The 115343-nt window shown below is 45.1% G+C and carries 103 protein-coding genes and 4 riboswitches (1 of these 107 running past the window's edge); of the genes, 77 read left to right on the top strand and 26 right to left on the bottom strand.

Annotation, left to right across the window (positions count from 1 at the left end):
- Positions 1-1563 carry the 3' portion of a hypothetical protein gene (locus BMW59_RS09260; protein ID WP_093050686.1) on the top strand. 39 nt of this gene lie to the left of the window's left edge, so only the last 1563 of its 1602 coding nucleotides appear in the window; its start codon lies off the left edge, out of view; the stop codon is at positions 1561-1563.
- A 41-nt stretch (positions 1564-1604) separates the two neighbouring features.
- Here the strand turns inward: BMW59_RS09260 and BMW59_RS09255 are convergent, their stop codons facing one another.
- The 7 genes from BMW59_RS09255 to BMW59_RS09225 all read right to left on the bottom strand — a co-directional run bounded on the left by BMW59_RS09255 (position 1605) and on the right by BMW59_RS09225 (position 7817).
- Positions 1605-2855 (bottom strand): substrate-binding domain-containing protein, encoded by a 1251-nt coding sequence (locus tag BMW59_RS09255; protein WP_245733031.1) that lies wholly within the window; start codon positions 2853-2855, stop codon positions 1605-1607.
- Entirely contained in the window at positions 2803-3795 is a 993-nt protein-coding gene (locus BMW59_RS09250; RefSeq protein ID WP_093050680.1) for a DUF4003 family protein, read from the bottom strand. The genes BMW59_RS09255 and BMW59_RS09250 overlap by 53 nt, the downstream gene beginning before the upstream one ends.
- A gap of 391 nt (positions 3796-4186) precedes the next feature.
- Complete coding sequence (locus BMW59_RS09245) at positions 4187-5071, bottom strand: alpha/beta fold hydrolase (protein ID WP_093050677.1); 885 nt, start codon at positions 5069-5071, stop codon at positions 4187-4189.
- Positions 5072-5321: 250 nt separating this feature from the next.
- On the bottom strand, positions 5322-6185 hold the full coding sequence (locus tag BMW59_RS09240) for a DUF421 domain-containing protein (protein ID WP_245733029.1): 864 nt from the start codon (positions 6183-6185) through the stop codon (positions 5322-5324).
- Positions 6186-6196: 11 nt separating this feature from the next.
- The gene (locus tag BMW59_RS09235; RefSeq protein ID WP_093050674.1) at positions 6197-6403 is read right to left on the bottom strand and encodes a DUF1657 domain-containing protein; all 207 of its coding nucleotides are present in this window, start codon (positions 6401-6403) and stop codon (positions 6197-6199) included.
- 56 nt (positions 6404-6459) lie between these two features.
- Positions 6460-7470, bottom strand: a complete 1011-nt coding sequence (gene spoVAD / locus BMW59_RS09230; RefSeq protein ID WP_093050671.1) for a stage V sporulation protein AD — start codon at positions 7468-7470, stop codon at positions 6460-6462.
- 143 nt (positions 7471-7613) lie between these two features.
- Positions 7614-7817, bottom strand: a complete 204-nt coding sequence (locus BMW59_RS09225; protein ID WP_093050668.1) for a DUF1657 domain-containing protein — start codon at positions 7815-7817, stop codon at positions 7614-7616.
- 205 nt (positions 7818-8022) lie between these two features.
- Here BMW59_RS09225 and BMW59_RS09220 point away from each other — a divergent pair, with 205 nt between their 5' ends.
- Positions 8023-8664 carry a nitroreductase family protein gene (locus BMW59_RS09220; protein WP_093050665.1) on the top strand — a complete coding sequence of 214 codons (642 nt, stop codon included), beginning with the start codon at positions 8023-8025 and terminating at the stop codon, positions 8662-8664.
- Between the two features lie 149 nt (positions 8665-8813).
- Complete coding sequence (locus tag BMW59_RS09215) at positions 8814-9104, top strand: hypothetical protein (RefSeq protein ID WP_093050663.1); 291 nt, start codon at positions 8814-8816, stop codon at positions 9102-9104.
- Positions 9105-9243: 139 nt separating this feature from the next.
- On the opposite strand, the gene BMW59_RS09210 is transcribed toward BMW59_RS09215, so the two are convergent.
- A complete protein-coding gene (locus BMW59_RS09210) occupies positions 9244-10002 on the bottom strand; it encodes a class I SAM-dependent methyltransferase (protein ID WP_093050660.1) in 759 nt (252 codons plus the stop codon).
- Between the two features lie 201 nt (positions 10003-10203).
- Between BMW59_RS09210 and BMW59_RS09205 the strand changes: the two genes are divergently transcribed.
- From BMW59_RS09205 to BMW59_RS09180, 6 genes are all read left to right on the top strand, one after another.
- The gene (locus BMW59_RS09205; protein WP_245733027.1) at positions 10204-11178 is read left to right on the top strand and encodes an AAA family ATPase; all 975 of its coding nucleotides are present in this window, start codon (positions 10204-10206) and stop codon (positions 11176-11178) included.
- Complete coding sequence (locus BMW59_RS09200; RefSeq protein WP_093050657.1) at positions 11175-12437, top strand: DUF58 domain-containing protein; 1263 nt, start codon at positions 11175-11177, stop codon at positions 12435-12437. Before BMW59_RS09205 ends, BMW59_RS09200 begins: the two co-directional genes overlap by 4 nt.
- 10 nt (positions 12438-12447) lie before the next feature.
- Positions 12448-14718, top strand: a complete 2271-nt coding sequence (locus BMW59_RS09195) for a DUF4129 domain-containing transglutaminase family protein (RefSeq protein WP_093050654.1) — start codon at positions 12448-12450, stop codon at positions 14716-14718.
- Between the two features lie 112 nt (positions 14719-14830).
- Positions 14831-14932, top strand: a riboswitch (purine riboswitch).
- 124 nt (positions 14933-15056) lie between these two features.
- Positions 15057-16595, top strand: coding sequence for a glutamine-hydrolyzing GMP synthase (gene guaA / locus BMW59_RS09190; RefSeq protein ID WP_093050651.1), 1539 nt, complete (start codon positions 15057-15059; stop codon positions 16593-16595).
- Positions 16596-16720: 125 nt separating this feature from the next.
- A riboswitch (purine riboswitch) is annotated at positions 16721-16822 on the top strand.
- A gap of 168 nt (positions 16823-16990) precedes the next feature.
- Positions 16991-18304 (top strand): NCS2 family permease, encoded by a 1314-nt coding sequence (locus BMW59_RS09185; protein ID WP_093050648.1) that lies wholly within the window; start codon positions 16991-16993, stop codon positions 18302-18304.
- A 132-nt stretch (positions 18305-18436) separates the two neighbouring features.
- Positions 18437-19042, top strand: a complete 606-nt coding sequence (locus BMW59_RS09180) for a DNA-3-methyladenine glycosylase (RefSeq protein WP_093050645.1) — start codon at positions 18437-18439, stop codon at positions 19040-19042.
- Between the two features lie 174 nt (positions 19043-19216).
- Here the strand turns inward: BMW59_RS09180 and BMW59_RS09175 are convergent, their stop codons facing one another.
- Complete coding sequence (locus tag BMW59_RS09175; RefSeq protein ID WP_177174257.1) at positions 19217-21766, bottom strand: penicillin acylase family protein; 2550 nt, start codon at positions 21764-21766, stop codon at positions 19217-19219.
- Positions 21767-22397: 631 nt separating this feature from the next.
- Between BMW59_RS09175 and BMW59_RS09170 the strand changes: the two genes are divergently transcribed.
- The 5 genes from BMW59_RS09170 to BMW59_RS09150 all read left to right on the top strand — a co-directional run bounded on the left by BMW59_RS09170 (position 22398) and on the right by BMW59_RS09150 (position 27221).
- Positions 22398-23483 carry a type III polyketide synthase gene (locus BMW59_RS09170; RefSeq protein ID WP_093050639.1) on the top strand — a complete coding sequence of 362 codons (1086 nt, stop codon included), beginning with the start codon at positions 22398-22400 and terminating at the stop codon, positions 23481-23483.
- Positions 23480-24013, top strand: a complete 534-nt coding sequence (locus tag BMW59_RS09165; protein ID WP_245733025.1) for an isoprenylcysteine carboxyl methyltransferase family protein — start codon at positions 23480-23482, stop codon at positions 24011-24013. The genes BMW59_RS09170 and BMW59_RS09165 overlap by 4 nt, the downstream gene beginning before the upstream one ends.
- A 120-nt stretch (positions 24014-24133) precedes the next feature.
- On the top strand, positions 24134-26176 hold the full coding sequence (locus BMW59_RS09160; RefSeq protein ID WP_093050633.1) for an ATP-dependent Clp protease ATP-binding subunit: 2043 nt from the start codon (positions 24134-24136) through the stop codon (positions 26174-26176).
- 297 nt (positions 26177-26473) lie between these two features.
- Positions 26474-27013 carry a DUF2179 domain-containing protein gene (locus BMW59_RS09155; protein WP_093051093.1) on the top strand — a complete coding sequence of 180 codons (540 nt, stop codon included), beginning with the start codon at positions 26474-26476 and terminating at the stop codon, positions 27011-27013.
- Between the two features lie 4 nt (positions 27014-27017).
- Positions 27018-27221 carry an NETI motif-containing protein gene (locus tag BMW59_RS09150; protein WP_093050630.1) on the top strand — a complete coding sequence of 68 codons (204 nt, stop codon included), beginning with the start codon at positions 27018-27020 and terminating at the stop codon, positions 27219-27221.
- Positions 27222-27435: 214 nt separating this feature from the next.
- On the opposite strand, the gene BMW59_RS21620 is transcribed toward BMW59_RS09150, so the two are convergent.
- Positions 27436-27633: a hypothetical protein gene (locus BMW59_RS21620; protein ID WP_177174256.1), complete on the bottom strand. Its 198-nt coding sequence runs from the start codon at positions 27631-27633 to the stop codon at positions 27436-27438.
- A 26-nt stretch (positions 27634-27659) separates the two neighbouring features.
- Positions 27660-27761, top strand: a riboswitch (purine riboswitch).
- Between the two features lie 197 nt (positions 27762-27958).
- Here BMW59_RS21620 and purE point away from each other — a divergent pair.
- The 15 genes from purE (at position 27959) to thpD (ending at position 43606) form a co-directional block, all read left to right on the top strand.
- On the top strand, positions 27959-28444 hold the full coding sequence (purE, locus tag BMW59_RS09145; protein ID WP_093050627.1) for a 5-(carboxyamino)imidazole ribonucleotide mutase: 486 nt from the start codon (positions 27959-27961) through the stop codon (positions 28442-28444).
- The gene (gene purK / locus BMW59_RS09140) at positions 28441-29574 is read left to right on the top strand and encodes a 5-(carboxyamino)imidazole ribonucleotide synthase (RefSeq protein WP_093050624.1); all 1134 of its coding nucleotides are present in this window, start codon (positions 28441-28443) and stop codon (positions 29572-29574) included. Before purE ends, purK begins: the two co-directional genes overlap by 4 nt.
- 18 nt (positions 29575-29592) lie before the next feature.
- Entirely contained in the window at positions 29593-30888 is a 1296-nt protein-coding gene (purB, locus tag BMW59_RS09135) for an adenylosuccinate lyase (RefSeq protein WP_093050621.1), read from the top strand.
- A 109-nt stretch (positions 30889-30997) separates the two neighbouring features.
- Complete coding sequence (gene purC / locus BMW59_RS09130; protein WP_093050618.1) at positions 30998-31714, top strand: phosphoribosylaminoimidazolesuccinocarboxamide synthase; 717 nt, start codon at positions 30998-31000, stop codon at positions 31712-31714.
- Positions 31714-31968 (top strand): phosphoribosylformylglycinamidine synthase subunit PurS, encoded by a 255-nt coding sequence (purS, locus tag BMW59_RS09125; protein ID WP_093051091.1) that lies wholly within the window; start codon positions 31714-31716, stop codon positions 31966-31968. The genes purC and purS overlap by 1 nt, the downstream gene beginning before the upstream one ends.
- Positions 31965-32648, top strand: coding sequence for a phosphoribosylformylglycinamidine synthase subunit PurQ (purQ, locus tag BMW59_RS09120; protein WP_093050615.1), 684 nt, complete (start codon positions 31965-31967; stop codon positions 32646-32648). The genes purS and purQ overlap by 4 nt, the downstream gene beginning before the upstream one ends.
- The gene (gene purL / locus BMW59_RS09115; protein ID WP_093050612.1) at positions 32632-34863 is read left to right on the top strand and encodes a phosphoribosylformylglycinamidine synthase subunit PurL; all 2232 of its coding nucleotides are present in this window, start codon (positions 32632-32634) and stop codon (positions 34861-34863) included. Before purQ ends, purL begins: the two co-directional genes overlap by 17 nt.
- A complete protein-coding gene (purF, locus tag BMW59_RS09110) occupies positions 34839-36263 on the top strand; it encodes an amidophosphoribosyltransferase (RefSeq protein WP_093050609.1) in 1425 nt (474 codons plus the stop codon). The genes purL and purF overlap by 25 nt, the downstream gene beginning before the upstream one ends.
- A gap of 1 nt (position 36264) precedes the next feature.
- On the top strand, positions 36265-37299 hold the full coding sequence (gene purM, locus BMW59_RS09105; protein ID WP_093050606.1) for a phosphoribosylformylglycinamidine cyclo-ligase: 1035 nt from the start codon (positions 36265-36267) through the stop codon (positions 37297-37299).
- The gene (gene purN, locus BMW59_RS09100; RefSeq protein WP_093050603.1) at positions 37296-37877 is read left to right on the top strand and encodes a phosphoribosylglycinamide formyltransferase; all 582 of its coding nucleotides are present in this window, start codon (positions 37296-37298) and stop codon (positions 37875-37877) included. The genes purM and purN overlap by 4 nt, the downstream gene beginning before the upstream one ends.
- A gap of 1 nt (position 37878) precedes the next feature.
- Positions 37879-39417 carry a bifunctional phosphoribosylaminoimidazolecarboxamide formyltransferase/IMP cyclohydrolase gene (purH, locus tag BMW59_RS09095; RefSeq protein WP_093050600.1) on the top strand — a complete coding sequence of 513 codons (1539 nt, stop codon included), beginning with the start codon at positions 37879-37881 and terminating at the stop codon, positions 39415-39417.
- Positions 39418-39438: 21 nt separating this feature from the next.
- Positions 39439-40701, top strand: a complete 1263-nt coding sequence (purD, locus tag BMW59_RS09090) for a phosphoribosylamine--glycine ligase (RefSeq protein WP_093051087.1) — start codon at positions 39439-39441, stop codon at positions 40699-40701.
- 365 nt (positions 40702-41066) lie between these two features.
- Positions 41067-41393, top strand: a complete 327-nt coding sequence (locus BMW59_RS09080) for a YckD family protein (RefSeq protein WP_093050594.1) — start codon at positions 41067-41069, stop codon at positions 41391-41393.
- A 160-nt stretch (positions 41394-41553) separates the two neighbouring features.
- Positions 41554-41754, top strand: a complete 201-nt coding sequence (locus tag BMW59_RS21615; protein WP_177174255.1) for a hypothetical protein — start codon at positions 41554-41556, stop codon at positions 41752-41754.
- Positions 41755-42673: 919 nt separating this feature from the next.
- Complete coding sequence (gene thpD, locus BMW59_RS09070) at positions 42674-43606, top strand: ectoine hydroxylase (RefSeq protein WP_093050588.1); 933 nt, start codon at positions 42674-42676, stop codon at positions 43604-43606.
- Between the two features lie 147 nt (positions 43607-43753).
- On the opposite strand, the gene BMW59_RS09065 is transcribed toward thpD, so the two are convergent.
- Positions 43754-44011: a CGCGG family putative rSAM-modified RiPP protein gene (locus BMW59_RS09065; RefSeq protein WP_093050585.1), complete on the bottom strand. Its 258-nt coding sequence runs from the start codon at positions 44009-44011 to the stop codon at positions 43754-43756.
- A gap of 182 nt (positions 44012-44193) precedes the next feature.
- A riboswitch (TPP riboswitch) is annotated at positions 44194-44299 on the top strand.
- Between the two features lie 184 nt (positions 44300-44483).
- On the opposite strand from BMW59_RS09065, the gene BMW59_RS09060 reads away from it, so the two are divergent.
- The 4 genes from BMW59_RS09060 to BMW59_RS09045 are packed head-to-tail and all read left to right on the top strand — an operon-like array spanning position 44484 to position 48063.
- Entirely contained in the window at positions 44484-45086 is a 603-nt protein-coding gene (locus BMW59_RS09060) for a YkoF family thiamine/hydroxymethylpyrimidine-binding protein (protein WP_093050582.1), read from the top strand.
- A 14-nt stretch (positions 45087-45100) separates the two neighbouring features.
- On the top strand, positions 45101-45706 hold the full coding sequence (locus BMW59_RS09055; RefSeq protein WP_093050578.1) for an ECF transporter S component: 606 nt from the start codon (positions 45101-45103) through the stop codon (positions 45704-45706).
- The gene (locus BMW59_RS09050; protein WP_245733023.1) at positions 45687-47300 is read left to right on the top strand and encodes an ABC transporter ATP-binding protein; all 1614 of its coding nucleotides are present in this window, start codon (positions 45687-45689) and stop codon (positions 47298-47300) included. Before BMW59_RS09055 ends, BMW59_RS09050 begins: the two co-directional genes overlap by 20 nt.
- Positions 47284-48063 (top strand): energy-coupling factor transporter transmembrane component T family protein, encoded by a 780-nt coding sequence (locus BMW59_RS09045; protein ID WP_093050575.1) that lies wholly within the window; start codon positions 47284-47286, stop codon positions 48061-48063. Before BMW59_RS09050 ends, BMW59_RS09045 begins: the two co-directional genes overlap by 17 nt.
- 132 nt (positions 48064-48195) lie before the next feature.
- Here the strand turns inward: BMW59_RS09045 and BMW59_RS09040 are convergent, their stop codons facing one another.
- A complete protein-coding gene (locus BMW59_RS09040) occupies positions 48196-48855 on the bottom strand; it encodes a LysE family translocator (protein ID WP_093050572.1) in 660 nt (219 codons plus the stop codon).
- A 152-nt stretch (positions 48856-49007) separates the two neighbouring features.
- On the opposite strand from BMW59_RS09040, the gene BMW59_RS09035 reads away from it, so the two are divergent.
- Positions 49008-50138 (top strand): anti-sigma factor, encoded by a 1131-nt coding sequence (locus BMW59_RS09035; RefSeq protein ID WP_093050568.1) that lies wholly within the window; start codon positions 49008-49010, stop codon positions 50136-50138.
- A 130-nt stretch (positions 50139-50268) separates the two neighbouring features.
- On the top strand, positions 50269-50457 hold the full coding sequence (locus tag BMW59_RS09030) for a YjzC family protein (protein WP_093050563.1): 189 nt from the start codon (positions 50269-50271) through the stop codon (positions 50455-50457).
- A 44-nt stretch (positions 50458-50501) separates the two neighbouring features.
- Here BMW59_RS09030 and BMW59_RS09025 read toward each other — a convergent pair whose 3' ends face one another.
- From BMW59_RS09025 to BMW59_RS09020, 3 genes are all read right to left on the bottom strand, one after another.
- On the bottom strand, positions 50502-52025 hold the full coding sequence (locus tag BMW59_RS09025; RefSeq protein ID WP_093050560.1) for an AbgT family transporter: 1524 nt from the start codon (positions 52023-52025) through the stop codon (positions 50502-50504).
- Between the two features lie 492 nt (positions 52026-52517).
- Positions 52518-52670 (bottom strand): hypothetical protein, encoded by a 153-nt coding sequence (locus BMW59_RS21610; RefSeq protein WP_177174254.1) that lies wholly within the window; start codon positions 52668-52670, stop codon positions 52518-52520.
- 25 nt (positions 52671-52695) lie between these two features.
- Positions 52696-52941, bottom strand: a complete 246-nt coding sequence (locus BMW59_RS09020; RefSeq protein ID WP_093050557.1) for a YgaP family membrane protein — start codon at positions 52939-52941, stop codon at positions 52696-52698.
- A 247-nt stretch (positions 52942-53188) separates the two neighbouring features.
- Between BMW59_RS09020 and BMW59_RS09015 the strand changes: the two genes are divergently transcribed.
- The 13 genes from BMW59_RS09015 (at position 53189) to BMW59_RS08955 (ending at position 70068) form a co-directional block, all read left to right on the top strand.
- Complete coding sequence (locus tag BMW59_RS09015; RefSeq protein WP_093050554.1) at positions 53189-54937, top strand: adenine deaminase C-terminal domain-containing protein; 1749 nt, start codon at positions 53189-53191, stop codon at positions 54935-54937.
- A gap of 40 nt (positions 54938-54977) precedes the next feature.
- Positions 54978-56033, top strand: coding sequence for a DUF3048 domain-containing protein (locus BMW59_RS09010; protein WP_093050551.1), 1056 nt, complete (start codon positions 54978-54980; stop codon positions 56031-56033).
- 45 nt (positions 56034-56078) lie between these two features.
- Positions 56079-56384 carry a YerC/YecD family TrpR-related protein gene (locus tag BMW59_RS09005; protein ID WP_093050547.1) on the top strand — a complete coding sequence of 102 codons (306 nt, stop codon included), beginning with the start codon at positions 56079-56081 and terminating at the stop codon, positions 56382-56384.
- A gap of 306 nt (positions 56385-56690) precedes the next feature.
- On the top strand, positions 56691-57377 hold the full coding sequence (gene pcrB, locus BMW59_RS09000) for a heptaprenylglyceryl phosphate synthase (RefSeq protein ID WP_245733021.1): 687 nt from the start codon (positions 56691-56693) through the stop codon (positions 57375-57377).
- A gap of 65 nt (positions 57378-57442) precedes the next feature.
- Entirely contained in the window at positions 57443-59689 is a 2247-nt protein-coding gene (pcrA, locus tag BMW59_RS08995) for a DNA helicase PcrA (RefSeq protein WP_093050541.1), read from the top strand.
- 12 nt (positions 59690-59701) lie between these two features.
- A complete protein-coding gene (gene ligA, locus BMW59_RS08990) occupies positions 59702-61705 on the top strand; it encodes an NAD-dependent DNA ligase LigA (RefSeq protein ID WP_093050538.1) in 2004 nt (667 codons plus the stop codon).
- 145 nt (positions 61706-61850) lie between these two features.
- Entirely contained in the window at positions 61851-63029 is a 1179-nt protein-coding gene (locus BMW59_RS08985; RefSeq protein WP_093050535.1) for a CamS family sex pheromone protein, read from the top strand.
- 496 nt (positions 63030-63525) lie between these two features.
- A complete protein-coding gene (putP, locus tag BMW59_RS08980) occupies positions 63526-64992 on the top strand; it encodes a sodium/proline symporter PutP (RefSeq protein WP_093050532.1) in 1467 nt (488 codons plus the stop codon).
- Between the two features lie 225 nt (positions 64993-65217).
- Positions 65218-65508: an Asp-tRNA(Asn)/Glu-tRNA(Gln) amidotransferase subunit GatC gene (gatC, locus tag BMW59_RS08975; RefSeq protein ID WP_093050529.1), complete on the top strand. Its 291-nt coding sequence runs from the start codon at positions 65218-65220 to the stop codon at positions 65506-65508.
- A 15-nt stretch (positions 65509-65523) separates the two neighbouring features.
- The gene (gene gatA, locus BMW59_RS08970) at positions 65524-66984 is read left to right on the top strand and encodes an Asp-tRNA(Asn)/Glu-tRNA(Gln) amidotransferase subunit GatA (RefSeq protein ID WP_093050526.1); all 1461 of its coding nucleotides are present in this window, start codon (positions 65524-65526) and stop codon (positions 66982-66984) included.
- 15 nt (positions 66985-66999) lie between these two features.
- Positions 67000-68433 carry an Asp-tRNA(Asn)/Glu-tRNA(Gln) amidotransferase subunit GatB gene (gene gatB / locus BMW59_RS08965; RefSeq protein WP_093050523.1) on the top strand — a complete coding sequence of 478 codons (1434 nt, stop codon included), beginning with the start codon at positions 67000-67002 and terminating at the stop codon, positions 68431-68433.
- 316 nt (positions 68434-68749) lie between these two features.
- Positions 68750-69307 (top strand): TetR/AcrR family transcriptional regulator, encoded by a 558-nt coding sequence (locus BMW59_RS08960; protein WP_093050520.1) that lies wholly within the window; start codon positions 68750-68752, stop codon positions 69305-69307.
- Positions 69308-69627: 320 nt separating this feature from the next.
- Complete coding sequence (locus tag BMW59_RS08955) at positions 69628-70068, top strand: hypothetical protein (RefSeq protein WP_143051212.1); 441 nt, start codon at positions 69628-69630, stop codon at positions 70066-70068.
- A 31-nt stretch (positions 70069-70099) separates the two neighbouring features.
- Here the strand turns inward: BMW59_RS08955 and BMW59_RS08950 are convergent, their stop codons facing one another.
- The 4 genes from BMW59_RS08950 to BMW59_RS08935 all read right to left on the bottom strand — a co-directional run bounded on the left by BMW59_RS08950 (position 70100) and on the right by BMW59_RS08935 (position 72533).
- The gene (locus tag BMW59_RS08950) at positions 70100-70363 is read right to left on the bottom strand and encodes a hypothetical protein (protein ID WP_093050514.1); all 264 of its coding nucleotides are present in this window, start codon (positions 70361-70363) and stop codon (positions 70100-70102) included.
- Positions 70364-70624: 261 nt separating this feature from the next.
- On the bottom strand, positions 70625-71146 hold the full coding sequence (locus tag BMW59_RS08945) for a GNAT family N-acetyltransferase (protein ID WP_245733019.1): 522 nt from the start codon (positions 71144-71146) through the stop codon (positions 70625-70627).
- Positions 71147-71158: 12 nt separating this feature from the next.
- Positions 71159-71341 carry a hypothetical protein gene (locus BMW59_RS08940; protein ID WP_093050511.1) on the bottom strand — a complete coding sequence of 61 codons (183 nt, stop codon included), beginning with the start codon at positions 71339-71341 and terminating at the stop codon, positions 71159-71161.
- Between the two features lie 724 nt (positions 71342-72065).
- Positions 72066-72533, bottom strand: a complete 468-nt coding sequence (locus tag BMW59_RS08935; protein ID WP_093050508.1) for a hypothetical protein — start codon at positions 72531-72533, stop codon at positions 72066-72068.
- Positions 72534-73161: 628 nt separating this feature from the next.
- Between BMW59_RS08935 and BMW59_RS08930 the strand changes: the two genes are divergently transcribed.
- A complete protein-coding gene (locus tag BMW59_RS08930) occupies positions 73162-74076 on the top strand; it encodes a diacylglycerol kinase (protein ID WP_093050505.1) in 915 nt (304 codons plus the stop codon).
- Between the two features lie 222 nt (positions 74077-74298).
- Here BMW59_RS08930 and BMW59_RS08925 read toward each other — a convergent pair whose 3' ends face one another.
- Together BMW59_RS08925 and BMW59_RS08920 are read right to left on the bottom strand one after the other, a co-directional pair.
- A complete protein-coding gene (locus tag BMW59_RS08925; RefSeq protein ID WP_245733018.1) occupies positions 74299-75042 on the bottom strand; it encodes an Ltp family lipoprotein in 744 nt (247 codons plus the stop codon).
- Between the two features lie 366 nt (positions 75043-75408).
- The gene (locus BMW59_RS08920; protein WP_093050499.1) at positions 75409-76965 is read right to left on the bottom strand and encodes an ABC-F family ATP-binding cassette domain-containing protein; all 1557 of its coding nucleotides are present in this window, start codon (positions 76963-76965) and stop codon (positions 75409-75411) included.
- 115 nt (positions 76966-77080) lie between these two features.
- Between BMW59_RS08920 and BMW59_RS08915 the strand changes: the two genes are divergently transcribed.
- Positions 77081-78208 (top strand): DEAD/DEAH box helicase, encoded by a 1128-nt coding sequence (locus BMW59_RS08915; RefSeq protein WP_093050496.1) that lies wholly within the window; start codon positions 77081-77083, stop codon positions 78206-78208.
- A 215-nt stretch (positions 78209-78423) separates the two neighbouring features.
- Here BMW59_RS08915 and BMW59_RS08910 read toward each other — a convergent pair whose 3' ends face one another.
- Positions 78424-79356: a hypothetical protein gene (locus BMW59_RS08910; RefSeq protein WP_093050493.1), complete on the bottom strand. Its 933-nt coding sequence runs from the start codon at positions 79354-79356 to the stop codon at positions 78424-78426.
- Between the two features lie 214 nt (positions 79357-79570).
- Between BMW59_RS08910 and BMW59_RS08905 the strand changes: the two genes are divergently transcribed.
- Together BMW59_RS08905 and BMW59_RS08900 are read left to right on the top strand one after the other, a co-directional pair.
- On the top strand, positions 79571-80527 hold the full coding sequence (locus BMW59_RS08905; RefSeq protein WP_093050490.1) for an ABC transporter ATP-binding protein: 957 nt from the start codon (positions 79571-79573) through the stop codon (positions 80525-80527).
- Positions 80528-81484, top strand: a complete 957-nt coding sequence (locus BMW59_RS08900) for an ABC transporter permease (RefSeq protein ID WP_093050487.1) — start codon at positions 80528-80530, stop codon at positions 81482-81484. It begins immediately after the preceding gene.
- Between the two features lie 850 nt (positions 81485-82334).
- Here BMW59_RS08900 and BMW59_RS08895 read toward each other — a convergent pair.
- Together BMW59_RS08895 and BMW59_RS08890 are read right to left on the bottom strand one after the other, a co-directional pair.
- Positions 82335-82763 (bottom strand): DUF948 domain-containing protein, encoded by a 429-nt coding sequence (locus BMW59_RS08895; protein WP_093050484.1) that lies wholly within the window; start codon positions 82761-82763, stop codon positions 82335-82337.
- A 52-nt stretch (positions 82764-82815) separates the two neighbouring features.
- Positions 82816-83160, bottom strand: a complete 345-nt coding sequence (locus BMW59_RS08890) for a DUF5665 domain-containing protein (protein WP_093050481.1) — start codon at positions 83158-83160, stop codon at positions 82816-82818.
- Between the two features lie 346 nt (positions 83161-83506).
- Between BMW59_RS08890 and BMW59_RS08885 the strand changes: the two genes are divergently transcribed.
- The 9 genes from BMW59_RS08885 to BMW59_RS08845 all read left to right on the top strand — a co-directional run bounded on the left by BMW59_RS08885 (position 83507) and on the right by BMW59_RS08845 (position 95191).
- Positions 83507-84454 (top strand): DNA-binding transcriptional repressor DeoR, encoded by a 948-nt coding sequence (locus tag BMW59_RS08885; protein WP_093050478.1) that lies wholly within the window; start codon positions 83507-83509, stop codon positions 84452-84454.
- 168 nt (positions 84455-84622) lie between these two features.
- Entirely contained in the window at positions 84623-85894 is a 1272-nt protein-coding gene (locus BMW59_RS08880) for a NupC/NupG family nucleoside CNT transporter (protein WP_093050476.1), read from the top strand.
- 252 nt (positions 85895-86146) lie between these two features.
- Complete coding sequence (gene deoC / locus BMW59_RS08875) at positions 86147-86818, top strand: deoxyribose-phosphate aldolase (protein ID WP_093050473.1); 672 nt, start codon at positions 86147-86149, stop codon at positions 86816-86818.
- Between the two features lie 274 nt (positions 86819-87092).
- Complete coding sequence (locus BMW59_RS08870) at positions 87093-88943, top strand: sigma-54-dependent Fis family transcriptional regulator (protein WP_177174253.1); 1851 nt, start codon at positions 87093-87095, stop codon at positions 88941-88943.
- A 231-nt stretch (positions 88944-89174) separates the two neighbouring features.
- Positions 89175-90191: a thiamine pyrophosphate-dependent dehydrogenase E1 component subunit alpha gene (locus tag BMW59_RS08865; RefSeq protein ID WP_093050469.1), complete on the top strand. Its 1017-nt coding sequence runs from the start codon at positions 89175-89177 to the stop codon at positions 90189-90191.
- Complete coding sequence (locus tag BMW59_RS08860; RefSeq protein ID WP_093050467.1) at positions 90191-91225, top strand: alpha-ketoacid dehydrogenase subunit beta; 1035 nt, start codon at positions 90191-90193, stop codon at positions 91223-91225. The genes BMW59_RS08865 and BMW59_RS08860 overlap by 1 nt, the downstream gene beginning before the upstream one ends.
- Before the next feature lie 189 nt (positions 91226-91414).
- Positions 91415-92683, top strand: coding sequence for a dihydrolipoamide acetyltransferase family protein (locus tag BMW59_RS08855; protein WP_093050465.1), 1269 nt, complete (start codon positions 91415-91417; stop codon positions 92681-92683).
- A gap of 29 nt (positions 92684-92712) precedes the next feature.
- Positions 92713-94110: a dihydrolipoyl dehydrogenase gene (lpdA, locus tag BMW59_RS08850; RefSeq protein WP_093050463.1), complete on the top strand. Its 1398-nt coding sequence runs from the start codon at positions 92713-92715 to the stop codon at positions 94108-94110.
- A gap of 31 nt (positions 94111-94141) precedes the next feature.
- Entirely contained in the window at positions 94142-95191 is a 1050-nt protein-coding gene (locus BMW59_RS08845) for a 2,3-butanediol dehydrogenase (RefSeq protein WP_093050461.1), read from the top strand.
- Between the two features lie 757 nt (positions 95192-95948).
- On the opposite strand, the gene BMW59_RS08840 is transcribed toward BMW59_RS08845, so the two are convergent.
- Positions 95949-96605, bottom strand: coding sequence for a lysoplasmalogenase (locus BMW59_RS08840; protein WP_093050459.1), 657 nt, complete (start codon positions 96603-96605; stop codon positions 95949-95951).
- A gap of 219 nt (positions 96606-96824) precedes the next feature.
- The gene (locus BMW59_RS08835; RefSeq protein ID WP_093050457.1) at positions 96825-97850 is read right to left on the bottom strand and encodes an SEC-C domain-containing protein; all 1026 of its coding nucleotides are present in this window, start codon (positions 97848-97850) and stop codon (positions 96825-96827) included.
- 474 nt (positions 97851-98324) lie between these two features.
- Between BMW59_RS08835 and BMW59_RS08830 the strand changes: the two genes are divergently transcribed.
- The 16 genes from BMW59_RS08830 to BMW59_RS08755 all read left to right on the top strand — a co-directional run bounded on the left by BMW59_RS08830 (position 98325) and on the right by BMW59_RS08755 (position 115152).
- Positions 98325-99029 carry a YveK family protein gene (locus BMW59_RS08830; protein ID WP_177174252.1) on the top strand — a complete coding sequence of 235 codons (705 nt, stop codon included), beginning with the start codon at positions 98325-98327 and terminating at the stop codon, positions 99027-99029.
- Positions 99019-99693 (top strand): CpsD/CapB family tyrosine-protein kinase, encoded by a 675-nt coding sequence (locus BMW59_RS08825; protein ID WP_093050453.1) that lies wholly within the window; start codon positions 99019-99021, stop codon positions 99691-99693. The genes BMW59_RS08830 and BMW59_RS08825 overlap by 11 nt, the downstream gene beginning before the upstream one ends.
- Before the next feature lie 282 nt (positions 99694-99975).
- Positions 99976-101805: a polysaccharide biosynthesis protein gene (locus tag BMW59_RS08820; RefSeq protein WP_093051078.1), complete on the top strand. Its 1830-nt coding sequence runs from the start codon at positions 99976-99978 to the stop codon at positions 101803-101805.
- 21 nt (positions 101806-101826) lie between these two features.
- Positions 101827-102702, top strand: a complete 876-nt coding sequence (gene galU / locus BMW59_RS08815) for a UTP--glucose-1-phosphate uridylyltransferase GalU (protein WP_093050451.1) — start codon at positions 101827-101829, stop codon at positions 102700-102702.
- Between the two features lie 18 nt (positions 102703-102720).
- Positions 102721-103875 carry a glycosyltransferase family 4 protein gene (locus BMW59_RS08810; protein ID WP_093050449.1) on the top strand — a complete coding sequence of 385 codons (1155 nt, stop codon included), beginning with the start codon at positions 102721-102723 and terminating at the stop codon, positions 103873-103875.
- A complete protein-coding gene (locus tag BMW59_RS08805) occupies positions 103860-104960 on the top strand; it encodes a glycosyltransferase family 1 protein (RefSeq protein ID WP_093050447.1) in 1101 nt (366 codons plus the stop codon). The genes BMW59_RS08810 and BMW59_RS08805 overlap by 16 nt, the downstream gene beginning before the upstream one ends.
- A 10-nt stretch (positions 104961-104970) precedes the next feature.
- Positions 104971-105849, top strand: coding sequence for a glycosyltransferase family 2 protein (locus tag BMW59_RS08800; RefSeq protein WP_093050445.1), 879 nt, complete (start codon positions 104971-104973; stop codon positions 105847-105849).
- Between the two features lie 19 nt (positions 105850-105868).
- Positions 105869-107023, top strand: coding sequence for an NAD(P)-dependent oxidoreductase (locus tag BMW59_RS08795; RefSeq protein WP_093050443.1), 1155 nt, complete (start codon positions 105869-105871; stop codon positions 107021-107023).
- Positions 107024-107069: 46 nt separating this feature from the next.
- Positions 107070-108182: an EpsG family protein gene (locus BMW59_RS08790; protein ID WP_093050441.1), complete on the top strand. Its 1113-nt coding sequence runs from the start codon at positions 107070-107072 to the stop codon at positions 108180-108182.
- Between the two features lie 14 nt (positions 108183-108196).
- Positions 108197-108811, top strand: coding sequence for a sugar transferase (locus BMW59_RS08785; protein ID WP_093050439.1), 615 nt, complete (start codon positions 108197-108199; stop codon positions 108809-108811).
- Positions 108804-109439, top strand: coding sequence for an acetyltransferase (locus tag BMW59_RS08780; RefSeq protein WP_093050437.1), 636 nt, complete (start codon positions 108804-108806; stop codon positions 109437-109439). Before BMW59_RS08785 ends, BMW59_RS08780 begins: the two co-directional genes overlap by 8 nt.
- 177 nt (positions 109440-109616) lie before the next feature.
- A complete protein-coding gene (locus BMW59_RS08775; RefSeq protein ID WP_093050435.1) occupies positions 109617-110837 on the top strand; it encodes a glycosyltransferase family 4 protein in 1221 nt (406 codons plus the stop codon).
- Positions 110791-111603, top strand: coding sequence for a glycosyltransferase family 2 protein (locus tag BMW59_RS08770; RefSeq protein WP_093050432.1), 813 nt, complete (start codon positions 110791-110793; stop codon positions 111601-111603). Before BMW59_RS08775 ends, BMW59_RS08770 begins: the two co-directional genes overlap by 47 nt.
- 45 nt (positions 111604-111648) lie before the next feature.
- The gene (locus tag BMW59_RS08765) at positions 111649-112803 is read left to right on the top strand and encodes a DegT/DnrJ/EryC1/StrS family aminotransferase (protein ID WP_093051075.1); all 1155 of its coding nucleotides are present in this window, start codon (positions 111649-111651) and stop codon (positions 112801-112803) included.
- Between the two features lie 39 nt (positions 112804-112842).
- Positions 112843-113958 carry a glycosyltransferase family 1 protein gene (locus BMW59_RS08760; protein WP_093050429.1) on the top strand — a complete coding sequence of 372 codons (1116 nt, stop codon included), beginning with the start codon at positions 112843-112845 and terminating at the stop codon, positions 113956-113958.
- 15 nt (positions 113959-113973) lie between these two features.
- Positions 113974-115152, top strand: coding sequence for a glycosyltransferase (locus BMW59_RS08755; protein WP_093050426.1), 1179 nt, complete (start codon positions 113974-113976; stop codon positions 115150-115152).
- Positions 115153-115343: the final 191 nt, after the last annotated feature.

Below are 115343 nucleotides of genomic sequence, written 5' to 3'. Positions count from 1 at the left end.
AAAGGCGTGTTCCAAAGATTTGGTGTGGATTATCCGGCGATGAGGAGAATCCTGCAAATCAAGCTGACGATGGACCGGCGCAGGATGCCGACTGTGTTTAATGAAGCCGGCAGGCAAAATAAAGATAATGAATCAAACCAGTTTTTGAAATCCCTGTGGATTTACGCTTTTTTAGGTTTAGTCCTCATTCCATTTATATTAATCAGAGACAGCTATATTCTGCCTATGACTCTCGTTTACGGGGTGTTGATGTTTCTGCTCATGACTTCAATGATTTCGGACTTTTCGCAGGTCCTGCTCGATATCAGGGATAAAAACATTTTAAATACGAAGCCGGTAAACAGGAGGACGGTTAACGCGGCGAAAATGGTGCATGTGAGTATTTATATGTTTATTCTCACTGGTACAATTACCGGAATACCTTTACTGGTCAGTCTGCTCGCGCGCGGGTGGCCGTTTTTCATTGTTTTTCTGGGGCAGATTATTCTCATAGACTTGCTAATAGTCGTGGTGACGGCTCTCTTATATATCCTCGTTTTAAGATTTTTTGACGGTGAAAAATTGAAGGATATTATTAATTACGTTCAAATCGCTTTATCGTTATCAATTGTGGTCGGTTATCAGCTCGTGATCCGCTCGTTTGAAATTTTCAATCTCGACTTTACGTTTGCACCTCAATGGTGGCAAGTATTTCTGCCTCCCGTCTGGTACGGCGCGCTGTTTGAAACCCTCCTTGGCGGAAGCCGTGATATCTATTTGATTGTGTTTTCTATATTAGCTGTGACCGTCCCGTTCCTGTCAATTTATATATACATTAGAGCAATTCCGTCCTTTGAAAGAAACCTGGAGAAACTGTCGCATCAGGAGCAGGGAAAGAAAAAGAAGAAAGGGCGTCTTGGCCGGTTTCTTTGTAAAACGAGAGAAGAAGAGATATTTTATTATTTTGCCCGGAAAATGATGAAAAACGAACGACAGTTCAAACTGAAAGTCTATCCTGTATTAGGCCTGTCCTTTGTCATTCCTTTTATTCTTATTTTTAACGAGGTGCGCATGAGCTCATTTGAAGAAGTGGCGGCCAGCCGCTATTACTTATCGGTGTATTTTTCAGCTATGATGATCCCGACAGTAATTCTCATGCTCAGGTACTCTGAGAATTTCAAAGGATCGTGGGTCTACAAAGCACTTCCGGTGACAAACAGAAGCCCAATAGTTAAAGGCACGCTGAAAGCTTTTATAGTGGCATTATATGTGCCTGTATTTACTGCCTTAAGCGGCATTTTCATGTTCATTTTTTCCGTAAATATTTTTCCTGATTTAATCGTAGTGTGGCTGGTGTCCAGCCTGTATGTCTTATTCTGTTTCAAAGTGCTGAACGGAGAGCTCATGCCTTTCTCTGAATCGTTCGAAATGGCCCAGCAGGAAACGGGGAAAGTGCTGTTTTTGTTCGTCCCCATCCTGGTGTTGTACGGCATTCATTTCTGGGTAGGCGGACTCACTTTCGGCACACCGGTTTATGGAGCTGTCCTCTTTGTAGCCAATATGGTGCTGTGGAGAAGACTATAGAAAAAAGAACGTGCCGGACGATGGTTTCCGGCACGTTTTTCTTAATGAACAGGGACGTAGCCTGATTTTTCAATTAGTTCCTGGCCTTCAGGGGAGAGGATCCAGTCAATTAAGTCATTGACGTGAGGATTGTCAGTGCCGGCAGTGACAGCATAGAATTCTGAGGTGATTGGATAAGTCTCATCACGGATCGACTCTTTTTCCGGATAAACCCCTTCAATTTCCAAGTGCTTTATGTCTCCGTTTTGCACCATCTCTGTGGAGAAATAGCGGAAAGAGTATCCTAAGGCATTGCGGTAATTGTGATAATCAGCCGTTTCAGAAATAATCCCGCCCATCCCGCCGACTATATCTTCCATAGGAGGTTCCATAAGGGGAATGTTGCCCATTAAATTTTCCAGAGCCGTCTGGCTTCCGCTGTCTGCAGGGCGCTGAAAAGCGCGTATGGCTTCATCCTTGCCTCCGACTTCCTTCCAATTGGTGGTTTCACCGGAGTAAATAGACTGGATGTCTTCAACCGTGAGGCCGGCGACAGGGTTTCTTGAATTCACAAAAAATACGAAGGCTTCCTTTCCGATAGGAGTGAGTTCAAGTTCCACTCCTTTACGTTCGGCCTGCAGCACCTGATTTTCTGACGGCCCGGCGGCAAAAATGATATCAGCTTCCCCGCTGATCAAGCGGTCATAAGCTTCGTCTGTCTTAGTGGAAACAACTTCACTGTGTCTGCTGTATGGATCGTAGTTTTTTTCCGGATAAACGGCCTGGGCAAAAGAGGCGTACACCGGATAAAGAGCCGTGGCACCGTCCATCACAGGCAGGTCCTCCTCAATTTGAAAGCTTGAAGGAGTGTCAAGAACGGCTACGCTGGTCCCTTCTTCAAATGGCTGGTAGTCATGCAAGTCAACTCCGCGGTCAGTCACCATCTTCAAATTGTCGATATAAGTGTTGTATCCCCAATAGCCAGCAGCCGAGAGCACTGCCAGGCTGAAAAAAACCACAGCAGTGGTTTTTAAAACTTTCGGACGGACTGGAATAAAAAAATAAATGGCTAAATAAACAATCAGAAATCCGGCAATGGCAACAACTAGCGGAGTATAAAAGGCCAACCCGCCAAAAATTGCAGTGAGGAAGGCGGCGATATATCCGCCGAAAATAATAAGTCCTGTGAAGAAAATAAAGTACACAATTCGAACGCCAATCTTGTCTTTCATTTGTTTCAACCCTTCTGCGTCAATTAAATCAGTTGTTGGACCCTGAGGTGGCAGCTGCTGATCCCCCTGCAAAGGCGGCAATCATGGCTGCCTGCTGAGCCTGGATAATCGTTTCTATCGTTGTAAAAATTCCGGTCTCCACTATGTCGTTCTGATCAATTTTTTCCCTGACAGCGAAATTAGCTGCCATAATGGTATTTAAATCCTTATGCCATTTAAACCACTTGGTCGTGTTCAATACTTCAGTCAGCTCTTTAATATGGTGCAAATCATTTTCGTCAGCGTTCACGAGTGCCAGGAGTCCAATTTCAGGGTAGTGCATCGGCTTAATTTTTATTTTTGCCTGTATGAGTTTATCGCGCATATTTTGGCACTGGCTTACCAGCTGCTGTGGGGAAAAAGTGTTATCAATTGATAAAATGTGGCTTAAAAACTGCAGATCGTTTCCTTTCCGGAAGTTATTCTGATTGAGGTCACGGTAGAAGTATTCGACGTGGTCCATAAGGGGCTCGACCTCTTTATCGAGCTGGGCAAGCAGAACAGATAAGGGATAATCATTTTTTGAAGTAATAAAGGGATGATGAGTCTTCATTCCTTTATGGACAGCAAGAGACCGCTTAATTGAACTTTCATGAGCACTGTCGTCAGGGTCTCCGGAAAGCATGACAAGTGCGGAAATATAAGTGAAAGCCCCGCGCGCAAAACCTCCTTTGACGAGTTTATCATACAGGTCAGTCATTTCTGCGTATTTTTCCTGGGGGTGTTCGAATCTTTGCAGAAGCATGGCTGCCGTTGTAAACCTTTGGTGCGACCGCATCGTTGAAAAAAGAGAAGATTCTTTTTTGATAAAATCTGCAAGCTCAGTGAAAGCTTTTAAATCAAATGGGGTGTTTTTTATAACGTAGAAAGAGGCAGCCATCATCAGTATGCGCTGGTCGGGAACGTGCCAGCGGAATTTATTCCGCAGCTGTTTATAGATGTCTTTGTATTGGCTGACTTTTTTCATATCCGTTACTTCCATCTTTTTCAACTCCCTGAGTTAATCTTTTTGTTACCATTGTTTACGGGTGAAAAGATATTAAGTTTCCTTGTTTCGTGAATGTTTTTTGAAGCTGCTGGTTTTTTAAGTGAAAGGCAGATTTGCAGATAGAGATTGAAAAGAATGTGTTTTAAGGGGCGCTGATGGAGTGAATGATAAACTGAGAGACATTTACCATCAGCGCTTTTGCTGTTAGGCCGGCAATAGAGGGATGATGAAGGAGGATGAACGGAATGCTTGTCACCATTAACTGGACGGTTATTATAAGTCTTTTTATTATCGTGTTAGTTATGATAGCCGGTGTATCATATCTTATACGGAGAAGCCAGAGATAAGTATTGAAAAACGCCCTCTTGAAGGGCGTTTTTTGAAACTATTTTTCTAAAAGAAACTTACGTACTTCTTCTGCGAACCGGTCTGGTTCTTCGTAATGGGGAGTATGGCCGCTGCTGGTGAAAGTGATGATCCGGCCTTTTTCAGCTTTTTGTAAAAAGAAGTGGCGGTGAACATCACAGGCTACCGGATCATGAAGTCCGTTGATCATCAGCATAGGAACGGAAATACCTGACAGTTTATCAAACAACGGCTCGAAAATTCTTCCTTCACGACGAAGCCGGTTGTAATGAATTTCGGAACGATCGTAAAAGTGTTCCCATTCAGCCTCTGAATACTTTGAAGTATCTGTAGGGTTTTCAGAGTTGTAACGGTAAATCTCCATTCGGCTGTCCTCAAGGCCATGGCTTAAGGCCATATAGCCTTCTGTTAATTTAATTGGTTCTGCCTGGGAATCACGAAGGACCAAGCACTGCTGGGCCAGTTCCTCTTTTCCGTATTTCAGGGCGAGCGTGGCGGTTTTTGTAAGGAGAGCCCGGCTTGTGACGGCAAAGTCAAACGTAGGCCCTTCAAAGATCACCTTATTTACCGCATTCGGATAATGCCAGCTGTAGAGCAGAGCTAAGTAGCCTCCGAATGAGTGGCCGATGACTGACCATTTGGAAATGCGGAGGGCCTGTCTGATTTCTTCCCAGTCCGCAACGATATCCATTAAACCAAATGGCTCGTTGTCTTGAATAACTTCAGAACGGCAAACGCCCCGCTGGTCAAGCATAACGACATGAAAGTCACGGCCAAGCCTCTGTCCCTGATGCTGGGCAAAATCAAAACAGCTTTCTCCAGGGCCCCCGTGAAGATAGAGAATAGCGTGATCGTTTTCTGTGCCAAATTGTTCTGTGTAAATTTCTTTTCCGTTGATTTTCAAGTGTGATCCCTCCAGTTAATTAGGTTTTTCCAGTAGAAAAAAGCAAAATTCTGGAGGGCCGCGGCAGCAGCAAGGTTAAAAATTATGTTCGTTTTGAGCCAAAGAAAAAACCTCCTCAAAGATCAATATATACAAAATATGGTACCACTGATTTGAGAAGATTCAAATTATTTGTTTAACTAATTAATTTAATTTTGCATTTAAGAATATGGTCGTTTTCCCAGGATTTGCGCTGGGCAGAAACCTGGTGTTATTGACTGGTGTATGGAGATAAAAGTTCGTCTACCTCGTCCATTTGCTTAGCGCACCACTTATACATTTTTTTGGCTTCAGGGTTTTCTGTATCAAGGGCATACAACGCAAGGTCTGCCTGGACTTTTTTTATGCTTGCTCCCAGTAAAGGCAGTTCGACAGGCTGCGGCACCTGAACTATATCATCGTACAAATCAATGGACAGCTGCCCGTATTCATCAACTTGAGCAAGAAAGACATTATTCAGATTTGCATTCATTTTAGCTAGTTCTGTATGGAGCCAGTCCCGGCTAAGGCCTCTCGTCGCTAAAGGTTCATCAAGGATTTTACCATCCATTACGACAGTTTCAGGCTCTTTAATAGGCGCGACAGTTTTGTTTAATACTTTTGGTGTAATCGGCTGCTGTTCTTTTTTCGTGAGAATATTTAATTCGCCATTGCCTTCAAGTACGGCAAATTCCACATCTGCATATTGAAAGACATCTTTTGAACGAAGTTTTTTCAGCAGCTCATCTGTGGTGAGTCGCTGTTTTTTCATATTATCTTCGAGGATTTTTCCATCTTTGATGATTGGTATCCCGTCGCCTGTAACAAAAGAACGAAAGGCAGCGCTTTTCACGTTCAGTAAAGAGGCTCCGAGGATTAAAATTCCCCAGACCGCCAGAGCAGTCAGCGGAATTCTGACTGGGAGAGCCAGCTGGAAAGATCCAAGGGCAATAATAATAGCGACAATCCCCACAAGGCTGAATTCAAAAGGAGAAGACTCTCCAATTGGTTTTCGTACAAAAACTCTCGAAATAACTAATAAAATAACGAACCCTGCAAGACTTCTCAGGGCCACTTCCACCCACTGTTCCATCATACTGCTCCCCCCTATTCTTGTTGGTATTGAGGTTCTTCATTTTCAATCTGCATTTTTCTCTTCTGAACTTCATTTAGTACAGCTTTTGTTCTTTCAGCGCTTTTAAGGAAAGTTTCCTTCGTCTCATCGTCTGAACTTTTCGCAGCAAGCGTCAATAACGTTGCTTCAATAGACTGCAACGAAACGAGTGTCCCTTGTACCTGGCTGCCAACTGACATTCCTCCACCTCCTTGCTGGGTATTGCTGGGGGGTCAGACCCCCCAGTTTCTTCCACTTAGTGTTTGCCTGCTTCGATTGATACGGCGTGGGCGATGCATGGGATGGTTTCTTTCTGCTGGTAGGACATTGGCGACAGAAGAGCCCCTGTAGCTACAACCAGTATTTTCTTTAGTTCACCTTTTTTCATTTGGTTAAGCAGATGTCCGTATGTGACTGCAGCAGAGCAGCCAGAACCGCTGGCGCCTGCCTGAACCGGCTGGCCTTCCCGGTAAATCATAAGTCCGCAATCCTGAAGGGTTTCTTCAGGGATATTTAAATCTCTTTCTTTCAGAAGGTCTTTTAAGATTGGCATCCCGATTTTCCCTAAGTCTCCCGTTGCGATGAGATCGTAGTGGTCAGGTTCAAGCCTTCTGTCCCGGAAATGGGCCACTATGGTATCAAGGGCTGCCGGCGCCATTGCCGCCCCCATATTAAACGGGTCGGATAACCCCATATCAATTACTTTTCCAATTGTAGCGGACGTGACAATTGGCCCGTCTCCGGAATCCGCTACGACCGCTGCTCCTGAAGCGGTCACTGTCCATTGAGCGGTCGGAGGTTTTTGGCTGCCGTATTCTGTCGGATATCTGAACTGTTTTTCTGTGGCCGCATTATGGCTCGATGCGGCTGCAACAATATACTTGGCGTGTTTGGTATTAACGGTCATTGCAGCAAGTGCAAGTCCTTCCATGGACGTGGAACAGGCTCCGAATAATCCAAGGTAAGGGATCGCAAGTGTTCTGCCTGCGAAACTTGAAGGTGTAATTTGATTGATTAAGTCTCCTGTAAGCATGAAATGAATATCCTCATTTTGTAACCCGGCTTTTTCGATCGCGCGTGTGATTGATTCTTCAAGCAGGACTTTCTGTGCTTTTTCATAAGAGTCCTGTTGCAGCCAAAGGTCTTCATGCAATAAGTCAAAGTCATCGGCAAGAAGCCCTTTTGCTTCAAAAGGTCCACCGACTGTTCCGGTAGACAGAATGACCGGCTGATTTTCAAACTCCCACGTCTGATGCCCTTTTAACATAAAACATCCCTCCTGACCTGAATAAATTTAGTATTTTTATAAACACGGGGAAAAATACGCATAAGTGCTAAACGCTTTTATAGCTCTACGCTATGTAAAAGTGGCACAGACCACGACGGTTCAGCTGATCCGTGCCTCTGTGTTTACTGCCTGTATTGAGGTTCTTCTTGTTGAATTTCCTGCAGGCGGGGCTCAAGGCCGTCAACAACACCTTGTGTTTGCTGGGCCAGCTGTTGGAAAAGCTGTTTAGCCTGCTGATTTTCAGTTTCAAGGGCAAATGTCTCCAGGCTCGCCTGAGCACTCTTTAAACCAGCGACTGTTTGCTTCATTTTTGCTGCTACTGTCATATGTCATTCCTCCTGATCATTTTTAGTGAAACAGACCTTCGGTAAATAGAATGGTTTAAAAAGCATCTATTTATTAATTGTTATAGTTGTTAAAATACGGAATTTAAAAGAAGGGTGCGGTTCGGCCTCAAGCATATTTTTTGAGCCGGCTCCAGCGATACTGGTATAATTCTCTATGGGAAAATGGATAAGGAGTGGTTTAGAGATGAGTACAACAACACACCCTCAGGATTTAGGGTTATTTCAAACAATTCAGGAACGCCATTCGGTCAGAAAATATGAAACAGGGGTTAAAATTCCTGATGAGGAATTAAATGAGATTCTTGAGGCGGCGGCCCAAGCGCCTTCTTCATGGAACCTTCAGCACTGGAAGTTCCTTATCATCGATGATAAGGAAAAAAAAGAACAGCTTCTTCCGATTGCGTATAACCAGCAGCAAGTAGTGGAAAGTTCTGCGGTGATCGCGGTGCTTGGGGATTTGAAAGCAAATGAAAACGCTGAAGAGGTTTATCAAGGAGCAGTAGATAACGGATTCATGAGTGAAGACGTGAAAAACACGCTAGTCGGGCAAATTAATGGCGCCTATAAAGGAGACACACCTTTCCCAAGGGATGAAGCTGTATTAAACGCTTCGCTTGCCTCTATGCAGCTAATGCTCGCTGCAAAAGCGAAAGGGTATGATACATGCCCGATGGGAGGGTTCCAGCGTGAGCGGTTTGTTGAAGAATTTAACGTACCGGAGCGTTACGTCCCGGTTATGCTGTTAACAATAGGTAAAGCAGCAAAACCTGCACACCAGTCAGACCGCTTTCCGCTCGAAAAAATGACAGTCAGAAATTCATTTTAATTTATATTAACCCCGCTGGCACTCGTGCCTGCGGGGTTTTGTAAATAACTGGGGGGTCAGACCCCCCAGTTACTGTAAATTTGTTTGCGGCTTATGTAAACGGGGTACTTAATAAAGGCACAGTAAAATCCTCATAGGAGGTGGAATGTATGGATAAGCAAGTCGTGGCTATTATGAAGTCGCTTGACCAGAAAGAAGCCGTTTTAAGAGAGCTTGAAATAAAAGGTGTGAAGGAAGAGGATATCCAGATTATTCATCGGGATGATGAGGACGCTAAATTCTTTACAAAGCATTTCAAACAGGGGGATTACCTGGTGATCGTTGAATCAGAGAAGGACATCGGCCATATTCCTGTAGAGCAGGAAGAGACGCTCAGCCAGCAGCGTACACCTAAAGGGCACCATCACCATCCCCACCATCAAATGAAACAGGGTCTTTAAAAATAGACAGAAATCCCGGCGCTGACTGCGTCCCCGGAACAGTCTCCATAAAAGACCGTCCCGTCCGCAGACTCAGGGCCGGGATTTTTTTATGCTTTACGCCCTGCTGGACCCCGCCTTTGTGCTAAATAACCCCCAACTATTCCTTTTTCGTACAGACAAAATAGGTTTGCGGATAGTCTCCTTCATCAAGGATATTTCTATCGTACAGATGAGCCATATGCCATTCCTTAAAGTCCAAATTCAGTTTACTGAACAAACCGGTCCATACCCCATACGGAAATAGCCCAACGGTATGAACATCATGGTGGATCTCAAGACCTTTTTTATTTCTAATGAGATAGACCATGGCGGCTTCGTATGCAGTCTCAGATACAATATAATTATTTTCAAAAAGCGTGACATGAACGCCGTCTTTTTCGCCTGCATAAGCAAAATTATGAGGCTGAAACTCTTCTTTTGTATGAACGGTGACGAGTATTTTTCCATGCGGCTTTAAGTGAGCAGCTGCATTTTGCAAAGCCTGCCTAATGTCATCAACTGTGGTCATATACATAAGTGATTCAGGAAAAACGACAGCATCAAAAGACTTCCCGATAGTCACTGATCTCATATCTCCATAAAGGTAGGTCACTTCCGGATTGATTTTTTGGGCGTTCTGTAACATGCCGTGACTAATATCAACACCGGTGACATCGAAAGCCTGTTTAAAATAATAGTCGTGGCCGCCCGCGCCGCAGCCGAAATGGAGCAAATCCGGTTTGAAAGAGCCTGTATCCGCCCCGGTTTTTATATCCAAAGACTGAATAATCGCTGACGCTTCTTCTTCGTAATCGTCTAGTGATGAAATAATAAACTCTGTCCAGGCTAACTCTTCATATGCTTTCCAATGGCTCATATGACCCCTCCTGTAAAATACATTATAAACAGGTTAAACCGCCTGCCTTGCTTCTGCAACTTTATTCCTCCTCTGCTGAAAAATTCAAGTTAAAAACTGCGAAATTTACGGGTGTTCGTGATATCATAGACGCAGGTCATTCTATCAATTCAGTACTTTAAATTGTTTGAATCTTCCAAAATACTCAAGGGGGTCAATCAAGTGAGAAACAGACAGGAACCATCAGTGGTGACACATCCACTTGTTCATAGATTAATAGAAAACATTGAGAAAGTTGTCGTAGGCAAGAAGCGTGAGATTGAATTAAGTCTGATTGCTTTGTTAAGCGGAGGCCATGTGCTGTTGGAAGACGTGCCGGGTGTTGGCAAGACGATGATGGTCCGTGCGTTGGCGAAATCAGTAGGCGCCGATTATAAACGGATCCAGTTTACACCTGACTTGCTGCCGTCCGATGTCACAGGCGTATCCGTGTTCAGCCAGAAAACAATGGAATTTCACTTCAGGCCTGGCCCGGTCATGTCTAATATTGTTTTAGCAGACGAAATCAACCGGACGTCGCCCAAAACACAAGCAGCCCTCCTGGAAGCATTGGAAGAGGGCAGCGTAACGACTGATGGCGAGACACGGGAGCTGCAGGACCCCTTTATGGTTATGGCGACACAGAACCCGATTGAATACGGCGGAACCTATCCTCTTCCCGAAGCACAGCTCGACCGGTTTCTTTTTAAATTTAAAATTGGCTACCCGTCTAAATCTGAGGAGCTGGAAGTGCTGAACAGGGTAGAGAAAAGGCATCCGATTGAAGAGGTTACTCCTGTATTAACCCTTGAAGACATCATAGATATGAAAAAAGACGTGAAAAAGGTTTTTGTCAACGAAAAAGTCAAAGAATATATTATTAATATTGTCAACGCGACGAGACAGCATCATGCCGTCTATCTTGGCGGGAGCCCCCGTGCTTCCATCGCCTTAATGAAGGCTGGACAAGCCTACGCTTTTATGCAGGACAGGGAATTTGTCGTTCCGGATGATATTAAATATTTGGCCCCGTATGCGTTACAGCACAGGATCCTTTTGAATTCGGATGCCAAACTGTCGGATACAACAAACGAGCGGGTGATTCACGAAGTCATACAGCAAGTCCACATCCCGGCCGGGAAAGAGAGTGTCCGATGAAATTAGGAAGCCGCTTGGCCCGGATACGTTCGAGCCGCGTCTGGTCCTGGATGAAGCTTATTTCCAAAAGCCTGTTTGTTGTCGGCCTGTTTGCAGCTATATTCAGCTACGCCATGTTTCAGGGCGGCTTCGTCAGCTGGTTTTTATTTTACACGATCACCACGCTTGTTGTACTTATGCTCTTATATGCGCTAATTCCTTTAGGATCTTTTGAAGTGACACGTGATACGGGCGAAGGCGCGCTGGCCTCAGGTTCGGAACTTACAGTGAATGTTACGGTCAGGCGAAAATGGCCGTTTCCTTTTTTATATTTAGCTTTAGAGGATGAGATGGAAGAAACTTTGAAAAAGCAGCTGCCGCCCCATGCCTCTAAAATCATTTTTTACCCGACTGTTAAAAAAGAATTAACATTTAACTACAGTGTGCCGGAATTAAAACGCGGCAAGTATCATTTTTTTGGGGTGCATTTGTCGACAAGTGATATGTTCGGTCTGTTTAAAAAAAGAAAGTTCATTCCTGTTGAAAATGATCTTCTTGTTTATCCGGACTACCGCCATATTGAGCGGTGGAGCGCATATGAGAAGGATGAGTCTGAATCTGCTCTTTCTTCACAGGATTTTGTTGAAGACCTTACATCTATCGCAGGTGCACGGGAATATGTGCCCGGCGACAAACTGACCAGTATTGACTGGAAAGTAACCGCCAGGTCTAATAAGTTAATGACGAAAGAATTTGAAGATTATATAGGGCAAAATTTTCTGTTAGTTTTTAATAACAATATTCCCGACAACAGGTTTGCAACACTGGAGGCTTATGAAAAGGGAATTGAGTTAGTGACTTCTATAATTATGTATGCTTACAAAAAACGTCTTCAAGTCGGTTTATGGACATTAGGGAAAAACAGCCGCATGTTTGATTTGGATGCAGGAGGCGACCATCAGAAAAAGATGGTGACCCACCTCTCCCAAATCCAGGCTGAACAGCATTCGAACTTTGCAGCTCATTTAAACCAGGCTGAAAGCCAGATTCCAGGCGGAGCCTCGGTAATTATTGTATCTGCAGAGCTGACGGATGATATATTAAATCGCGTCAAAATTCTTATTTCCAGACGGATCCAGGTGTATTTTGGCCTTATGGCCAAAGAGGGACAGTCAGATGCCTGGGAGAGCAGGCGTTTCGAAGAACTCCGCCGTATTGGAGCAGAAGCGTACCTTCTGTCAGAAGGCAGTCTGGATGAGGAAATGGCAGCGAACGAATGAAGGTGATTAAATGGCTAAAATTAATTCAAAGCCAGCCGGCTCTGTCACACACTTGTTTATATATATATTAACCTTTTTACTGCTGTGGGAATGGTTAAGGCCCATACCGGTTATTACTCATACCGCAGATATTCATATATTCGTCTGGTTTGCTTTTTTCAGCGCCATACTGATTTATTTAAGAGTCCCGTACTGGCTTATCATCCCTGCTTTATTAGCTGGAAGTATTTACGGCCTGCATATTCTTTTCTATGAGGGAAGCTTTTTAAGCAGGGAAGGCGGATGGCAAACTGTCAAGCTGTTTTCCGGAGAGGCCTGGTATAACACGACCCTGATTTTTTCAGGTGAATTTGCCGGGCTCACAGATCCTTTCCGAACCTTTTTACTGTTTTTACTGCTGGCTCTGGTCTGCTATCTACTGTACTTTTCAGTATTCCAGACAAGGAAAATTTTCTTTTTTCTTCTGTCGACAGTTGTTTACATTACAGTTTTGGATACATTTACGCCGGTAGAAGCCTCTGCGGCAATTATCAGGATTGTGATTATTGGATTTTTCATTCTTACCCTTCTTCATATGCTTAAAATCCAGGATGAAGAACGGGCAATAGGAAGGCGTACAGCCTCATTCTTTTCACCTGCATGGATGTACACTTTAATTTTTATGATTTTAGCAGCAACAGGTGTAGGCATGGCTGCGCCAAAACCGGATCCCCAGTGGAGTGACCCTGTTCCGGCGATGCGCGGAATGGTTTTAGGTGAAGGAAGCGGATCGGGTTCGGGACTGAAGCGGGTCGGTTATGGAGAAAATGATGAGCGACTCGGAGGCGGATTTATTCAGGATGATAATCCGGTGTTTACAGCCGAAGTGGACGATGCTTCTTATTGGAGGGGCGAATCAAAGCACGAGTACACCGGGCACGGCTGGGTGTCTGATCCGGTGTACGAGGAAGTTGGCGGGGACGACTTAGGTTATACTAAATACGAAAGTTTGACCGAAACAGAAGAAAGGCAAGTCTCTATTGAAATGAAAGAGGGCGTCGGATTTTCCCATTTCTTTTATCCCGGACAGGTGCAAAGCATAAGCCTGGATAACTTATCTTTTTATGTGGATGATAATGAAGGGGCACGCGAGCCGCTTACGTTTATGACCGATCCGGTCGGCGGGAGGGTGATGGCTGAGACTCCTGAGGGAAATGAAATCACTCTTACTGCTTATGATCTTGCCTATGAGGATCCTGCTTTTCCAATTGGGACGATGAGAACTGTTTCAGAAAATGACCCTCAAGAGATCCAGGACCTATACCTCCAGCTGCCTGAGGAACTGCCTGAACGTGTGGCAGACCTGGCTGAGGAAATAGTTGAAGACGAAGAGAACCGGTATGATAAAGTGAAGGCGGTTGAACAGTATTTTTCCGAAAGCGGGTTTACGTATCAGACTCAGGACGTCCCGATGCCTGAAGAGGATGAAGACTATGTGGACCAGTTCCTGTTTGAAACCCAGGTCGGCTACTGTGATAACTACTCCACGTCTATGGCTGTGCTGCTTCGCACACTGGATATTCCTGCCCGTTGGGTTAAGGGCTTTACTTCCGGAGAAGAGATTGAAGAACTGGAAGATGGCAGATCTGTCTATGAAGTGGCTAATGGCAACGCCCACTCCTGGGTGGAAGTTTATTTTCCTGAAGTGGGCTGGGTACCGTTTGAACCAACTCAGGGTTTTGACAACTATGCGGAGTTTGCAGAAGAGGAAGTAGATATTGACATTGATTTGGACGAAGAAAACGGGGAGGACTTTGAGCAGCCTGACCAGGACCGGGATGATCTGATTCCTGAATTGGAAGAGGGCGCAGACGATTTTGAAGCTGCCGGCAGTGAAGGAAGCACCGGCGGAGGCGGCCCGGGTCTGGCGGAAATGTTTACACCGAGAACTTTGTTTATATCCATTCTGTCTCTCGTTTTTTTAATGGTTCTCTACCAGAAACAAAGTCGTTTGCAAAACTATTATTTTCTGATTCATTACAAGCTGCTTGGCCAGGATAAGCGCTTCTCTACGGCTTACCGGCGGTTATTATGGATTTTGGAAAATGAAGGACTGCCGCGCGGGGAGGGCGAGACATTAAGAGAATATGCTAAACGTGTGGATCTCGTGTTAAGCTCGCAGGCCATGATGAAACTCACTAAATTGTATGAAAAGGTATATTATGGCGGCTATGAACCTGACGGGGAGTGGGAAGCACTGCAGACAGAGTGGGAAGAGCTGGTAAAATCTCTGAACTCTTGACCCGGCTGCAACCAATTGATAAAATAAATCAGTATTTAACACAGTGCACCTGTAATGCCAAATCAGGGGCCGGCGACAGAAGTGCCGGTTCCGGTGTGCGGATATATAAAACTATTATATAGCTATTCAGCCTCATATATCCTTGAGAATACGGCTCAAGAGTCTCTACCGGGCTGCCTTAAACGGCCTGACTATGAAGGTGGATTTTCTTGTATGTAAACTGGAAATTCTGCCTTCGTATATTTTTATACGAGGCCGTTTATCCGGTTTTTTTTGTAGTTTGGCTCTTTTAAATTTTACAGCGCGTTAGTTTTAATAAAAGAAGAGGGGTTAAAGAAATGAATGAGATTAAGGAGAAAGTAATCGTACTTGATTTTGGCGGCCAGTATAATCAGTTAATTACCCGCCGTATCAGAGATTTAGGTGTTTTCAGCGAATTAGTATCCCATAAAATTACGGCTGAAGAAGTCAAAGAAATTAATCCAAAAGGAATCATTTTTTCAGGCGGACCGGGCAGTGTGTATGCTGAAGGCGCACCTCGCTGTGATGAAGAGATTTTTGACCTTGGAATTCCGGTTCTCGGTATTTGTTACGGGATGCAGCTGATGACCCATCATTTTGAAGGGTCTGTTGAAGCGGCTAACCACCGGGAGTACGGGAAAGCCAATATTGCCATTCAAAATGACTCAAAACTATTCGGGGATCTTCCTAAAGAGCAATCAGTATGGATGAGCCATGGTGACCTGGTTAAGGCGCCGCCTGCCGGATTTACGGTTGACGCAACGAACATTTCTTGCCCGGTGGCTTCAATGAGCGACGAGAGCCGCGGGTTGTACGGCGTGCAGTTCCATCCGGAAGTGCGTAACTCCGAGTATGGGAATGAGATGCTCAGAAACTTTATATATACGGTGTGCCAGTGTGAAGGCAACTGGTCAATGGAGAATTTCATTGACATGGAAGTAGATAAAGTCCGTCAGGCAGTAGGCGACCGGAAAGTTCTTTGTGCCTTGAGCGGCGGGGTGGACTCCTCAGTCGTAGCTGCACTCATCCATAAAGCGATCGGCGATCAGCTGATCTGCATGTTTATTGACCATGGCCTGCTCAGAAAAAATGAAGCTGACAGCGTAATGGAAACATTCACCGAAGGCTTTGATATGAACGTCGTTAAGATTGACGCGCAGGAAAGATTCTTGACTAAACTGCAGGGAGTCAAAGATCCTGAACAAAAACGTAAAATTATCGGCAACGAATTTATTTACGTGTTTGAAGAAGAGTCCGGCAAGCTGACTGATGTGGATTTTCTTGCTCAGGGAACGCTTTATACCGATATTATTGAAAGTGGAACCGATACAGCTCAGACAATTAAATCTCACCATAATGTAGGCGGACTGCCTGAAAATATGAAACTGGATTTAATTGAGCCTTTAAATACACTATTTAAAGACGAAGTCCGTGAAGTAGGTGCCGAGCTGGGACTGCCGGACGAGATCGTGTGGCGCCAGCCGTTCCCGGGTCCAGGCCTTGGTATTCGCGTTCTTGGGGAAATTACGGATGAGAAACTTGAAATTGTTCGTGAATCAGACGCCATCCTTCGCGATGAAATTAAAAAAGCAGGCCTCGACCGTGAAATCTGGCAGTATTTCACCGCTCTTCCTGACATGAGAAGTGTGGGTGTCATGGGAGATGAACGGACGTATGATTACACCGTCGGCATACGTGCTGTAACCTCTATTGACGGGATGACATCTGACTGGGCCCGCATCCCTTATGATGTGCTTGAAGTGATTTCGACCCGTATTGTGAATGAAGTTAAACACGTCAACCGCGTAGTGTATGATATTACTTCTAAGCCGCCAAGCACAATCGAGTGGGAGTAAGAACACTCGTATCAGGAACGTCAGGCAGGCGCTTTTCGGAAAAACCGAATAAAATTTTGTAAGTTAAAATTAACATTCGTGTTTCACTTGACAATAGATTGATAGGTTGCTAAACTAATTCCTGTGAAAAAGATATGTCGAATGTTCGTATAATTTCGGGGATAGGGCCCGACAGTTTCTACCGAGCTGCCGTAAATAGCTCGACTACGAACGATGAAGGCAGGATTAGTTTCAGACCAGCATGAAAAGTTTCTTTTCTGCGGTTTATCCTGCACCGTCGTCTCGTATGTGAAACGTTAAGCTCTGGTTCCCAGTTTTGGGGAACCAGAGCTTTTTTGTTTAGGGGGTCAGACCCCCCATTTATTGGAATTTACTTTGAAAGGGAGTTTAAAGAGATGGAGCGTTATTTTCGTTTTGATGAGTTAGGGACTAATTATAACCGCGAGATCATGGGGGGAGTCACAACCTTCCTTGCAATGGCGTATATTCTCTTTGTGAACCCGTCGATTCTGGCTGGGGCCCGAATGGATGAAGGGGCTGTTTATGTGGCCACCGCGTTAGCTGCTGCCCTCGGGACCATGATCATGGGAATTGTCGCCCGTTACCCGATTGCGCTTGCTCCGGGTATGGGGCTGAATGCTTTCTTTACTTATTCTGTCGTATTAGGAATGGGTATTCCTTGGGAAACAGCGCTGCTAGGTGTATTTATGTCAGGTATTATTTTTATTATTATTACTGTAGTAGGGATTCGTGAATTTATTATTAATGCTATACCGGCAGAGCTGAAGTACGCGGCAGGAGCCGGGATTGGTTTGTTTATTGCCTTTATTGGTCTGCAGAATGCGGAAATTATTGTGATGTCCGAAGCTACTCTCGTTGAAATTGGTGATTTAGGAGCGCCGGCTACACTGCTGGCTGTCTTCGGGATTATTATTACTGTTGTCTTAATGAGTCTTGGCCTTAAAGGCGGAATTTTTTACGGGATGGTCCTGACTGCTGTTGCAGGTATGCTGTTTAACGTGATTCCTGTTCCTTCCCAGGTTATCGGAGCCGTTCCAAGTCTCGCTCCAACGTTTGGGGCAGCATTTGCGCCATTTGGGGAAATGGGCCTTGGCGAGATTTTTACCCTCCAATTAATTATTGTTATTTTGACGTTCTTGTTTGTTGACTTCTTTGATACAGCCGGAACACTGTTTGCAGTGGCGAACCAGGCAGGATTCGTGAAGGACAATAAACTGCCTCGTGCACAGCGTGCCCTGCTGGCTGATTCATCTGCAACTTCAATAGGAGCTGTGCTGGGTACTTCTACCACTACAGCCTATATTGAGTCGACGTCAGGCATTGCAGCAGGCGCGCGTACAGGTTTCGCTTCAATCGTCACAGGGGTGCTCTTCCTGATTGCGCTGCTCTTTTCGCCGCTTCTCGTCGTCGTAACAGCATCGGTAACTGCTCCGGCTCTTGTCGTAGTCGGCGTGTTAATGGCAGGAGCATTAGCAAATATCGACTGGAAAAAATTTGAGATTGCCGTTCCTGCATTTTTCACAGTGATCGCCATGCCTTTAACTTACAGCATTGCGACAGGAATTGCCCTCGGTTTCTTAATGTATCCGATCACGATGGTCTGTAAAGGCCGGGCGAAAGAAGTCCACCCGATTATGTACGTCCTGTTTATCGTTTTCATATTATACTTTGTTTATTTAGGTGAGTAATTAAAGTGCCGTGTCTTCTTTTCAAAGAAGCGCGGCATTTCGTTTATTTAGCTTAAAAGCTGATGTTTATTCTCCCGGACTGAAAAGGGAAAGAATAATATATTGAAACAGAGCCCCGAAGGAGTGTAAAAGATGTCGTGGGAAAAGATTAAACCTGAGTTTTTCGACCAGCCAACATTGGAGCTGGCCAGAAATCTGCTCGGAAAAATACTTATAAAAGAAACAGAAGAAGGAACAGCCGCGGGGAAAATTGTAGAAACAGAAGCTTATAAAGGACCAGGTGACAGGGCGGCGCACAGTTTCGGGAACCGGAGAACAGCAAGAACAGAAGTTATGTTCGGGCCGTCCGGTTTTACCTATACTTATGTAATGCATACGCATTGTCTTGTAAATGTGGTAAGCGGAGGCGATTTAAATCCGGAAGCTGTTTTAATCAGAGCGGTAGAACCAGTAGAAGGACTTGAACTCATGCACCGGCGGCGGCCAAAAGCCCGGAGAACTGTGGATTTGACTAATGGGCCGGGAAAACTGACAAAAGCGTTAGGCATTGTAAAAGCGGATTATGGACGTCCGCTCCATGAGCCGCCTTTGTACATCGCAGAAGGCAGGGCGGCCGAGGAAATTAAAACAGGCCCAAGGATCGGCATAGATAACAGCGGGGAAGCAAGAGAGTACCTCTGGAGGTTCTGGGAAGCAGGGAATCCGTTCGTATCCCGTTTCCGAAAAGGGATCGACTGATTGAAGATCCAATTCAACGAAGCTGCAGGCTGAGTTGAATTTAGCTGAAGACAAGCCCCTAGGCAAGCGTCCACCTGGCGGCCTGAAATTAATACTTTTTGTGAGGGGGGGCCGGGAAGGAGGTGTATGGCTGGAAATCAGCCGGCACCTGTCCCTGAATCCCCCCTTAAAAAATCACTCAGTACCGGCCTCTTCAGGGATAAAGACCACCCTGTTCATATCATTTCTTTCTGCTTTATCATAAATCATCGGGTAGTATCCGCCTTCTACCCATGTATCAATTTGATCATCGTAATGGGGCGAGCGCCACTGGCCTGACTGGCCGGGAACCATCACGTCGAAGAAACCATTTACTGAAGAAAGGTCGCCTATGAACCGCCATCCGGCAGCATGGTTGGTGATGCCGGTTTCCGTGTCATAGCCCATCGCCCCAGGCGTAGCACCGCTTCCGCCTGTCTCCCAGGAGCCGAGGTTAAATAACAATTGGAGCGGCCAGACAGACCCTAAAGGATGATCAAATTCGAGCTGATGCCGCTCCCCCCAAGCCCAGCTGCCAGGCTGGTTTCCCTGCAGGTCTTTAGCCATCTCTACAGCTTCGTAAAAAGTTTCCCGCGCAGCTTTAGGAAACGGGATGTGCCAGTCCTCTTCTAAAAAGCCGAATAAGAGACTGTTTTCATGCTGTGCTGCTTCCGTAATCACCCGGTGGATTGTCAGGCTGTTAGACAGCTCTATATCCAGATAACGGTCAAAGAGATGTTGGGGCAAAGAAGAGTACCACAATTGCCAGACAAGAGCCTCCGGGCTGTCTGTTCTTTCAATGAAATCCCAGTCATTTAATAGTTCCAGTGTTTCAAGTTCGGTCTCGCTGAGCGGATCCAGTTCTTCCCCTTCCAGACTTTCTGCAGGATGGGAGGAGGGATCCCAGGTTTCTACGGCTTCCACAAGCAATGGAAGAAGGTCACGTGCCTGCGTATTTTTAAAATCCGACTGCATTTTTCCCATATCCTCAAGGGTGAAGGGGCTTCCGGAAGCCAGCTGTTCCTCAATTATTTCGGTCAGTCTTACTGCTCTGTAGGGATAGAAGCTTCGCCCAATATTATATCCGTAATCTTCTCCTGCCGGCTTATTGTTTGCGGTAACTATATAACCGCTGTCGGGGTTCATGATTTCCGGAAGGTCTTCAGCTGGAATAAAGCCGTCCCACTGATAGTCAGGGTCCCAGCCTGGGACTGGAAAACGGCCGTCAGACTGTGGCCTGACAGGTATGAGCGCCTGTCCGCGGAAACCGATATTCCCATCGGTGTCTGCAAATACCCAGCTTAAACCAGGGGTGACAAACCCGTCCAGGCCATTCATAAATTCATTGGCGTCCGTTGACCGGTTCACCCGGAGAATGCCGTTAAGTTCCTCTCCTGGCTCCATCCCGCTCCAGCGCAAAGAAAAAGCCTGATACGGGCCATCTTCAGTGACTTTATTCATGACCGGCCCGTTCCGGGTAAGTTCGACCCTGTGAATATAAGGGCGGTCCTTTCCGTCAATATAAATCTCTTCCTCAATCAGTTCAGCTTCCTCCCATTCGCCGTCAAACAAGTACTCATTTGGATTTTCAGGATTGACCTGTTCAAGAAAGATATCCTCATAATCTGCTGACAGCGAGGTCACACCCCAGCTGACATGGCCGTTATGTCCAAGCACAACTCCAGGGATGCCCGGAACCGTTACGCCAATGGAATGAAAGTCATCTTCCAGTTCCAGGTGTGTCTGATACCAGACACTTGGAATGGCAAGCCCTAAATGAGGGTCATCAGCGATAAGAGGATAACCCGAGTCTGTATACTCACCGCTGATTGCCCAGTTGTTGCTCCCGTTCCACTCATCAGGAGCAAACGCTGTGATTTTATTAAAGCCTTCAGCCTTAAACACCGGTTCATTGGTCTGAAAGGAGTTTAAATAAGCCGAGAGGGCAGGGTCTATTTGATTTTTCCGGGCTGAACCTCCGCTTTCCCCGTCAATAACAGGGAAATCGTCGTTAATATGGTATTCGGGAAAAAGATGTACGGCCTCTTCACCAAACATTTTAACGAGCTGATAGTTCTCAAGCTCCTGGCGAAAATTCCCTGTAAGGGTGTATCCCATATACTTAACAGCTATTGCCGTGTCTTCCGCTGTCCAAGGTTCCGGTATATAGTCTAGTATACGGAACTCGAGCGGCTGTTCATTATTTTCAAATGCCTTATTGATATAAGCAGTAACTCCTGAAGCGAAGGCTTCCACCATTGCCGCCGTCTCACTGTTGAACTCAGCGATCAGGCCATCGGCAGAGCGGTGCATCCCGTATGTACGGAAGAATTTATCACTGTCGAGAGCCGCTTCCCCGACAACTTCAGCTAACCGTCCGCCGGCCAGACGGCGTGTCATATCCATTTGAAAAAGACGGTCCTGGGCCATCACATACCCTTGGGTAAAAAATAAATCTTCCATTTTCCCAGCTTTAATTTGCGCCACGCCCCTGTCGTCCCTGATGACTTCCACTTCAGCCGACACGGGTGCCCGCACAACAGCTCCATCAAGATCCGGAAGGCTTTTTGATATAAACCACTGGGCAAACACTAAACCTGTAACGATCAGTACAGCCAGTGCCACAATAATACCTGTGATCACCTTGACTCTTTTTTTATGGAAAAATCGTGTTTTTCCTTCCCATGTTATTGGTTCTGTCTTCACTAGAATCCCCCCTGTTCAACTTTCTGTAAAGCTTTGTTAATCTTATAAATTAAGATAAGCCCTCGGGCAAAAAAGCAAAGGCATGTATTCCCTAATGAGCCAACCTGCAATAAAAAACTCTGTTCTTCACTATAAAAACAACTTTGCCGTTGAACGAAGGCGAGGACACCCGGAGGATAAGCGCAGTCTGAAAATCCACTTCGCCGAAGGACTCCTTCGGGGAAGTTAGTTGAAGACAAGCCCTTGGGTAAAGAAAACACAGCGAACTTCCACATGGATGTGGTGACTTCGGCGTTTTCACAGGACGTGAAGGGGTTAGCCGAAGATCCCTGCGACGATGTTGCACTTATGCCTGTGGTATAAGCCTTCGCCGAGAGTGAATCGGCAAAATTAAGTTACAGACAGGAGTACGCAAAGGCACAAAATATCAACGGTCATTCTTTAATAGCACCTTCAATTTAAAATACCATGCTTGTTAAGTAAAATATTACCATAAAGTAGTCTTTACGAATGCAGTAAAATTTTGAAGTTTCAGACATCTCCCTTTAGTGAAAATAAAAAGCATGATAACATCGCGGATGTGACATCCTAAAGGAAACATATACCACGAGATAATTAAGGAGGGCTTCCTTTGCCAGCAATTGTTTCAGTAAGTACTGAGATTCCTCCGTACCGTATGAGCCAGCAGGAAACTAAAGAACTTGTTTATAATCTTTTTTCATCTTCTTATCCGCAAATTGACCGGCTGATTAAAGTATTCGACCATAGTGAAATAACGGAACGACAATTTATGGGACCAAAAGAGTGGTATTTGGAACCGCATACTTTTTCCGAGAAAAACAGTTTGTATGTGGAAGCAGCTGTTGAACTGGGAACTAAGGCGGTCCAAAACAGTGTCGAGGAAGCATCAAAGTATATCGACTGCAGCCTGGAAGACATCGATGCTTTTATTTTTGTCTCCAGCTCAGGCATATCCACGCCGACCATTGATGCAAAAATAATGAACAAGCTGTCGTTTTCTCCCCACATTAAGCGTCTTCCTTTATGGGGGCTTGGCTGTGCTGGCGGAGCGGCAGGGCTGAGCCGGGCGTACGACTATTGTGCTGCTTTTCCGGAAGCAAAAGTGCTCGTTCTCTGCATTGAGTTTTGCAGTCTGACTTTTGCAAAAGACGACCGCTCAAAAAGTAACCTTGTAGGGACCTCCTTGTTTGGTGACGGGGTGGCCTGTGCGCTTGTGGCAGGTGATCAGGCTGTGAGTGAAAGCCCGGGGAGTTTTCCTTTCATTTCAGGAACCCAGTCTACACATATGCCTGATTCCGAAGATATCATGGGCTGGGATCTGCAGGATGACGGGCTGCACGTAATATTTTCCCGGGATATTCCTCATGTCATAGAAAACTGGCTGAAGCCGAACGTCACCACCTTTTTGTCAAAAATGTCAGTTGATTTGGAAGAGATAACTGCCTTTGTTGCGCATCCGGGCGGTAAAAAAGTTCTTCAGGCATATGAACAGGCGTTAAATTTCAAGGAATCCATGACTGACATCCCTCGAAGGATTCTGAAAGACCATGGCAATATGTCATCGCCTACTGTTTTGTATGTGCTTAAGGAATTTTTAAAAGAGAAACGAAGCGAAGGGGAAAAGGGCCTGGTAGCTGCTCTCGGGCCAGGGTTCTGCTCTGAAATACTGCTGCTGGAATGGAGGGAAGCCGTGTGACGCTTTTCTGGGTTGTATGGACCGCAGTTATCGTGCAGAGAATCGTTGAACTCATCTACGCCAAAAGAAATGAGCGGTGGATGAGAGAGAGAGGAGCGGTTGAGCATGGGCGGAGCCATTATAAATGGATCGTCCTTGTCCACGGAGGCTTTTTTGCCGCTTTGCTTCTGGAATGGCTGACAGGAGCGGGAGCACTGCATCCTTTCTGGCCTGTATTTCTGGCGCTGTTTATTGTCGTTCAAGGAATGAGAATCTGGATTCTTCAGTCCCTCGGGAGGTTCTGGAATACTAAAATTCTCGTGATCCCCGGAGAAAAACGGGTTGAAAAAGGGGCGTACGGAAAAATACGCCACCCGAACTACATTATCGTTACACTCGAACTGATCATCATGCCGCTAATCTTTCAGGCATACTTTACTTTACTCGTGTTCACCCTCTTAAACGCCTTTATCCTTCTTTACATCCGCATCCCCGCGGAAGAAAAAGCCCTGGGAATTACTGGGGGGTCTGACCCCGTCAACACAGATTAATAAAAGGTCAAAAAAGGTTAAGGAAATCCTTGACCTTTTTTGACGTTCCGTCTATACTGGAAATAAATAATAGTCAAATATAGTCAAAGTCAAAAATAATTAAAAGGAGGCGTTTATAAAATGAAATGTCAGCAATGTCAGGAGAGAGAGGCGACAATCTTTTGGCGCGTCAATGTAAACGGACAGGAACAGTCCGCTCAGCTTTGCTCAGTCTGTTATGAAGCATTAAGCAGGCAGGCAAACAAAACATCTCAAAACAGTCACTCGTTTCAGTCTTTTTCACAGGGGCAGAACGAGGGGCAGACAGGCTCATGCTCCATTCAGCAGCCGCAGAAAGATCAAAAGGAAAGCATCCTGGAGACTTACGGGAGGGATTTGACCGCCCAGGCTAAAAAAGGGTTAATCGACCCGGTTATTGGCAGGGAAAAGGAAATTAACCAGGTAGCAGAAATTCTTAACCGGAGAAACAAAAATAACCCTGTTTTAACCGGTGAACCGGGAGTAGGAAAAACAGCGATTGCGGAAGGCCTGGCCATTAAAATTAATGAAGGAGAGGTGCCGGCAAAGCTGCAAGGCAAAAAGCTCATTTCCCTTGATGTGGCTTCTCTATTGTCAGGCACGAGCTACCGTGGCCAGTTTGAGGAAAAAATGAAGCAGCTCGTAAGCGAGCTTGAGGAAGACCCGGATATTATTCTGTTTATCGATGAAATCCACCAGCTGGTGGGAGCTGGGAAAACAGAAGGCTCAACGGATGCGGGAAATATTTTAAAACCTGCGCTTGCCGGAGGTCAGATTCAGGTCATCGGTGCCACGACGTACAAGGAATACCGCATTATCGAAAAAGATTCAGCGCTGGAGCGCCGTTTTGAACCGGTAGATGTGAAAGAACCTAGAGTAGAAGACATGGTGGCAATTTTAAAAGGGCTCGCCCCGAAATACGAAGCTTATCACGGGGTCACTTACCCTGAGGAAGTGCTTGAGGCGTGTGCCCGGCTGTCCCACAGGTATATCCAGGACCGCAGGCTGCCGGATAAAGCGATTGATTTAATGGATATCGCCGGAGCCAAAATCAATTTACGGGAAGGCACAGGAAATAAAGACGAGCTTGAAGCCCGGCTTAAGACAATTGAAAAGGAAAAGCAGGAGGCTGCTGAAAAAGAAAATTACGAGAAGGCAGCCAAACTCCGCCAGGAAGAACTGCAGCTTCAGGAAAAACTTGAAAAAGCCACTGACACTGATCTTGTCGTTCACGTATCGGACATCCAGGAAATCATTGAACAGAAAACCGGCATTCCTGTTCAAAAGCTTGAGCAGGCTGAACAGGAAAAGCTTCAGAATCTTCAGCAAAACCTCGAAGAACGCGTGGTTGGACAAAAAGAAGCAGTCTCTGCCGTCGCTAAAGCAGTCCGCCGCGGAAGGGCAGGTTTCCGAAGAGAAGGACGCCCGATGGCCTCATTTATGTTCCACGGCCAGACAGGTGTCGGAAAAACAGAGTTGACCAGGGCGCTCGCAGAAGAGTTATTCGGAGACAGAGAGGCAATGGTTCGGCTCGATATGAGTGAATTTATGGAAAAGCACAGTGTGTCCAAACTTATCGGGTCTCCACCGGGATATGTGGGGCACGAAGAAGCAGGACAATTAACAGAACAAGTTCGCCGGCGCCCGTACTCCATTCTTCTGCTTGATGAAATGGAAAAAGCCCATCCGGATGTCCAGCACATGTTCCTGCAGGTCCTGGAAGATGGGAGACTCACCGACAGCCAGGGGCGTACAGTGAACTTTAAAGAGACGATTCTGGTGATGACTACAAATGCTAAGCCGCTGGAAGCTTACTTTAAACCGGAATTCATGAACCGGATTGACCGGGTAGTCGAGTTCGATGCGCTCGGCAAAGAAGACCTGATTGCGATCACCAGGCTAATGCTTAAAGAAGTTACTGAGCACAGCAAGGAACAGGGAATTGAATTAACAGTGACAGATCCAGCAGTTGAAAAATTAGCGGAGCTGGGCCATGATCCAAAATACGGAGCCCGGCCGCTCCGCAGGACAATTCAGGAACAAGTAGAAGACAAGATTGTTGACCTGATCATGGACAGCGAAGATATCAGCAGCTGTAAAGTGGATATAAAAGACGGCCACATTCATGTTACTGCTGTAAATTAAATAGGAAAAGACATTTCAGGACCCTCATAAGGCTCACTACTAAGCCTTATGGGGGCTTTTTTCTTTTTCTCATCACTGGCTGCAGCATGATCAGGCAATTAACTGAGAGTCTGGATTTGTCATTTTTTAGCATTATTTTTGGAAAAGAATTGATATCTATTTTTACAAAAAGAAATTAAAATAGCAGGAAACGGACGTTAAATGAAGATAACGATCTGTTTATTATATATAAACTTATTAAAAGGTGTTATACAGCTTTTTATGCCTTATAATGCTTTTTTTCAGGAGGATGGGCGGATGCTTCAGACGATCTTAAATCAGGTCCTTGGAATGATTGGTATTATTCTTGTTATCAATATTGTTTATGTCACACTTTTTACCGTAAGAATGATTTTGACACTGAAAGGCCAGCGGTATGCGGCAGCCCTGACGAGCATCGTTGAAATAATCATTTACATCATCGGCCTTGGCATCGTCCTGGACAATCTTGACAGGGTGGAAAATATTATTGCATACGCTGTCGGTTACGCCATAGGAGTACTGGTAGGTATGAAGATTGAAGAAAAACTGGCATTAGGGTATATTACAGTTAATGTGATAACGAAAGAATATGAACCAGATATTCCGAACCGGCTGCGTGACGAAGGATATGGCGTCACTAACTGGGTCGCCTACGGACGGGAAGGCGAACGGCTGATGATGGAAATACTGACATCCCGCCGTTCGGAAGGGAAGCTTTATCAAATGGTAAAGGCACTCGATCCGAACGCTTTTATTATCTCCCATGATACGAAAGCATTTTTTGGAGGCTTCTGGCTAAAAGGAGTGAAACGTTAGTTTTATGGCAGCAAAAAAGAAGAAACAACGCTTTTATGTAGAAGAAAATGAAACAATTGATGACTGCCTCGCGCGAATGGCAAAAGAAGGCTACATGCCGGTTCGACGGATGGAAGAACCGGTATTAAAGGAAGTAAAGCGCAATGGAAAAATGGACGTGGAAGTCGCCCGCCAGCGCATCGTCTTTGAAGGAAAACCGGTGGAATAGGGGAAAGCAGAGCATCAGGGAGCTGATGCGGTCTTTTTTTCAGGGAAATCTCCTTATTAATATGTGGAATTAGGTCTTATGATAGTGTTGATGGGAAACCCCGGCCATGGAGGCGCGGGGTTTTATTAAATGAGGGGGAATAGTTGGGCCCTATCAGCGGAAAACTGGGTTCAATCAGCGAAAATTTAATTCAATCGGCGAAAAACTGGATCAATCAGCGAAAAACAGAATCTATCGGCGAAACCAGCACATCAATCAGCGATTCCCCCCTTCTCCCCCGCTCCCAACCGGCGAACCACTCCATTCCTTCCTTCAAATGAGGAATGTCCCTCTTCAAAAAACACATATCTGCCCCAAATCCCGAACGATCATCAGTTAAAAATAGTAATTGTTCGAAATTAGGTTGACTCACTAGCCGGCTGTTGGTATGATTAAACCACCAACAAAATGACATTGCCTCATATAATATCAGGGATACGGCCTGAAAGTTTCTACCTGCTGACCGTAAATCGGCGGACTATGAGGGAGATGGACACAAATGTACGTGATAAGAGGACAGATGCCCGCATAATGCAAATGAACTGGCCGGCACTGGACTCCTGCTGTGATGCGCACTTTTTATTGTGCGGTCATCTGACATTGTACAATCATCCCAGACGTGTCTTATTGTCCCTCACTCTCATGAATGGACAATAAGATGCGTTTTTTTATATACAAATAGATTCGGAGGTACTTATATGACTGTAAAAGTAGGCGTTATCATGGGATCCACATCTGATTGGGAGACAATGAAACATACGGTAGAAACGTTAAAGGAGCTTGGTGTACCGCTGGAGACCAAAGTAGTTTCGGCCCACCGGACGCCTGATCTTATGTTTGAGTACGCGGAAACAGCGAGAGAGCGGGGACTTGAAGTCATCATCGCAGGAGCGGGCGGGGCAGCTCACCTGCCGGGAATGGTAGCAGCAAAAACAACACTTCCTGTGATCGGGGTGCCGGTTCAGTCTAAAGCCCTCTCAGGAATGGATTCCCTTCTGTCGATTGTCCAGATGCCGGCCGGCGTTCCGGTGGCCACTGTAGCTATAGGGAAAGCAGGCGCGATTAATGCGGCTCTTCTCGCTGCCCAACAGTTGGCCGTTCATGACGCGAAACTGCAGGAGAACCTTGAATTAAGGCGGGAAAAAAAGCGCCATGAAGTCACCCAGCAAGGAGAGTTAATATGAGAAGCGACTGGATTGAACCGGGAAAAACGATCGGAATTCTCGGCGGCGGCCAGCTTGGCCGGATGATGGCCCTGTCCGCCAGAGAGATGGGCTACCGTATTGCTGTCCTTGATCCGGCGCCTGATTCGCCATGTGGACAGGTTGCTGACGAACAGGTTGAAGCAGCCTATGATGACTTAAAAGGCGCTGAAAAACTGGCACAGATTTGTGACGTGCTTACTTATGAATTTGAAAATATTGATTCTGAAACAGCCACATGGCTGGAACAGCAAATGTATTTGCCGCAGGGGAGCGACCTTCTCGCCATTACCCAGGACCGGTGCCATGAGAAAAAGGCAATTCGTTCCTTTAATGTGCCGGTGGTCCCTTACAGGGAAGTTGAAACAGCCAGTGAATTAAAAGAAGCAGCTGATTCATTAGGTTTTCCTGCCGTTTTGAAGACGACGCGAGGCGGTTACGATGGAAAAGGCCAGAAAGTCATCCGTACGGAAGAGGGTTTGTCTGAGGCGTGGGACGAGCTTGAAGGCAAAGGACCGTTTGTACTGGAAGCGTGGATTCCGTTCGAAAAAGAAATTTCTGTCATCGTAACCCGCAGCACTAAAGGAGAGATGACGACATTTCCAGTCGCAGAAAACATTCATGTCAATAACATTCTTCACCAGTCCATTGTGCCAGCCCGGATTCCTGCTGAAGTGGAGGAAGAAGCGACGCAAATCGCTACACGCCTGGCTGAATCGTTTAATCTCATCGGCACTTTGGCGGTTGAAATGTTTGTCGCTGAAAATGGGAAAATTTATGTCAATGAACTGGCGCCAAGGCCACATAACTCGGGCCACTATACGATTAACGCGTGTGAAACATCCCAGTTTCAGCAGCATATCCGTGCTGTCTGCGGCTGGCCGCTTGGAAAAACTGATTTACTGAAACCGGTCATCATGGTTAATATATTAGGGGAACACGTCCCGGATGTTGTGAACGGTCTGACTGGTCTTCCGGACGGGCACCTGCATCTTTACGGAAAAAAAGAAGCACGTACCGGCCGTAAAATGGGCCACCTTAACTTTTTAACAAATAATCTTGAAGAAACACTTGAAAAGATCGACCAGTCACACATCTGGAAAAAGGATTAATACTTAGGAGGCATTTGGATGATTGAACGTTATACGCGCCCTGAAATGGGGGCTATCTGGACTGAAAAGAACCGCTTCCAAGCGTGGCTTGAAGTGGAAATTCTCGCCTGTGAAGCATGGGCGGAACTGGGGGACATCCCTAAAGCGGACGTGGAGAAAATCCGCGAAAATGCAGCATTCGATGTGGAGAGAATACATGAAATTGAAGCTGAGACCCGGCACGATGTCGTAGCATTTACACGGGCTGTATCCGAGTCGCTCGGGGAAGAGCGGAAATGGGTGCATTACGGGCTAACGTCCACAGACGTCGTGGATACCGCGCTCTCTTACTTATTAAAGCAGGCGAATGAGATTCTGGAAAAAGACATTCTTAACTTTATCGACATTTTAAAAGACAAAGCGGTTGAACATAAATCGACTGTCATGATGGGGCGGACACACGGCGTGCACGCTGAACCGACCACCTTCGGGTTAAAGCTGGCCCTCTGGTACGAAGAAATGAACCGGAATCTGGAGCGTTTCCGCCAGGCTGCTGAAACAGTCCGGGTAGGAAAGCTTTCGGGTGCCGTGGGTACGTATGCGAATATTGATCCATCAGTTGAAAAGCATGTGTGTGAAGGGCTTGGCCTTGAAGCGTCACCGATTTCCACCCAGACCCTTCAACGCGACCGGCACGCTCATTATGTTGCGACGCTGTCGTTAATCGCCTCTTCCATTGAGAAAATGGCTGTTGAAATCCGCGGCCTCCAAAAGAGCGAGACACGCGAAGTGGAAGAATTTTTTGCGAAGGGACAGAAAGGGTCATCAGCGATGCCTCATAAACGAAATCCGATCGGGTCGGAGAATATGACAGGGCTTGCCAGAGTACTTCGCGGCCACGTCATGACAGCTTATGAGAATGTGGCTCTCTGGCATGAACGGGATATCTCCCATTCATCAGCTGAACGAATTATTCTTCCTGATGCGACGATTGCCCTGAATTATATGCTGAACAGATTCGGCAATATCGTGAAAAATTTAACGGTGTTCCCTGATAATATGAAACGCAACATGTCCAGGACTTACGGACTTATTTATTCCCAGCGGGTGTTATTGTCATTGATTGACAAAGGCATGGCCCGTGAAGAAGCATACGATCTTGTCCAGCCGAAAGCAATGGAAGCCTGGGAAAGAGCGGTTCAATTCAGAAGCCTTGTTGAAGAAGACGAGCGTATTACGGCGCATTTGTCATCTGAAGAATTGGACGACTGCTTTGATTATCAGCACCATTTAAAACATGTCGATACAATTTTCGAACGGTTAGGGTTAAATTAAATAAACAGCGGTGCCTGCCATCCGGCAGGTGCTGCTGAAAAATGGTGCCAACTGCACCTTCAGAACAAAGAAAATTGCCAATTTTCAAATACACAGGAGGCGTTTCACCGTGGAAAAGAAAGCATGTTTATATGAAGGAAAAGCGAAACGCATTTATGAAACAGACAAACCCGGCGTGCTTTGGGTGGCGTACAAAGATGATGCCACAGCATTTAACGGAGAAAAGAAAGATGTCTTAAAAGGAAAAGGACGCCTGAACAACGAGATCAGTTCTCTGATTTTTTCTTCGCTGGCTAAAAAAGGAATCAAAAGCCATTTTATCGAGCGCCTCTCTGAGACTGAACAGCTGATCCGCAAAGTGACGATCATTCCTGTAGAAGTAGTCGTCAGAAATGTTGCTGCGGGCAGTCTTGTCAAGCGTCTCGGATTCCAGAGAGGGCAGGCTTTTGACAAGCCGATTGTGGAGTTTTACTACAAAGACGATGAGCTGGGCGACCCTCTTATGAATGAGGAACACATTCAGGCGTTAAAGCTCGCCTCAGAAGACGAAGTGCAGTCGATGAAAGAGAAAGCATTGGCTGTCAATGAACAGCTGATTGATATTTTTGAGAGCATCGACGTTCAGCTGATCGACTTTAAACTTGAATTCGGGCGAGATGCGTCAGGCAATGTGCTGCTGGCCGACGAAATTTCTCCGGATACGTGCCGGCTTTGGGACAAAAAAACAGGTGAATCATTTGATAAAGATTTATTCCGTTTCCAGCAGGGCAATTTGCAGGAAGGCTATGAAACTATTTTTTCGAGACTAGGGGGACACACACAATGATGTATGAAGTTAAAGTCTATGTAACGTTAAAAGAAGGGGTTCTGGATCCTCAAGGTTCAGCTGTAAAAAATTCACTTCATCACCTTGGCTATGAAGGGGTGGAAGAGGTCAGAATCGGGAAAGTCATGACTCTCCGAATTGAAGCTGAAAAAGACACGGTCGATGCACAGGTCAAAGAGATGTGCGATAAACTTCTTGCTAATCCAGTTATAGAAGATTACACCTATGAAACAGAGGAGGTTGTCTCTTCATGAAGTTTGCAGTCATCGTATTTCCGGGCTCCAACTGTGATTTAGATATGTACCATGCGGTTAAAGATGAACTCGGTGAAGAAGCGGCCTACGTCTGGCACGACGAAACGAGTCTGGAAGGATTTGACGCAGTACTGCTTCCTGGAGGGTTCTCTTATGGTGATTATCTCCGTTCAGGAGCTATTGCCCGTTTTTCCCCAATCATGAAAGCTGTTGAAAAAGCGGCTGCGGAAGGAAAGCCGGTTCTCGGTGTGTGCAACGGATTCCAGGTGCTGCTTGAAGCAGGCCTCCTGCCGGGAGCAATGCGCCGGAACGCTAAACTGACATTTATCTGTAAACAGACGGAGCTGGAAATAAAAAATAAATCCACGATGTTTACAACAGGCTATGCAGATGAGGAAACGATCACTATTCCGGTAGCGCACGGGGATGGCAATTATTACTGTGATGAAACCACCCTTAAGAAGCTGAAGGACAACAACCAGATTGTGTTTACTTATAAAGATGATATAAACGGGTCAGTCGCCAATATTGCCGGCATTACGAATGAAAACGGCAATGTACTGGGCATGATGCCGCATCCCGAGCGGGCGGTGGATGATTTACTCGGATCCGCAGACGGCTTAAAACTATTTCAATCGATTGTTAAGTATTGGAGGGAACAGCATGCAATTACTTCATGAACCGTCGCCCCAGATGATTAAAGATGAGAAAATATACCAGGAGATGGGTGTCAGCGATACAGAGTTTCAAATGATAGAAGACATTCTCGGCAGACTGCCGAACTACACCGAGCTGGGGCTGTTCTCTGTTATGTGGTCGGAACACTGCAGCTATAAGAATTCCAAAGTGCTTCTAAAAAAGTTCCCTGTAACTGGAGAGAAAGTCCTGCAGGGGCCTGGTGAAGGGGCCGGAATTATAGATATCGGCGATGAGCAGGCAGTCGTATTTAAAATTGAAAGCCATAACCATCCGTCAGCCATAGAACCTTATGAAGGAGCGGCCACCGGGGTAGGCGGCATTATCCGTGATGTCTTCTCAATGGGCGCGAGGCCTGTTGCTTTACTTAATTCTCTCCGCTTTGGCGAACTTAAAAATCCGCGCGTGAAATATATTTTTGAAGGGGTCGTCTCAGGTATTGCCGGTTACGGAAACTGTATCGGTATTCCGACTGTCGGAGGCGAAGTGCAGTTTGATCCTTGCTACGAAGGGAACCCGCTCGTGAACGCAATGTGTGTCGGGCTTATTGACCATGAAGATATTCAGAAAGGCCAGGCGAAAGGCGTCGGCAACCCTGTTTTATACGTAGGAGCAAGTACAGGCCGGGACGGGATCCACGGAGCCACATTTGCATCCGAGGAACTGAGCGAAGAGTCCGAATCAAAACGGCCGGCCGTCCAGGTCGGAGACCCGTTTATGGAAAAACTTCTTGTGGAAGCATGTCTTGAAGCAACGAAACATCCGAAACTTGTAGGCATTCAGGATATGGGAGCAGCCGGCCTGACATCTTCTTCGGCAGAAATGGCCAGTAAAGCAGGCTCGGGAATTGAAATGAACCTTGATGCCGTTCCCCAGCGTGAAAAAGCGATGACGCCTTATGAAATGATGCTTTCTGAATCACAGGAGCGAATGCTCCTTGTAGTTGAGAAAGGGAGCGAGCAGGAATTTATCAGCCTGTTTGAAAAGTGGGGTCTTATGGCAAAGGTTGTTGGACAAGTAACGGATGACCACCGCCTAAAACTGATCCACCAAGGAGAAACGGTGGCGGATGTCCCTGTTGACGCACTGGCGGAAGAAGCTCCGGTTTATCATCAGCCGTCAATAGAGCCGGCTTATTTCCAGGAATTCCAGAGCCAGGCGGGATACCGCCCGGAAGTAGCAGACTATGCCGGCACGTTGAAAGACCTTCTGCGTCAGCCGACGATTGCCAGTAAAGAATGGGTGTATGAGCAATACGATTATATGGTGAGAACGAACACGGTCGTTGCTCCTGGATCGGATGCGGCTGTACTCAGAATCCGTGATACGAAGAAAGCTCTGGCTATGACGACAGACTGCAATTCCCGCTATATCTACCTCGACCCGTATGAGGGCGGGAAACTTGCTGTGGCAGAAGCAGCGAGAAACCTTGTCTGTTCAGGTGCAGAACCGTTAGGCGTTACCGACTGCCTTAATTACGGAAGCCCTGAAAAACCGGAAATCTTCTGGCAGCTTGAAAAATCAACCGACGGACTCAGTGAAGCGTGTGAAGCGCTTGCCACACCAGTCATCGGAGGGAATGTATCCTTATATAACGAAACAGGTAAAGGAGCGATTTACCCGACTCCTGTTATCGGTATGGTCGGTCTCATCCATGAGCTGGACCATATTACGAAACAGTCGTTCCGCCAGACGGGGGACATCATTTATCTGCTCGGTGAAGCGAAGCCGGAGTTTTCGGGAAGTGAGCTTCAAAAAATGACTGAAGGAAGGATTTTCGGTCCGTCTCCGGTTATTGATCTTGAAACGGAGAAACAGCGTCAGCAGGACGTACTGAAAGCGATCCAGTCCGGCAACGTACAGTCGGCCCACGATTTGTCAGAAGGCGGCTTCCTTGTTGCGCTGGCTGAAAAGGCGTTTGGAACGCCGTTCGGTGCTGAGGTAACACTCCCGGACGCCGATGTGCTGTCTGCTTTCTTCAGTGAATCACCGTCACGCTATATTTTAACAGTGAAAAAAGAGAACAAGGCAGCGTTTGAGGCGCTTATTCCTGAAGCGCAAGCGATTGGTACGGTGACAGATGCTGCTGAGATTCGTGTGAAAGATAAACAGGGTGCGGCCCTGATTAATGAACGCGTCCAGCCGTTGGAGGACGCTTGGAGAGGTGCCATTTCATGTTACCTGAAATCAAAGGATTAAATGAGGAGTGCGGAGTTTTCGGTGTGTGGGGCCATGAGGAGGCTTCTCATATTACGTATTACGGCCTTCACAGTCTGCAGCATCGCGGACAGGAAGGTGCGGGAATTGTCGTTACCGACCGTGAAAAACTGAAAATCCATAAGGGTATGGGCCTGGTCAATGAGGTGTTTAACCCGGACATTCTGGACGGGCTGACGGGTACGGGGGCGATTGGCCACGTCCGTTACACGACAGCAGGCGGAAGCGACTTTATTAACTGCCAGCCGCTCCAGTTCAATTCGCAGACCGGCAGCCTTGCTCTTGCGCATAATGGAAATCTGGTTAATGCTACGGCGTTGAAACGCCAGCTTGAGCACCAGGGAAGTATTTTTCAGACGACGTCAGATACCGAGGTCATTGCCCACCTTATTAAGCGGAGCGGGTATCCGAGTATCAGAGATTCTGTGAAAAATGCGCTGACAATGGTAAAAGGGGCTTACGCTCTGGCTGTTCTTGTAGAAGACTTTATGATGGTGGCGCTTGACCCGAACGGGCTTCGTCCACTGTCAATCGGAAAGCTGGGCGATGCTTATGTGGTGTCTTCGGAAACGTGCGCGTTTGATATCATCGGCGCTGAGTTTGTAAGAGAGGTCCAGCCGGGCGAACTGATTACGATCGATGATGAGGGGCTCCATATCGAAGCCTTTTCCCCGTCAACGAAACGGACGATCTGCTCGATGGAGTATGTCTACTTTGCCCGCCCTGACAGCAACATCGAAGAAATCAACGTTCATGCTGCCCGGAAAAATCTCGGTAAACAGCTGGCCATCGAGTCGCCGGTTGAGGCGGACGTGGTGACAGGAGTGCCGGATTCGAGTATTTCGGCCGCCATCGGTTTTGCAGAAGAGTCAGGGATTCCGTATGAGCTTGGCCTCATAAAAAACAGGTATGTCGGAAGGACGTTCATTCAGCCGTCACAGGCGCTCCGTGAACAGGGAGTGAAAATGAAACTGTCTGCCGTCAGAGGGGTCGTGGAAGGTAAACGTGTCGTCATGATTGACGATTCGATTGTACGCGGGACGACAGCCCGCCGGATCGTCAAGCTGCTTCGTGAAGCAGGGGCAAAAGAAGTCCATGTTCGTATCAGTTCACCGCCGATTATCAATCCGTGTTTTTACGGGATTGATACTTCGACTAAAGGCGAGTTAATCGCTTCGTCCAAGACTGAGCAGGAGATATGCGATGAAATGGGAGCTGACTCACTGTCTTATTTAAGTGTGGACGGTCTGATGACCGGGATTGGAAGACCGGCAGTCATGGAAAACTGCGGGCAGTGCCTTGCCTGTTTTACAGGCCAGTATCCGACTGAAATTTTTCCGGAAACAGATCATCCTTACGATAAAGTGTTAGGGGGCAAATAACGTGTCGAAAGCATATGAATCGGCTGGTGTAAATATCGAAGCAGGCTACGAAGGGGTCCGCCGTATGAAAAAGCATGTGGCATCCACCATGCGCCCGGAAGTTATAGGCGGACTGGGGGGCTTTGGAGGCTTGTTCGATTTATCCTTGCTGAACTTAAAAGAACCGGTGCTCGTTTCAGGAACGGACGGCGTCGGTACGAAGCTGATGATTGCCCAGGAGATGAATAAGCATGACACCATCGGGGTAGATGCAGTGGCTATGTGTGTCAATGACATCATTGTCCAGGGCGCGGCACCGTTATTTTTCCTCGATTATCTGGCACTCGGAAAAAATGATCCGGTTCAGGTGGAGCAGATTGTTGCAGGAGTAGCCGATGGCTGCAGGCAGTCAGGCTGTGCGCTTGTAGGCGGGGAAACGGCGGAAATGCCGGGGCTGTATGACGATAATGAATATGATGTAGCCGGATTTGTCGTAGGCGCTGCAGAAAAGTCTGAATTGTGGGGGCCGGAACGGACGGCAGAAGGAGACGTACTGATCGGCCTTCCTGCGAGCGGTGTCCACAGCAACGGCTTTTCATTAGTTAGGAAAATTGTCAATGACGCAGGTCTGTCATGGACCGATAAAGATGAGAGAGGCAAGTCATTAGGGGAACTATTTCTTACTCCTACGAAAATTTATGTCAAAGCATTAAAGCCTTTCGTTGGCGGAGAAGTAGTTCGGGCGGCTGCCCACATTACCGGCGGAGGCCTTGTGGAAAATGTGCCGCGTATGCTCGGGAACGGGCTCGGGGCTGATATCAGCCTGGACAGCTGGGATGTCCCTGGTGTTTTCAAGTGGCTGAAAGAAAAAGGAAGCCTCACTGATGAAGATATGCTCGAGACGTTTAATATGGGGATCGGCCTCGTCATGGCAGTAAAGAAAGCAGACGTATCCGGGGTTATGGAAAGACTGGAAGCAGAAGGAGAGAAGCCGGTGACAATCGGTACTATCTTTAAAGGTGAAGGTGTGCAGTTTAAAGGAGCGTTGAACATATGAAGATAGCAGTCTTTGCGTCAGGGAGCGGAAGCAATTTTCAGGCGATCCTTGACGCATGCGCGAGTGGAAGCCTTGATGCCTCTGTGTCACTTCTCGTGTGTGATAAACCTGGGGCATTTGCTGAACAGCGGGCAGCCTCAGCAGACATTCCGGTCTTCTCGTTTTCGCCGAAAAACTTTGATGGAAAAGCGGCGTTTGAAGAAGCGATTTTAAAAGAACTCCGGGCCCGCGGCATTGAGCTTCTGGTACTGGCAGGTTATATGAGGCTGGTAGGCAGGACGCTGCTGAAAGAATATGAAGGGCGTATTATTAACATTCATCCTTCACTTCTTCCGGCATTTCCAGGACTTGATGCCATTGGCCAGGCGTTTGACGCCCGTGTTAAGATCTCCGGAATCACGATCCATTTTGTGGATGAAGGAATGGATACGGGTCCTATAATTGCCCAGGAACCTGTTAGAATAGAAGAGACGGATACGAAAGAAGATGTGCAGCGTAAGATTCAGAAATTAGAGCACGCTTTGTATCCAAAAACGATCCAGACTGTGATCGAAGAACGGCAGAGGAGTGTGAGATAAATTGAAGAAACGAGCATTAGTAAGCGTATCAGATAAGCAGGGCATCGTCCCGTTCATTGAAAAACTGGCGGCCATGGGGGTAGAAGTGATTTCCACCGGCGGAACAAAACGAGCTCTTGAAGAAGCAGGCATCAACGTGATCGGAATTGAAGAAGTCACCGGTTTTCCTGAAATGATGGATGGAAGGGTTAAAACTTTGCACCCGGCTATTCATGGAGGCCTTCTTGGCGTCAGGGAGAATGAGGAACATATGTCAGCCCTTAACGAACAGGGCATCGGCCTGATCGATTTTGTAATAGTCAACTTGTACCCGTTCCAGGCAACGGTTGAAAATCCGGATGCCACATTTGATGATGCGATCGAAAATATTGATATCGGCGGACCGTCAATGATCCGTTCAGCAGCTAAAAATCATCAGGACGTGGCTGTCATTGTAGATGCGGAAGATTACCCGGCCGTCCTGCAGGAGCTGAAAGATTTCGATGGGGAACTGACTATCGAACGGAAACGTAAGCTGGCAGCTAAAGCGTTTCGCCACACTGCCGCGTACGACGCCTTGATCGGAGAGTATTTAACGAAGCATACAGGGGAAGATGCTCCGGAAAAACTGACTGTTACATACAACCGGAAGCAGATGCTCCGTTACGGAGAAAACCCGCACCAGCTCGCTGCGTTTTATGAACGTCCATTAGGCAATCCGGTCTCTATTGCCAAGGCTGAACAGCTTCACGGAAAAGAGCTTTCCTATAACAATATTAACGATGCCGATGCGGCTCTCGCGGTGATCCGGGATTTTAACGGACCGGCAGTAGCGGCAATTAAACATATGAATCCGTGCGGGGTAGGCATCGGGGATACGATTTATGACGCGTTTATAAAAGCTTACGAAGCGGATTCCACCTCCATTTTTGGCGGCATTATCGCTTGTAACCGCGAGGTAGACAAAGAGACAGCGTTAAAAATGAAGGAGATCTTCCTTGAAATTATTATCGCCCCAAGTTTTTCGAAAGAGGCTCTGGCTGTCCTTACTGAAAAGAAAAACCTGCGTCTTTTAACCGTGAACCTGTCGTCGAACCAGCCTTCTGAGCAGCGTATTACCACTGTTTCAGGCGGAGCGCTTATGCAGGAAACGGATACGCTCAGCTATGAAGATGTAGAAGTGACTATTCCGACAGACCGCAAGCCTTCCGACCGTGAGCTTGAGCAGATCAAGATGGCCTGGAAAGTAGTCAAGCATGTGAAATCGAACGCCATTGTACTGGCCAAAGATGATATGACAATCGGTGTCGGTGCAGGACAGATGAACCGTGTCGGCGCAGCTAAAATCGCTATTGAACAGGCTGGTGAAAAAGCCGAAGGATCAGTTATGGCTTCAGATGCATTCTTTCCTATGAGCGATACAGTAGAAGCGGCAGGGAAAGCCGGCATTCGCTGTATTATCCAGCCTGGCGGTTCGAAGCGGGATCAGGAATCCATTGATATGGCCAATGAGTACGGTATTGCCATGGTGTTTACCGGCGTCCGTCACTTTAAGCATTAAGAGGGGGAAAGCGGTATGGGAATGAAAGTGTTAGTCATAGGCGGCGGGGGCCGGGAACATGCTCTTGCCTGGAAATTTGCCCAGTCTGACAAAGTGTCCGAGGTACTGGTGGCTCCAGGCAGTGATGCGATTGACGACGAACCGGGCTGCCGTTCAGTCGCGGTTCCGGAGAACGACCACAGCGCACTCATTTCTTTGGCACAAAAAGAAGGGGTCGGACTGACAATGGTCGGCCCGGAAGCCCCTCTTGTGGCGGGTCTGGTGGATGATTTTCAAAAGGCTGGGCTTAAAGTCTTCGGTCCTACAAAGGCGGCGGCCACTATTGAAGGCAGCAAACAGTTTGCAAAAGATATTATGAAAAAATACAACATTCCCACCGCGGAATTTGAGACGTTTACAGATCTGGAAGAAGCAAAAGCCTATGTCAGGCGTGCTGGGGCTCCAATCGTAGTCAAAGCAGACGGTCTGGCAGCTGGTAAAGGTGTGGTGGTTGCTGAAACGGTAGATGAGGCGCTAAACGCGCTGGAGGAGATGATGGACGACAGGAAATTCGGTGATGCCGGCGAATCTGTTGTCATTGAAGAATGTCTGCGCGGCGAAGAACTGTCTTATATGGCGTTCGTTCACGGCCGGAAAGTTGTCCCGATGGTGACAGCGCAGGATCATAAGCGGGCATTCGAAGGTGACACCGGCCCTAACACCGGAGGGATGGGTGCCTATTCGCCTGTCCCTCACCTGGACGGGGAGTGGCTTAAGAAAGCGGAAGAGACCGTCCTGCGTCCAATGGCAGAGGCTATGGCAGATGAGGGTGTCCCGTTTACAGGCATCCTATACGGCGGGCTGATGATTACTGAGCACGGCGCGAAAGTGATTGAATTTAATGCCCGTTTTGGAGACCCGGAAACGCAGGTCATTCTGCCGAGGCTGAAGTCGGATCTGGCCGAGGTTATTGATCGTGTCATGTCAGGAGAAGAGCCAGAACTGGAGTGGACAGACGAAGCCTGTGTCGGAGTCGTTCTTGCTTCGGAAGGGTATCCGGGAAGCTACGAAAAAGGGATACCGTTTGACTTGCCTGATGTTGCTGACCCAGACAAGCAGCGGTGGTTCCATGCCGGCAGTAAGCGCCGCGATGGCGGATGGCAGACGAACGGCGGCCGTGTGCTCCTGCTGTCAACCTTGGCTCCCGATTTAAACCGGGCGCTTGAAAGCACGTACGCCTCCTTAAACCGTGGAACGTGGAACGGCCTTTTTTACCGGAAAGACATCGCTCATCAGTTAAAATAGAGAAACTGCAGCCCCACCTTTTCACAAGGTGGGGGCTTTTTGGTGTGGGGAGGTGGCGGTCTGGCTGGTGTTTGAGGCTGATGGAAAGTCCGCGGGTAAAAAAAACACAGTGAACTTCCACACGGATGTGGTGACTTCGGCGTTTTCACAGGACGTGAAGGGGTTAGCCGAAGATCCCTTGCGACGACGTTGCACTTATGCCTGTGGTGTAAGGCTTTACGGGAGTGAACCGGCCGATAAGCAAAGAATTAAACTGGGCAATGCTGGCCATATATAAAGAGATAAGGGAAAAGTCAGCAGAAAAAGTATAACCTGGGAGCTCTTGCACAAGCTATGACCAACTTGTAAGTAAAGGAGAAGATAAGATGCGAACATTTTGGTTAACTGCAATGGCTGCAGTATTTCTGGTGGCAGGGACAGTCGCTTTTATACCTTTGGAGGCCGGCGCTGAAGGCTTTAACAGGGACGTGACATTAACAGAGGAGCAGCAGAAGGAAATGGGGGCCCTTCATAGGGAAGCGTTTAATAAACAGAAGGACATTGTGAACAAATATGTGGAATTTAACGTTCTTACAAAGGAAAAAGGAGAGCAGATTATTGCTCACTTTGAACGGGCTTATAAGGAACTGGAACAGAACGGTTTCATACCTAACTGGGAGCGCCCGCACCACAGCGAAAAACAGGATAATTAACGTTAAGAGGCTGGAACAAGTATTTATTAAGGAAGCCGAACAAATCGCCCGATAAGGTTTGTTCGGTTTTTTGTTTTTGCAGTTAAAGAAGATTGATTTTGGCAAAAAATAAAGGCACTGATTTTAAGGCGGCTGTTCAATCAGTTAAAAATTAAATTAAATGGGTATAATAAGTGCCTCTATCGGCGAAACTGTGGTTCCTATCAGCGAAAAAGTGATTCAATCGGCGAAAAATGATTTCTATCAGCGGAAATATAATTCTATCGGCGAAAAACAGAATCAATCGGCGAATTTCCTCCTTCTATCAGTTACTTTGAATAATTATTATCTGACTCGTTCCCCACATTCTTATCAAAAATAACCTGGCTGATTTGCCATTAACACTGTACCCCGGCGAAAAAAGATTTATTTTCCAAAAATATCTTGTGAAAAGTTTAACAAATTAACTGGCAGGGAATAGGAAATTGATGACCTTATTTTTTGACGAAAGGGGGAGTAGCGGGTTGGATTTGGGTCATTGGGAGGCAGCAGTCATTCTGTGGGGCAAGCGATTAAAATACAGGGAGATGATCTTATGTCCGGCATTTTGGTCTTCATCCTTTTCCTGGCAGTAGTGGCGATTGTGATGATGTATATTATTAATTCAAGAAAAAAGGATTTGGCAATCGAAGGTCACAGTGATTTTTCCAAAAGAAAATGTGACAAGTGCGGGCATGAAATTCCAGATGGATACATGAAATCCTTATGTCCTCAGTGTAAAACTTTTTTAGCGAGATAGAAAAAAGTGATAGAAAAAAGAGTGAAATGACGTATTGAATTGAGGGTTGGACAATTCAATATGTCATTTTTTTGTTGGCTGGGAAAAGCGGCAAACTGGGAGGCTAAATGAATTCAGAGACGGTCGAGGAGATGAGAGAGGAGGAGTGCAGACAGCTGCTTTTAACCAGCATGACAACACATTGAAGCCTCAGACAGACTGAGGCGAAGTAAAATCAGAAGAGAATAGTTTTAATAAAAATATACTGACTAACGACCTGATTTCCTTATAAATACAATTATACCAATTACGTGACATAAGTCTTATTTTGGTAGTTCTATGTTTTATATATTTCACAAGTGGAAAGAGGAGGATGGATGAAGATATCCTAATTATCTGACAATTTAGCGATTGGAGGATGATAGAGTTTGGACAGTCGTAAAATTGTGAGGTTGGTCAGCAAGTTGTAAAACGTTCAGGATTTTTAAAAACTTTTATTTATTTTACAGGAGGAATGTTTGGTATGGCACGACGAGATTTATACCCTTCAAGAGTAAGTGAGAAAGCGTCAATTTCTGAAAGAAAAGACCCAATCATCCATAACGAAGAGGCATATAAGCAAGGTCCTTTATCAAAAAGTGAACTGGATTTTTATGAAGAAAACGGTTATATCATGCTTGAAAAATTCTTTGATGATACCCAGCTGAATATGATGAAACAAGAGCTTCAATATACAATGGACAACAACCGTGACCGGGACTCTGATGAAGTCATTAAAGAACCAAGCAGTAATGAAATCAGGTCGATCTTTGAAGTACACAAAGACGGCGGGTTCTTTGAAAAGCTGTCCCAGAATGAGCGCCTGGTTAACATTTGTGAGCAGATTCTTGGCACTCAGGTGTATATCAACCAGTCCCGTATTAACTTTAAACCAGGCTTTAAAGGGAAAGAGTTCTATTGGCACTCTGATTTTGAAACATGGCACGTGGAAGACGGCATGCCTCGAATGAGAGCATTGAGCTGTTCTATTATCCTGACGGATAACTACGAATATAACGGTCCGCTTATGCTCGTACCGGGCTCCCATAAATGGTATGTATCCACTGCAGGTGAAACGCCTGATGAGAACTACAAGTCATCCCTGCAGCAACAGGAAGTAGGCGTACCGGATAACCAGAGTATGGAATGGCTTGTAAAACAGGCTGGCGGCCGCATTGACCGTGCCACTGGACCTGCGGGATCAGTGCTTCTGTTTGAATCCAATACAATGCACGGGTCTGCAGGAAATATTTCGCCATATCCGCGAAGCAACGTCTTTTTCGTCTATAATTCTATTAAAAACAAATTGGAACAGCCGTTCAGCGGAAAAGACCCTCGTCCTGAATTCGTCGCTAACCGCGAGAACGTCAAACCTATTGAACCAGTCAGAAATTTAAGCTACTCAAGCAAATATTAATAGAAGCATCGAACACGCCTGCCTGAGCGCAGGCGTGTTTTTTTGAGGGATCGTTCACGGCTTAAGCACTTTTGGGGCGGAAAATTTTAATAATGTCATACTGCAAACCAGGCAGCTTACATCCGTGTGCAAACATTTCAACGATCTTCATTTAAAAACCCTCAAAACATATCCGCCGCAGCCGCATTGGTCGATGTACTTCGCTTCAACGGCATCGCCGTATTTATCTTTAATTACAGATAAAAGATAGTCAGTTGGATTGCCAAACACATCAGGGGTAACAAGATTAACATAAAAGCCTTCCGCTGTTTCGTCAATCGCTTCAATCGCGTGTCTGATCACAAAAGCGCGGTCTTCAGCATATTCTCCGTGTTCCAGGCTTGCTGACCAGTTTTTAAATTCCATGTCTAACGCCTCCCAGTCTCATTTTCTATAGTCTAAAGGGAGAATAAAAAACTGTCAGTGATGTAAGTCATAATCTGCTGCTTTATGAAATGGAGGAGAGACTGTTTATGTTTTTACTAGGGTTGAAGTGTTTACAAAAACGGCCATCTGCCGTTACAATAGATGTAACAATATGATAACCGTGTTCGCACTAGGGGTGCTATAACGCTGAGAGACAGGTGAAATTCCTGTTAACCCTTTGAACCCGAACTGGATAATACCAGCGTGGGGAAGTGCAGGTAAGCTGCATGCAGCAGAATTATTTTTTGTATTTTCTTTACTGCGTGGAACTTTACTGCATCTTCCTGATGGAAGATGCTTTTTTTATTTTCCAGTAAATGGGGGGTCTGACCCCCCATTTACTGGAACCCCTTCTTAGCGAGTCACTGGTAACCATATTGCTATATCACACATTCATAGAGGAGGATTCAGTATGCAAGGTTTAAGTTGTGGAATGAGCAGAATCGTGGGGTGCCGTTTTTCGGTGTATCCTATGACCGATAATTTCGTTGACGTCATTAAAGGAGCGTTGGAAGAGGTGGACACCTCGAAAGTGTGGAGTTATACCGACGATGTGAGTACGTGTATCCGCGGGAGAAGTGAGCATGTGTTTGATGTGGCTAAAGCGATTTTTATCCATGCCGCCAAGACGGGCGTCCATGTTGTATTTAACGGAACGTTCTCCATTGGCTGCCCTGGCGATTCAGAAGGAGACACGTACATGTCCGAGGATGATGTCCGCTTAAATGAAGAAAGTTCACAAAATGAACAGGTGGAGGCAGCTTCCCAGTTTGCGCTTTACCCAATGAATAATCCTGATTACATGCAGGTAATTGCCGACCAGGTGAGCGAGGCACAGGAACACGGCACGTTCACTAAAGGCGTCCATTACGCCTCACGTTTGGATGGTGACGCAAACGATGTGTTTAAAACGCTGGAAGAGGCGTTTGTCAATGCTTCAAAAACAGACGAGCGCAGCCACGTGACGATGACAGCGGCTGTTTCTGCTAACAGCCCTTCAACTAAGGATAAATAGGAGGCGGACCTGTCATGATGAAACAATGGAAGCTTAAAGAAATTGTTTTAATGTCCATTTTCGGTGTCGTGTTCGCCGTCATCTACTTGCTATTTTATTTTTTCGGGCAGGGTCTGAGGAACTTCTTAACGCCATTTGGCCTCGCGCCATTCGGCTATGAAGTGATTTTTGGAATCTGGTTTATCGTTTCAATTATTGCTGCCTACGTAATCCGTAAGCCTGGAGCCGCTTTCTGGTCGGAACTGATCGCAGGGACTGTCCAGGTTCTGATTGGAAGTCCGGCAGGGCCTCGTCTTATTATTTCGGCGGCGATTCAAGGCCTTGGCGCAGAAGTTGTTTTTGCGGCGACACGATATCGTAATTTCTCACTTTATGTGCTCGTTCTCGCAGGGATGTCTGCTGCCGTCTTCAGTTACGCCTGGGGATGGTTCCAGTCAGGTCTTGCTGCATTGACACCAGGCCTTATCGCAGCTACATTTGCGGTGCGTGTCCTCAGCGGCGCTTTGTTGGCAGGGCTGCTCGGAAAATATATCAGTGATCAGCTTGCCCAGACAGGTGTCCTGCGCGGATATGCGTTAGGAAAGGAGTTGCAGGAAAAACGTGAAAAAGAGGCTTCCTAATCAGATTCCTGCCGTTCAAAAACAGCCAGCCCTTATACGTACAGAAAACCTCTCGTTTGATTATGAGAAAAAGCAATCTGAACCGCTCATAAACGATGTCAGTTTTTCGCTCGAAGAAGGCGAAGTGACACTTTTAACAGGCGCCAGCGGGTCAGGTAAAAGCACCATTTCCCTTTGTTTAAACGGCCTTTACCCCGAAGCCGTGGAAGGGTATGCAGAAGGGACGGTTTATTACCGGGGAGAAGATATCAGCCGTTTCGAAAAAGGTGTGCTGAATCAGAAAATAGGCATTGTGTTTCAGGATCCGGAAAGCCAGTTTTGTATGGTCACCGTGGAAAATGAACTGGCTTTTACGATGGAGAATTTAAAAGTGCCGAGAAAAGTCATGGCCGAGCGGATGGATGCTGTTTTGGAAGTTACAGGGCTCACTGAGGTAAAGTACCGGGCCATTCATGAACTTTCAGGCGGGCAAAAGCAAAAGGTAGCTCTTGCCTCAGTACTTTTAATGGAGCCGGAATTGCTTATTCTTGATGAACCTACAGCAAATCTTGACCCCGTTTCTAGCCTTGAATTTATCCAGCTCGTGACAAAGCTTCAGCAGGAAAGGAAAATGGCTGTACTAGTCATCGAACACCAGCTTGACGACTGGATGCCTTACATCCATCGCGTGCTTGCCTTAAATAAACACGGCAAACTGATTGCAGATGGCCCCCGTGACAACGTCTTTACCGAATATAAAGAGACCCTTACGGAGGAAGGCATCCACCTGCCAAAGGCCATACAGAAGAACACCCAGAAACTGGGGGGTCAGACCCCCCAGTTTCTGGAACCTGCCCTTTCTATTTCAAATTTGTCGTTTAAACGTAAGGACAGGACGATTCTTGAAGATCTGACGATGACGCTTCATAAAGGTGAGTTTGTGGCTGTAGCCGGGGAAAATGGGGCAGGAAAGTCGACGCTGCTGCAGCTGATGGCTGGCATTCTCAGCCCCCATAAAGGGACGATTACGTTTCAGGATGCTCCATTGAAAAAGTGGCGTGAAGAAGAGCTGCGTAAACATATGGGTTTTGTTTTCCAGAACCCTGAGCACCAGTTTATTACCGACACAGTTTATGATGAACTCTCTTTTGGGATGAAGCTGAACGGCACACCGGAAGAGGAAATGAAAGAAAAAGTTACTGAACTGCTCGGGCACTTTCAGCTTGAGGGCCACCGCTGGAATAACCCATTTTCTCTAAGCGGAGGACAGAAGCGCCGGCTCAGTGTCGCTACAATGCTGGACGAGACACCGGACGTGCTTCTGTTTGATGAGCCCACTTTCGGGCAGGACGCCAAAACAACAGACGAATTAATGTCGATTGTTCTTGATTTGAAAGCGAAAGGGACAACGATCGTGTTTGTGACACATGATATGGATCTCATTGACCAGTATTGTGAAACAGTTTTTGTGCTGGACAAAGGAAATCTCGCTTTCTCCGGTACCCCCGAACAGCTTTGGGATAAGGAAAGCTTGCTGAAACAAGCGAGACTGCGGCTTCCTTACCGCGTACGGCAGCTGAAAGAAGAAGGTGACGTGTATGATCTCGTCCGTTAATCCGGCTGTGAAAATGGTTGCTATCATCATTCCCGGCGTGCTTTTAAGTTTCAGCTTTGATATTTTCACGCCGCTTACGTATTTAATATTTATTGTAGCATTCACTTTTTTGTTCAGTTCCATTCCGGTGAAAAAGTGGCTGCTTGTTTTTACGCCTTTCGTATTTTTAGCGTTGGGCTTCGCTTGGATGACCACTCTTTATACAAGTGACAGTTTCTCCGGCGGCCGGGTGCTGTTTGAATTCTGGTGGTTTGAAATAACGACTGGAGGCGTCATGGTAGGGATCAGTCTGGCATTGAGGTCACTTTGTTTTGTCGCCCTGTCGCTGATGTTTATTTTAACGACGGACTCTACAAAGTTTATGCTTAGTTTGATGCAGCAGTTCAAGCTGCCGCCGAAACTCACTTACGGAATTCTGGCAGGCTACCGGTTTCTGCCGACATTTAAGCACGAATTTGAAGTGTTGCGCCAGGCTCACCGGATAAGAGGAGTAGGACGTGCGAAAGGAGTGAAAGGGCGCCTTCGCCAGTTCCGCCGCTATGCAATCCCCCTGATGGCCAATGCGATTCGGAAGGCGGAGCGGGTGGCTATTGCGATGGAATCGAAAGGGTTCACAGGTTCTCATGACAGAACCCATTATCACCACATGTCTGTCGGAAAGAAAGACTGGGTATTTTTCGCAAGCATTGTCGGGACGTTCTTCCTCGTCGTCTTCACCTCCTACCAGCTCGGTTATTTAAATATTTTCGGCCGGCAGTTTTAAAGAAGCGCATGGACGTGGTAGCACCACCCCGAAAGGTAGAGTATTAATCTAACTTTCGGGGGGAACCACCTTCCATGCGTTTTTTTATTAAAAAGGTGTTACCACCTTCCGTCTCATATAATTAACCACCTATTAAATCCCTATTGCAGTCCTGAATTGCCCGATTGCTTTAAAAGCAAAGTATATGCCGCATCCAACCAGAAACAGACTGGCTGCCAGACAGATTCCTTTCAAGATGCTTTTCTTTAGTAATCTTCTTCCAAAAAAGACAGAGAGGGAGAGATTAAGGTTCCACAAGCCAATGCCTATAAATACAGCACTATTAATATAAAAAGCATGCAGCGGGTTGTCATTTTGGAAAGTGGAGCTTAGGACTGAGCCGTAAATCCCCAACCAGAACAGCAGGTTTAAAGGGTTGAAAGCAGCAATCGATGCGCCGGTAAGATAAGACCCCAGAAGGCCGCTCTTCTCATTTTGCTCTCTCATTTCTTCAAATGAGAGGTCTGAAAGCTGAGGCTGTGATTGGATACCCTGAATACCGGTATACGATAATACACCCGCTCCGAAAACCAGTAATGCAAGCTGCACCTCCTCAAGTGCCAGAAAACCCGATAAACCGTGGTACATAAGAAACATGATGATAAGATCGGCACTCATTCCCCCTGCACCTACAAGAAGAGAAGGCCAAAAACCCTGATTGATTCCTCTGCGGATAATTTCTATATTGATTGGTCCAATGGGTGCTGCAATAGACAAACCAAGTACAATTTGTCTGATTAATAGGAAGATCATCTTTTTACCCCCATAAAGCTTGTCTGTATAGTAAATGATCGTTTTAAGAAAATTAGAATAATAGGGGGGAACTTTTCTGCGGTCTAACGCTTCAGATTAACTAATAAAGTATAATGAAGCTAACAGTAAAAAAAAGGAAGGCGGGACGATAGGTGAGTGAGGACTTCAGAAAGAAACTGGAAGCTTATGAAAGAGGAGAAATCTCTGAAAATGAAATGGAAGAAATGAAGAAAGAGCTGGAAAAATTTAAGAGTTACCGGGATCATCTGGATAAAATGGAGAACAAGGAAAAAGAAAAGAAAGCTGGCGGCAGCAGAAATAAGAAATGGAAGAAGCGCCTGCGAACGGCCTTTATCGCGTTTGCTCTGTTCCTCGTGTTATCGATTGTGTCCAGCGTCCTGACAGCTCTCTACTATTCCTGGGGAGACCCTTCCAGAGCAGATAACTACCGTAACGTCATCGACCATACGCTGACAGTAACTGACCCCTACGGGTATCTCGGTGCCACAAGTACGAATGCCAGTCCATTTTTCGGTTTGAAAACGACAAGGGAGTTAAACAAACAAGTTGGCCATGACATTATTAAAGCGGGCGATATGAAAGTGAATTTCCGGTTTTCATTAATGTCTTTCCCTGAACGACATGACACTGGAAATGTATCTCAGAATAATCCGGTTTTTGTCCTTCCTGAAGCTCAAGGCTGGGAACTGGCCGAATGGGACAAACTTGAGCAGCTTGCAGTTGGGACAGTAGTCTCTGCTTTTGTTTCATTTGCGGAACTCCAGGGAACAGAAGAAGTCTTCCAGCTGTTTGAAGATAAAGAGATTGATATAACCTGGCTGGCTGTTAATACGGGAGTAGAAGCTGAAGACGAATGGGATGAGGGAATTGTCTTTGACCCGGTCGGTTTTCCCAGTTTTCCAATCTGGCATGAGGATGACATGATTTTAGATTTCAGAGAAGAAGAAAAAGGGCTGTTTGGCAGCCGGATTGTGTCTGAGAGTTTCTCCTCTCCAGATTACAACGCTGGAGAAGGGGAAGTGCTTCATAAACAGTTTTTAAAAACGTTATATTTTTTGCAGGAGCATGAACGAAAAGCAAATAATCTATATTTCGGGGATTTAAAGTTGTCAGAGAGGATAGACTTTCTGGAAAACTATGGAGTTTTCCATTATGGAGCTGTCATCACGGGACCGACTAAAGAAATCCTTCAACTTCAGGGTGAACCGCTAATTACCAGAATGGAAGTTGACGAGGTCAGTTTCTGGAACTGGATGGAGTAGGGAGGAAGCCTCACTTTTGGAGGAAAATTCCTTTCAAATCGGAAATTAACAAAATAGGAAGTTTATAAAAGATTCATAGTGGTACAGTACCTATGAATCATTTATAACTTCAAAGGAGATGATGGACACCATGGCAGATCGTTACAAAACAGGTGAAAAAGCACCGGAAAACGGTACGTACGAATTTGATGGATTAACCGACGGACGCAAGAAGAGTGATCCATCCGAAGAAGAACAGCAAATCAGCATGGAAAGCGGAGACACATTCCCGCCACTTCGTTCAAGTAAGGAAGCGGCTTACTGGAAAAAAGTTAATTAAACATTAAAAAAGGTATTGGCTCTTAGGCCAATACCTTTTAATGTTTATTCGTATAAGATTGGTGAACCAGGACCGAGGTCGATACCGAACAACATCCAAATGATAAGCATGAGTGTCCAGGCAATTGTAAAGACAATCGTATACGGGAACATAACAGAAATAAGGGTCCCAATCCCCATCTTTTTATCGTACTTCTGAGCGAAGGCGATAATGATAGCGAAATAAGTCATTAACGGTGTAATGATGTTCGTTGTTGAGTCAGCAATACGGTACGCCATCTGAGTCATTTCAGGCGAGTAGCCGAGCTGCATCATAATCGGAACGAATACAGGTGCCATCATAGCCCATTTGGCTGAGGCGCTTCCGATGAACAAGTTAATGAAACCTGCCACAAGAATGAAACCGAGAATCAGAGGAATCCCTGTAAGATTAGCTGCTTCAAGTGCTTCAGCACCGTAAACTCCAATTATGAGACCCATGTTGGTTTCTGAGAAATAAGCTACAAACTGACCGGCTGTAAACGCAAGGACGATAAACATTCCCATGGCAGCCATAGTGTCTGACAGCTGGTTTGCGACATCTTTGTCATTGCGGATGTTTTTAGTAGCCAGCCCGTAGAAAAGACCTGGAATAAAGAACAGAATCGCAATAATTGGAACAAGAGAGTCCATAAACGGTGACTGGATAATCCCCCCGTCATCTGCCCGTAACGGTCCGTTTTCCGGAATAATTGTTAAAGCGAACAGGATCACTCCGGCCAATAAAGAGACGCCAGCCCAGATTAGACCTTTTTTCTCAATTGAATCAAGACCTTTTAAGTCTTCACGGTAATCTCCTGTATATTCACCAAGGCGAGGTTCAACAATTTTTTCAGTTACCCAGGCACCTACGATGGTTAATATAAACACCGAAACTATAATAAAGTAATAGTTCATAGCGATATTCATACCTTCTGCATAGGCAGGGTCAATAATCGCCGCAGCTGAAATCGTCAGCTCACCGAGCAGCGGATCAGTTGCAGATAAGAATAAGTTTGCACTGAACCCTGCGGAAACACCGGCAAACGCAGCGGCCAGACCGGCTAATGGATGCCTTCCTAATGCGGCGAAAATAACAGCACCTAACGGCGGCAGGACAACATAACCGGCATCTGAAGCCACACTTGACATGATACCTGCAAAAACAAGTCCCCCAGTAATTAAAACTTTTGGTACGGAAAGGACAAATCCTCTCAGGCATGCGCTGATTAATCCGGTTCGTTCAGCCAGCCCGATCCCCAGCATTGTGGCAAGTACTACGCCCAATGGTGCGAATCCTATGAAGTTATCAACCATACTGGAAAACATGTACTGTATGCCTTCTGTGTTCAGCAGGCTTGTAACTTGAACCATTTCCCCTTCTTCACCAGGATGCTCAACACTTACACCCGTACCTGCAACGATTCCGGATAAAATGATGACAATCAGCGTCAAAATAGCAAACAGCGTGACCGGGTGCGGCAGTTTGTTTCCGACGAATTCTACCATATCGAGAAAGCGTTGAAAGATCCCTTTACGTTTTGAATCCAAAAAGAAAAACCCCTTTCAGTCCGATGCAACAAAAAAACTAAAATTCTGACATCTTACATGTTATTTTTCTATTACACCTATCTTTTATTCGACACTAGTATATAAGTTTATAAGTAAAATTTGAACACGTTTTCAAAAAGTGGGAAAAATGCAATATTTCAGTTAAGTGATTATTTTGAGATAATTTCGGATGATCCAGTCACTAACACATTCAGTCTTTTCTAGTAATATCAGGGGATTGTGGGAATTTGCCAGGCCGGATAAGGTCATCAGTCAGGGAAATATGTAAAATTGTGAGTAGACGTAAAAGAGTGTCATTAGACCGATATGAAACGGAGGCAGCCTGTCTGTCCGGCTCCAGCGCCGCGTAAGATGCGAAGCAAGTCAATTGAGAAGATATTACTAATGTCTTCAAAAATAGAAGCACCTCCAAAAAAATATTGAAGGTGCGTGGCCTGCCTTATTTAATGAAAGAAAACTAAATGTGCCGTTTCATTTTTTCTTTAGAATGGTGTGCGATGCTCGCGCTTCTACTGCTTTTTGCTTCCTGTGCAGCCTCATCCAGAAGACAGCTCCGAAGACAAGGCTCCCAAAAAAGAAGAAAAACAGAAAGAGGGAATCAGTCGCCAGTTCCCATAAGTTCACAGGGCCTCAGTCCTTTCCGGAGTTTTCACGACGGATTAATGTTTGAATAGTCGTCTTCTTCGTACTCCTCAACTCTTTCCTCGTAAAGAAATACGACAGGGCAGAACCTTGTAATACCTTCAGCCACTTTCATAGCGCCTGCCATGACAGAGAGGAGAGGGAAGTTTCTGTAAGGGCGTTTAACGAGCTGTGCCGTCCCCCAGCTCAACAGTGTCAGTCCGCACGTAATTCTGATTAGGGCATTTAATGTCCCAATGTTAGGTTTAAACATGGTAAATCCTCCTTTTTAATTAGGCTGTCAATCCTTCTGCCATATTTGTGAAAGACTAACAGAACTTTTTTTAACAAAAATTTAATCTAATCTTTAGCCCTGTAAAGGGGAAATATGTTACCATTATGAAAACGGTTTCTTTGTTGGTATAAACGACATTTTTTACCGAAGGTATTTTTAATAAACACGCTTGTGAATGAGTCAACATAAAGAAACATTTATCCTAAAGTCTGAATAGGTGATAAAAATGGTAAAAGGATTTTCCCATTACTGGACAAAAAAGCAAATAAGAGAGCAGCAGGCAGTCGTTCAAGGAAAAACTGCACCTACACTGGTCATAAAAAACGCCACCTACCTGAACAGCTTTCGTAAAAGCTGGATGGAAGGAAACATTTGGATCCACGGTGACCGTATCGTGTATGCAGGGACCGACATGCCCAAATTGCTGGATAGCACAGAAATTTATGATGCTGCCGGGCAGTATGTGGTACCGGGCTATATTGAGCACCACGCTCATCCGTTTCAGTTATATAATCCCCTCTCACTAGCCAAGTATGCATCTGAAAGAGGGACGACTACTCTTATAAATGACAACATGCCGTTCTTTTTTCATTTGGACAAAAAGAAAGCGCTTACTTTACTTGACGAAATACAAAAGACACCTGCCACGATGCTCTGGTGGGCGCGGTACGATGGTCAGACAGAGCTTCGAAACAGCAATGATGTGTTTGCCTGTTCAAATATGAGAGCATGGCTTGACCACCCTTACGTCGTGCAAGGCGGAGAACTGACCGACTGGCCAGGTGCACTTTATGGAGACGACCAGATGCTCCACTGGATGCTCGAAACGAAAGACGTCCGTAAACCGATCGAAGGGCATTTGCCGGGAGCCGGGGAGAAAACGATCGCTCAGATGGCCATGATGGGAGTGGATGGAGACCATGAATCGATGTCTGGAGATGATGTCCTTAAAAGGCTGGATGCCGGCATGGTTACCTCTCTCAGATATTCATCGATCCGGCCGGATTTACCGGTTATTCTTCAAGAGCTTCACGAAAAGAATTTCAGGCAGTATGACCGGCTGCTAATGACCACTGACGGCTCCCCGCCCCATTTTATGAAAAAAGGGATGATGGACCATCTTATCGACCTCGCTGTCGAAGAAGGCGTGCCGCTCATCGAAGCGGTCAACATGGTGACCGTGAATGTGGCAACTCATTATCATATGGATGATGTGATCGGCATGATCGCTCCGGGCCGTTTAGCGAACTTAAATTTCCTGGAAAATCAAGAAAACCCGCTTCCTCAGGACGTACTGGCCAAAGGGGAATGGGTGCGTAAGAACAATCAGCCGTGCTTCCCTGATGTTTCTTTTAAGTGGGAAGATTATGGTTTTTCCGAATTGAATCTTGACTGGGAGTTAACAAGGCAGGACTTTCATTTTTCCATGCCGCTTGGCCTTGAAATGGTGAATGAAGTCATAATAAAGCCTTACCAGATTTCTCTTGATCTCACCCGGGAGGAGCTTCCGCCTGACACTGATGAGAACTTTATGATGCTCATAGACAGAAACGGGAAATGGCTTGTTTCAACACTTGTCAAAGGCTTTGCAAAAGATATATACGGGTTTGCAAGCTCGTTTTCAAACACCGGCGATTTAATTCTGATCGGAAAAAGCAAGCAGGGTCTTCTCGATGCATTTCAGGAATTAAAACGGCGGAAAGGAGGAATTGTGCTCCTTGACCGGGAAGGAGTAACGGCATCGGTCGATTTGCCGATTGGTGGTTTATTATCTTCGTTGGAAATGGAAGGCGGACTTGTGGAGGAAGAAGAAAGTTTAAGATCCGCACTGGCTGAGAAAGGGTATACGTTTGGGGACCCGATTTACAGTCTGCTGTTCTTCTCGGCTACACACCTGCCTTTTGTAAGAATTACACAAAAAGGAATTTTTGACGTTAAAAAGAAAAGGGTACTCTTTCCTTCGATTATGCGTTAAACTATAAAAGTGAACAGGTTTTGAGAGGTTGATCCAATAAATGAATGTGCCTAAGATGATATTACCAGTTATAGCTATAGCTCTTCTCGCAGCCTTTATATTTTTTATGGGTAATGAAGAAGAAATCATAGAAGAACCAAACACAGCTGAAGGATCTGACGAGCAAAACGAAGCAGACTTGGAAGAAAACGAGATGAAAGACTATTCCGGATCCTTCCCTCTCACCGGTATTAAAACAGATGAGAAGGCAGACTACCGGGCTTTTGGAGTCATGATTGAAAACTCGGCATCTGCTCGTCCGCAATCAGGGTTATACCAGGCCGATGTCGTTTATGAAGTTCTTTCAGAAGGAAGGATTACACGTCTCCTGGCGTTTTTCCACAGTCATCAGCCTGACCGCATCGGGCCTGTAAGAAGTGCCAGAGACTACTACATTTTTTTGAATAACGGCTACGATGCTATTTATGCATCCGCCGGAGGCAGTCCTGGAGCGTTTGACTTATTTGAACAGGGCACGGTGGATTTTATAAGCGGACTGGATTATGATGGCACGTTTTTCAAAAGGGCGAGCGATCGTTCAGCTCCCCATAACATGTACACTTCCTATGATGATTTAATGGAGGCATCTGATCATATCGGCCTGACTTTTAAAGACCGCCGGCCGCCTGAGCTTCCTTTTACCGTTGAACCGCAAGAGCCTGACCAGGAAGCAGCAGTCATCGGAGTCAGCTACAACAGCAGCATAAATGATGTGCAGTTTACCTACGATGAAGGGGCCGGGGGATATATCCGCTCGGTCGGGGGTGAACGGACAGACGACCTGGAGACGAATGAGCCTGTAGCGCCGAGGAATGTGTTTATTGTTGAAGCTTCACACCGGGTGATCGATGACCAGGGAAGACGGGACATTGATATCGAATCAGGCGGCAGCGCCTACCTGATTCATGACGGAGGTGCAGTGGAAGCAGAGTGGAAAAATGTCAGCGGAGTTATTTTACCCTTTAAAGACGGCGAACCACTGAACTTTTTACCGGGACAAACGTGGATTAATCTGGTCGAAGATATAGACGACGTATCGTTCGGCGACGCATCTTAAGTTTAATTACCAGCATCACGATTAAAGAAAGGATGAATACATGACATGCAAATTGACAAATTACGGGGAAAAGAACTAGATCAGCTGTTTAAAGCGATTTTAAGCCTGAAAGATGTTGAAGAATGCTACACGTTCTTCGATGATCTCTGTACCATGAACGAAATTCAGTCACTCGCCCAGCGTCTCGAAGTGGCACGCATGCTCATGGACGGCGATACGTATCAGCGGATCGAAAAAGACACAGGAGCCAGCACCGCAACCATTTCCCGTGTGAAACGCTGCATCAACTACGGCAACGACGGCTACAAATTCACGTTGGACCGGGTATATGAAAAATCAGAAGACAAATAAAGAGCGCTTTTTATGGAGACCTGGCTTTTCAGCCGGGTTTTTTTGTGTTTGGGGGGGGAGGGGGTGTTTGTCGCACAGGACGAGGGGGCAATCGATGGAAAAGGGTGTCAATTGCGAAAAACCGATTCAATCAGCGAAAACCACCATTCAATCAGCGAAAAACCCCCTCCTATCAGCTTATTAGAACTATTACAATCCCCCCGCGACCCAAGTTGACAAATTTCACACCGTGATTATCGAGACTGCCCTGATTTTTTGATATACTATTTCTCAGACGATAATGCAATGATGATTGGAGATAGAATGATGAAAGCGTACCATGAATGGAGACATGTGTTTAAATTAGACCCGGCTAAACCGCTCGACGATGAGTCGCTCGAGAAACTGGCAGAGTCGGGGACTGACGCGATAATTATCGGGGGAAGCGACAATATAACAGAGGAGAGCACGCTGGATCTTCTCATGCGAGTGCGGCGCTACAGTGTGGCATGTGTGCTCGAAGTGAGCACGATCAGTGCCGTTGTCCCGGGATTTGATTATTATCTGATCCCGTCTGTGCTGAATACCCGCCACATCACTTGGCTGAACGGTCTGCACCACCGGGCACTTAAGGAATTCGGCCATATGATCGATTTTGATGAAGTGCTATCCGAAGGCTATTGCGTCCTTAATCCGGATTCAAAAGTGGCCCAGTTAACTGATGCGGTGACCGAGCTGGATAAAGAGGACATTGTGGCATACGCAAGAATGACAGACCAGTTATTCCATATGCCGATTTTCTACATTGAATACAGCGGCACGTACGGATCGCCGGAAATTGTGAAAGAAGTAAGCGGGATGCTCGAGAAATCCCAGCTTTTTTACGGTGGAGGCATTGAAACACTGGCCCAGGCGGAAGAAATGGCGGAGCATGCAGACACCATTGTGGTTGGCAATGTGATTTACAGCGACTTAAAGGCAGCGCTCAAAACAGTCAACGCGGTAAAAAATTAATTGTATAAGCTCACGGGAAAGAGTAAAATAGAACAAAACAGAACGTACGTTTGGATGGTGGTATGATGAGAAACGAATTATTGGAAGGATTAAACCCTGAACAGCAGGAAGCGGTCAGGCACGGAGACGGTCCGCTGCTGATTATGGCAGGTGCGGGTAGTGGAAAGACGCGCGTACTGACACACAGAATTGCTTATTTAATCGGTGAAAAAGGGGTGCCGCACTGGTCTATTCTGGCTATTACATTTACGAACAAGGCAGCCCGCGAAATGAAAGACCGTGTTAAGAGCATTATCGGCAGTGAAGCTGAAGATATGTGGATTTCGACGTTCCACTCGATGTGTGTGCGGATTCTCCGCAGGGATATCGACCGTATCGGTTTCAACCGGAATTTTACAATCCTCGATTCAACAGACCAGAAAACGGTCATTAAGCGGCTTGTCAAAGAAATGAATCTGGATCCGAAGAAGTTTGATCCCCGTTCCATTCTCGGGTCAATCAGCTCGGCGAAAAATGAGCTGAAGACACCGGCTGATTATGCAAAAACAGCTAATGGGTATTATGAAGATACCGTTCATAAAGTGTATGAAGCGTACAAGAAGGAGCTGAAGAAAAATCAGGCGCTTGATTTTGACGACTTGATTATGACGACAATCAGGCTTTTTAAACAAGTGCCGGAAGTGCTGGAGTATTACCAGCGCCGATTCCGCTATATTATGGTAGACGAGTATCAGGATACGAACAGGGCACAATATGTGTTAGTTAATATGATGGCCGACCGCCATAAAAATATCTGTGTCGTTGGTGACTCTGACCAGTCCATTTACCGGTGGCGGGGAGCGGACATCCAGAACATTCTGTCGTTCGAGAAAGATTATTCAAATGCCACAGTGGTAATGCTTGAACAGAATTACCGTTCTACGAAACGGATTCTTGAGGCTGCCAATAAAGTTATCGACTATAATACCGGGCGAAAGCCTAAGAACCTTTGGACACAGAATATCGACGGGGATAAACTCAATTATTATGAGGCCGACAATGAGCATGATGAAGCGCAGCATGTGGTCGGTAAAATTAAGGAGCATATAGACAGCGGAAAGTATACACCCGCTGACATTGCGGTGCTTTACAGGACTAATGCCCAATCCCGTGTCATTGAGGAACTTTTCGTAAAATCCAATTTGCCTTATACCATTGTGGGCGGCACGAAGTTCTATGACAGAAAAGAGATTAAAGACCTGCTTGCGTATTTGCGGCTTGTAGCGAATCCGGACGATGATATCAGTTTACGCCGGATTATTAATGTTCCGAAGCGGGGCATCGGCAATACGACACTTGATAAACTTCAGGCGTACGCTAACCAGCATGATTTGTCGCTTTTCCAGACTATTCAGGAAATCGATCAGGTTGGCCTGAGCGCCAGATTTACGAAAACGCTCAGCGAGTTCGGCGACCAGCTGAGAGGCTGGGTACAGATGCAGGAATACCTGCCGGTCATGGAACTTGTAGAAGAGCTTCTCGAGAAAACAGGCTACAGGGATATGCTGAAAAATGATAAAAGTTTAGAGGCAGAAGGCCGCCTGGAAAACATAAATGAATTTTTAACCGTAGCAAAAGAGTTTGAAGAAGTGAATGAAGATAAAACACTCGTTGCCTTCCTGACTGATCTGGCGCTTATCGCAGACATCGATCAGGTGGATGACGATGAGGAAGCGGAAGAAAAGCTGCTTCTTATGACCCTTCACTCAGCAAAGGGGCTTGAATTCCCGGTTGTTTTCCTGATCGGGCTTGAAGAAGGCGTCTTCCCGCACAGCCGGGCTTTAATGGAAGAAGTGGAGATGGAAGAGGAGCGCCGTCTTGCTTACGTAGGTATTACACGTGCTGAGCGCCATCTTTATATGAGCCGGGCCCGTATGCGGACACTTTACGGCCGGACGAATATGAACCCGCCTTCCAGGTTTTTAAGTGAAATTCCTGATGAATTGGTGGAACAAGCGCAAGGCGGAAGGGCACAGGCAGCGACACCGCCTTGGATGCAGACGTCCCGATCGGGTGGCGGCGGCAGGCAAGTACAAAGTTCTGCCAGGCCTCAGCCACAGCCACGAAAACCGTCACCGCGACCGCAGACAACGACTACCCAGGGAGCATCGTTCGCCTGGGCGGTGGGTGACAAAGCCCTTCACAAAAAATGGGGTACAGGAACCGTCGTCAGCTTAAAAGGCAGCGGAGAGAACGTGGAACTCGATATCGCTTTCCCTGAAGTTGGCGTGAAGCGGCTGGCCGCTAAATTTGCACCGATTACGAAAGGTTAAGGTGAGAAGAACATGGCAAATGACGATGTGAAAAAGCAAATAGACCACCTGACAGATCAACTCAATGATTACGCTCATCACTATTATGTTCTGGACAATCCGAAAGTTTCGGATGCAGAGTACGACCACCTTCTTAAAGAGCTTATGAGACTTGAAGAGGATCATCCTGATTTAAAGCGGGATGACTCTCCAAGTGAACGTGTGGGCGGCGAGCCGCTCGACTATTTTAAAAAAGTCCAGCACGATGAACCGATGCTGAGTTTATCTAATGCGTTTGATGACCAGGAACTCCGTGATTTTGACCGGCGGGTTCAGCAGGGGCTTGGCTATGAACCTTCTTATATTTGTGAATTGAAAATTGACGGGCTTGCAGTCAATCTTAAATATGAGGCGGGAAGGTTTATTCAGGGCGCCACACGCGGCGATGGAACGACCGGTGAAGATATTACGAGCAATTTACGAACTATTCCGTCTATTCCGCTGAAACTGAAACAGGCGGCAGATATTGAAGTACGCGGTGAAGCATTTATGCCGAAAAAGTCCTTTAACCGTCTGAATGAAGAGAAAGAGAAGAACGGGGAATCCTTATTTGCCAATCCGAGAAATGCGGCGGCGGGCTCGCTTAGACAGCTTGATCCTAAAATCGCTGCCAGAAGAAACCTCGATATCTTTATTTATTCTGTTGGGAAACTCGAAGATAAAGAGCTGGACTCCCATCATGAGTCCCTTAAATACGTTAAAGAACTTGGGTTTAAAACAAATGAAGAGACAAAGCACTGCACAAATATAGAGGAAGTAATTGACTACTGCGAGAGCTGGATGGACAAGCGGGGGGATCTTCCTTACGAAATTGACGGAATCGTTATTAAAGTGGACAGTATCCAAGCCCAGAAAAAGCTTGGCTTCACTGCCAAAAACCCTAGATGGGCGACAGCATTTAAATTCCCGGCTGAAGAAGTCGTGACGACTCTGGAAGATATTGAATTAAATGTGGGTCGTACGGGAGTGGTGACTCCGACCGCGATTTTGTCTCCAGTCTCTGTAGCGGGTACAACGGTAAGGCGCGCTACCCTCCACAATGAGGATATGATCAGGGAACAGGATGTGAAGATCGGTGACAAGCTGACGATTAAAAAAGCAGGGGATGTCATTCCTAAAGTTGTGAATGTCCTGACAGAACAGCGAACAGGTGAGGAAAAAGAGTTCCATATGCCTGAGGAGTGCCCTGAATGTGCCAGCGAGCTGATCCGCATAGAAGGAGAAGTGGCACTGAGATGCGTGAACCCTAAATGCCCGGCGCAAATACGTGAAGGGCTGATCCACTTTGTGTCCCGCAACGCGATGAACATCGATGGTCTTGGGGAGCGGGTGATTACACAGCTTTTCGAACATAATCTCATAAAAGATGTCGCTGACCTTTACCGGCTCGACAGGGATGAACTGCTGAAACTCGAACGCATGGGAGAAAAATCGACGGATAATTTACTGAACGCCATTGAAGCGAGTAAAGACAATTCATTGGAGAAGCTGTTATTCGGACTAGGCATCCGTTATGTGGGATCTAAGGCAGCCAAAACACTTGCTATGACATTCGAGACGATGGAGACACTTAAAAACGCTACAGTGGAAGAACTGGAAGCTGTCGATGAGATTGGAACTAAAATGGCAGACGCCATCGCCACTTATTTTGAACAGAAAGAAGTTCAGGAGTTGCTTGAAGAGCTGAAAGAGCTTGGAATTAATATGGTTTATAAAGGCCCTAAACTTCAGAGTGACGTTGGAGCTGACTCCTTTTTTACCGGGAAAACGGTCGTTCTTACCGGGAGCATGGAACAGATGACCCGGGACGAAGCGAAAGCCGAAGTGGAAGCCCGGGGCGGAAAAGTGACGGGAAGTGTGACTAGTAAGACAGACTTGCTGGTAGCGGGTGAAAAAGCAGGGTCGAAGCTGAAGAAAGCTGAAGATCTGAACATCGAAATTTGGAACGAAGAGAGATTTGTGGAAGAATTAGGATAATTTTCACAGATGAAAATAAAGCAAAAGGTTGGCTGGATTACAAAGGGACAGTATGAGAAAATAACTGAGAGATTGTTAATCGGCCGACTGCTTGTATATCGACAGATGAACACGCCATGGGCCGGTGGCGAGGAGTGTGGGATGAATGAAGAAAAAGTTAGGTTTTTTGAGTCTTGTATGTGCTGTGATGTTATCCGGCTGTATTCCAGGTCTGGAAAGAAGCGAAGAAGATGTGATCGTGGTGGAAGAGACTGAGGAAGAAGAAGAAATTGAATACATCATTACACCAACCATCGAATCACCCGACCATTTTTACAGGAATGTACTCGTAGACGGGACGTACCAGCGGAGTGAATCGCGGGGAAGTGTAGCTCATTCGATGAATAGCCGGATTGATATAAATCAGTTTGAATTGGGTCTTATGGAGATTGCGAGCGGAGTGTATGACCAGGAAGAGTATTATTTTCAGGAAGGAACTTTCCTTTCCGGAGGGCGTATAAACAGCTGGCTTCGCAGATACGACCCTGAAGAAGAACGTTACATGTACGGTTTGAACCCTCCTTTAGCAGATGAAGAATCAACTGAAGATCAGATGGGCGATAATCCGATAGTGTTATCTCATATTATGGAACATAATTATTACACGGGAAGTGAAGAGGAAGGTGTGTCTTTAGGCGGCGTTGTTATGGGCATATCTTTGAATGACGTTTATTATTTCCAGACAGAAGATGAAGATGGCGGATACCACTTTCATGAAAGAGACATAGACGGTGAGGAGGCCCTCGAGTACGGCCGGCGGGCTGCCCAGACAATGCTTGAGAGAATGAGGGAAATGGAAGGCCTCGAAGAAGTACCTATTACGTTTGCCCTCTATCAGGAAGAAGGCCGCGGATCGGTGGTGCCGGGAACGTTCGTGTCATTAAGCCAGGCCGGCAGCGGAGAGATGGAACTCGGGAACTGGGAAGCGATTAATGAAGATTATTTCGTTTTTCCTTCCAACAGGGCAAGAGATGTTCAGCCGAATTTATCAAGCAGTTTCTCGCAATTCAGGGAAGATATTGAAAACTTCTTTGACCATCAGGTAGGAGTCGTTGGTAAAGGGCGTTATAATAATGAAAATCTGAATGAATTAAAAATAGAGCTGAACCTTCAATCCCATGGGAAAGCAGAGATCATTGCTTTGACCCAGTTTATCAGCGGAAGACTGGATTCCGCCTTTTCGGTGAACGTGCCTATTTATGTGTACATTGAGTCAGTTAACGGGTCCGAGGGGCTTGTTGTTCAGTATCCTGAGCAGGAACCCTATATTCACGTATACAGATAAACCGCTCCTCCCCCGGACATATTTAATATGTCCGGGATTTTTGTTTTTTCTTAAAATGCAAAAGAGCTTTATAAATTTATAAATAGTGTCATTTATGTGAAAATCTCAATTTATTTTCATTATTTTTTATGAATATATATGTCTATATAAAAATGATAGCGTATTATTAGCGGTATTTAATGTATAAAAATGCATAAGCGTTTGAAAATAAAAATGTTCAGAATGTTCTTTACTCTTAATTGTGGTATAGTTCTGCTTGTGACTTTTATTTCAGGAGTTACTGTTAATTTGAAATATTTGGATAAATGTATACAGGTGTATACGGAGATACTATTTCCAAGCCTTTTAAGAGGCTGCTCCTGAAATGAATAACCAGAGGAGGTGACTTCATGGAACACGCATTGACAACAGCAACTTGGTTCTGGCTTTTTGTTCCATTGCCGCTTTTAGTTATCTTATCAATAATAACGTTTTTTACTGAGAGGAGAGAGTAGTTGTGGATACTTCCACGTTAATTACCTTTATTATTTATCTGGTAGGTATGCTGGCAATTGGGCTTGTAGCCTACAAAATGACCAGTAATTTATCTGACTACGTTTTAGGCGGACGCCGTCTTGGCGGGGGCGTCGCTGCATTAAGTGCCGGTGCTTCAGATATGAGCAGTTGGCTGCTATTAGGTCTTCCGGGAGCGATGTACGCCTACGGAATGACGGAAATATGGATTGGTATCGGTCTGGCGATGGGTGCCTATCTGAATTGGCAGTTTATCGCGACACGGCTTCGAATGTATACGGAAATCGCCGGTGATTCTATCACGCTCCCTGATTTCTTTGAAAACAGATTTAACGATCAGTCGAAGATTTTACGGATTGTATCAGCCCTTGTTATTTTAGTATTCTTTGCGTTTTATACATCATCCGGTCTTGTCGGCGGGGCAATTTTATTTGAAAATTCATTTGGGTTCACATACACTCAGGCGCTATGGATCGGAGCTATTGTTATTATTTCATATACTTTCCTTGGAGGCTTCCTCGCTGTATCCTGGACAGACTTTGCTCAGGGGATCCTCATGTTTTTAGCTTTGATTATTGTGCCTGTAGTGGCTATTCAAAACATGGGAGGATGGAATCAAACTGTTCAGCGGGTCGGAGAGATAGATCCTGTTTATTTAGACGTCTTTACCGGGACGACCACACTGGGTATTATTTCACTTCTGGCATGGGGGCTCGGTTATTTTGGACAGCCTCATATTATCGCCCGTTTTATGGCGGTTAAATCGAAAGCAGAGATTCCGAAAGCCCGCCTTGTAGGGATGAGCTGGATGGTCTTCGCCCTGTTCGGTGCTATTTTCACCGGGTTTGTCGGAATCGCCTATTTTGCCGAATCTCCACTTGATAACCCTGAAACAGTGTTTATTGAGTTCACTCAGGTGCTCTTCCATCCATGGGTGTCCGGCTTCCTGCTTGCCGCTATTTTAGCTGCGATTATGAGTACGATTGATTCACAGCTGCTTGTATCGTCAAGTGCATTGACTGAGGACTTTTACAAAGCGTTGTTCCGTAAAAATGCTTCTCAGCGTGAACTTGTTTTAGTCGGAAGACTTGGTGTGGTGGCCATTGCCCTGTTCGCGATCTTTCTCGCCTATAATCCTGAATCTACAGTACTCGACCTTGTCGGTTACGCCTGGGCAGGATTTGGGGCAGCTTTCGGCCCGGTTGTGATTCTGGCGCTTTTCTGGAAGCGGATGACGAAATGGGGAGCACTCGCCGGAATGATCGTCGGCGGTGCGACTGTGATTATTTGGGATATTCTAACTGCTAATGAAGTTATCCCGTTTGCTCTATATGAAATTGTTCCAGGTTTTATTCTGGCGTGGATTGCCGTTTATGCGGTTTCTCTCGCAACAAAAGAGCCTGAGAAAGAAGTTCTGGAACAATTCGATAAATTTAAAGCAAGCTTGTAAATGAATCTTCTGCACCGCAGGCAGCGGCACTTCGCTGGCCTGCGGTGTTTTTTGCTGTTCCAGAAACTGGGGTGTCTGTCCCCCCAGTTTCTGGAGGGACAGACACCCCAGTTTTTCCCTGTTTCAGGCTCTGATTGCTTGTACGGTGCTTATTTGATATGATCATACTATTGTAAAGTCAGATTTTGAGCAAAGATTCAGTTATTTTGGAGGTGCGGAAATAAGATGGAAAGAATCACGAAAAACCAGGTGAAACACGTCGCCCATTTGGCGAGGCTTGAATTTACCGAAGAAGAAATCGAAAAGTTCGCTTTTGAACTTGATGAAATTATTAATTTTGCTGAACAGCTAAATGAGCTTGAAACAGATAACGTGGAGCCGACATCCCACGTCCTGGATGTCCAGAATGTCCTTAGGGAAGATGAAGTAAAGCCTTCATTGCCAAGGGAAGAAACGTTGAGAAATGCACCAGACCAAAAAGACGGTCAATTTAAAGTGCCGTCAGTGCTTGAGTAGGGAGGGAAAAAATTAATGGAACTGTTTGATCACACGTTAAGTGATTTACATGAATTGCTACATAAACAGGAAGTAACAGTGACTGATCTCGTTAAGGAATCATTTAAACGAATAAAAGAAGTGGACGATAAAGTGGGGGCTTTCCTTCTTTTGAACGAAGAAAATGCTATGGCGCAGGCTAAAAAACTTGACGAACAGCTATCTGAAGGAAAAGCAGATCCATCAGAAATTTTGTTTGGCCTGCCGGTCGGAATAAAAGATAATATGATGACACTTGGCATGAAGACGACTGCTGCCAGCCAGATCCTGGATAATTTTGAACCGGTGTACAATGCCACAGCGGTAGAGAAATTAATCGACGCTAACACAATCACTGTCGGGAAGCTTAATATGGATGAATTTGCCATGGGGTCATCTAATGAAAATTCCAGCTACAAGCTGTGCCGAAACCCATGGGATTTATCACGTGTTCCGGGAGGGTCAAGCGGAGGTTCTGCCGCTGCAGTTGCATCCGGCCAGGTTCCTTTTACGCTGGGATCTGATACGGGCGGTTCTATCCGTGAACCTGCCGCTTTCTGCGGGGTTGTCGGTTTAAAGCCTACATATGGACGTGTCTCCCGTTACGGTCTGATTGCCTTTGCGTCGTCACTTGACCAGATCGGGCCGATTACCCGGACAGTGGAAGACAATGCTTATGTCATGCAGAAAATTGCCGGACATGACCACCGGGATTCCACAAGTGTTGATAAGCCTGTCCCTGACTATTTGAAAGCTTTAACAGGTGATATTAAAGGAATGAAGATCGGCGTTCCAAAAGAATTTTTAGCAGCGGGGGTAGAAGATGGTGTAAAAGCCCGCATTAAAGAGGCGCTTGCAAAGCTTGAAGAGCTGGGTGCGACGTGTGAGGAAGTCTCCCTGCCTCATTCAAAATATGCTCTTCCCGCTTACTATATCCTGTCTTCTTCTGAAGCGTCAGCCAACCTGGCGCGTTTTGACGGCATCCGTTACGGCGTCAGAAAAGAAGAAAACGAGCTTCTTCAGACTTATAAAAAGACCCGCAGCGAAGGGTTCGGTGATGAAGTAAAACGCCGGATTATGCTCGGTACCTTTGCTTTAAGTTCCGGATATTACGACGCTTATTATACGAAAGCCCAGAAAGTCAGGACGCTCGTTAAAGAAGACTTTGAAGATTTATTCCTTCAATACGATGTGTTAATTGGGCCAACCACGCCTACTGTGCCGTTTAAAATCGGAGAAAATGTTGAAGATCCGTTAACGATGTATGTGAATGATATTTTAACGAACCTGATGAACCTCGCAGGAGTGCCTGCTATAAGTGTTCCGTGCGGACAGGCTGATGGACTGCCTGTCGGTCTGCAAATTATTGGGAAACACTTCGATGAAGAAACAGTCTATAAAGTGGCCCATGCCTTTGAACAAGCCACCGACCACCATAAAATGAAGCCGGAACTGTAAGGAGGGAGACGGAGAATGAGTTTTGAAACTGTCATTGGATTAGAAGTGCACGTTGAACTGAAAACAAACTCAAAGATTTTCTGCGGCTGCTCTACCGAATTCGGAGCACCGCCTAATACCCATACATGTCCTGTCTGTTTAGGCCATCCCGGGGTTCTGCCTGTGTTAAATAAACAGGCCGTTGACTTCGCTATGAAAGCATCTATGGCTTTAAATTGCGACATTAACCGCCTGACTAAATTTGACCGGAAAAATTATTTTTACCCGGATAACCCTAAGGCGTACCAGATTTCCCAATTTGATAAGCCGGTCGGCGAGAATGGCTGGATCGAAATTGAAGTGAACGGCGAGAAAAAGAAGATCGGCATTACCCGCCTTCACCTTGAAGAAGATGCAGGGAAACTGACGCACGCAGAAGGAGAAGGGTACAGCCTCGTTGATTATAACCGTGTAGGAACCCCGCTTGTTGAGATCGTCTCTGAGCCGGATATCCGCAGCCCTGAAGAAGCATACGCTTATTTGGAAAAACTGAAGGCGATTATGCAGTACACGGAAGTTTCCGACTGTAAGATGGAGGAAGGCTCGCTGCGTTGTGATGCTAACGTGTCTCTTCGTCCTAAAGGCCAGAAAGAGTTTGGGACAAAGACGGAACTTAAAAACCTGAACTCCTTTACTCACGTGCAAAAAGGGCTGGAGTATGAAGAAAAGCGCCAGGAGAAAGACCTGTTAAACGGTGTTAAAATACTTCAGGAAACGCGCCGTTGGGATGACGCCGGAAAGAAAACCATTCTGATGAGAGTAAAAGAAGGCTCTGATGATTACCGCTACTTCCCTGAACCGGATCTCGAAAACCTGTATATCAATGATGAATGGATAGAGAGGGTGCGCGAAAGCATTCCGGAATTGCCTGACGCCAGACAAAAGCGTTATATTAAAAAATTAGGTCTGCCGGAATACGATGCGAAGGTGCTCACCCAGCAAAAAGCGATGAGTGACTTTTTCGAGGAAGGACTGGAACTTGACGGTCCTCCAAAGCAGCTGTCTAACTGGCTCATGGGTGAAGTGAGCGCCTATTTAAACCAGAATGGAAAAGAGATTACCGAGGTGCCGTTAACACCAGACGGTCTTGTTAAAATGATTCAGTTAATAGAAAAAGGCACGATTTCTTCAAAAATTGCGAAGAAGGTGTTTAAAGAACTGATTGAAAAAGGCGGGGATCCTGAAAAGATCGTTAAAGACAAGGGGCTCGTACAAATCAGCGACGAAGGTGAAATCCGTCAAATGGTCGTGAAGACACTGGATGAGAACCCTCAGTCAGTGGACGATTATAAAAACGGGAAAGATAAAGCAATCGGCTTCCTCGTCGGCCAGATTATGAAAGCATCTAAAGGAAAAGCCAACCCGCAGGTAGTCAATAAATTGCTCGTTGAAGAGATTAAACAAAGATAGACATAAGAAACTCATCTTGTCCCGAGGAGGGGCCAGGTGAGTTTTTTTGTGGAACAGAATTTATCATCAGTTTGTTTTTTTCAGGATTAACAGGTAGGACAAAAGCAAAAAGATTTCTCCATAAATTAACTTATGGATAGTCAATTATTTATAATATAGGATTATTATGGTAACCATTGGAGAGGTTTGATATTATGGTGCTTATTGATATAGCAGCTTAACAGCAACTAATAATTACCTATCTGTATTTCAGAGGGATTATCAAGAGATGACCTGATAATTACAATCTGGCAGAAAGTGTAAAGAGGAGTATTATATGAGAGATAAAACAGACCAGATTAAAAACGCAGCAATTAAAGTGTTTATTAATAAAGGCTTCCAGGCTACCACCCAGGAATTAGCTAATGAAGCGGAGGTTGCCGAAATGACGCTGTTCCGCAAGTTTGGAACAAAGGAAGGGTTGTTTAAGGCTTCGGTAAAATCAGCGGTGGAACAACAAGATCTTTTAAAGTGGAAGGAAGAAGCGGAAATAAAAGATACTGAAGAGTTTTTACGTGTGTTAATTGATAACCGGCTTAACCTTATTTCACAAAACCGCAGTCTTGTGAGAATGCTTTTAGCCGAACGTCTAATGGGCAACCTTCCTGAAGAAATTGACTTGCCTGAAATGATATTCTGTTCGCTTGAGAAGGCTGTGAAGGACCATGCCAAACTGAACAACCTTCACATTGATACAGCCAATTGGGAACGGCAATTAAGCGGTATATTCCTCAGTTACTTGTGCCTGCCCTCTGATGAGGACTATTATGCACTGTCAGAAGAAGAGAAGGAGCATCTACTTTCTGATTATGTGGCCAGCTTTAAATTAAAATAAAAAGGGAATAACTGGGGGGTCTGTCCCCCCAGTTATTCCCTTTTATTTGTGGACCGCCATTCACCATGTTTAAAAGGAGTAGAGATCCTGTGGTAATTAACTGATCCTGCCCCGATTTAGAAGCAAATTGAACTTAAACAGCGATATTTTTCTGTCAGTAATAATAATCGCCTGGACAGGCATATTATTAAGGTAAGAAAAGAGGTGTGCGGCTTTACATAGTAGTCTGCTGTGTTATAATCACAAACATGTGTGTAAAGGACCTCTGTATATACAGAATCCTGATGGAATATTTGGAAAAGAAAGGTTTGTCTTTAAACATGAAAGATTTACTGAAGTTAGCAGTCAGTTTAATAAGTATTATTGGTTTCTTTATTGTAGGGATTGCCGGCATGGTGCTCATCACTTCGGCTGTCATGGGGACTGAAATTATTATTGAATCCTGGACGGCATTATTCTGGTTTGCGGCGGGGACTTTTTTATGGATTATTCCGCTCCAGGTGATAGACTGGATGAAACTAATTCCGGTGCAAAGAAGAATGAGAAGAATCTTGTATCCTCACTTTGTCACGTTCCTTCAAGTTGTCTTTTTTGCCGTTTATATGATTGGGCTGAATTCCACTATAAGCCACGTGGTATTCTCAAATATGGGGCTGGTGACTTTTACATTTGTCCTTATCGTATCAGCACGGCTGATGTACACCTGGTTTGTGCGTTACATTAGAAAATATAAAAAACCGAGAGTGGGCGTGTCGGCATAAGGCCGGCAATATGCCCGTCGCGGGTTAAAAGTTAGATGACATGAACGGCCAATAAGTAAGCATAGACAGCAATTGAGCTTAAACTGAGAACCCCTGTAGTCACAGCCATGGTGACATGCGTGGGGGAAAATCTGGTGTTCCGCTGCAGCCAGACGAAGAGACACAGGAGCAAGGCTAAAAGTGAAACAGCTAAAGACAGTTCCTGATTGGCACCGGAGACAGTAAGTAAAGAAATAAGAAAGTAGGCCTGATAACCGATGAGGAAGATAAAAATATAATCAAACGCCTGCTTCACTGCCTTCCGCTCCTTTCGTTGGATATCTTATGCCATCATCTCAAAACTCAGCTCATCTCTCAATATGTCTTTTGCTTATTTTTTGACGAATATGTAAACTGGAATAGGTATATAACCGCTGATCTGTTAGACAGATCAGTTTTTTATTTGCCGGTTTATTATTTTGACCTGAAGCCAGGCAAAAAATAAGTCATATTTTTGTCATCAGCATCATAGATTAGTAAGTTAAGCTGATATTCAGGTAGTCCTTGCAACCTGGGATTACATCTTAGAGCCAGGCCTCACCATAGAAATAAAAGGAATGTCGGCAGCTCCAACACGCGTATAAAAAAGGTCGTGCCTGACAAATCCTGCTTTTTTATATAAGCGTATCGCCCTTTCGTTAAAAGCAGCTACTACAAGCCGGACATCGGAAACCTCTCTGTTTGACCGTATCCATTTAAGGATGCTGGCCATGAAGGCGGGCCCGTATCCTTTACCCGTCCATTCCGGGTGGATCCCCAGCCCGAGGTCGATGACGTGAGTCTCATTAGGAAGATATATGCCCGCCTCGTATCCGCCCGGCACCCTTGCTTCTTCACCAAGGCAGAAATATCCAAAATACGGCACCTCTGTGAACGACACCAGGTAATAACCCTCTTTTAACAGTGCAGATATAATCTCCTCTGATCCATCCATGCTGTAAAGTTCGTAAGGATAGTCATAGGTCCATTTAGAGATAGACTCAGCAGCTTCCAGAGTCATCTCGTTTATTGAAAACAAAGGCTTGTCATATGTATTCATCTTTTCTTCTCCTTATGGGCGGATGCATGTAAATGACCAGTTAATTGGAAGGAAGTCTCTGTCAACTCCCGGTAAACCCCCAACTTCCCTGCACAGTTCTGTTGCCTGGTAAATACTGTATTCGTTCATAAATACAAGTGTGACTATAAGGGTAACCAGGGTTAAAGTAATAATGGTAAACCATTTTCGGTTCATTCAATCACCCCCGTCCCTTAATCTTACAGAAATGATCGAAGCTTGTCATTTTCGTTGAGAAAAAAATAAAATAATCAGTTATTAAAAGAAATCTTACGATATATTTAGGAAAGTGCCTATAATGAGCCCAAAACGGAAGATTCTGAATATTTACAATTAATAATTAATTGATTAAGATATGAAGTAAGTAATCCGGAGGGGTTGCTAATATGAAGCGAAAGGGGTTTTCAATCGAAAAACTATTGATGATCCTTTAAGGTCTTCTGCCGGTAAACTTGCAAAGGAGTGTGAAACTGCCAGTAAGTGAACGGTGTGTGCCAAATTTACCGATGGTATGCAACGGACCGGAAAAAAATTAAAAGTAACATAAGTTGCAGGAAGAAGGTTATGTCTAAGATGTATGTAGAAAGTGTAACGTAAAACGGCCCCGTGGTGCACGACGGACAGGGCCGTTTTTTTAATGTGCTTTTTTACAGGGCCTCTACCAGCGAAAATGCGGTTTCTATCAGCGAAAAATAGAATCAATTGGCGAATTTCCCTCTTCAATCAGTAACTTTGAATAATTATTATCTGACTCTCTATTAAAAACGAGTTCCTCACATTCTTTTTAAAAGTCATCTGCCTATATATTACAATTACCTAATTAGTTGATCCGTTATTTCCAAGTCGGCGTAACTTTAAAAAGCGCTCAAAAAAGCAGCCGCATTGGCTGCTTTTCATGGATTTAATACTCCTGTGCCTGCTGTTCTTCACGTTGCTTTTGCTTTAATTTTTCCCAGTTAATATGAAGAAGCAGCTGGATATGGTAGTACACCGCTGCAGCGGCTATTCCGATCATAATACTCGAGACGGATTCACTTAATGTAAAATAAAACTGGCCGGTTGCCATAGAGGTTAACGCAAAATAAATCATAGCGACAACTACTCCCGCTGCCCCGTACATACCGAATGAACGCAAATAGGCATGGATAGTTGTAATGGCCTCTTTTTTAAGTAAATAATCAATCAGGTAAGTTGCCGGCACGCCTCCAAGGATAAATACCGGAGCGGTATAAAAAGAGTAAATACCCATTAATAACGCATAGTTCAGCTCCTGTCCGTGGACAAAGTAATATTGATATCCCGCCAGAAGTGAACTGAATAAGACTACCGACAACACACTTATGAACAACCTGTGAAACAATTTTGACATTTTTGTGAACCTCCTTTAATAACATATTAAAACAAAACAGGCAGCTCAGCTATGATTTTGCTCACACCTGAGGAATTTTTTAGGCCAAGCATAGAAAGCTTTCAGTATCGTTTTTAATGTTAGCTGATACTAAAATGTTTCCCCAGGTTTATTTTACGTTAACTTCAAATCCAAGGTTTTACAAACGTGTATATGTAATTTACCCGGAGAAGTTGAAGAAATAATGGGACAATAAAAATAGGATGAAAAAGTCCTGGTTATATGAAGGGCTTTTATATACAAACTTTACGGAAGTTCTTGCTGTGTTATAAGGGGCCTGAAGATACCTTGCAGTAAAGGCGTGCGGGGCACATCAGAGAAATAAGTTAGATCGCTTCCCATAAACGCAACAAGAAGGTTAAGGGCAAGTAAAATGAAGGGATATATGACAGTGTGTTTCAAACTCTCTTCATCTTAAATGAATTAATTCTAAATAAATGTTAGAAATGATATACTGAGGGTATGAATAGTAAGAATGACTTAATTTTTTTAAGTTAATGAAAGCGGTGGTTTATTTACCGGAGACCGGTGAAACGCCAGGTGGCATGTTTGCCGCTTTTTATTTTTCCAGAAGTACGGAGGATAGATTATGAAAAAGGCCAGGTTAATATATAACCCTTCATCTGGAAGGGAACAGGTAAAAAAGCATCTCCCCTACATTTTAGATAAGCTGGAAACAGCAGGGTATGAGACGTCTGCTCATGCCACAACCGGTAAAGACTGCGCAAAACAAGCGGCCACGCGTGCTTGTGAGAGAAAGTTCGACCTTATTGTAGCAGCGGGCGGCGACGGGACCATCCACGAAGTTATAAATGGTATGGCAGAGCAGAAAAATCGTCCGGCTCTCGGTATTCTTCCGGGAGGAACAACTAACGATTTCGCACGTGCTTTGCATATCCCGAAAAATATTGAATCAGCCTGTGATGTCCTTTTGGAAGGGAAGCTCCAATCAGTAGATGTTGGCAAAGTTGAAAATAAATACTTTATAAATATTGCCGGGGCAGGAACCTTGACGGAACTGACTTACGAAGTGCCGAGCCGCTTAAAAACGATGATGGGCCAGGTTGCTTATTATGTAAAAGGGTTTGAAAAACTGCCGCGCATCAAGCCGACCCACGTCACAATTGAGTACGACGGCCGGTGGTTTGAGGGAGAAATTATGCTGTTTCTCGTCTGTAACACTAACTCCGTTGGTGGTTTCGAGAAACTGGCCCCGGATGCTTACTTAAATGACGGCCTGTTCGATATGATTATTCTTAAGAAAACAAACCTGGCAGATGTTGTACGTCTCACCGGTGCAGCCATGCGCGGGGAGCACCTCAATGATGAGAGGATTATGTACGTTCAGGCAAACCGAATTAAAATTCATGCCCAAAATGAACTTCAGCTGAACCTCGACGGCGAGTTCGGCGGCTCACTTCCTGGTGAGTTTGTCTGCCTTCACAACCATGTTCAGATGATTGTACCTGAAAAAAAATTAGGACGATTTCAGGAATTGTACTAAAAAATAAGAGTAGACCCGGTTGGGGCGGCAGAATGGAATCAGGCTGCTGTACAACCGGGTTTTTTATATTGTACTAAAAGTTGGAAAACAGGGCGAGGTCAGAATAGGGGCCGGCAAATGCCTGAATGGAAGGATTGGAGGGGTAAAAAGAGTTATTATAAAAAAAGAGCAACGCACATAAGCACGCAGCTCCCTGGAAAGATAATATTTACTCTTACTGTTTTACAATCCAACTTGGTCAACGGCATAAGTGGCATCTTCAGTGCTAAATCCTTCAAATTCCAATTGCTCAATCAATCCGCTTCTTGAAAACGCTGAATAGTCAAGATATTGTTCAGCCATTATCACTGCTTGCTCTCTCCAATCCACTTCAATGTTTTCAACCGCAAACGTGGCATCTTCGTTATCGAACCCTTCAAATTCTAATTGATCAACCAACCCACTTCTTGAGAACGCTGAATAGTCAAGATATTGTTCAGCCGATAAGACTGCTTGCTCTCTCCAATCCACTTCAATGTTTTCAACTGCAAACGTGGCATCTTCAGTATCAAACCCTTCAAATTCTAATTGATCAATTAAGCCTGATTTTGAGAAGGCAGAATAATTAAAATAATCCTTAGCTTTACGAATGGCATTTTCCTGTGAAACAGTGAGACTCTCTTCTGCAGTTTCTTCTTCAATTTCTTCAACCACTTCTTCTTCGGTGGTGTTTTCTTCGCTGTTGTTATTATCTGATTCAGAAGCTTCTTCTTCGTTGGTATTGTTTTCATTATTAGCTAGCTCTTCTTCTTCATTGTTGTTAGCATTGTTTTCTTCAACGTCATTGTTCTCAGAGTTCTCATTGTTTTCATTCAATTCGTTGTTCACGTTGTTCTCATTCATTTCACTCACGTTAGATTCATTGTTTAGTGAGTTTGTGTTTTCGTTCGTGGACGTTGCCACATCATCCTCTGAGCAAGCACTCAATAGTAAAGCAAATAAGCTAATTCCAATTAATTTTTTCATAAGTAACAACTCCTTTTAAATTTTTTAATTAAATCGGCTCAGGGGTTTTATAGGAGGAAAGATGACTAGCATTAGTCAGGCGAACCAGGCTTTATGAAAAAACTTCTTTTAATTTTATTCCATGGGATAACTCCCTAGTGAAATTTGACTCATGCTAATTGTATCAGTATTTTTCTAAAAAGCTACTAATAATAGTAAAAGTTACTATAATATTCATATTTTTAGTAAGTTAGAGAGAAGGAGGATTAACGTTTGGCAGCAATCAGATATTTAACCGCCCCGCCTCCATAAAAAAAGTAACTGACGCTCTTCGCGCCAGTTACTTCCTTAATACACTTTAGTTGTCCAGTCTTCACCGTTCCAGACATCGGTGACTACATCCTCATAAAATTCAGGCTCGTGGCTGATTAGAAGAATGCTGCCTTTGTATTCCTGAAGGGCACGCTTTAATTCAGCCTTAGCGTCCACATCCAGGTGATTGGTCGGCTCGTCAAGAACAAGCACATTCGTCTCATTGTTAATAAGCTTGCAAAGGCGTACTTTTGATTTTTCACCGCCGCTTAAGACGGCTACTTTACTCTCAATATGCTTTGTCATGAGCCCGCACTTGGCAAGCGCCGAGCGGACTTCATACTGGGAAAAGTGGGGGAACTCTTCCCACACATCTTCAATACACGAGAGGTTGTGCTGTGATTTTAATTCCTGCTCGAAATAACCGAGGTGGAGGTTGTCGCCGCGCTCAACTGATCCTCTTAATGGAGGAATTTCTCCCAACAGACTTCTCAAGAGCGTCGTTTTTCCGATCCCGTTCGCCCCTGTCAAGGCGACTTTCTGGCCCCGTTCCATACGGAGATTTAACGGCTCGGACAGCGGCTCGTCATAGCCGATCACCAGATCATTTGCTTCGAAGATCAGCTTGCCTGGTGTCCGCGCGGTTTTAAAATGAAACTCCGGCTTTGGTTTTTCCTGAGTCAGTTCAATTTTCTCCATTTTATCCAGCTTTTTCTGACGGGACATCGCCATGTTCCGGGTAGCCACACGTGCTTTGTTACGCGCAACGAAATCCTTAAGGTTGGCAATTTCCTTCTGCTGTTTTTTGTAAGCTGCTTCGACCTGCTGTTTTTTTACTTCATACACATGCAAAAAGTGGTCGTAATCGCCGGCATACCGGTTAAGCTCCTGGTTTTCCATGTGGTAAACGAGGTTAATGACTGAATTTAAGAAAGGAATATCATGGGAAATGAGAATAAACGCATTCTCGTATTCCTGCAAGTACCGTTTCAGCCACTCGATATGCTGTTCATCAAGGTAGTTTGTCGGCTCATCGAGAAGGAGGATGTCCGGCTTTTCCAAGAGAAGCTTTGCAAGAAGCACTTTAGTCCGCTGACCGCCGCTCAAATCATTGACGTCCTGCTCAAGGCCGATTTCATCAAGACCGAGGCCGCGGGCAATCTCTTCAACCTTCGCATCAATGGTATAAAAATCATTGTTTGTGAGCATATCCTGGATCACGCCCACCTCTTCAAGGAGGGTTTCCATTTCCTCAGGGTCTGCCTCGCCCATTTTCTCATACATGCTGTTCATATCAGCTTCCATGTCGTACAAATACTGAAACGCACTCTTCAGAACGTCACGCATCGTTAAGCCCTTTTCAAGAACCGTGTGCTGATCTAGAAAGCCGACACGGACATTTTTTGCCCACTCCACTTTTCCTTCATCAGGATCCAGCTGGCGGGTAATAATATTCATAAATGTCGATTTTCCTTCGCCATTAGCACCCACAAGGCCGATATGCTCACCTTTCAGAAGCCGGAATGACACATCGTGGAAGATTTCCCTGTCGCCGAAGCCGTGGCTCAAATTTTTGACCGTTAAAATACTCATGAGGTTCCACACCTTTATAGAAAAAATTTGGTTTATTTGTCTTATATAAGTTAAAATCGGATTATGTTAAAAAATACAGACTGTTTGAGTTTACACCTCAAAAAAGGAGAAATCAATGAGTAATCCATCATCTATCATAGCGGCCTTGCCCCCGTATATTCAAGAGGCATGGGAAGAATCAGGCTTTAAAGAATTAACACCTATACAGAAACAAATGATTCCGGAAGCAGCGGCAGGGAAGAATATTATCGCCGAAGCACCGACAGGTTCGGGGAAAACGCTGGCGTATCTCTTGCCATCTCTTCAAAAAATCAACCCAGACATAAAACAGGCTCAGCTTATTATTACAGCCTCATCCAGAGAACTGGTAATGCAAATTCTGGATAATGTAAACATCTGGGCAAAAGACAGCGGAATTAAAGCAGCAGCATTAATCGGCGGCGCTAACGTGAAACGCCAGCAGGAGAAGCTGAAAAAGAAACCTCATGTCATAGTGGGGACACCCGGCCGCCTGACAGAATTGGCCAAATCGAAGAAGCTGAAACTTCACGAAGTGACAACCGTGGTGCTTGACGAAGCAGACCAGCTTTTTGCCAAAGAGCATATCGGTGAAGTGGACCATTTAATGAAAGCTGTCATGAAAGACTGTCAGCGCATTATCTGCTCCGCTACTATTCCTCCTCATGTGGAAAAACAGGCGAAAGAACGAATCGAGGCGCCAGAAGTTATCCGGATCAAAATGGATCAGGATCATTTAGAGAGAGTCGACCATATGTATTTAGTCGCCGAACGGCGGGAAAAAGCAAAGCTTTTCAGAAAACTGGTCAATATGGAAGGGATGTATGGACTCGCTTTTTCAAATGACATTCATGAACTTGAAACATTCGCCGAACGTTTGGAATACAGAGGGAAAAACGTAGGCGTTCTCCATGGGACAACTTCGAAACAGGAGAGGGAAAAAGCCATTAAATCATTCCGGAGCGGAGAGGTACCGGTGCTGATGGCCACCGATGTGGCTTCACGGGGACTTGACATTGAAGAGGTCAGCCATGTGATCCAGCTTGATCTTGCTAACGATATTCAGCAGTATGTCCACCGTTCCGGCCGCACAGGACGGGCCGGCAAGTCAGGCACGGTCGTATCCATTGTCACTGAAGGAGAGAAAGAACGGCTCTTGCAAATCGGCGACAAACTGGGGCTCCAAATAGATGAAAAAACGTTCTCACACGGAAAATTAGTTTAATGAGTTTTAGCTGATGCGAAGAGGAGCACTTTACTGAGTGCTCTTTTTTGTGTTTGGACTTAAAGAGAAAGCGCCGTTGACCAAAAAGATCAGAGGAGAAAAAAACGGGGGTGCTGTACCCTGAAATTAAAAAACCTCCCCTTAAGTCCTGAAAGACGTGTTTAAGGGAAGGAAGCTGATGTCCGTCATGTTGTTTCTTAGTTCTCCGAATTGGCCTAAGACCTCTTTTCTACAGTCACTTTTTCATCAATTCGTCCAAATGAATGGAGGGCCAGCAGCGTTTTTACAGTGAGCCAGCCTTGCCATTCCTTTTTAGCTTCGTTTTCCCACACTTCCCTGAATTGGCCCCATTCCCAGAAAGGATGCCATGAGCCGTCTGCTGCCTGATTATCAATTTCATAATCCAGATTAAGGTCCACGTTGTTTTTAAGAACAGAATAGAGCGGCGAAGCAGGGGATGGCGCCATCCAAAGAGGTTTGGCGCAGTAGCCGTCCCATTCTTCAGGATTAGTTGTAACAACCTTTGGCGCTATTTTTCTCAGTTGATCCGTCAGCATACTTTTACCTGGTTCCGGTATGACTTCTGCCAGTCTTAAATAGGAAAGCACCTCATGAAATTCCATCACGCCTTCTGTGTTTTCAATATACTGGAACACATGGTCATGGAGGGTGCCCAGCAGGCCGTCACGAAGAATCTGGGGATAAGCATGATAATACCCGGTGATCTCCGCTCCTGGGTTCGCTTCGAAACCCCCGCCAGTTTGCCCTGTATAGTGCCACCAGTCTGCGTGCGGCTCGTCATTCATTTCAGGGAGAATTAACGGCCACTTTCCATTCTCCTCAAACACGCTGGTAAAATACTGCATCGCCCGTTTAATGAAAGGATGCTGGAGAGGCGTTTTAACCATGCAGGCATACTGCATAGCGACTGACGTGCCGACAGGGCTGGAAACGGCCGTTCGTATATCAGGCTCAATTCCGTGGCCGCAGCCGCCGTCCGTGTTTTGATACCGGCACAGTTCGTTCATAACGGCGAGACTTGAACCGTTCCAGAAAAAATATTCAAAAAGCTTTTTATCCAAAGGCCTGGCATTAGTCATAATAAAATCAACCGCTTTAAAAAACTGATCCTGAGTAAGTCTTTTCATTTAATAAACCTCTCTTTTATTATGATGACCATCATTAGAAGCAGTAAACTATGCTATGCTTTAATAAGTAAAAAACTTCCTTAAGGAACGAAACGTTTTTCAAAAATCTCCGTATATATAATTAACTATGTTTCCTATATCCTACCATATTTTCTCCTGGATTAAGAACAAAAGTCATAGTTTCATAATTTAGTAAAAAAATAGGAGGGAGACGATGAGTCAAACGGTACTTGAGATTAATGAGCTGACAAAGCAGCTGAATAGAAAAAACATTGTACATAATGCGTCTTTCCAGATGAAAAAAGGTGAAATTCTCGGTTTGCTGGGGCCAAATGGGGCAGGAAAGACTACGACAATACGCATGATTGTCGGCCTCATAAAAAAGACGTCAGGGAAAGTGTATATAAACGGCCGGGATTTAGACGAGGAAGGCCTGGCTTGCAAATCTGAAATAGGTGCCATCGTCGAAAATCCAGCATTCTATGACCATATGAGCGGTTATAAGAACCTGGAGCAGTACGCCAGGATGGCGAAAAACACCATCAGCAAGAAACGCGTGGATGAAGTCGTTGAACTAGTGAAGCTGACCGGCGCCATCCATGATAAAGTTAAGAAATACAGTTTAGGGATGAAGCAGCGGCTTGGGGTCGCCCAGGCCATTTTACATGAGCCGGCTCTGCTCATTTTAGATGAACCGACAAATGGACTCGACCCAAAAGGCATCCGTGATTTAAGAGACTATTTAAAGCAGTTGGCAGACAACGGCATTTCAACCCTTGTCTCTTCGCACTTACTGTCTGAAATGCAACTGATGTGTGACAGAGTCGTGATCATGGAAAAAGGAAAAATCATTAATATATCAAATATACATGAGGAAGAAGAGGCAGAGGGCGCTGCCGGACAGCTTGTCGCTCTGCGTGTGGCTGACAGCCATATTGGCCTGGCGGAAGAGGCGATTGCCGGTTTTAAAGAGGTAACCCTTTCCCAGCGAGAGAACGGCTCGGTACTTCTATTGAAAATGCCTCATGACGTTTTGCCGGAATTAAACCGACGTCTTGTCCAGGCTGGGGTAGACGTATTCGGGCTCGAATCCAGGCGCTCTACACTTGAAGATAAGTTCCTGGCATTAACTTCAGAGAAATCTGACGAACTGCAAAAGGAGGCGACCTAAATGCTTCCATTACTTAAAAATGAATGGATTAAACTGTGGAACAAAAAACAAACATGGATTTTTGCCGCGGCAATTGTCGTCTTAATGATCGCTATCACGGCTGTTTACTATTCGTTTATAGAAGAAACCACCGTACCGCAGGGGCAGAATTGGGAGATTGCTCTGGAAACAGAGATTGCTGAACAGGAAGAAATCCTTGCCAATGAGGACGAAGAGTGGGTACGGGAAAGTGCAGAGCAGAAGATAGAAGAAAATGAGGCACTGCTTGCTGCGGGGGTGGACCCGAATATTACTAATAATATGACGTTTATGAATGAGACTCTTTTAGTAGCGACCTCCTTCATTACGTTATTTTCCGTGATCGCTGCCAGTTCGATTGTTTCCTTTGAAATTGACAACGGGACGATGAAACATCTGCTCATCCGTCCGTTTGAGCGCTGGCAGTTTTTACTGGCTAAGTTCCTGACTGTGGTCGGGTTCTCTGCTGCTCTTTTTGTTTTGTTAGGCATTGTTAATCTCATTCTGGGGACGCTGTTTTTTGGTGCAGGCAGCCCCTCAACACCTGTCATGGAGATGAACTTTGATGGAAATAACCTTTATACCACCATCGATAAAGTTTTGCCGCAAAAAGCCGGACTGTACTTTTTGAATTTGCTGATGTTTATCATCATCTCATTTTCAATCTCCATATTATTTAAAAGCCAGACGCTCGCTGTAGGCATCGGAATTTTCATCCTTTTTGCCACAAGCATCTCACAGGCATTTACGGCTCTGCTGGGAGAAACGGCCTGGTATAAGTATGTGTTTCTTCCGCATATGGACCTTCCGGCTTACGTCGTAAGAGAAGAACTCCTCCCGGGAGTAGGACTCGGTTTTTCCGTTGGGGTCCTTGCCGTTTACGCTCTCGTCTTTATAGGCGCCAGTACGGTTTATTTTCAAAAACGCGATTTAGCTTAATAAAACGAAACGAAGGCAGCCGGCATGTATCAGTATATATGCCGGTTTTTTATCGTGGTGAGCTTCTTGGAGTCAGGGGGGATCCGTGCAGGCAGGCCCCTTTTAGCAGGGTCCAGCCGCATAGCGGAATCCTTTTGCCGACTTATTTGTGGACTTTTAGGCGTATAGAGGGGGTTCTACCTATTAGGCTGGGGGATCGGGGGAGTACTCTGAGGTATAATCTGGTGATTCTACCGTATAAATGCGGAACTCTACCGTATAGCCGGGTGACTCTACCGTATAGATGGACGACTCTACCGTATAACCGAACGACTCTACCGTATAAAAGTGGAACTCTACCGTATAACAAATTTCGACATAATTTGCGTCGCCGCCATCGCCACCGTCACCGTGACTGCCCCGATCCGTCACGCCCCACCGCACAGTCCCCCTCATAAAGACTCAATTCTGCTCCCGCGCAGGCGCACGTTCCGGCCAGCAGCAGCCAGATAGTAAAACTAAGTTAAAAATCAGCGGAACAAGCAGTATATTCGTACAAGCGGTCGTGTCTTTTTAACATAACGTATTAGTGTACCACCAGAAAAAAATTATAGAAAGGAGAGAATCAGAGCAAATAAGCCTGCAGGCGTACTTTTCAGCCTGCAAATGGTAGTGGAATTAACGTTTAAAGTTTTGCGGCTCCAGCTGTTAAAGTGAATGATAACCATAAGTAATTAAAAAAAATCAATTGATCCCTTTCTCTATTGATCCAGATAAAAACTTACGGGCAAACAGTACACTCCCATGCATTTAAAACCTCCTTTAAAATAAAAAGACCCCTGAAAGTTTACCTTTCAGGGGTTACGGTTGTTTATTTTTTATCGTATTCTTTTTTAAATTCTCTTAAATAATAAATAAAAGCTGCGCCGCGTAAAATACCTTCTAAATTTTTACGGTCGACAAATTCGGATGCGGCATGGCCGCGTTCAGCTTTACCGGCAGTGTAACGGGCAAGCGTAGATGTCAAATGATGGGCAGACTCGCCAGTATCGTGGAGAATATCAAACAGCGGATTCAGCTTGGAAATTTTGCCGTTGACATCCACGAGCGTTTCATTTGTATTATACAACAGCACAGTTGCCTCACCAGTTACATCCCCAATACTTTTGTTGACTGTTTCCACTGTTGAAGCAGTGTTGTCAAGCGTTGCAGCGAGCTTTTTCATAACAGGAATTAAAATAATAACCAGTCCTGCAAAAGCAAGTGAAAGAATAAATACACCAATACCTAACCAATCCATATGTATCACCTCGTCTAAGATTTTTGATTTATTGTGAGCAGTTCATTGATGTTTATTCATTCCGGTAGTTATCAACCGTATCCATCAGTTCGGCAATATACTCGCCGACTACCGGCAAAGAAATAGCCTGTGACAGAATATAAAATAGCAGTGCCAGGAATATAGCAGTTCCAATGGTCATTCCGACACCACGGGCGACACCGGCCATAAGATTAACCTTAATCACTTCTTTTTTGTCCGTAAAATGATAGGCCATATCTTTTAAACGCCCATTCGTCGTCATATCTTCCAGCTTATCCAGCAGTTTTTCGAAACGTTCATTCTCCTCCTGACGCTTCTCATCACCCCTCGTTTTGGAAGGAAGTTTCCGCTTTTCCTGTTCTTTTGTCAACGGCAAAACAAGCACCTCGCTTCATTGAAATCAGTGGTAATTGTTTTCCCCGTTGTCACCTATTGTAAACCATTGACACTTTTCCATCTATAGTTCTGCGAATAATCTCCCGAAATATTAGTGAAGAGCACGATCGATTCAAAAAAAGGAGAGTATAATAGCTGCATTTCAGCTGTTGCTTTTCCATAACAGGTCTTTAGACTCGGCTGTGACAAATAAATCTGCGAAAATTTTGTTAACAAACTTGTGTCTTTAGACGGATGCATTTATGATAAGGTGTGAAATAGTATTCATAACTATATGAAAAAAAGTTCAAAACTATAAATTTTTTCTTGAAAAGAAGGTGTTAAAAATGGAAAAAGAAAAAGTGAATAAAGCAATCGAAGCGGCGAGAATGTACTATGTATACGATTATACCCAGAGTATGATCGCAGAAAAATTAGGAGTATCCCGACCTACCGTTTCCAGGCTTCTAAATTTTGCAAAGGAAGAAGGGTTTATAGAAATTACAGTAAAAGATCCGGAACAAAATGTCACCCGGCTTGAACAGATGCTTGAAGAAGCATTTGGTTTAAAAAAAGCGATCGTTGTCCATGCGCCTGACGGTGACGAGGAACAAATTAAACGCAATCTTGGAAGCGCTACCGCGGACTATCTTGACGGAATTGTCAAAGACGGAGATATGATTGGCCTTACCTGGGGGACGACTCTCTATGAGATTGCTAAAAAGCTCACCCCTAAAAAGGTGTCAAATGTAAAGGTGGTTCAGTTAAAGGGAAGCGTCAGCCATTCTGAAACGAACACTTATGCAGGGGAAACACTTAATTTATTCGGACAGGCCTTTAACACGGTTCCGCGCCATCTGCCAATCCCAGCGATTGTTGATCATGTCGTTGTTAAACAGGCAATTGAAGCGGACAGATATATTAAAAACATTCTGGATATGGGGAAAGAAGCTAATATTGCCCTTTACACAATCGGAAAAATAAAATCTGAATCACTGCTGTTCCAGCTCGGGTATTTCTCAGAAGAAGATTTAAAATCCATTTACAGTCATGCAGCTGGGGACATTTGTTCACGATTTTTCGATGAAAACGGAAAGATTTGCAGCGATGAATTGAATGCGAGAACTTTAGGAATTAACCTGGAAGATTTAAGCACGAAGGAGTATTCCGTGCTGATTGCAGGGGGAGAGGGCAAGCTTCCGGGTATTCGTGGAGCTTTGAAAGGAAACTACGCCAATGTCCTTGTCACAGATGCCCATACAGCAAAAAAATTAATAGAAGAAGCAGAGGAGTAGGCATGGCACAGGCTGTTAAAAATAACCTGCCATGCTATATGAAAAAACATTCATGAAAAGGTTTACAAATGTTCAAGGCGTTTGTTATAGTTTAGTTAGCAACAGGTTGTTAGACGTCTAATCAATTTTGTTCCAAACCACGACCAGAACAAGTTAGAGGTGTTAAACATGCATATTTTATGGGGAATATTAGGTATATTAGTAGTTTTGTCGATTGCCTATTTACTGTCAAATAACAGAAAGGCAATTAAACCGCGTACCATTCTGGGCGGACTTGCCATTCAGGTGACCTTTGCATTTATCGTTCTTTACTGGGAAACAGGACGAGCTGCACTGCAACAATTCACAGGAATTGTAAATAATGTCATCGGATACACTGATGAAGGGATCAATTTCCTGTTCGGCGGAATTTTCGCCGCTGAGGGGGTCGAAATGATTTTTGCCTTCCAGGTACTGACGGTGGTTATTTTCTTCTCATCTTTAATTTCCGTTCTTTACTATTTAGGAATTATGCAATATATCATTAAAATTATCGGGGGCGCCCTCGCTAAATTTCTCGGGACAAGTAAGCCGGAGTCCCTGTCCGCCGCAGCAAACATTTTTGTCGGGCAGACAGAAGCGCCGCTTGTTGTTAAGCCCTTCCTGAATAAAATGACTCAATCCGAACTGTTTGCTGTTATGACAGGAGGACTTGCATCAGTAGCCGGTTCTGTTCTTATCGGATATTCACTTCTTGGTGTACCATTGGAATATCTGCTTGCAGCAAGTTTCATGGCTGCGCCTTCAGGGCTTGTTATGGCAAAAATTATGCTCCCGGAAACCGATCCGGAAGCCACTTCCGACGAGCGGAACATCGAAATGGATGACGATAAAGAATCTTATAACGTCATAGACGCAGCGGCACGCGGTGCAAGCACAGGTTTACAGCTTGCTTTGAACATCGGTGCGATGCTCCTTGCATTTATTGCATTAATTGCACTTGCGAACGGGATACTTGGCGGCGCGGAAAACATTATAAACACTACAGTAAACTTTTTCCTTGGGTTAGTAGGATCTGATGCCCAGATTAACCTTCAGGGAATTACTCTGGAAAATATTTTCGGTATTCTGTTTTCACCACTAGCTTTTGCGATCGGTGTGCCATGGGCTGAAGCATTCCAGGCCGGATCTTATATTGGCCAAAAACTTATTTTGAACGAGTTTGTCGCTTATGCGGCATTTGGACCAGAAATTGAAAATTTACAGCCTAAAACAGTTCTTGTTGTAAGTTTCGCACTTTGCGGATTCGCAAACGTGTCATCTCTAGGGATTCTTCTTGGAGGGCTTGGACGCCTGGCGCCTAACCGCCGAGGAGATATCGCAAGGCTCGGTGTGAAAGCCGTTATGGCGGGTATGCTCGCCTCACTTCTAAACGCATCTATTGCAGGGATGTTTTTCTAAAAATAGAGATTTAAAGTTTTTGAGAAGCCGATCAGCTAAAGAGAGTTCTCAATCAGCGAAAATTGAGTTCTATCAGCGAAATAGAGGGTCCAATCAGCGAAAATCCAATTCAATCAGCGAAAACAGCTATTCAATCAGCGGAAAGGGAGAGTCTATCAGCGAATATGCGCGAGATACGGGAAGACCTCTCCGCCCTAATATGAGATAATAAAACCGAATGAAAAAAAACCATTACCGAAAGGATGAATGTTAATGAGTCAGTCACTTGCTTCACTTATTGATCACACATTGCTGAAACCTGAAACGAAAGAAGAACAAATAGACAAGCTTTGCCAGGAAGCGAAAGATTATCAGTTTGCTTCAGTCTGTGTAAACCCGACCTGGGTCAAAAAGTCGGCAGAGCTATTAAAGGGAACCGGCGTGGATGTATGTACAGTAATCGGTTTTCCTTTAGGCGCAAATACACCTGAGACGAAAGCGTTCGAAACGAAAAATGCAATTGAAAACGGAGCAACAGAAGTGGATATGGTCCTTAACATCGGGGCTTTGAGAGATGGAAACGACGCCCTCGTAGAAGAGGATATGAAAGCAGTAGCAGAAGCCGCTAAAGGAAAAGCTCTTACAAAAGTCATTCTTGAAACATGTTTACTGACAGACGACGAAAAAGTCCGTGCGTGTGAAATTGCCCTTAAAGCAGGAATTGATTTTGTTAAAACATCAACCGGCTTTTCAACTGGCAACGCCACTGTGGAAGACGTTAAACTGATGAGAGAAACAGTCGGCGATAAAGCCGGTGTGAAAGCTTCCGGCGGTGTACGCAGCCTGGAGGACGCCCAGGCAATGACAGACGCAGGTGCCACCCGTATTGGAGCGAGCGCTGGTGTGAAGATTGTAGAAGGTGAAAAAGCAGACAGCGACTACTAAAATACTTGTTAACTTTAAACGAGCCCGGCAGCGCAGGACATGCCGCGGCTCGTTTTTTTGGTCATTAAAAAAGGAAAGAAATTTCAGGAACACCCTGTATTTTCCTTCTTAATATGTTCGTAACTTTTTCTGAATTTTCACAAAAACAATGTCAAATAATTGTATAATAGAAAATAGAAGAATTTTGCCGGAAGAACTCTTAAATCCAATCTTAATTTAAAAGAAACCCGTTGTGCCGCATTTGATTATACTTTTCAAAATGGGGTGGCTAAGAATGGAAGAGAAGCTGAAAAAACAGGTTTGGACGCGCTTTGTTAAAGAGGGGGCACTTGATTCTGACCGCATGAACAAGCGGATTATGGAGTCGTGGTATTTCTGCAGACAGTCCGGTGTCAACCCATATGATGGAAAGGGAATTCAGCTTTTAAGTCTCGGCGATTTAAAAGAAAGACAGCGCCAAAATGCCCGGCTGATTGAAGCAGCGGCTCCATTTCTGAACAATCTGCACAGCTTATTCAAACATACAAAATCTATCTTGCTTTTAATTGACCCGGAAGGGTATGTCCTGAAAGTAGTCGGGGAAAAGGATGCGATCAATTCAGCCCGTGAGATTAACTTTGTTGAGGGAGTAAAGTGGACAGAGGAAGAGGTGGGCACTAACGCGATCGGCACAGCGCTCAGAAACCAGGAGCCGATTACAGTCATTGGGGCTGAGCACTATTCGGTCGCGTCACAAAACTGGGTATGCTCAGCAGCACCCATTAAAGATGAAGATGGCAACCTTTTAGGTGTTCTGGACGTATCGACGAGAGTAGGAGCCTGTGAGCATGACCATACGCTTGGCGCAGTGGTTGCTTCCGCCTATGCGATTGAACATGAATGGCACAAGCAAATGAAAGAGGATGAGCTTGAGCTTATGGGCCGGGCCCTGCAATTTCGAGACTCTTCCCCTTACCTGTTATGTAACCGGATGAATAAGATTATTCATGTCCCCCACAGTCTTAACAGTTTATCTGATTTGCGCCATAAACCACTGACCGACGAAGCCATTAAAACAACAGGGTGGGATGTAAAGATGAAAACGCCAGTATATTCTGAGAGATCCGATCGGGTCATTGGGTATCAAGTGTTTGTCTCTGAATCAGAGCGCCCTGTTCAGGCAGCTTCTGTTATCCCTGAAAAAAAACCGTTTCAGTTTCCAGGCGTCAAGGGTGTCAGTTCGGCATTCCAGAAGACGCTCGAACAGGCAGAACAGGCGGCGGCCTTTGACATACCGGTTCATTTAACAGGTGAAACCGGTACAGGAAAAGGACTGCTGGCGAGGGCAATACATGACCACAGTCCGCGCCATCAAGGCCCCTTTGTGGAAATGAACTGCGGAGCCGTGCCTTCGACTCTTATCGAAAGCGAGTTATTCGGCTATGCACCGGGGGCGTTTACAGGAGCTAAAAAGTCAGGTTACAAAGGCAGGCTTCTCCAGGCAGACGGGGGGACATTGTTTCTCGATGAAATTGGGGAAATTCCTCTTGCCATGCAGGTAGCTTTGTTAAAAGTACTCGATCACCAGCAAGTGACAGCCATAGGCAGCCATCGGGCAGAACAGCTGAATTTCCGGCTTATTACAGCTACGAACAGGGATTTAATGAGTATGGTAAAAGAAGGAACGATGAGAGAAGATTTCTTTTACAGACTGTACGTTTATCCTGTCCATTTGCCCTCACTGAAGGAAAGGTATGACGATATTGTCCATTTGATAAGCTGGTACTGTGACAAACATAACTGGAGTATCCACTGGCGGGATGGAGCTGAGCAAATTTTCAGAAACATGTCCTGGCCGGGGAATATCCGTCAGCTGATTAACTGCCTGGACAGACTAAGAGTGACATTTCCTGTTCAACTCCCGGCTGACCTTGAAAAAATAAAAGAGGTGATGAACGGGCTTTATATCCAAAAACTAACAGACGCTGAAGCGCCGTCTCATAATATGACCTATCGTGAAGAGATTGAAAAACAGGAGATAAAAAAAGCAATTGAAGCAGCAGGCGGGAGGGCCTCAGCTGCGATCAGGCTATTGGATATGCCAAGGAGTACATTTTACCGGAAAGTTAAAAAATATCAGCTTTAGAATCGCTCAGACTGCTGGCAGAACATAATGAGACAAAACGGGACAAAGTGAGACAATTCTCATTTTGTCCCGTTTTTTAATGGGGAAGGAACGCTCAACCCCTTATATTGTAAGCGTTTTCAATGTGGCATGGAACTTGCATTATAGTTTTATAGACAACCTGAGGAGGTGAAGATGACGTCTGCAGGGGTGAGCGTGTGTTGATAAACCATTAAAGGGAGGAATGTGAAGATGAAAGTCTCTGAAGAAACAGTACAAGGGATAACTGCTGAGAAAGCCAGCTGGATGTATCAGAAGATGTGCGAAATCCGGAAGTTTGAGGACAAGGTCCATGATTTGTTTGGGCAAGGGGTCCTGCCAGGGTTTGTTCATTTATATGCAGGTGAAGAAGCAGTGGCTGTAGGGGTCTGTGCACACCTCGATGATAATGACAGCATTACGAGCACACACAGAGGCCACGGACACTGTATAGCCAAAGGGTGCGAACTTGACGGGATGATGGCGGAGCTCTTCGGAAAAGCAACCGGGCTGTGTAACGGAAAAGGCGGGTCTATGCATATTGCAGACGTTGAGAAAGGAATGCTTGGAGCAAATGGTATTGTAGGCGGCGGATTTCCGCTGGCAGCCGGGGCCGCTCTCACATCCAAGCTGAAAAAAACAGGGGCAGTGGCTGTCTGCTTCTTTGGTGATGGAGCGGGGAACCACGGGACGTTCCATGAAGGAATTAACCTTGCGGCCATCTGGAACCTGCCTGTTGTCTTTGTGGCTGAAAACAATGGATATGCTGAAGCTACCCCATTTGAATACGCATCAAGCTGTACAAATATAGCAGACAGGGCAAAAGGCTATAACATTCCCGGGGAAATTGTCGACGGGAAAGATGCAACGGCTGTTTATGCGGCAGCCCAGAAAGCTGTAGAACGGGCCAGAAACGGTGAGGGCCCAAGCCTGATCGAATGTAAAACTTACCGTAATTACGGACACTTTGAAGGAGATGCTCAGAAATATAAACCGGACGTTGAAAAGAAAAGCCATCTGGAGGAGCTGGATGCGCTGCGAAAGTTCCGTGAGTATATTGCGAGTGAAGGGCTGTTAACGGACGCAGAACTTGATGATATTGAGGAACGTGTGGACCATGCGGTTGAGGTTGCAGTTAAATTCGCTGAAGAAAGCCCAATGCCGGCTGAAGAGGATTTAACGAAAGACGTGTATGTGTCTTATGAAACTCATGACAGGGGGGACGTATAATGGCACGAATTATAACTTTTTCAGAAGCGATTAAAGAAGCGATGCAGCTGGCAATGCGTAAAGATGAAAATGTCATACTGATGGGTGAAGATGTGGCCGGCGGTGCTGAAGTGGACCACCTGCAGGATGATGAAGCATGGGGCGGTGTTATGGGCGTTACCGGAGGCCTCGTTCAGGAGTTTGGCCGTGACCGTGTTCTTGATACGCCGATTGCCGAGGCCGGTTACATCGGGGCGGCAGTAACGAATGCGGCGACAGGAATGAGGCCGGTAGCGGAACTTATGTTTAATGATTTTATTGGAAGCTGTCTTGATGAAGTGATGAACCAGGGTGCCAAGCTCCGTTACATGTTCGGAGGTAAAGCGAAAGTACCGTTAACCATCCGAACGATGCACGGTGCCGGCTTCAGAGCAGCTGCCCAGCATTCCCAAAGTCTCTATGGCATGTTTACGGCCATACCGGGGATTAAAGTAGTCGTTCCTTCCACGCCTTACGATGCTAAAGGATTGTTGCTTGCCGCTATTGAAGATGATGACCCGGTGGTCTTTTTTGAGGATAAAACCCTCTATAACGTAAAAGGGGAAGTGCCTGAAGGCTATTATACGATTCCGCTGGGCAAGGGAGAAATCAAGCTGCCGGGGAATGAGTTGACGATTGTTGGAATCGGCAAGCAGGTACAGACAGCTCTGGATGCGGCAGAACAGCTCACAGCTAAAGGAATTGACGCAGAAGTGATCGATCCTCGGAGTTTATCGCCTCTCGATGAGTCGATTATATTAGACTCGGTTATGAAAACGGGCCGTCTGGTTATTGTGGATGAGGCAAACCCGAGATGTAATGTGGCAACGGATATTGCAGCTTTAGTTGCTGATAAAGGATTCGATTACCTTGATGCACCGATTAAGCGGGTCACAGCTCCACACTGTCCGGTTCCATTCTCGCCTGCTTTAGAGGACATCTATTTGCCGTCTGCTGAGAAAATATTGAAAGTAGTATCAGAGATGATAGAAGACGATACGACCGTCACGATGTAAGGTCGGTAACTAAGCTTCACGGGCAAAAGAAAAGCATCCTTAATGAAGGCTGTATTCATGGCAACCCACATACACAACTTCTTAGCCTGTTAATGTTTTGATAGTCGTGAAACATCCCGGCAGGTGTGGACTCATTAGGTCTCACCTGCCTTTTCATAAGGCCTGACAGACAGAATGGAGGGAGACGTCATGGCAGTGGAAATCATTATGCCGAAATTAGGTATGAGCATGAAAGAAGGCACCATTGTAGAATGGCACAAAGCGAAAGGCGAATCAGTTAAAAAAGGTGAACCCGTCGTGTCGATCAGTTCTGAAAAGATAGAAAACGAAGTGGAAGCCCCTGCAGACGGGGAACTAATCGGAGTGAGCGCGGAGGTAGACGAGGTGGTAGCTGTAGGAAAACCAATCGGTTTTATCGGTGAGCCGGGAGAACAAGTTCCGGACCCTGAAAGCGGGGGTGCAGCCGGGGAAACAAAACCGGAAAAGGAAACAGCTCCTGAACAGACCCGGCAAGCTCTCAAGCCGGAAAGCCCGCCGCCGGCTGCCGGAAAAAAACGGGCCTCCCCTGCAGCGAAAAAACTTGCAAGACAGAAAGGTATTGATATCGAAACGGTTGTTGGGACAGGACCGGGAGGAAGAGTAACTAAAGAAGATGTGCTTCAGGCTGCTGAAAAAGGCACCGGGACAGAAGTAAGCCCGCAAACCGTATCTGTCCCTGCCCAAACTGAAACAAGTCAGGCAGCCGGTGGCGCTTCCAGCCAGGAACCGGTTAAAAAAGAACTGAAAGGCATCCGGAAAGTGATTGCCGACCGGATGCATGACAGCATCCGTAACACGGCCCAGCTAACAATCATGAAACATGCTGATGTCACAAAGCTCATGGCTTTCAGAAAAGAGTTAAATACTGATCTTGCTACTGATGAAGAGTCTGTAAAAGTGTCAGTTACAGACTTACTGGCAAGAGCAGTGACAAAAGCTTTGCTTGAGCACCCGAACATGAACAGTGCTTTAAAAGAGGGAACCATTTATGAATATGGCCATATCCATTTAGGGATTGCAGCAGCTAACGATAAAGGACTGGTGGTCCCTGTTCTCTTCAATGTTCAGGATCAATCCCTCAAGGACATTTCTGCAGCCATCCGCTCTCTCGGTGAAAAAGCGCGGGACGGAAGTTTGTCGTCTGAAGAAATGGCCGGTTCCACGTTTACGGTTACAAATTTGGGCGCATCTGGTATTTCGTTCTTTACGCCTGTGTTAAACCCGCCGGAAACCGGCATCTTAGGGGTGGGAGCCACTGAAGAAACGCTGGCTTTTTCAGAAAAAGGAGATGTAGTAGCCAAAAAGAAACTGCCTCTCAGCCTCACCTTTGATCATCGTGTAGTCGATGGCGAGCCTGCAAGCCGGTTTTTAAATACAGTTATTGCCTATCTGGAGCATCCGTACCGTCTGCTGATATAAGGCCGAGCAACTATAGGAGTTGATCATAAATGGGAGAAAAGCGAGAAGTTGTAGTAATTGGGTCAGGTCCCGGAGGCTATGTGGCCGCTATAAAAGCAGCCCAGTCAGGAAAACAGGTCACAGTTATTGAAAAGAAATCCGCTGGAGGAACATGTCTCAATGTAGGCTGTATTCCGTCTAAGGCATTAATTACTGCAAGCCACCATTTTCAGCACATGCTTAACGGGGGACAGATGGGCCTTCACGCCGGAGAGCCGTATGTAAATATGGCCCAATTTCAGCAGTGGAAAGATGGAATTGTGTCGAGGCTCACCAGCGGTGTCAGGCAGCTGCTGAAAGGAAACAGCATCGAATTTCTCGAAGGACGGGCTGAATTCACCGGTAAACACACGATTCAAGTTTCAAGCCAGGGAGGTCAGACGCGGACTCTCCAGTTCAAACATGCGATTATTGCGACAGGCTCCACGCCTGTGGAATTGCCGGGTCTCTCTTGGGACGACAGAGTCCTCTCCTCAACCGGGGCGTTGGCTTTAGATCATATTCCCGAAAAAATAATTGTCGTCGGCGGCGGGTATATTGGGATGGAGCTGGGTACGGCATATGCCAATCTCGGCAGCCGCGTAACATTTCTTGAGGGGGCCAGTCAGCTGCTGCCGGGATTCGGCCAGGATCTGGTGGCCATTGCAGAAAAGAAACTGCAGCAATCGGGCAATGTGGATATCGTTAAAAATGCCATGGTTAAAAAAGTCGAAAACCATAGTGACGGAAGGGTTACAGTACAGTATACAGTGGATGATGAGCTTAAAACGGCCGAAGGCAATTATGTGTTTGTGACAGTGGGCCGTAAGCCAAATACAAATAAATTAGGTTTGGAAAATTGCGGAGTGCAACTGGATGAACGTGGGTTTATAACGATTAATGAGCGATGTGCAACAAGTCAACCTCATATTTTTGCTGTAGGGGATGTCACGAACGGGCCCGCGTTGGCTCACCGGGCATCCTTCCAGGGAAAAGTGGCAGCAGATAACATTGCCGGGGAAGATTCAGTGGATGAACAGGTCATTCCGGCGGTTGTCTTTTCAGATCCGGAACTGGCTTCAGTCGGCTTAAGCGTTCAAGAAGCCAAAAAAGCCGGTTATGACGCTTTCAGGAAGTCCTTTCCATTCGCGGCAAACGGACGGGCATTAACAATGGAGAGCAGCAGCGGTTATGTTGAATTAATTCTCAATGAAGAAGACGGACTGCTGTTAGGGGCCCGCGTAGCAGGTCCGCTCGCTTCGGAATTAATCAATGAATTGACCGTGGCCATCCAGTCCCAGTTAACGGCAGAGGACCTGTCTCTCGCCGTCCATTTCCACCCGTCACTGGGAGAAACCATCATGGAAGCAGCTGAATTTGCGATGGGACATCCGATTCATAAGCTTTAGGCGAATAAAAACTTTAAAGGAGGCTTGGCTAATGAAAGCAGCTGTATGGTATAAAGCTAAAGATTTAAGGGTGGAGGAAGTAACAGAACCGGCTGTTTCTGAACATGATGTGAAAGTAAAAGTGAAATGGTGCGGAATTTGTGGAAGTGACTTGCACGAATATTTAGCCGGGCCCATCTTTATTCCAGTCGACAGTCCGCACCCTATCAGCAAAGAAAAAGCACCGATTATCATGGGCCATGAATTTGCGGGTGAAGTAGTTGAAACCGGCAGCAAGGTAACCAAACTTCAGGTTGGCGACAGAGTGGCGATTGAACCCATTCTGGCTCCGAATGAGAACGGCGAATACAAAGATGAAAAATATAATTTAACAGACTTATTAGGGTTCCACGGGTTGTCAGGAGGCGGCGGAGGATTTTCTCAATTTACGGTTGTCGGAGAACATATGGCACATAAACTGCCGGACGAATTGTCCTATGAACAAGGTGCCTTAGTGGAACCGGCTGCTGTAGCGTTGCATGCTATCCGGCAAAGCTCGCTGAAGGCAGGTGATACGGCCGCCGTTTTTGGAGCCGGCCCGATTGGCCTGCTCGTCATTGATGCCTTAAAAGCTGCCGGTGCCTCGCAAATATATGCTGTTGAAGTCTCAGAATCCAGGAAAAAGCTTGCGGAACAATTAGGTGCTGTCGTGATCGATCCAAAAGAAGCAGATGCGGTGGAGGAAATACGTAAACTGGCTGGAAGCGGTGTGGACGTATCTTTTGAGGTGACAGGTATTCCTGAGGTGCTGAATCAGTCGATTCACAGTACTCATACCGGAGGCGAAACAGTTATAGTCAGTATCTGGGAATCTGACGCAGCAATTCAGCCGAATGATATTGTTATAAAAGAAAGAACTGTAAAAGGAATCATTGCCTACCGGCATATTTACCCTGCGGTTATGGAGTTAATGAAACAAGGGTATTTCCAGGGAGAAACGATGATTACGAAGAAAATAGGATTGGACGATGTGGTGAATGAAGGATTTGAACAGCTTGTAAAGGACAAAAGCCAAATAAAAATCTTAGTCAGCCCTGAATAAGGGGCTGTGGGCATGCTTTTCGGGGGCGGGGCATTAGGAGTTGTGCAGGTTGGTGCTACGTTGGTAGCACCAACTTTTTTTGTTTCTTTAAGCTGCCGAATGCACAGGTATTCTCGGTTTTTCGTCGTGATACATGTGTTGGTGCAACAGCGGTAGCACCAACCTGATTAGTCTCTTTTAAAGCTGCTGAATGCGCAGGTATTCTTAGTTTTTCGTCGTGATACATGTGTTGGTGCAACGTTGGTAGCACCAACTTTTTTTGTTTCTTTAAGCTGCCGAATGCACAGGTATTCTCGGTTTTTCGTCGTGATACATGTGTTGGTGCAACAGCGGTAGCACCAACCTGAATAGTTTCTTTTTAAACTACCAAATGCGCAGGTATTCTCAGTTTTTCGTTCTGATACATGTGTTGGTGCAACAGCGGTAGCACCAACCTGATTAGTCTTTTTTAAGCTGCCGAATGCGCAGGTATTCTCGGTTTTTCTTCGTGATACATGTGTAGGTGCAACAGCGGTAGCACCAACCTGATTAGTCTCTTTTAATCTGCCGAATGCGCAGGTATTCTCAGTTTTTCGTCGTGATACGTAGGTTGGTGCAACAGCGGTAGCACCAACCTGAATAGTTTCTTTTTAAGCTGCCGAATGCGCAGGTGTGCTCAGTTTTTCGTCCTGATACATATGTAGGTGCTCCTGCCCCGCCTTGGGCTTGCTCGTCGCAGAAAAAGACTGCAACAGCGGTAGCACCAGCCTAAAGCTCCTCATTTTTCCGCCAGGGGCCTGATGCTGTGTGCAATCAGGAACTGGGCACTGTAATAGGTAATCATGATTAAGGCTCCTGAATGGGCGACTTCTGAGATGAACATGTTCCAGGCCAGAATAGAATCTGAGATGACGAAAAGGATGCTTCCTGAGACAGCCCATATGTTTCCCGTCAAAACAGAAGAGAAAAGCATTACAGATATGACTGCAATATAAAGAATGACGGGGATAATAAGGGGTTCCTCGCCTCCAGTTTTCAGCGCGCCTGTTAATTCTCTTCCTATTATAAAAGAATAAAGAATAATAGGAAGAAGAGAAGCCAGTTTTAAAGGAGTAACTGTCATTTTTGTGAAAAAGCCCGCCAGGTAAAAAAGGTGACCAATTAGAAAAGCTGCCAGGCCTGCTATAAATGTGCCTTCAATAAACGCGTCCCCAAGCATACAGAAAAAGAGCCCGGTAAGCATTAGTGTGCTGAAGCGGGAGAACCTGTTTCTATCAGGAAGTCTCCGGATAGCGTACGCAATAATAAGCCACATAGGAATTAACTTAAATAGGATTATAACAGCCAATGATTCGCCAGGTACGTAAAAAGTATAGAAAAGACCAGTTACTAAAATTAAAATAGGCAGTACGTATGCTGATTTTAATTGCCTCATTTCACCCTTCCTCCCCACTCAATGATCTTACTCCCTCCTTAATAAGCAATTCTGTAAAACTTCAAATATATGATTTCTATGCAATTACTTCTTTGATAATACCATATAATGTAAAAAGAAAACGAGCAAGGCAGAATACTAAGAAATTCCATTAACTGGGGGGGCAGACCCCCCAGTTAATGGAAAACAGCTGCTATTCAAACAATAGCAGCTGTTTCTTTAAACTTGCGTTAATTCTTTGTATTTACTTGAGACTGTGCTCGGCGATACGCCGTATTTTTCAGCCGCAGCTTTTTGGGAAAGGGCTGCCGTTCCGTCCGTTACGTGTTTGTCTGTCCAGTACTCCAGAGCCGCTGCAAAGGTTTCCGGTTTTTGAATGCGCGGTTCTTTAGTTCTTACAAAGCGGATCCAGTGTATTTTAGCTTTTAAATAGCCGGTATATGGTACACGCGTCCAGTCGAGCTCTGAATGGATTAAGGCAAGGACCTTTTTCCCGCTTTCTTTAAGCTCGTCTTCCTGATTAAGAACTCCTTGAGCACTGACGAGAACACTAAGTACTTCAAGGACATCTGGGAAAGAACGTGTAAACAGTTCCTGGTCTGTCTCCCCATCTAAAGAGGCATGCTTCTTTATCCCGTCCCAGGCTTCACAGAAACTCTCAGCTATGCGCTTTGGAATGGCTAATGCATCATTTCCTAATGCTTTTCCATCCGGTGTCGGGTATAAATAGCCAATTACTGAATCGTTTTCCTTCAGATTGGCAGAAGCAGGCGTCTTTTCCAACGTATGAGCCTCTCCGCTAAACGTATTTTCAAGAGCCATGTTTTTTTCATCGGCGTAAGTCACACGGAAAAACTCAGGCTGCATGGCCTCCCACTCCTGAAGAAACTCCTGGAATTTTTCCGAGTAGTCTTTCCTGTAATTTTCTGTATAGTCCGAGAGGATGGTTTCGCCCCCGGAAGCGATCGGCTTGTTAAACAGAATCCAGTGGAAGATCAGCTGGGAGAAAGCTTCGCCGTCGCGCTTCTGCATGCCTTCAAACTGTTCAGCAAGCTTTGCATAAACCGGTTCAATCTCATCATCGAACCGTTTGCTGTGGTCAAAAATGCGGGGAAGAAGCTCATTAAACACACGCTGGTCCGGCTCGTCAAACCGCGGTTTCGCCTCCACCTTATTTAAACAGCATTTTTTATATTTCTTCCCGCTTCCGCATAAACACGGGTCGTTCCGTCTTAATGTTGCCATTTCTTTCACCTCGATCTAAAATTCACCCTACCTATAGTTGCAAAAATCCTGCCTTTTGTAAAGCAGTAAGCGGCATGGTTTTTAAGTAAAGTCCCGTTCGTAATATTGAATACAGACTTTTTATTCATATATTAAATGGGTAAAAATACCCTGTTGTCTAAGAATTAGGGCTTGGAACTCTGACGGAAAAAGCACTGGTATACTTATAATACTTCTAATCCTGCCCCCTCTCCCTCCGCGTAATTCAGTATTAATGGGAAGGTAGCTGTATTTGTTAGTTATTGTTGAAAACCTAGTGATATACAATCATAAATTGAATGTAAAATTCTAAAAACTCGTTGACATGTTCTTTATTACGAACTAAAATGAGTGATATACAAATTGAAAACGGGATTTTCATTAAACAAATAAGATATTTGTTCTCCATGGGGAACAAACGGTAGTGCAAACTAACTAACCTAAGGGGTGGGAACAGTGGGTGAAAAAGATATCGAAATAAAAAAGATTGTGGCAGCACTGAAAACGCGCTTCTGGATCATTCTTTTAATTACTGCGGTCGCAGGAAGCGCAGGCTATGTTTATTCTGAACATACTAAACCGGCCCCGATTTATGATGCTTCTTCCACAGTCATTATTCAGGAAGAACGGTTTAACATGGATACTCTGAAAGTGCTCGTGACAGAACCGGTTGTCCTCGATAAAGTTATTTTTGAATTGAAACTTGAACAAACACCTCAATCGTTAATTCACCATTTTGCCGCTGAAGATGTCAACTCTTCACAGGTTTTAAGATTTACGGCAACTGATACTACTCCTGAAAATGCCGTCGTTCTTGCTAACACTATTGCCAGCGTCTTTCCGGAAGCTGTTAATGAGACGCTGGGGTATGAGAATGTGGAAGTTCTTTCAGAAGCAAACCTCAGTGAAGCCAAACATCCCATCAACACGCCTTCAGACCGCTTATTTCACGGAAGTATACTCATCGGGCTGATATCTGGAATAGGAATGGCGTTTTTACTGGACAGTCTGGATAACAGGCTGAAAACAGAACGTCAGGTGGAAGCATTGCTGGAGATACAGGTGCTGGGCACTGTGCCAAAAGCAGCCCCAAGACTGCTTACTCATAAGAAAGAAAAAAGGACAAGCCATTTAAAAAGAGGTGAAACCATTGGGGAATAGAGCTTTAAGAAAAAAAGTCGCTTACTTTTGCCAAAACCCTGATTCGGTGATGTCCAGTAAATTTAAAAGAATAAAACTGAATGTGGAATTTGCCTCTCAGGAGAATAACTGTAAAACACTGGCTGTCACTTCTCCCGGAAAAGGAGAAGGTAAGTCCATGGTTGTCTCCCAATTGGCTGTGTCATTTGCGAGAGAAGGAAAAAAAGTGCTTTTAATAGATTCCGCGGTAAATGCGCCAGTAATCCACCATATTTTTAAGATGAAAAACGGAAAAGGATTAACAAATGTATTAGCCGGACAAGTGAAATTGCGGGAAGTCATTAATCAGTCGTCCGTAGACGGGCTGAAGATTGTAACGAGCGGTGAAGTCACGTATAACGCCGAAAAGCTTTACCAGTCAAAAGTGATGAACAAGCTGCTGGCGGAAGCTGCCAATGAGTTTGACTATGTGCTGCTGGATACCCCAGGCGTGCACGAAGGTACCTTCACAAAAATTCTTGCCGGTAAATGTGACGGGAGCATTCTCGTGGTTCGAAGTAATAAAACAGAAGATCACGCCGCATTGGATGCTAAAAAAGCTTTGGAAATCGCTAAAGGAAATGTGATTGGTGTCATTATGAATGCGAAACCGAACTCATTTTCCCAGCTGATTAAAAACACCTAAATTTTTTTACTGTTTTTGTTCGTTATTAAGAAGGTCATCAGTTCTATATAAGGAATATGAACGTTTATCAGGTTATGTCTCCCAGCCTTTATCAATGGAGGCACTCGGCCATACTGTGGGTGGAAACCTTAGATGCGAGTCATCGAAGGTGTGGCGTGAGGAGGGGTTGAATGCCCTTATTCTTTGATTTTTTACCGACTTGAGTTACAGGCTCAAATGGGTAAAAAAGTTAAAGCCAGCGAATTCGGATGGTACAAACTTTTAAGGAAGGGGGGCAAAAAAGTGTCTTATAAAAAAAGAGTTCGACTGCTGTTTTTAATAGACTCTGGTTTAGTCGTTTTAGCTTTTTTACTTAGCTACTTTCTGCTTGAATTACACATCATTCCTGAATTTAAATTTATAGCAGCCTTAATGTCGCTGCTAATCAGTTATCATATTGTTTCCTTTTATTATAAATTTTATAAAAAAGCATGGGAATATGCGAGTATCGGAGAGTTGAAAATTATATTAAAAACTCTCTCATTCTCGATTACTTTCGCACTGCTGGCGCATCTTTTAATCTATCAATACACTCCGGCCCGTCTAATGCTCCTGACTGGAACTTTTCAGCTGCTGTTTATTGGAGGAGCCAGGCTGACTTGGAGAATGATGAGGGACAAACTCATCAATAACCAAAACGAGAAAAGGAACACCCTGATCGTAGGGGCCGGGGCGGCAGGAACGATGACGGCCAGGCAGCTCCAAAATAATGTGGAGTCAGAATTGAACCCTGTAGCCTTTATTGACGACGACGTGACTAAACAGAAACTCGATATTTATAACATACCTGTCGTCGGAGGGGTTAAGGCAATCGAATCGGCAGTCAGGAAATATGATATTGAACATATTGTGATCGCCATTCCTTCCTTAAGCAAAAAAGAACTGAACAAGATTTACACCGAATGTGCAAAAACACGGGTGAAGACGCAAATCATGCCAATGATAGAAGATTTGATGACAGGAAAGGTCTCAGTTCATCAATTCAGGGATGTAAAAGTTGAAGACTTACTTGGCAGAGAGCCGGTGGAACTGGAAGTTGATACGATTTCGGAAAATATAACAGGAAAAACAGTGATCGTGACAGGGGCAGGCGGATCCATCGGATCTGAAATATGCAGACAAATCTCGGAATTTCAGCCTGAAACATTAGTGTTACTCGGGCATGGCGAGAATAGTATTTACACTATTGAAATGGAACTTCTGGAAACACATAAGAATTCTCCAATGACCTTCGTTACAGAAATAGCAGATATACAGGACGCTAAAAAAATGACGGCTGTGTTTAATCATTACCAGCCTGATGTGGTCTATCATGCTGCTGCTCATAAACACGTTCCCCTCATGGAACGCAATCCGGAAGAAGCACTTAAAAATAATGTCATTGGCACGATGAACGTGGCAAAAGCTGCTGATCAAAGCGGAGCGCGGACGTTCGTCATGGTATCCTCTGACAAAGCAGTTAACCCGACGAGTGTGATGGGAGCGACAAAGAGACTCGCAGAAATGGTCGTTCAATCAATGAATAAAGAAAGCACCACCAATTTTACCGTCGTCCGTTTTGGAAACGTGTTAGGGAGCCGCGGAAGCGTCATCCCGCTATTTACAAAGCAGATTCAAAAAGGGGGGCCGGTAACCATCACCCATCCTGACATGGTGAGATATTTCATGACCATTCCTGAAGCTTCCCGGCTGGTTATTCAGGCGGGCTGCTTAGCCCGGGGCGGCGAAACATTCGTCTTAGATATGGGAGAGCCGGTTAAAATTATGGATTTAGCGACAAACCTGATTAAACTGTCAGGCCATTCAGTAGACGATATCGGGATTGAATTCACCGGGATCCGTTCCGGAGAGAAACTGTATGAAGAATTGTTAAATGATAATGAGGTCCATGACCATCAAATCTATCCAAAAATCTATTTAGGAAAAAGCTCCAATATTTTTATAGAGGAAATCAGGGAAATTATCGTCTCTTACGCCTTGTTTAATAAGGAGGCTTTAAGAGAGAAGCTGATCAATCTCGCGAATAAGCAAATGAAAGAACAAGAGAAAGCAGAAGCTCTGTCTGCTCATTAGGTGCCAGGGGGGATTAAACTTATGAAGGTAAGAAAAGCTATTATTCCGGCAGCAGGACTGGGGACTCGTTTTTTGCCAGCCACGAAAGCCATGCCTAAAGAAATGCTTCCCATTGTCGATAAACCGACAATTCAATACATTGTAGAAGAAGCGGTCGCTTCGGGAATTGAAGATATCATTATCGTGACCGGCAAAGGCAAACGGGCAATAGAGGATCATTTCGATAACTCGTTTGAACTGGAGCAGAACTTATTAAATAAAGGGAAAATGAATTTACTGGATGAGGTTCAGAAATCGTCAAAAGTAGATATTCATTATATCCGCCAAAAGGAACCGAAAGGGCTTGGCCATGCTGTATGGTGTGCGAGGAAGTTTATAGGCGACGAACCTTTCGCCGTCCTATTAGGTGATGACATTGTCCGTTCCGATAAACCGTGCTTAAAGCAATTAATGGCGTGTTATGACAGGTATAAAGCTTCGATTCTGGGGGTACAGACGGTAAAGGATGAAGAAGTCTCGCGTTATGGCATAGTGGGAGGAAAGGAAATAGGCGAAAGAATTTATACGGTCAGAGAATTGATTGAAAAGCCTGATGCCGAATCGGCCCCTTCTAACCTCGCCATCTTAGGACGCTATATTTTGAGTCCGCAAATCTTCGCTGTTTTAGAGAATCAAGAGCCCGGATCAGGCGGCGAAATCCAGTTAACGGATGCCATTGCCAGGCTCAACCAAAAAGAAGCCGTGTATGCTTATGATTTTGAGGGTGTGCGGTATGATGTCGGTGAAAAATTCGGTTTTATCCAGACATCCATCGAATTTGCCCTTCAAAGAGAAGATTTAAAATTTCAGCTTTTAACGTACCTTTCTTCCATACTTGATAAAGAAACGATCAAATAATCATAAGCAGGTGATCGTATGCCAAAAAAAATACTTCTGTGTGCAACCGTGGATTACCATTTTAAAGCCTTCCATCTCCCAACAATGAAATGGTTTAAAGAGCAAGGGTGGGAGGTTCATGTCGCGGCTTCAGGCAGGATGGCGCTGCCTTATACAGATAAGAAGTTTACTATACCGATTCAGCGGTCGCCATTCAGTCTGACAAATCTCCACGGGTATAAATCACTTAGAAAAATTATAGAAAATAACGATTACGCCATGGTTCATTGCCACACTCCTTTGGGCGGTGTACTGGCAAGGCTGGCGGCTAGAACAGCAAGGAAAATAAAAGGGACAAAAGTCATTTATACAGCTCATGGTTTTCATTTCTGTGAAGGAGCCCCTTACGTGAATTGGATTATTTACTATCCGATTGAAAAATACCTGGCTTCCTTAACTGACAGTCTGATAACGATTAATCATGAGGATCACAGGCTCGCCGTCAATCATAAATTTAAATGCACCAGCATTGAACACGTACACGGGGTAGGGGTGGATACCACACGCTTTCAACCTATTGGAAAAACTGAAAAGGCAGAAAGGAAGAAATCATTTGGTTATCAATCAAATGATTTTTTAATGTGTTATACAGCTGAATTTAACAAAAATAAAAATCAGAAGCTGCTCATAAAAGCACTGGCTGCTGTAAAAGATCAAATGGCGAATGCACGGCTGCTGCTGGCCGGTGAAGGCAAATTATTAGAAGAGTGCCGGCAAATTGCCGCACACTCTGGAGTTAGTGATCAGGTGGACTTTCTCGGTTTCAGAAACGACATCGATCAGTTTTTGCCAATATGCGATCTGGCCTTGTCCTCCAGTTACAGAGAAGGGCTGCCGGTAAATATTATGGAAGCGCAGGCCTGTGGACTGCCGGCCATTGTATTGAAGAACAGAGGTCATTCGGAATTAGTAGTCAACGGCGTGAACGGCTATGTCATAGAGACAGATGATCCCCTCGCTTTCGCTGAAAAAATGCTGGAATTATATCAGCAGGAAGAACTGCGTGACAAATTCAGTGAAAAGACTGTCTCCCACGTTGCCAATTACTCTCTTCCAAAAGTCACGAACGAGCTGGAGATTATTTATAACAGGTACATGAACGAAGTGGAGGGATATGAGTGGGCGATCCAATAAGGGTGCTGCATGCTGTAGTTAATATGAACCGCGGCGGAGCTGAAACTCTTCTCATGAACTTATATAGAAATATCGACCGCGAGAAGGTCCAATTTGATTTTCTGACCTGCAAAGAAGGCGATTTTGACAGGGAAATTACAGAGATGGGCGGCATCATTCACCGAATCCCTTATGTAACAAAGAAAGGGCATTTCGGGTACGTAAAGGCGTTAAATCACTTTTTTTCTACGCATAAAGAGTATGTGATTGTCCATTCCCATATGGATAAAATGAGCGGGATCGTCCTGAGAGAGGCACAAAAAAATAACATTCCAATAAGAATTGCCCACAGCCATAATACGAGCAGTGAGGGGGGAACGGCGGCCAGGCTGTATAAGTGGTACGCCGGAAGAACCGTTCTCTCAAGCGCCACTCATTTACTGGCCTGCTCACATGCAGCTGCGAACTGGCTGTTCAAAGGCAAGGTGGACCAGGCTGTCATATTGAAGAACGGGATTGAGGCAGATAAATACCGGTTCTGTTCCAAGGCAAGACAGCGCATCAGAAAAGAATTAGGTCTCACAGACCAAAGGATTATAGGTCATGTAGGAAGGTTCAACCATCAAAAAAACCATACCTTTCTTATTGATATTTTTGCAAAACTTCATCAATCCATGCCTGAGACAAGGCTCGTACTGGCAGGGGATGGCCCCTTAAAACCGAAGATTGAGCAGAAAGTCAAAAACTTAAATCTTGAGAAGAAAGTCATCTTTACCGGTGTAAGAAGCGATATCCATCATCTGCTTCAAGCCTTTGATTTATTCTTATTTCCGTCGCTGCATGAGGGGTTGCCCGTGACTTTAATTGAAGCGCAAGGTGCAGGGCTTCCTTGCGTAATTTCCGATGAAATTACTAAGGAAGCAGATATGGGAATGGGTTTGATGAGTTATGTCCCCCTTGGCAGCACAGAGAGGTGGATAGAGGAAATTAAGAAAGCTGTTAACCTGCCGAAAGAGCGGGAGGGAGCTAACCGGTTTTTAACTGAGAAAGGGTATGATATCAAAACGAGTGCAGCCTGGACACAAGGTTTTTACACAGCAATCTGAGGTGACTAAAGTGAAAAAATTAACTGTTTTCACTCCTTCGTATAATAGAGCGTATTGTTTGCACCAGTGTTATAACAGCCTAAGAGAGCAAACATGCAAAGACTTCATCTGGTTAATTATTGACGATGGTTCGACTGATGGCACAAAAGAACTGGTGATGGACTGGATAGCAGAAAACGAACTGGACATCCAGTATGTCCGGCAGGAAAACCAGGGGATGCATGGGGCGCATAACACAGCTTATGACAGGATAGAAACAGAATTAAATGTCTGTATTGATTCTGACGATTCCATGCCTCCTAATGCTGTAGAAGAAATTCTCACGTTCTGGGAAGCTAACAGGAGTGAGGATGTCAGCGGGATCATCGGCCTTGATGTCCGCACGGACGGCAATATAATAGGCACAAAACTTCCGGACCACTTAGAGAAGTCGACCTTATTTGATCTTCACTATAAACACGGGATGACAGGGGATAAAAAGCTCGTGTACCGGACAGCACTCACAAAAATGTACCCTTATCCGCTTTTTAAAGGTGAAAAATACGTGGGATTAGCCTACAAGTACTACAAGTTAGATGAAGACTATCCTATGCTTTTGTTAAATAAACCGCTTTGTATCGTTGAATACTTGCCTGACGGGTCATCTAATAACATGCTCCGACAGTATCGGAAAAATCCTAAAGGCTTTGCTTTCTACAGGAAAGAGCTGATGAAACTGCCGTTTGCGAAAAAAACATTTAAATTCCGCCAGGCCATTCATTATGTCTCAAGCAGCTTAATGATAAAAAACAGACAGTTCATAGAAGAAACGCCAAATAAACTGTTAACTGTATTCGCAATTCCATTAGGCGTCGTTTTGTATGTGTATGTGTTAGCGAAACAGAATTAACAGTCAAGAGGGGGCAGTTATGGAAAGGACCGTAAACATAGGTGTGTCAGGCACAGGCTTTATTGCAAGAGGATTAGTGTATGCCTTGGAAAGTCAGGAAGATTTAACCGTTGCCAGCGTATTAACCCGCCGGCAGATAGAGGAGATCAATAATTTTCCGGATAAGAGCGTGCTGACCAACAATGTAGACCAGTTTATCGAAAGCTCCGATTTAATTGTTGAATGCAGCGGCGATGTCCTTCATGGGACGGAAGTCATTGACAGAGCCATCAGTGCTTCACTTCCTGTAATTACAATGAATTCGGAGTTACAAGTCACTACAGGATCATATTTTGCCCGCAGGGGTTTTATTACAGAAGCGGAAGGGGACCAGCCCGGCTCTTTGGCAGCTTTTAAGGAAAATGTGGAGCAAATGGGGTTTAAACCTTTAGTGTATGGCAATATAAAAGGATTTCTAAATACGAACCCGTCCAGAGAAGAGATGCTTTACTGGGCTGAACGAAACGGTATCAGTTTACAAATGGTCACCTCTTTTACTGACGGTACGAAAGTGCAAATCGAGCAGGCGCTAACTGCTAACGGCCTTCAGGCAGATATTGCTGCTCCTGGACTGCTTGGATTTAAAGCGGCTGATATCAATGAAGGTGGAACGAGGCTTGCCAATGAAGCTGCCAGGTTGAATCGTCCAATCAGTGATTACCTTCTCTGCCCGAAAGGTCCTGCAGGAGTGTTTATTACCGCAACGCATGACGATGTACAGCAGCAGCCTCTCAGTTATTTAAAAATGGGAGAAGGCCCCTACTATACTTTGGTGCAAACCTTTCATCTCTGTCATTTGGAAATAATGAAAACAATCCGGCGAGTGTTAAACGGAAAAGGGGTTCTCCTCAATAATACGGCTTCCCCTTCAATCAGCGTAGCGGCTATCGCAAAAAGGAAGCTTTTTCCCGGCGATAAAATAATTAAAGGGATCGGCAGCTTTGAAGTAAGAGGAGAAGCTGTAAAAATGAAGGATGAACCAGAACATATTCCAATCGGTTTAATTGCGGATGCGACAGTGACAAGGGTGGTTGAAGAAGGCCAAACGTTGACTTTTTCAGATGCAGAGCTGCCGGAGTCATTGGCCTTAAAAGCCTGGCGTGAGGTTGCCGGAAATTCATTAATCACGGAGTAGGGGACTTTCTGAATCTATTACGGCCTCTGGATTGGAAGGGACAATTATGACAATTCTTTATATGAATTTAGCACTTGTGTTCAGTTTTTCATTAGGAGCGAGGCACCTCAGGGATTCTGCATTATCTGTCACTAGTGAGGCCCCTTACATGAAACCGGGCTATTTTTTTATGTTCGTCTCCTTAGCATCATTGGTGATTGTGTCGGGGATGCGGAATAACATTGGCGATACGTATGTCTACAGAAATATATTTGAGTCAAATGAGTTCACGTGGGAGTATGTTCAAAGCCAGAAAGATATGGGCTTTGGCGTGCTGCAGATGATTTTAAAAATGTTTACGGATAACGCCCAGGTGTTAATATTTACTGCCGCATTAATTACGAACGTACTAATCGTCCTTGTATTATACAAATACACAAAGTTATTCGAGTTGAGCTTATTTGTCTTTATAGCTTCAGGCATGTACCTCGTCTCTATGAACGGCATCAGGCAGTATTTAGCAGCGGCAATTATATTTGCTTCCACTAAATTTATTCTGGAAGGCAGTTTTGTAAAGTATGCGCTGGTAGTTTTACTGGCTTCCACCTTTCATCAAAGTGCGCTCGTTCTCCTTCCCATCTATTTTATTGTCAGAAGGGAAGCGTGGACTAAAACAACATTTCTGATTTTGTTTTCAGCTGTTTTAATTGTACTTGGTTACAATCAGTTTTCAGAGATACTCTTTTCTGCGCTAGGGGAAGAAGGTTACGGAGGATACAGTGACTTTGATGAGGGCGGCGCCAATATTATCAGAGTGGCAGTCGGAGCGGCCCCGCTTATTCTTGCCTTTCTGGGCAGGGATAAATTCAGGGAACTGTTTCCTAAGTGTGATTACATTGTTAATTTAGCATTACTGGGTGTTATTTTTATGATCGTAGCTACCCAAAACTGGCTATTTGCAAGGTTGTCTATTTATTTTGATTTGTATAATTTAATACTGATTTCCTGGGTAGTGCATTTATTTGCGGTAAAAGACAGGAAACTCATCTATTATGCGATCGTCGTCTGTTATTTTTTCTTTTTTATCTATGAATATGTCATTACATTAAACATTGAATACAGAAGTGACTTTCTGGAATTCCTGGATCCGGACAAGGGACCGCTCTTCTTACAGAGCTGATAGGAGGGAGCAGAATGAAAAGGGGTTTCGATTTCTTAGTTTCACTGTCATTAATTATCGTTTTGCTGCCGTTAATAGTAATTATCGCATGTCTCGTCAGATTGAAACTGGGGTCTCCCGTCTTATTTAAACAGGAGCGTCCCGGTTTGAGTAATAAGCCCTTTACTTTTTATAAATTCCGAAGCATGACTGATGAAAAAGATAAAGATGGCACCCTGCTGGCTGATGATAAGCGGCTTACCCCCTTTGGACTGTTTTTAAGAAAGTTTAGCCTTGATGAGCTTCCGCAGCTGTTAAACGTGTTAAAAGGGGAACTGAGCCTTGTGGGTCCGAGACCGTTGTTAATGGAATATTTACCGTTGTATACCGAAGAGCATCTGCAGCGGCATCGTGTGAGGCCTGGAATTACGGGATGGGCGCAGATTAACGGACGCAATAACTTGTCGTGGGAGGAAAAATTTGATTTGGATGTCTGGTATGTCAACAATCGGTCGTTCTGGCTGGACATCAAAATCCTGCTCTTAACGGGATATAAAGTCTTTAAATCAGAAGGAATAAACCAGCCGGGAACTGCCACAGCAGAGAAATTCAGAGGATTAAACTCGGAAGTGGGTGGCGGCCATGAGTAGAAAAGTGATGATCATAGGTCATGGAGGGCACAGTAAAGTTATTACAGATGTCATTAAATCGAATCCTCATTTGGAGCTGGCAGGATATTTGGATGATAAATACGATCAGATCATCTATAGGAACGGGTTGTATTATGGTCCGGTACTTGTTGCAAGCCAGTTTATTAAAAGGCTGAGCGTCAGATTAATTATTGGGATTGGCAATAACGAGGTGAGGCAAAAGGTCGCACATAAACTGAATATTCCTTCTGAGTTTTATATGACAGTAGCTCACCGTTCAGCCGTTATCAGTTCAAGTGCATCAATAGGCTCAGGGACAGTAGTGATGGCAAACGCGGTCATTAATGCAGACAGTCAGGTAGGCAGCCACTGTATCATTAACACCTGTGCTGTGGTGGAACACGATAATGTGCTTGGGGATTTTGTCCATATTTCTCCAAACGCGACGCTGGCCGGTGCCGTTAAGATTAATGAAGGAGCACATGTAGGGGCAGGTGTGACAGTCATCCCGGGAATGGAAGTGGGAGAATGGTCAGTCATAGGAGCAGGCGCCACCGTTATTACAAACATTCCTTCCCAATGCACGGCTGTGGGAGTGCCTGCAAAGATGAAAGTTAAAGAGTTGTGAGAGATGTCAGAAACAGTCACTGGACAAAAACAGTCAAACAATCATCCATTTTATAAGTGATTAATAGTCAAACGAGCTGTGTTTCCAAAACAGGTCGTTTTTATGTTCTTTAAAGTTTCATAAGTTACCAGTCGAGAGGAAGATGAAAATGATATTGACAGGGACTGCAGTGACAGAATGACCAGGAAAAAAATATGTTTTATAACGACGACGTCTATTACAATAAAAAGCTTTTTAACAGGGCAAATGGCCTTTTTAAAAGAACACGGCTACGACATCACTGCTGTTTGCGCCAAGGATGACAGCCTCCTTAATGATCTGCCGCCGACTGTAACTTATATGCCGCTCAAAATGAAACGGGGAATCGACGGCCCGAGTGCAGTCTTAAGTATTTTTTTTCTCTACCGCTTCCTGAAAAAAGAAAAGTTTGACATTGTACAATATTCCACCCCAAATGCGTCACTATATGCTGCCATAGCTTCCCGGCTCGCAAAAGTCCCTGTCCGGTTATATTGCCAGTGGGGCATCCGTTATACGGGCTTTAATGGCTGGAAGAGAAAGCTGTTTAAGTCGATTGAAAAGGTCACTTGTTCCCTTTCAACATGTATTGAACCGGACAGTTACGGAAATTTAAAATTTAGTCACCAGGAAGGGTTATACACACCTTCCAAAAGCAGAGTCATATGGAATGGCAGTGCTAACGGTGTAGATTTATCTAAGTTTGATATTTTAAAAAAGGAAGCTTGGCGGCAGGAAATCCGTATGAAGAATAACATCAGTGAGAATGACTTTGTGCTTGGCTTTATCGGCAGGTTAGATAAGGATAAAGGGATTAATGAGCTTTTTACAGCTTATAAATCTATTTCGGCAAGATATCCAGGTACGAAGCTGCTTCTGGTCGGTCCTAAGGATAATTCTGGAGGGCTTCATGCACGTTTACTTGAGTGGGCGGGAAAGAACGAGTCGGTCATTTACAGCGGTTTTACCACAGAAGTAGAAAAATATGCGGCGGCTATGGACGTCTTCATTTTACCAAGTTACCGTGAAGGATTCGGTTCAGTGGTGATTGAAGCAGAAGCGATGGGGATCCCTGTCATCGTGACAGATATTCCGGGACCGACGGATGCGATGCAGGAAAACCACACTGGGGTCCTGGTCCAAAAAGGCTGTTCGCAATCTTTAGTGAACGCCATTGAGACACTGATCATCAATCCTGATTTATGTGCGAGAATGAGTAAAAATGCCAATAAGTTTGTCCGGGAGCATTTTGAACAGAAAAAACTGTGGAACTATATTTTAGAAGACCGGGAGATGCTTTACAAGAAGAGTAGTTCTTCTAAGGAGGACAGCAATGGACACACCCAATCCCAAAGTGTCGATCATTATGGGGGCTTATAACTGCGCTCCTACACTAACGGAATGTATAGAGTCTTTGCTGAACCAGACCTATACAAACTGGGAACTGATTCTATGTGATGATGGATCAACGGACCAAACTTACGATATCGCTGAAAAGTACGCAGAAGCATACAAGCATATTATTCTAATTCAAAATAAAAAAAATGAAGGCCTCGCTTTTACGCTTAACCGTTGTCTGAAGTATGCGAAAGGGGATTACATTGCCAGGCAGGACGGCGATGACAGATCCAGACCTGAGCGGCTGGAAAAAGAAGCCGCTGTCTTAAAAAACCATCCTGAATTTGACATAGTCAGTACAGGGATGGCTTTTTTTGATGAACGCGGTTACTGGGGAGAGATGACATCTGCTGAACGGCCTCAGCCGAGTGATTTTATTACCCAGTCCCCGTTTTGTCATGCCCCTTGTATGATGCGCCGGCAAGCATTGCTCGATGTGAAGGGGTACAGCACTGACCGGAAAACATACCGGGCAGAAGATTATGATCTCTGGTTCAGGATGTACGCGAATGGATCCCGCGGATATAACATTCCGGAACCTCTTTATGATGTAAGAGATGACAGGGGAGCTATTGCCAGAAGAAAGTATATTTACAGATTAAACGAAGCTTATGTGCGTTTTACCGGTTATAAACGGCTTAAATTGCCATTCAAATCATATCCCTATGTTCTCAGGACCCTGATTATTGGCATACTTCCCGGCTGGGCGTACAGGAAGCTGCGAAGAAAAAGGTATAGATTTTCATAAAAACAGCCCGTAAATCTTTAGGGAGGTGGGAATCCAGTGGGAAAAATGTCTTCTAAAAAAATATATCTTTCACCGCCTCATCTTAGCGGTTATGAACTGAATTTTATAACCGATGCGTTGAAATCGAACTGGGTTGCTCCGTTAGGGCCGAATGTGGACGGTTTCGAAAATGAACTGGCGGATTATTTAGGAATCAGGAATGCTGCAGCCTTAAGCTCAGGGACGGCAGCGATTCACCTGGCTCTTATTTTATCCGGAGTAAAAGAAGGGGATACGGTCTTTTGTTCCACGCTCACATTCGTAGCCAGCGCCAATCCGATTCTTTATGAGAAAGCCCGGCCGGTCTTTATTGATTCCGATCGGGAATCATGGAACATGTGTCCGCAAGCCTTGGAGAGAGCATTGACAGAAGCTTATCATATAGGGCGGCTTCCTAAAGCGGTCATTGTGGTTAACCTTTACGGACAAATGGCTAAGATGGAAGAGATCACTTATCTGTGCCATAAATTCAGAGTGCCGCTCATTGAAGATGCGGCAGAGTCACTAGGCTCCACTTATAATATGAGGCCTGGCGGGACATTTGGGAGCTTTGGCGTATTTTCATTTAATGGAAATAAAATTATTACCACGTCAGGAGGCGGAATGCTAACGTCAAACAGCACAAGTGCGATAAATAAAGCACGGTTTTTAGCCACTCAGTCAAAAGACCAGGCGTTGCATTACCAGCACAGTGAGGTCGGTTTTAACTACCGGATGAGTAATTTATCAGCTGGAGTAGGAAGAGCGCAATTGCTTGTTTTGAACGAAAGAGTCAAAGCGAAAAGAGCGGTATTTAATAAGTATTATAACGAACTTGCCGAGGTGCCTGGAATTGAGTTTATGCCGGAATTAGCGGGGACTATGTCCAACAGGTGGCTGACAGCGTTAACTGTTAATGAAAAGCAGGCAGGTTTTTCAAATTTAACCTTACTGAAATCTCTCGCCAAAGAAAACATTGAGGCACGGCCGGTGTGGAAACCGCTGCATCTGCAACCGCTTTTTGAAGGGGCGGATTATTACCCGCATTCGAAAGATTTAAGTGTTTCAGAAGAGCTGTTTAACTCGGGGATCTGTCTTCCTTCGGGGACGAATATGAGTGATGAAGACCAGCAGCGGGTGATTGACTGTATAAAGAGCCATGTACAAGTCAAGGCAGTGTGACTAAAGGCTGTCATAACCTGATAGATGGAGCGAAAACATATGAAGCAAGTCAAACGTATAAAAGTGCTGCACGTTGTTGGAACGATGAACCGTGCAGGAACAGAAACGATGTTAATGACTATTTTCAGAAGTATAGACAGGGGAAAAATTCAATTTGATTTTATTTCCTACAGTGAGGAAGAGGCCCATTATGATGAGGAAATCAGACAGCTGGGAGGCAGGGTGATCAGGCTCTCGAGGACCAATTCAGTCAGACAGCATATAGACGTTATAAAGAAGTACGGCCCATATGACGCTGTGCACTCCCATACTCTGTTTCATTGCGGCATCGCTAATCTGGCGGCGCGGCTATCCGGGGTGAAAATCAGAATCGCTCATGCCCACACGACTTTGGACAAAAGCGACCGGCTATTACGGAAACTGTATATTCATTCCATGCGTCCGGTCATTAATACGTTTTCTACCCACCGGTTGTCCTGCAGTAAAGAAGCAGGGCGTTATTTATTTGGAGAAAAATTAGAGAATTGGCGCCATTATATGTATTTTCCTAACCTTATCGACTGCTCACCGTTTTTGGCAGACCAGGAAGACGGTGTTAAGGCATTTAAAGAAGAAGAACAGTTGGAAAACAATCTGGTGATTGGGCATATAGGAAGGTTTATGGATGCTAAAAACCACCATTTTTTACTGGAAGTCCTGCAGAGTCTGCTTAAGAAGGATGCCCCAGTTAAACTGCTTTTGGTGGGTGATGGCGAATTAAGAGAAGAAATAGAAAAAGAGGCCGAAAAGAAAAAGTTAACCCGCCACATATGTTTTGCCGGGATTAGAGAGGATATCCCGGCCATGCTGCAGAGCATGGACATCTTTGTTTTCCCTTCAATTTATGAAGGATTAGGGCTGGTCCTTCTGGAGGCCCAGGCAACGGGATTGCCTTGTGTCGTATCCGAAGCTATACAGCCTGAAGCAGATTTGGATATAGGCCTGGTTACACAGATACCACTGGCAAACGGCCCTGACGCTTGGGCGGAACGAATATTAAAAATGGCCGCACAAAAAGAAACAGATAAAGAAAAGATCATGAATGCCTTTAAGGAAAAAGAGTATGCATTAAATACAGGCCTTTCAAAGCTTGAGAAGATTTATAACCTGTCATGAAGTCAGGAGGGGCATATGAAGAGAGTATTAGTGTCTTCATTCGATATGGAAGTTGGCGGAGTGGAACGAAGCCTGGTCAGCATGCTGAACAATTTTGATTATGACAAACATCAGGTGGACCTTATGCTCTACAGCCATTCAGGTGAATTTATGAATCTGCTGAATAAGCATGCTCATCTTCTTGATGAGGTAAGAGCGTATAAAACATTCAGGCTGACGATCGGGGATACGATAAAAAGAGGGGAAGTTATGCTGGCTTCGGCTCGCCTGTTAGCCAAATGTAAAGCAGCCTGGAACAAGTCGCCTGAAACCGGTTATAAACAGATGCAGTATATGTGGAAATATTCTTTGCCATTTTTGCCGAAAGCAGATAAAGAATATGACATTGCTATCAGTTATTTATGGCCCCATTACTTTATCGCTTATAAAGTTAAGGCGAAACAGAAAATCGCCTGGATTCATACGGATTTTTCCACAGTCGATACGGATGTGGAGATGGATCTTGCTATGTGGGACCAGTTCAATCATATTGTGGCTGTGTCTGATGGATGCAGGGCTTCCTTTATTACGAAGTACCCTTCGCTAGCGAAAAAGGTTCTGGTAATAGAAAATATTACGTCACCGGAACTCGTCACAAACTTGGCAGCTGAGAATGAAGAGAACCTGATGAAAAGGGATCACAGATTTAAAATCATTACCGTAGCCAGATTTTCATATGCCAAAGGGATCGATCAAGCAATTAATGCCTTGAAGTTACTGAAAGACAAAGGGGTGCGCGACATTGCGTGGTATGTGGTCGGTTATGGCGGAGACCAGGCTGAACTGGAAAAGCTTGTGGCTTCCCACGGGCTTCACGACAGTTTTATTTTTTTGGGGAAGAAAACAAATCCCTATCCTTATATGAAAGAAGCGGACTTATATGTTCAGCCTTCCCGTTATGAAGGGAAAGCAGTAACGGTGGGAGAAGCGCAAATACTTGGTAAGCCTGTCGTGATTACAAATTACCCGACGGCTGAAAGCCAGGTGACCCATGGGGTGAATGGGTATATTTGTGAATTATCCGTTCAGGGAATTGCTGACGGGATTTACGAGTTATATACGAATGAACTCATGAGACGCTCAATCAGCACCCGCTGTAAAAACACGGATTACAGAAACACCGAGGAATTAAAAAAACTATACACAATCATGTAAGTCCTGCGGTGGTATGTCAATTGACAATTAATCAGGTATTAAATTATTAAGTCCCATTTTTCCTGAAAAAGGCCGTAAGAAACTAGCCTAGTAATAAAATGGAAATTACTAGGAGATTTAAAAGGGTGTACACTGACAGCTTTTTGTCAGCTCTCCACGCTCCTTTCCGGCGAGAAGAGTTGATGGCTGCG

Source organism: Salipaludibacillus aurantiacus (genome assembly GCF_900111295.1).
Lineage (GTDB): Bacteria > Bacillota > Bacilli > Bacillales > Salisediminibacteriaceae > Salipaludibacillus > Salipaludibacillus aurantiacus.
Note: the sequence above shows the minus strand (reverse complement) of the source record. Positions and strands in the feature narration are given on the sequence as shown.

Bases quoted from the DNA above. Each gene is read 5' to 3' on its own strand.
- BMW59_RS09250 (WP_093050680.1), bottom strand. From the start codon at position 3,795: ATGGAAGTAACGGATATGAAAAAAGTCAGCCAATACAAAGACATCTAT.
- BMW59_RS09240 (WP_245733029.1), bottom strand. From the start codon at position 6,185: ATGATGGAACAGTGGGTGGAAGTGGCCCTGAGAAGTCTTGCAGGGTTC.
- BMW59_RS09235 (WP_093050674.1), bottom strand. From the start codon at position 6,403: ATGTCAGTTGGCAGCCAGGTACAAGGGACACTCGTTTCGTTGCAGTCT.
- spoVAD (WP_093050671.1), bottom strand. From the start codon at position 7,470: ATGTTAAAAGGGCATCAGACGTGGGAGTTTGAAAATCAGCCGGTCATT.
- BMW59_RS09225 (WP_093050668.1), bottom strand. From the start codon at position 7,817: ATGACAGTAGCAGCAAAAATGAAGCAAACAGTCGCTGGTTTAAAGAGT.
- BMW59_RS09220 (WP_093050665.1), top strand. From the start codon at position 8,023: ATGAGTACAACAACACACCCTCAGGATTTAGGGTTATTTCAAACAATT.
- BMW59_RS09215 (WP_093050663.1), top strand. From the start codon at position 8,814: ATGGATAAGCAAGTCGTGGCTATTATGAAGTCGCTTGACCAGAAAGAA.
- BMW59_RS09210 (WP_093050660.1), bottom strand. From the start codon at position 10,002: ATGAGCCATTGGAAAGCATATGAAGAGTTAGCCTGGACAGAGTTTATT.
- BMW59_RS09200 (WP_093050657.1), top strand. From the start codon at position 11,175: ATGAAATTAGGAAGCCGCTTGGCCCGGATACGTTCGAGCCGCGTCTGG.
- BMW59_RS09195 (WP_093050654.1), top strand. From the start codon at position 12,448: ATGGCTAAAATTAATTCAAAGCCAGCCGGCTCTGTCACACACTTGTTT.
- guaA (WP_093050651.1), top strand. From the start codon at position 15,057: ATGAATGAGATTAAGGAGAAAGTAATCGTACTTGATTTTGGCGGCCAG.
- BMW59_RS09185 (WP_093050648.1), top strand. From the start codon at position 16,991: ATGGAGCGTTATTTTCGTTTTGATGAGTTAGGGACTAATTATAACCGC.
- BMW59_RS09180 (WP_093050645.1), top strand. From the start codon at position 18,437: ATGTCGTGGGAAAAGATTAAACCTGAGTTTTTCGACCAGCCAACATTG.
- BMW59_RS09160 (WP_093050633.1), top strand. From the start codon at position 24,134: ATGAAATGTCAGCAATGTCAGGAGAGAGAGGCGACAATCTTTTGGCGC.
- BMW59_RS09155 (WP_093051093.1), top strand. From the start codon at position 26,474: ATGCTTCAGACGATCTTAAATCAGGTCCTTGGAATGATTGGTATTATT.
- BMW59_RS09150 (WP_093050630.1), top strand. From the start codon at position 27,018: ATGGCAGCAAAAAAGAAGAAACAACGCTTTTATGTAGAAGAAAATGAA.
- purE (WP_093050627.1), top strand. From the start codon at position 27,959: ATGACTGTAAAAGTAGGCGTTATCATGGGATCCACATCTGATTGGGAG.
- purK (WP_093050624.1), top strand. From the start codon at position 28,441: ATGAGAAGCGACTGGATTGAACCGGGAAAAACGATCGGAATTCTCGGC.
- purB (WP_093050621.1), top strand. From the start codon at position 29,593: ATGATTGAACGTTATACGCGCCCTGAAATGGGGGCTATCTGGACTGAA.
- purS (WP_093051091.1), top strand. From the start codon at position 31,714: ATGTATGAAGTTAAAGTCTATGTAACGTTAAAAGAAGGGGTTCTGGAT.
- purQ (WP_093050615.1), top strand. From the start codon at position 31,965: ATGAAGTTTGCAGTCATCGTATTTCCGGGCTCCAACTGTGATTTAGAT.
- purL (WP_093050612.1), top strand. From the start codon at position 32,632: ATGCAATTACTTCATGAACCGTCGCCCCAGATGATTAAAGATGAGAAA.
- purF (WP_093050609.1), top strand. From the start codon at position 34,839: ATGTTACCTGAAATCAAAGGATTAAATGAGGAGTGCGGAGTTTTCGGT.
- purN (WP_093050603.1), top strand. From the start codon at position 37,296: ATGAAGATAGCAGTCTTTGCGTCAGGGAGCGGAAGCAATTTTCAGGCG.
- purD (WP_093051087.1), top strand. From the start codon at position 39,439: ATGAAAGTGTTAGTCATAGGCGGCGGGGGCCGGGAACATGCTCTTGCC.
- BMW59_RS09080 (WP_093050594.1), top strand. From the start codon at position 41,067: ATGCGAACATTTTGGTTAACTGCAATGGCTGCAGTATTTCTGGTGGCA.
- BMW59_RS21615 (WP_177174255.1), top strand. From the start codon at position 41,554: ATGGGTATAATAAGTGCCTCTATCGGCGAAACTGTGGTTCCTATCAGC.
- thpD (WP_093050588.1), top strand. From the start codon at position 42,674: ATGGCACGACGAGATTTATACCCTTCAAGAGTAAGTGAGAAAGCGTCA.
- BMW59_RS09065 (WP_093050585.1), bottom strand. From the start codon at position 44,011: ATGGAATTTAAAAACTGGTCAGCAAGCCTGGAACACGGAGAATATGCT.
- BMW59_RS09060 (WP_093050582.1), top strand. From the start codon at position 44,484: ATGCAAGGTTTAAGTTGTGGAATGAGCAGAATCGTGGGGTGCCGTTTT.
- BMW59_RS09055 (WP_093050578.1), top strand. From the start codon at position 45,101: ATGATGAAACAATGGAAGCTTAAAGAAATTGTTTTAATGTCCATTTTC.
- BMW59_RS09045 (WP_093050575.1), top strand. From the start codon at position 47,284: ATGATCTCGTCCGTTAATCCGGCTGTGAAAATGGTTGCTATCATCATT.
- BMW59_RS09040 (WP_093050572.1), bottom strand. From the start codon at position 48,855: ATGATCTTCCTATTAATCAGACAAATTGTACTTGGTTTGTCTATTGCA.
- BMW59_RS09030 (WP_093050563.1), top strand. From the start codon at position 50,269: ATGGCAGATCGTTACAAAACAGGTGAAAAAGCACCGGAAAACGGTACG.
- BMW59_RS09020 (WP_093050557.1), bottom strand. From the start codon at position 52,941: ATGTTTAAACCTAACATTGGGACATTAAATGCCCTAATCAGAATTACG.
- BMW59_RS09015 (WP_093050554.1), top strand. From the start codon at position 53,189: ATGGTAAAAGGATTTTCCCATTACTGGACAAAAAAGCAAATAAGAGAG.
- BMW59_RS09010 (WP_093050551.1), top strand. From the start codon at position 54,978: ATGAATGTGCCTAAGATGATATTACCAGTTATAGCTATAGCTCTTCTC.
- BMW59_RS09005 (WP_093050547.1), top strand. From the start codon at position 56,079: ATGCAAATTGACAAATTACGGGGAAAAGAACTAGATCAGCTGTTTAAA.
- pcrB (WP_245733021.1), top strand. From the start codon at position 56,691: ATGAAAGCGTACCATGAATGGAGACATGTGTTTAAATTAGACCCGGCT.
- pcrA (WP_093050541.1), top strand. From the start codon at position 57,443: ATGAGAAACGAATTATTGGAAGGATTAAACCCTGAACAGCAGGAAGCG.
- ligA (WP_093050538.1), top strand. From the start codon at position 59,702: ATGGCAAATGACGATGTGAAAAAGCAAATAGACCACCTGACAGATCAA.
- BMW59_RS08985 (WP_093050535.1), top strand. From the start codon at position 61,851: ATGAAGAAAAAGTTAGGTTTTTTGAGTCTTGTATGTGCTGTGATGTTA.
- gatC (WP_093050529.1), top strand. From the start codon at position 65,218: ATGGAAAGAATCACGAAAAACCAGGTGAAACACGTCGCCCATTTGGCG.
- gatA (WP_093050526.1), top strand. From the start codon at position 65,524: ATGGAACTGTTTGATCACACGTTAAGTGATTTACATGAATTGCTACAT.
- gatB (WP_093050523.1), top strand. From the start codon at position 67,000: ATGAGTTTTGAAACTGTCATTGGATTAGAAGTGCACGTTGAACTGAAA.
- BMW59_RS08960 (WP_093050520.1), top strand. From the start codon at position 68,750: ATGAGAGATAAAACAGACCAGATTAAAAACGCAGCAATTAAAGTGTTT.
- BMW59_RS08955 (WP_143051212.1), top strand. From the start codon at position 69,628: ATGAAAGATTTACTGAAGTTAGCAGTCAGTTTAATAAGTATTATTGGT.
- BMW59_RS08945 (WP_245733019.1), bottom strand. From the start codon at position 71,146: ATGAATACATATGACAAGCCTTTGTTTTCAATAAACGAGATGACTCTG.
- BMW59_RS08940 (WP_093050511.1), bottom strand. From the start codon at position 71,341: ATGAACCGAAAATGGTTTACCATTATTACTTTAACCCTGGTTACCCTT.
- BMW59_RS08935 (WP_093050508.1), bottom strand. From the start codon at position 72,533: ATGTCAAAATTGTTTCACAGGTTGTTCATAAGTGTGTTGTCGGTAGTC.
- BMW59_RS08930 (WP_093050505.1), top strand. From the start codon at position 73,162: ATGAAAAAGGCCAGGTTAATATATAACCCTTCATCTGGAAGGGAACAG.
- BMW59_RS08920 (WP_093050499.1), bottom strand. From the start codon at position 76,965: ATGAGTATTTTAACGGTCAAAAATTTGAGCCACGGCTTCGGCGACAGG.
- BMW59_RS08915 (WP_093050496.1), top strand. From the start codon at position 77,081: ATGAGTAATCCATCATCTATCATAGCGGCCTTGCCCCCGTATATTCAA.
- BMW59_RS08910 (WP_093050493.1), bottom strand. From the start codon at position 79,356: ATGAAAAGACTTACTCAGGATCAGTTTTTTAAAGCGGTTGATTTTATT.
- BMW59_RS08905 (WP_093050490.1), top strand. From the start codon at position 79,571: ATGAGTCAAACGGTACTTGAGATTAATGAGCTGACAAAGCAGCTGAAT.
- BMW59_RS08900 (WP_093050487.1), top strand. From the start codon at position 80,528: ATGCTTCCATTACTTAAAAATGAATGGATTAAACTGTGGAACAAAAAA.
- BMW59_RS08895 (WP_093050484.1), bottom strand. From the start codon at position 82,763: ATGGATTGGTTAGGTATTGGTGTATTTATTCTTTCACTTGCTTTTGCA.
- BMW59_RS08885 (WP_093050478.1), top strand. From the start codon at position 83,507: ATGGAAAAAGAAAAAGTGAATAAAGCAATCGAAGCGGCGAGAATGTAC.
- BMW59_RS08880 (WP_093050476.1), top strand. From the start codon at position 84,623: ATGCATATTTTATGGGGAATATTAGGTATATTAGTAGTTTTGTCGATT.
- deoC (WP_093050473.1), top strand. From the start codon at position 86,147: ATGAGTCAGTCACTTGCTTCACTTATTGATCACACATTGCTGAAACCT.
- BMW59_RS08870 (WP_177174253.1), top strand. From the start codon at position 87,093: ATGGAAGAGAAGCTGAAAAAACAGGTTTGGACGCGCTTTGTTAAAGAG.
- BMW59_RS08865 (WP_093050469.1), top strand. From the start codon at position 89,175: ATGAAAGTCTCTGAAGAAACAGTACAAGGGATAACTGCTGAGAAAGCC.
- BMW59_RS08860 (WP_093050467.1), top strand. From the start codon at position 90,191: ATGGCACGAATTATAACTTTTTCAGAAGCGATTAAAGAAGCGATGCAG.
- BMW59_RS08855 (WP_093050465.1), top strand. From the start codon at position 91,415: ATGGCAGTGGAAATCATTATGCCGAAATTAGGTATGAGCATGAAAGAA.
- lpdA (WP_093050463.1), top strand. From the start codon at position 92,713: ATGGGAGAAAAGCGAGAAGTTGTAGTAATTGGGTCAGGTCCCGGAGGC.
- BMW59_RS08845 (WP_093050461.1), top strand. From the start codon at position 94,142: ATGAAAGCAGCTGTATGGTATAAAGCTAAAGATTTAAGGGTGGAGGAA.
- BMW59_RS08840 (WP_093050459.1), bottom strand. From the start codon at position 96,605: ATGAGGCAATTAAAATCAGCATACGTACTGCCTATTTTAATTTTAGTA.
- BMW59_RS08835 (WP_093050457.1), bottom strand. From the start codon at position 97,850: ATGGCAACATTAAGACGGAACGACCCGTGTTTATGCGGAAGCGGGAAG.
- galU (WP_093050451.1), top strand. From the start codon at position 101,827: ATGAAGGTAAGAAAAGCTATTATTCCGGCAGCAGGACTGGGGACTCGT.
- BMW59_RS08810 (WP_093050449.1), top strand. From the start codon at position 102,721: ATGCCAAAAAAAATACTTCTGTGTGCAACCGTGGATTACCATTTTAAA.
- BMW59_RS08795 (WP_093050443.1), top strand. From the start codon at position 105,869: ATGGAAAGGACCGTAAACATAGGTGTGTCAGGCACAGGCTTTATTGCA.
- BMW59_RS08790 (WP_093050441.1), top strand. From the start codon at position 107,070: ATGACAATTCTTTATATGAATTTAGCACTTGTGTTCAGTTTTTCATTA.
- BMW59_RS08785 (WP_093050439.1), top strand. From the start codon at position 108,197: ATGAAAAGGGGTTTCGATTTCTTAGTTTCACTGTCATTAATTATCGTT.
- BMW59_RS08780 (WP_093050437.1), top strand. From the start codon at position 108,804: ATGAGTAGAAAAGTGATGATCATAGGTCATGGAGGGCACAGTAAAGTT.
- BMW59_RS08775 (WP_093050435.1), top strand. From the start codon at position 109,617: ATGACCAGGAAAAAAATATGTTTTATAACGACGACGTCTATTACAATA.
- BMW59_RS08770 (WP_093050432.1), top strand. From the start codon at position 110,791: ATGGACACACCCAATCCCAAAGTGTCGATCATTATGGGGGCTTATAAC.
- BMW59_RS08765 (WP_093051075.1), top strand. From the start codon at position 111,649: ATGTCTTCTAAAAAAATATATCTTTCACCGCCTCATCTTAGCGGTTAT.
- BMW59_RS08760 (WP_093050429.1), top strand. From the start codon at position 112,843: ATGAAGCAAGTCAAACGTATAAAAGTGCTGCACGTTGTTGGAACGATG.
- BMW59_RS08755 (WP_093050426.1), top strand. From the start codon at position 113,974: ATGAAGAGAGTATTAGTGTCTTCATTCGATATGGAAGTTGGCGGAGTG.